General features: G+C 72.9%; 100 protein-coding genes and 2 tRNA genes (2 of these 102 running past the window's edge). 42 read left to right on the top strand and 60 right to left on the bottom strand.

Annotation, left to right across the window (positions count from 1 at the left end; all coding sequences use genetic code 11):
- Positions 1-869: the 3' portion of an SDR family NAD(P)-dependent oxidoreductase gene (locus tag J2S58_RS18400; protein ID WP_205257194.1), read on the top strand. 4 nt of this gene lie to the left of the window's left edge; 869 of the gene's 873 nt are visible here — the last part of the coding sequence; its start codon lies beyond the left edge, outside the window; it ends in the stop codon at positions 867-869.
- An 83-nt stretch (positions 870-952) separates the two neighbouring features.
- Positions 953-2,158 carry a DNA polymerase IV gene (gene dinB, locus J2S58_RS18395; protein WP_205257193.1) on the top strand — a complete coding sequence of 402 codons (1,206 nt, stop codon included), beginning with the start codon at positions 953-955 and terminating at the stop codon, positions 2,156-2,158.
- Positions 2,159-2,195: 37 nt separating this feature from the next.
- Here dinB and J2S58_RS18390 read toward each other — a convergent pair whose 3' ends face one another.
- The 6 genes from J2S58_RS18390 to J2S58_RS18365 form a co-directional block, all read right to left on the bottom strand.
- Complete coding sequence (locus J2S58_RS18390; RefSeq protein WP_205257192.1) at positions 2,196-2,855, bottom strand: cyclase family protein; 660 nt, start codon at positions 2,853-2,855, stop codon at positions 2,196-2,198.
- Positions 2,852-3,463: a GNAT family N-acetyltransferase gene (locus J2S58_RS18385; protein WP_205257191.1), complete on the bottom strand. Its 612-nt coding sequence runs from the start codon at positions 3,461-3,463 to the stop codon at positions 2,852-2,854. The genes J2S58_RS18390 and J2S58_RS18385 overlap by 4 nt, the downstream gene beginning before the upstream one ends.
- On the bottom strand, positions 3,460-3,870 hold the full coding sequence (gene ndk / locus J2S58_RS18380; protein ID WP_205257190.1) for a nucleoside-diphosphate kinase: 411 nt from the start codon (positions 3,868-3,870) through the stop codon (positions 3,460-3,462). Before ndk ends, J2S58_RS18385 begins: the two co-directional genes overlap by 4 nt.
- 125 nt (positions 3,871-3,995) lie before the next feature.
- Positions 3,996-4,415: a DUF4233 domain-containing protein gene (locus J2S58_RS18375; RefSeq protein WP_205257189.1), complete on the bottom strand. Its 420-nt coding sequence runs from the start codon at positions 4,413-4,415 to the stop codon at positions 3,996-3,998.
- Complete coding sequence (locus tag J2S58_RS18370) at positions 4,412-6,058, bottom strand: bifunctional folylpolyglutamate synthase/dihydrofolate synthase (protein WP_205257188.1); 1,647 nt, start codon at positions 6,056-6,058, stop codon at positions 4,412-4,414. Before J2S58_RS18370 ends, J2S58_RS18375 begins: the two co-directional genes overlap by 4 nt.
- Entirely contained in the window at positions 6,055-8,742 is a 2,688-nt protein-coding gene (locus J2S58_RS18365; RefSeq protein ID WP_306829209.1) for a valine--tRNA ligase, read from the bottom strand. The genes J2S58_RS18370 and J2S58_RS18365 overlap by 4 nt, the downstream gene beginning before the upstream one ends.
- A 335-nt stretch (positions 8,743-9,077) precedes the next feature.
- Between J2S58_RS18365 and J2S58_RS18360 the strand changes: the two genes are divergently transcribed.
- Complete coding sequence (locus J2S58_RS18360; RefSeq protein ID WP_205257186.1) at positions 9,078-11,777, top strand: hypothetical protein; 2,700 nt, start codon at positions 9,078-9,080, stop codon at positions 11,775-11,777.
- 47 nt (positions 11,778-11,824) lie between these two features.
- Here J2S58_RS18360 and J2S58_RS18355 read toward each other — a convergent pair whose 3' ends face one another.
- The gene (locus tag J2S58_RS18355; RefSeq protein WP_205257185.1) at positions 11,825-12,028 is read right to left on the bottom strand and encodes a hypothetical protein; all 204 of its coding nucleotides are present in this window, start codon (positions 12,026-12,028) and stop codon (positions 11,825-11,827) included.
- Positions 12,029-12,147: 119 nt separating this feature from the next.
- Here J2S58_RS18355 and J2S58_RS18350 point away from each other — a divergent pair, with 119 nt between their 5' ends.
- Entirely contained in the window at positions 12,148-13,551 is a 1,404-nt protein-coding gene (locus J2S58_RS18350; protein WP_205257184.1) for a nicotinate-nucleotide--dimethylbenzimidazole phosphoribosyltransferase, read from the top strand.
- 50 nt (positions 13,552-13,601) lie between these two features.
- On the opposite strand, the gene J2S58_RS18345 is transcribed toward J2S58_RS18350, so the two are convergent.
- From J2S58_RS18345 to J2S58_RS18335, 3 genes are all read right to left on the bottom strand, one after another.
- A complete protein-coding gene (locus J2S58_RS18345; protein WP_205257183.1) occupies positions 13,602-14,825 on the bottom strand; it encodes an MFS transporter in 1,224 nt (407 codons plus the stop codon).
- Between the two features lie 167 nt (positions 14,826-14,992).
- On the bottom strand, positions 14,993-15,667 hold the full coding sequence (locus J2S58_RS18340) for a uracil-DNA glycosylase (RefSeq protein ID WP_205257182.1): 675 nt from the start codon (positions 15,665-15,667) through the stop codon (positions 14,993-14,995).
- 56 nt (positions 15,668-15,723) lie between these two features.
- Entirely contained in the window at positions 15,724-16,821 is a 1,098-nt protein-coding gene (locus J2S58_RS18335) for a thiamine-phosphate kinase (RefSeq protein WP_205257181.1), read from the bottom strand.
- Between the two features lie 173 nt (positions 16,822-16,994).
- On the opposite strand from J2S58_RS18335, the gene J2S58_RS18330 reads away from it, so the two are divergent.
- Together J2S58_RS18330 and J2S58_RS18325 are read left to right on the top strand one after the other, a co-directional pair.
- Complete coding sequence (locus J2S58_RS18330) at positions 16,995-17,228, top strand: Lrp/AsnC ligand binding domain-containing protein (protein ID WP_205257180.1); 234 nt, start codon at positions 16,995-16,997, stop codon at positions 17,226-17,228.
- 2 nt (positions 17,229-17,230) lie between these two features.
- Positions 17,231-17,827 (top strand): DUF3515 domain-containing protein, encoded by a 597-nt coding sequence (locus J2S58_RS18325; RefSeq protein ID WP_205257179.1) that lies wholly within the window; start codon positions 17,231-17,233, stop codon positions 17,825-17,827.
- 63 nt (positions 17,828-17,890) lie between these two features.
- Here J2S58_RS18325 and J2S58_RS18320 read toward each other — a convergent pair whose 3' ends face one another.
- The 3 genes from J2S58_RS18320 to J2S58_RS18310 all read right to left on the bottom strand — a co-directional run bounded on the left by J2S58_RS18320 (position 17,891) and on the right by J2S58_RS18310 (position 20,895).
- The gene (locus tag J2S58_RS18320) at positions 17,891-18,994 is read right to left on the bottom strand and encodes a D-alanine--D-alanine ligase family protein (RefSeq protein ID WP_205257178.1); all 1,104 of its coding nucleotides are present in this window, start codon (positions 18,992-18,994) and stop codon (positions 17,891-17,893) included.
- Between the two features lie 105 nt (positions 18,995-19,099).
- Complete coding sequence (locus tag J2S58_RS18315; RefSeq protein WP_306829203.1) at positions 19,100-20,143, bottom strand: NAD(P)H-dependent glycerol-3-phosphate dehydrogenase; 1,044 nt, start codon at positions 20,141-20,143, stop codon at positions 19,100-19,102.
- Complete coding sequence (locus J2S58_RS18310) at positions 20,140-20,895, bottom strand: lysophospholipid acyltransferase family protein (RefSeq protein WP_205257177.1); 756 nt, start codon at positions 20,893-20,895, stop codon at positions 20,140-20,142. Before J2S58_RS18310 ends, J2S58_RS18315 begins: the two co-directional genes overlap by 4 nt.
- A 266-nt stretch (positions 20,896-21,161) precedes the next feature.
- Between J2S58_RS18310 and J2S58_RS18305 the strand changes: the two genes are divergently transcribed.
- The gene (locus J2S58_RS18305; protein WP_240188987.1) at positions 21,162-23,435 is read left to right on the top strand and encodes an RNA degradosome polyphosphate kinase; all 2,274 of its coding nucleotides are present in this window, start codon (positions 21,162-21,164) and stop codon (positions 23,433-23,435) included.
- Positions 23,425-24,390, top strand: a complete 966-nt coding sequence (locus J2S58_RS18300) for an NUDIX hydrolase (RefSeq protein ID WP_306829199.1) — start codon at positions 23,425-23,427, stop codon at positions 24,388-24,390. Before J2S58_RS18305 ends, J2S58_RS18300 begins: the two co-directional genes overlap by 11 nt.
- A gap of 235 nt (positions 24,391-24,625) precedes the next feature.
- Here J2S58_RS18300 and J2S58_RS18295 read toward each other — a convergent pair whose 3' ends face one another.
- The 3 genes from J2S58_RS18295 to leuC form a co-directional block, all read right to left on the bottom strand.
- Positions 24,626-25,414: an HU family DNA-binding protein gene (locus tag J2S58_RS18295; RefSeq protein WP_370881880.1), complete on the bottom strand. Its 789-nt coding sequence runs from the start codon at positions 25,412-25,414 to the stop codon at positions 24,626-24,628.
- Positions 25,415-25,662: 248 nt separating this feature from the next.
- Positions 25,663-26,256, bottom strand: a complete 594-nt coding sequence (gene leuD, locus J2S58_RS18290) for a 3-isopropylmalate dehydratase small subunit (RefSeq protein ID WP_205257175.1) — start codon at positions 26,254-26,256, stop codon at positions 25,663-25,665.
- A gap of 110 nt (positions 26,257-26,366) precedes the next feature.
- Positions 26,367-27,788 carry a 3-isopropylmalate dehydratase large subunit gene (gene leuC / locus J2S58_RS18285; protein WP_205257348.1) on the bottom strand — a complete coding sequence of 474 codons (1,422 nt, stop codon included), beginning with the start codon at positions 27,786-27,788 and terminating at the stop codon, positions 26,367-26,369.
- Between the two features lie 110 nt (positions 27,789-27,898).
- On the opposite strand from leuC, the gene J2S58_RS18280 reads away from it, so the two are divergent.
- Positions 27,899-28,600 carry an IclR family transcriptional regulator gene (locus J2S58_RS18280; RefSeq protein ID WP_205257174.1) on the top strand — a complete coding sequence of 234 codons (702 nt, stop codon included), beginning with the start codon at positions 27,899-27,901 and terminating at the stop codon, positions 28,598-28,600.
- Between the two features lie 103 nt (positions 28,601-28,703).
- Here J2S58_RS18280 and J2S58_RS18275 read toward each other — a convergent pair.
- The 7 genes from J2S58_RS18275 to serA form a co-directional block, all read right to left on the bottom strand.
- A tRNA-Glu gene (locus J2S58_RS18275) sits at positions 28,704-28,779 on the bottom strand.
- Positions 28,780-28,897: 118 nt separating this feature from the next.
- Positions 28,898-28,969: transfer RNA gene (locus J2S58_RS18270), tRNA-Gln, on the bottom strand.
- Positions 28,970-29,073: 104 nt separating this feature from the next.
- Complete coding sequence (gltX, locus tag J2S58_RS18265; protein WP_205257173.1) at positions 29,074-30,618, bottom strand: glutamate--tRNA ligase; 1,545 nt, start codon at positions 30,616-30,618, stop codon at positions 29,074-29,076.
- A 53-nt stretch (positions 30,619-30,671) separates the two neighbouring features.
- Positions 30,672-31,466: a fumarylacetoacetate hydrolase family protein gene (locus J2S58_RS18260; RefSeq protein ID WP_205257172.1), complete on the bottom strand. Its 795-nt coding sequence runs from the start codon at positions 31,464-31,466 to the stop codon at positions 30,672-30,674.
- 94 nt (positions 31,467-31,560) lie between these two features.
- Entirely contained in the window at positions 31,561-33,333 is a 1,773-nt protein-coding gene (gene cimA / locus J2S58_RS18255; protein WP_240188985.1) for a citramalate synthase, read from the bottom strand.
- Positions 33,334-33,427: 94 nt separating this feature from the next.
- Positions 33,428-34,450 carry a 3-isopropylmalate dehydrogenase gene (locus tag J2S58_RS18250; RefSeq protein WP_205257171.1) on the bottom strand — a complete coding sequence of 341 codons (1,023 nt, stop codon included), beginning with the start codon at positions 34,448-34,450 and terminating at the stop codon, positions 33,428-33,430.
- Positions 34,451-34,678: 228 nt separating this feature from the next.
- Positions 34,679-36,271: a phosphoglycerate dehydrogenase gene (gene serA, locus J2S58_RS18245; protein ID WP_205257170.1), complete on the bottom strand. Its 1,593-nt coding sequence runs from the start codon at positions 36,269-36,271 to the stop codon at positions 34,679-34,681.
- A 299-nt stretch (positions 36,272-36,570) separates the two neighbouring features.
- On the opposite strand from serA, the gene J2S58_RS18240 reads away from it, so the two are divergent.
- Positions 36,571-37,389, top strand: coding sequence for a phage holin family protein (locus J2S58_RS18240; protein ID WP_205257169.1), 819 nt, complete (start codon positions 36,571-36,573; stop codon positions 37,387-37,389).
- 85 nt (positions 37,390-37,474) lie between these two features.
- Here the strand turns inward: J2S58_RS18240 and ilvC are convergent, their stop codons facing one another.
- From ilvC to J2S58_RS18225, 3 genes are all read right to left on the bottom strand, one after another.
- On the bottom strand, positions 37,475-38,500 hold the full coding sequence (gene ilvC / locus J2S58_RS18235; RefSeq protein ID WP_205257168.1) for a ketol-acid reductoisomerase: 1,026 nt from the start codon (positions 38,498-38,500) through the stop codon (positions 37,475-37,477).
- A gap of 108 nt (positions 38,501-38,608) precedes the next feature.
- Positions 38,609-39,121 carry an acetolactate synthase small subunit gene (ilvN, locus tag J2S58_RS18230; RefSeq protein WP_205257167.1) on the bottom strand — a complete coding sequence of 171 codons (513 nt, stop codon included), beginning with the start codon at positions 39,119-39,121 and terminating at the stop codon, positions 38,609-38,611.
- 8 nt (positions 39,122-39,129) lie between these two features.
- A complete protein-coding gene (locus J2S58_RS18225; protein WP_205257346.1) occupies positions 39,130-40,926 on the bottom strand; it encodes an acetolactate synthase large subunit in 1,797 nt (598 codons plus the stop codon).
- Between the two features lie 330 nt (positions 40,927-41,256).
- Between J2S58_RS18225 and J2S58_RS18220 the strand changes: the two genes are divergently transcribed.
- The 4 genes from J2S58_RS18220 to J2S58_RS18205 are packed head-to-tail and all read left to right on the top strand — an operon-like array spanning position 41,257 to position 45,441.
- The gene (locus J2S58_RS18220; RefSeq protein WP_205257166.1) at positions 41,257-41,982 is read left to right on the top strand and encodes a PH domain-containing protein; all 726 of its coding nucleotides are present in this window, start codon (positions 41,257-41,259) and stop codon (positions 41,980-41,982) included.
- Positions 41,979-42,509, top strand: coding sequence for a PH domain-containing protein (locus tag J2S58_RS18215; RefSeq protein WP_205257165.1), 531 nt, complete (start codon positions 41,979-41,981; stop codon positions 42,507-42,509). Before J2S58_RS18220 ends, J2S58_RS18215 begins: the two co-directional genes overlap by 4 nt.
- 9 nt (positions 42,510-42,518) lie before the next feature.
- The gene (locus J2S58_RS18210; protein WP_205257164.1) at positions 42,519-44,186 is read left to right on the top strand and encodes a PH domain-containing protein; all 1,668 of its coding nucleotides are present in this window, start codon (positions 42,519-42,521) and stop codon (positions 44,184-44,186) included.
- Positions 44,179-45,441 carry a PQQ-dependent sugar dehydrogenase gene (locus J2S58_RS18205; protein WP_205257163.1) on the top strand — a complete coding sequence of 421 codons (1,263 nt, stop codon included), beginning with the start codon at positions 44,179-44,181 and terminating at the stop codon, positions 45,439-45,441. The genes J2S58_RS18210 and J2S58_RS18205 overlap by 8 nt, the downstream gene beginning before the upstream one ends.
- Before the next feature lie 28 nt (positions 45,442-45,469).
- Here the strand turns inward: J2S58_RS18205 and J2S58_RS18200 are convergent, their stop codons facing one another.
- The 5 genes from J2S58_RS18200 to gatC all read right to left on the bottom strand — a co-directional run bounded on the left by J2S58_RS18200 (position 45,470) and on the right by gatC (position 50,143).
- Positions 45,470-46,282, bottom strand: a complete 813-nt coding sequence (locus J2S58_RS18200) for a carbon-nitrogen hydrolase family protein (RefSeq protein ID WP_205257162.1) — start codon at positions 46,280-46,282, stop codon at positions 45,470-45,472.
- 204 nt (positions 46,283-46,486) lie between these two features.
- The gene (locus J2S58_RS18195) at positions 46,487-46,711 is read right to left on the bottom strand and encodes a hypothetical protein (protein ID WP_205257161.1); all 225 of its coding nucleotides are present in this window, start codon (positions 46,709-46,711) and stop codon (positions 46,487-46,489) included.
- Between the two features lie 62 nt (positions 46,712-46,773).
- Positions 46,774-48,279, bottom strand: coding sequence for an Asp-tRNA(Asn)/Glu-tRNA(Gln) amidotransferase subunit GatB (gene gatB, locus J2S58_RS18190; protein WP_205257160.1), 1,506 nt, complete (start codon positions 48,277-48,279; stop codon positions 46,774-46,776).
- A complete protein-coding gene (gene gatA / locus J2S58_RS18185; RefSeq protein WP_205257345.1) occupies positions 48,276-49,796 on the bottom strand; it encodes an Asp-tRNA(Asn)/Glu-tRNA(Gln) amidotransferase subunit GatA in 1,521 nt (506 codons plus the stop codon). Before gatA ends, gatB begins: the two co-directional genes overlap by 4 nt.
- 20 nt (positions 49,797-49,816) lie before the next feature.
- Complete coding sequence (gatC, locus tag J2S58_RS18180; protein WP_344469922.1) at positions 49,817-50,143, bottom strand: Asp-tRNA(Asn)/Glu-tRNA(Gln) amidotransferase subunit GatC; 327 nt, start codon at positions 50,141-50,143, stop codon at positions 49,817-49,819.
- 255 nt (positions 50,144-50,398) lie between these two features.
- Here gatC and J2S58_RS18175 point away from each other — a divergent pair, with 255 nt between their 5' ends.
- On the top strand, positions 50,399-51,088 hold the full coding sequence (locus J2S58_RS18175) for an ACT domain-containing protein (protein WP_205257159.1): 690 nt from the start codon (positions 50,399-50,401) through the stop codon (positions 51,086-51,088).
- Between the two features lie 76 nt (positions 51,089-51,164).
- Here the strand turns inward: J2S58_RS18175 and cobA are convergent, their stop codons facing one another.
- The 6 genes from cobA to ligA form a co-directional block, all read right to left on the bottom strand.
- The gene (gene cobA, locus J2S58_RS18170) at positions 51,165-52,301 is read right to left on the bottom strand and encodes a uroporphyrinogen-III C-methyltransferase (RefSeq protein WP_205257158.1); all 1,137 of its coding nucleotides are present in this window, start codon (positions 52,299-52,301) and stop codon (positions 51,165-51,167) included.
- A 678-nt stretch (positions 52,302-52,979) separates the two neighbouring features.
- Positions 52,980-53,564: a TIGR03086 family metal-binding protein gene (locus J2S58_RS18165; RefSeq protein ID WP_205257157.1), complete on the bottom strand. Its 585-nt coding sequence runs from the start codon at positions 53,562-53,564 to the stop codon at positions 52,980-52,982.
- A 59-nt stretch (positions 53,565-53,623) separates the two neighbouring features.
- Positions 53,624-55,591: an ABC transporter ATP-binding protein gene (locus tag J2S58_RS18160; RefSeq protein WP_205257156.1), complete on the bottom strand. Its 1,968-nt coding sequence runs from the start codon at positions 55,589-55,591 to the stop codon at positions 53,624-53,626.
- 128 nt (positions 55,592-55,719) lie between these two features.
- A complete protein-coding gene (locus tag J2S58_RS18155; RefSeq protein ID WP_205257155.1) occupies positions 55,720-56,988 on the bottom strand; it encodes a cytochrome P450 in 1,269 nt (422 codons plus the stop codon).
- 61 nt (positions 56,989-57,049) lie between these two features.
- Positions 57,050-57,499 (bottom strand): nitroreductase family deazaflavin-dependent oxidoreductase, encoded by a 450-nt coding sequence (locus tag J2S58_RS18150; protein ID WP_205257154.1) that lies wholly within the window; start codon positions 57,497-57,499, stop codon positions 57,050-57,052.
- A gap of 43 nt (positions 57,500-57,542) precedes the next feature.
- Positions 57,543-59,789: an NAD-dependent DNA ligase LigA gene (gene ligA / locus J2S58_RS18145; protein WP_240189038.1), complete on the bottom strand. Its 2,247-nt coding sequence runs from the start codon at positions 59,787-59,789 to the stop codon at positions 57,543-57,545.
- Between the two features lie 273 nt (positions 59,790-60,062).
- Between ligA and J2S58_RS18140 the strand changes: the two genes are divergently transcribed.
- Positions 60,063-60,641: an NADPH-dependent FMN reductase gene (locus tag J2S58_RS18140; RefSeq protein ID WP_205257153.1), complete on the top strand. Its 579-nt coding sequence runs from the start codon at positions 60,063-60,065 to the stop codon at positions 60,639-60,641.
- A gap of 58 nt (positions 60,642-60,699) precedes the next feature.
- On the top strand, positions 60,700-61,107 hold the full coding sequence (locus tag J2S58_RS18135; RefSeq protein ID WP_306829177.1) for a pyridoxamine 5'-phosphate oxidase family protein: 408 nt from the start codon (positions 60,700-60,702) through the stop codon (positions 61,105-61,107).
- 41 nt (positions 61,108-61,148) lie between these two features.
- Here the strand turns inward: J2S58_RS18135 and J2S58_RS18130 are convergent, their stop codons facing one another.
- The 5 genes from J2S58_RS18130 to J2S58_RS18110 all read right to left on the bottom strand — a co-directional run bounded on the left by J2S58_RS18130 (position 61,149) and on the right by J2S58_RS18110 (position 67,652).
- A complete protein-coding gene (locus tag J2S58_RS18130) occupies positions 61,149-62,375 on the bottom strand; it encodes an ATP-binding protein (RefSeq protein WP_205257151.1) in 1,227 nt (408 codons plus the stop codon).
- A 166-nt stretch (positions 62,376-62,541) separates the two neighbouring features.
- On the bottom strand, positions 62,542-63,672 hold the full coding sequence (locus J2S58_RS18125; RefSeq protein WP_205257150.1) for a uroporphyrinogen decarboxylase/cobalamine-independent methonine synthase family protein: 1,131 nt from the start codon (positions 63,670-63,672) through the stop codon (positions 62,542-62,544).
- A 5-nt stretch (positions 63,673-63,677) separates the two neighbouring features.
- Positions 63,678-64,751, bottom strand: coding sequence for a tRNA 2-thiouridine(34) synthase MnmA (mnmA, locus tag J2S58_RS18120; RefSeq protein WP_205257149.1), 1,074 nt, complete (start codon positions 64,749-64,751; stop codon positions 63,678-63,680).
- Positions 64,751-65,962, bottom strand: coding sequence for a cysteine desulfurase family protein (locus J2S58_RS18115; protein WP_205257148.1), 1,212 nt, complete (start codon positions 65,960-65,962; stop codon positions 64,751-64,753). Before J2S58_RS18115 ends, mnmA begins: the two co-directional genes overlap by 1 nt.
- A gap of 157 nt (positions 65,963-66,119) precedes the next feature.
- Complete coding sequence (locus J2S58_RS18110) at positions 66,120-67,652, bottom strand: catalase (protein ID WP_205257147.1); 1,533 nt, start codon at positions 67,650-67,652, stop codon at positions 66,120-66,122.
- Positions 67,653-67,772: 120 nt separating this feature from the next.
- Here J2S58_RS18110 and J2S58_RS18105 point away from each other — a divergent pair, with 120 nt between their 5' ends.
- Complete coding sequence (locus tag J2S58_RS18105; protein WP_205257146.1) at positions 67,773-68,258, top strand: Fur family transcriptional regulator; 486 nt, start codon at positions 67,773-67,775, stop codon at positions 68,256-68,258.
- A gap of 41 nt (positions 68,259-68,299) precedes the next feature.
- On the opposite strand, the gene J2S58_RS18100 is transcribed toward J2S58_RS18105, so the two are convergent.
- Both J2S58_RS18100 and J2S58_RS18095 read right to left on the bottom strand, forming a co-directional pair.
- Positions 68,300-69,271 (bottom strand): electron transfer flavoprotein subunit alpha/FixB family protein, encoded by a 972-nt coding sequence (locus tag J2S58_RS18100; protein ID WP_205257145.1) that lies wholly within the window; start codon positions 69,269-69,271, stop codon positions 68,300-68,302.
- 104 nt (positions 69,272-69,375) lie between these two features.
- On the bottom strand, positions 69,376-70,170 hold the full coding sequence (locus J2S58_RS18095) for an electron transfer flavoprotein subunit beta/FixA family protein (RefSeq protein WP_205257144.1): 795 nt from the start codon (positions 70,168-70,170) through the stop codon (positions 69,376-69,378).
- Positions 70,171-70,314: 144 nt separating this feature from the next.
- On the opposite strand from J2S58_RS18095, the gene J2S58_RS18090 reads away from it, so the two are divergent.
- Together J2S58_RS18090 and J2S58_RS18085 are read left to right on the top strand one after the other, a co-directional pair.
- Positions 70,315-70,590, top strand: coding sequence for a hypothetical protein (locus J2S58_RS18090; RefSeq protein ID WP_205257143.1), 276 nt, complete (start codon positions 70,315-70,317; stop codon positions 70,588-70,590).
- Positions 70,587-71,564: a nucleoside hydrolase gene (locus J2S58_RS18085; protein WP_205257142.1), complete on the top strand. Its 978-nt coding sequence runs from the start codon at positions 70,587-70,589 to the stop codon at positions 71,562-71,564. The genes J2S58_RS18090 and J2S58_RS18085 overlap by 4 nt, the downstream gene beginning before the upstream one ends.
- Positions 71,565-71,571: 7 nt before the next feature.
- On the opposite strand, the gene J2S58_RS18080 is transcribed toward J2S58_RS18085, so the two are convergent.
- Both J2S58_RS18080 and J2S58_RS18075 read right to left on the bottom strand, forming a co-directional pair.
- Positions 71,572-72,039, bottom strand: coding sequence for a nucleoside deaminase (locus J2S58_RS18080; protein WP_205257141.1), 468 nt, complete (start codon positions 72,037-72,039; stop codon positions 71,572-71,574).
- A gap of 73 nt (positions 72,040-72,112) precedes the next feature.
- Positions 72,113-73,297 (bottom strand): trans-sulfuration enzyme family protein, encoded by a 1,185-nt coding sequence (locus J2S58_RS18075; RefSeq protein WP_205257140.1) that lies wholly within the window; start codon positions 73,295-73,297, stop codon positions 72,113-72,115.
- Positions 73,298-73,411: 114 nt separating this feature from the next.
- Between J2S58_RS18075 and J2S58_RS18070 the strand changes: the two genes are divergently transcribed.
- Positions 73,412-74,512: an endonuclease/exonuclease/phosphatase family protein gene (locus J2S58_RS18070; protein WP_205257139.1), complete on the top strand. Its 1,101-nt coding sequence runs from the start codon at positions 73,412-73,414 to the stop codon at positions 74,510-74,512.
- A 16-nt stretch (positions 74,513-74,528) separates the two neighbouring features.
- On the opposite strand, the gene J2S58_RS18065 is transcribed toward J2S58_RS18070, so the two are convergent.
- A complete protein-coding gene (locus J2S58_RS18065) occupies positions 74,529-75,149 on the bottom strand; it encodes a TIGR03086 family metal-binding protein (RefSeq protein WP_205257138.1) in 621 nt (206 codons plus the stop codon).
- An 83-nt stretch (positions 75,150-75,232) separates the two neighbouring features.
- Between J2S58_RS18065 and J2S58_RS18060 the strand changes: the two genes are divergently transcribed.
- From J2S58_RS18060 to J2S58_RS18050, 3 genes are all read left to right on the top strand, one after another.
- Positions 75,233-76,216 (top strand): helix-turn-helix transcriptional regulator, encoded by a 984-nt coding sequence (locus J2S58_RS18060; protein ID WP_205257137.1) that lies wholly within the window; start codon positions 75,233-75,235, stop codon positions 76,214-76,216.
- 69 nt (positions 76,217-76,285) lie between these two features.
- Complete coding sequence (locus J2S58_RS18055; protein ID WP_344469950.1) at positions 76,286-80,077, top strand: ABC transporter ATP-binding protein; 3,792 nt, start codon at positions 76,286-76,288, stop codon at positions 80,075-80,077.
- A 194-nt stretch (positions 80,078-80,271) separates the two neighbouring features.
- Positions 80,272-84,117, top strand: coding sequence for a multifunctional oxoglutarate decarboxylase/oxoglutarate dehydrogenase thiamine pyrophosphate-binding subunit/dihydrolipoyllysine-residue succinyltransferase subunit (locus J2S58_RS18050; RefSeq protein WP_205257136.1), 3,846 nt, complete (start codon positions 80,272-80,274; stop codon positions 84,115-84,117).
- An 81-nt stretch (positions 84,118-84,198) separates the two neighbouring features.
- Here the strand turns inward: J2S58_RS18050 and J2S58_RS18045 are convergent, their stop codons facing one another.
- The gene (locus J2S58_RS18045) at positions 84,199-84,579 is read right to left on the bottom strand and encodes a pilus assembly protein TadG-related protein (RefSeq protein WP_205257135.1); all 381 of its coding nucleotides are present in this window, start codon (positions 84,577-84,579) and stop codon (positions 84,199-84,201) included.
- Positions 84,580-84,833: 254 nt separating this feature from the next.
- Between J2S58_RS18045 and J2S58_RS19250 the strand changes: the two genes are divergently transcribed.
- Both J2S58_RS19250 and J2S58_RS18040 read left to right on the top strand, forming a co-directional pair.
- On the top strand, positions 84,834-85,688 hold the full coding sequence (locus J2S58_RS19250; protein ID WP_370881841.1) for a DUF6318 family protein: 855 nt from the start codon (positions 84,834-84,836) through the stop codon (positions 85,686-85,688).
- A 446-nt stretch (positions 85,689-86,134) separates the two neighbouring features.
- Positions 86,135-86,620 carry a PKD domain-containing protein gene (locus tag J2S58_RS18040; protein WP_205257134.1) on the top strand — a complete coding sequence of 162 codons (486 nt, stop codon included), beginning with the start codon at positions 86,135-86,137 and terminating at the stop codon, positions 86,618-86,620.
- Between the two features lie 3 nt (positions 86,621-86,623).
- On the opposite strand, the gene hutI is transcribed toward J2S58_RS18040, so the two are convergent.
- From hutI to hutH, 4 genes are all read right to left on the bottom strand, one after another.
- Positions 86,624-87,835: an imidazolonepropionase gene (hutI, locus tag J2S58_RS18035; RefSeq protein WP_205257133.1), complete on the bottom strand. Its 1,212-nt coding sequence runs from the start codon at positions 87,833-87,835 to the stop codon at positions 86,624-86,626.
- 98 nt (positions 87,836-87,933) lie between these two features.
- Positions 87,934-89,166 carry an allantoate amidohydrolase gene (locus J2S58_RS18030; protein WP_306829160.1) on the bottom strand — a complete coding sequence of 411 codons (1,233 nt, stop codon included), beginning with the start codon at positions 89,164-89,166 and terminating at the stop codon, positions 87,934-87,936.
- Positions 89,163-90,872, bottom strand: a complete 1,710-nt coding sequence (gene hutU / locus J2S58_RS18025) for a urocanate hydratase (RefSeq protein ID WP_205257132.1) — start codon at positions 90,870-90,872, stop codon at positions 89,163-89,165. The genes J2S58_RS18030 and hutU overlap by 4 nt, the downstream gene beginning before the upstream one ends.
- Positions 90,869-92,443 carry a histidine ammonia-lyase gene (hutH, locus tag J2S58_RS18020; protein WP_205257131.1) on the bottom strand — a complete coding sequence of 525 codons (1,575 nt, stop codon included), beginning with the start codon at positions 92,441-92,443 and terminating at the stop codon, positions 90,869-90,871. Before hutH ends, hutU begins: the two co-directional genes overlap by 4 nt.
- Positions 92,444-92,516: 73 nt before the next feature.
- Between hutH and J2S58_RS18015 the strand changes: the two genes are divergently transcribed.
- Positions 92,517-93,332, top strand: a complete 816-nt coding sequence (locus J2S58_RS18015; protein WP_205257130.1) for an IclR family transcriptional regulator — start codon at positions 92,517-92,519, stop codon at positions 93,330-93,332.
- 10 nt (positions 93,333-93,342) lie between these two features.
- Here the strand turns inward: J2S58_RS18015 and J2S58_RS18010 are convergent, their stop codons facing one another.
- Complete coding sequence (locus J2S58_RS18010; protein WP_205257129.1) at positions 93,343-93,990, bottom strand: 4a-hydroxytetrahydrobiopterin dehydratase; 648 nt, start codon at positions 93,988-93,990, stop codon at positions 93,343-93,345.
- Between the two features lie 95 nt (positions 93,991-94,085).
- Between J2S58_RS18010 and J2S58_RS18005 the strand changes: the two genes are divergently transcribed.
- From J2S58_RS18005 to J2S58_RS17995, 3 genes are read left to right on the top strand one after another with little or no spacing between them, the layout of a single operon-like run.
- On the top strand, positions 94,086-94,682 hold the full coding sequence (locus tag J2S58_RS18005; RefSeq protein WP_205257128.1) for a dTDP-4-dehydrorhamnose 3,5-epimerase family protein: 597 nt from the start codon (positions 94,086-94,088) through the stop codon (positions 94,680-94,682).
- A gap of 49 nt (positions 94,683-94,731) precedes the next feature.
- Positions 94,732-95,355, top strand: a complete 624-nt coding sequence (locus J2S58_RS18000) for a histidine phosphatase family protein (protein WP_205257127.1) — start codon at positions 94,732-94,734, stop codon at positions 95,353-95,355.
- Complete coding sequence (locus tag J2S58_RS17995) at positions 95,352-95,891, top strand: GNAT family N-acetyltransferase (protein WP_205257126.1); 540 nt, start codon at positions 95,352-95,354, stop codon at positions 95,889-95,891. Before J2S58_RS18000 ends, J2S58_RS17995 begins: the two co-directional genes overlap by 4 nt.
- On the opposite strand, the gene J2S58_RS17990 is transcribed toward J2S58_RS17995, so the two are convergent.
- Positions 95,824-96,264: a hypothetical protein gene (locus tag J2S58_RS17990; protein ID WP_205257125.1), complete on the bottom strand. Its 441-nt coding sequence runs from the start codon at positions 96,262-96,264 to the stop codon at positions 95,824-95,826. The genes J2S58_RS17995 and J2S58_RS17990 overlap by 68 nt on opposite strands.
- 45 nt (positions 96,265-96,309) lie before the next feature.
- On the opposite strand from J2S58_RS17990, the gene J2S58_RS17985 reads away from it, so the two are divergent.
- Positions 96,310-97,230, top strand: coding sequence for a diacylglycerol/lipid kinase family protein (locus J2S58_RS17985; protein ID WP_205257124.1), 921 nt, complete (start codon positions 96,310-96,312; stop codon positions 97,228-97,230).
- 271 nt (positions 97,231-97,501) lie between these two features.
- Positions 97,502-97,753, top strand: coding sequence for a WhiB family transcriptional regulator (locus J2S58_RS17980; protein WP_205257123.1), 252 nt, complete (start codon positions 97,502-97,504; stop codon positions 97,751-97,753).
- 105 nt (positions 97,754-97,858) lie between these two features.
- Here J2S58_RS17980 and J2S58_RS17975 read toward each other — a convergent pair whose 3' ends face one another.
- On the bottom strand, positions 97,859-99,346 hold the full coding sequence (locus J2S58_RS17975; protein WP_205257122.1) for a sensor histidine kinase: 1,488 nt from the start codon (positions 99,344-99,346) through the stop codon (positions 97,859-97,861).
- A gap of 138 nt (positions 99,347-99,484) precedes the next feature.
- A complete protein-coding gene (locus J2S58_RS17970; protein ID WP_205257121.1) occupies positions 99,485-99,700 on the bottom strand; it encodes a biotin/lipoyl-binding carrier protein in 216 nt (71 codons plus the stop codon).
- 370 nt (positions 99,701-100,070) lie between these two features.
- Here J2S58_RS17970 and J2S58_RS19245 point away from each other — a divergent pair, with 370 nt between their 5' ends.
- Positions 100,071-100,145: a 50S ribosomal protein bL37 gene (locus tag J2S58_RS19245; RefSeq protein ID WP_370881879.1), complete on the top strand. Its 75-nt coding sequence runs from the start codon at positions 100,071-100,073 to the stop codon at positions 100,143-100,145.
- A gap of 110 nt (positions 100,146-100,255) precedes the next feature.
- Here J2S58_RS19245 and rsrA read toward each other — a convergent pair whose 3' ends face one another.
- The 3 genes from rsrA to J2S58_RS17955 form a co-directional block, all read right to left on the bottom strand.
- Complete coding sequence (gene rsrA / locus J2S58_RS17965) at positions 100,256-100,591, bottom strand: mycothiol system anti-sigma-R factor (RefSeq protein ID WP_205257120.1); 336 nt, start codon at positions 100,589-100,591, stop codon at positions 100,256-100,258.
- A gap of 2 nt (positions 100,592-100,593) precedes the next feature.
- Positions 100,594-101,286 carry a sigma-70 family RNA polymerase sigma factor gene (locus J2S58_RS17960; protein ID WP_240188981.1) on the bottom strand — a complete coding sequence of 231 codons (693 nt, stop codon included), beginning with the start codon at positions 101,284-101,286 and terminating at the stop codon, positions 100,594-100,596.
- Positions 101,287-101,646: 360 nt separating this feature from the next.
- Complete coding sequence (locus J2S58_RS17955; RefSeq protein WP_205257119.1) at positions 101,647-103,131, bottom strand: aromatic amino acid lyase; 1,485 nt, start codon at positions 103,129-103,131, stop codon at positions 101,647-101,649.
- A gap of 220 nt (positions 103,132-103,351) precedes the next feature.
- Between J2S58_RS17955 and J2S58_RS17950 the strand changes: the two genes are divergently transcribed.
- The 5 genes from J2S58_RS17950 (at position 103,352) to ybaK (ending at position 107,470) form a co-directional block, all read left to right on the top strand.
- Positions 103,352-104,506 (top strand): ABC transporter ATP-binding protein, encoded by a 1,155-nt coding sequence (locus tag J2S58_RS17950; RefSeq protein ID WP_205257118.1) that lies wholly within the window; start codon positions 103,352-103,354, stop codon positions 104,504-104,506.
- Positions 104,503-105,150 carry an ABC transporter permease gene (locus J2S58_RS17945; protein ID WP_205257117.1) on the top strand — a complete coding sequence of 216 codons (648 nt, stop codon included), beginning with the start codon at positions 104,503-104,505 and terminating at the stop codon, positions 105,148-105,150. The genes J2S58_RS17950 and J2S58_RS17945 overlap by 4 nt, the downstream gene beginning before the upstream one ends.
- Positions 105,150-105,872: an ABC transporter permease gene (locus J2S58_RS17940; protein WP_205257116.1), complete on the top strand. Its 723-nt coding sequence runs from the start codon at positions 105,150-105,152 to the stop codon at positions 105,870-105,872. Before J2S58_RS17945 ends, J2S58_RS17940 begins: the two co-directional genes overlap by 1 nt.
- A 66-nt stretch (positions 105,873-105,938) precedes the next feature.
- A complete protein-coding gene (locus J2S58_RS17935) occupies positions 105,939-106,901 on the top strand; it encodes an ABC transporter substrate-binding protein (RefSeq protein WP_205257115.1) in 963 nt (320 codons plus the stop codon).
- Positions 106,902-106,981: 80 nt separating this feature from the next.
- Positions 106,982-107,470: a Cys-tRNA(Pro) deacylase gene (ybaK, locus tag J2S58_RS17930; RefSeq protein WP_205257114.1), complete on the top strand. Its 489-nt coding sequence runs from the start codon at positions 106,982-106,984 to the stop codon at positions 107,468-107,470.
- Here the strand turns inward: ybaK and J2S58_RS17925 are convergent.
- Positions 107,467-108,294, bottom strand: a complete 828-nt coding sequence (locus tag J2S58_RS17925; RefSeq protein WP_205257113.1) for an SOS response-associated peptidase — start codon at positions 108,292-108,294, stop codon at positions 107,467-107,469. The genes ybaK and J2S58_RS17925 overlap by 4 nt on opposite strands.
- Before the next feature lie 70 nt (positions 108,295-108,364).
- Here J2S58_RS17925 and aroA point away from each other — a divergent pair, with 70 nt between their 5' ends.
- From aroA to J2S58_RS17905, 4 genes are all read left to right on the top strand, one after another.
- Entirely contained in the window at positions 108,365-109,654 is a 1,290-nt protein-coding gene (gene aroA / locus J2S58_RS17920; protein ID WP_306829143.1) for a 3-phosphoshikimate 1-carboxyvinyltransferase, read from the top strand.
- A 31-nt stretch (positions 109,655-109,685) separates the two neighbouring features.
- Positions 109,686-110,765: a ribosome small subunit-dependent GTPase A gene (rsgA, locus tag J2S58_RS17915; RefSeq protein WP_205257339.1), complete on the top strand. Its 1,080-nt coding sequence runs from the start codon at positions 109,686-109,688 to the stop codon at positions 110,763-110,765.
- A 180-nt stretch (positions 110,766-110,945) separates the two neighbouring features.
- Entirely contained in the window at positions 110,946-115,169 is a 4,224-nt protein-coding gene (locus tag J2S58_RS17910; RefSeq protein WP_205257111.1) for an FtsK/SpoIIIE domain-containing protein, read from the top strand.
- Positions 115,170-115,209: 40 nt separating this feature from the next.
- Positions 115,210-115,343 carry the 5' portion of a YceI family protein gene (locus J2S58_RS17905; RefSeq protein ID WP_205257110.1) on the top strand. It continues 424 nt past the right edge of the window, so only the first 134 of its 558 coding nucleotides appear in the window; the start codon lies at positions 115,210-115,212; its stop codon lies off the right edge, out of view.

Raw genomic sequence — 115,343 nt, 5'->3', positions numbered from 1 at the left:
CCGACGGACCCGTGGTGCTGGTGACCGGCACCTCCAGCGGTATCGGCGCCCACGCCGCCGCACAGTTCGCCCGCTCGGGCGCCCGGGTGGTGGCCACCGTCCGCGACACCACCCGCGCCGACACGGTGCGCCGCCTGGCCGGGCCGGCCGCCGACCGGCTGGACGTCCGAGCGCTGGACGTCACCGACGAGCACGGCGCCGCCGAGCTCGTCCAGGCGATCGAGGCCGACCACGGGGGCATCGACGTGCTGGTCAACAACGCCGGACGCGGGTCGGTGGCCACCCTGGAGCAGCTGAGCACCGCTGACCTGCGGGACCAACTGGACGTCAACTACCTGGCGGTCGCCGCCCTGACCCGGCTGGTCCTGCCGGGGATGCGCCGGCGCGGGTCGGGCCGGATCGTCACGGTGACCAGCGTCGGAGGCGTGGTCGGGCAGCCCTTCGCGGACGCGTACTGCGGGGCGAAGTTCGCCGTCGAGGGCCTGATGCAGTCCCTGGCCCCCGTGGTGGCCCGGTTCGGCATCACGGTCAGCGTGGTGGAACCGGCCGCGGTGGCCAGTGACTTCGTCGCCAACGCGGTCGGTCTGCCCGGCGCCGGCCCCACGGACGCATCGCCCATGCCCGCCGACCTGCCGGCGGACTACCACCCGCTGCTCGCCGCCTACCTGAGCCGGTCGGCCGCGGCGTTCGCCGCCGCCCAGGCACCCGAGGACGCGGCCGCCGTGGTGGTCGAGGCGTCCACCACGACCACACCCCGCTTCCGCTGGCAGACCGGGACGGCGGCGCGCGCGTTCGCCGGCCTGTCGCTGGCCGATCTGGACGGCGACCGGGTCCTGGGCGCCACCCGGGGGTGGCTGACCGCCGACTGACCGATCCGACTCCACCCTGCCCCTGATCGCACCCCGCCCCGGCCGGCTCCGTCCTGGCCGTTCACGAACGGGTATGCGAACATGTGTTCGTGTCCGTCGCCACTGCCCGCGGGGCCAGCATCCTGCACGCGGATCTGGACGCGTTCTTCGCCTCCGTCGAGCAGCGGGACGATCCGGGCCTGCGCGGCCGACCGGTGATCGTGGGCGGCGGGGTGGTGCTCGCCGCCAGCTACGAGGCGAAGGCGCGCGGCGTGCGGACGGCGATGGCGGGATCGGCGGCCCGGCGCGCGTGTCCGGAGGCCATCGTGGTGCCACCCCGGTTCGAGGCCTACACGCAGGCCAGCCGGGACGTCTTCACGGTCTTCCACGACACCACTCCACTGGTGGAGGGCATCTCCATCGACGAGGCGTTCCTGGACGTCGGCGGCCTGCGTCGGGTCTCCGGCAGCCCGCCGGAGATCGCCGCCCGGTTGCGCCGCGCGGTGCAGGAGCGGGTGGGCCTGGCCATCACCGTCGGGGTGGCCCGGACGAAGTTCCTGGCCAAGGTGGCCAGCGGGGTGGCCAAGCCGGACGGACTGCTCGTCGTCCCGCCGGACGGCGAGCTGGAGTTCCTGCACCCGCTGGCCGTGCAGCGGCTGTGGGGGGTCGGCGCGGTGACCACGGCCCGACTCCACGGGTGCGGGCTGCGCACCGTGGGCGATGTCGCGGCGGTCGGCGAGGCGGCCCTGGTCGCCCTGCTCAGTCCGGGATCAGGTCGCCACCTGCACGCGCTGGCCCACAACCACGATCCCCGGCCGGTCCAGGTCGGGCGGCGTCGTCGGTCGATGGGGGCCCAGTGCGCCCTGGGCCGGCGCCGGACGGACCTGGCCGAGATCGAGGCGACCCTGGCCGGTCTGGTCGACCGGGTGACCCGACGCATGCGGACGGCCGAGCGGGCCGGTCGCACGGTGACGCTGCGGTTCCGGTTCGCCGACTACACCCGCGCGACCCGCTCGCACACCCTGGACCGGGCCACCGACCACACCGACACCGTGCTCGGTGCCGCTCGCCGACTGCTGGTCGAGGCCGGGCCGATGATCCTGGACCGTGGGCTGACCCTGATCGGGGTGTCCGTCGGCAACCTGGACTCCGACGGCGAGACCCAGCTCGCCCTCCCGTTCGACCAGGCCGACGGCACGGCTCTGGACACGGCGATGGACGTCGTCCGCAAGCGGTTCGGCGGCGCATCGCTCACCCGGGCCGCCCTGGTCGGTCGGGCGGCGGTGGAGATGCCGCTGCTGCCCGACTGACGGCGCGGATCCGACGGCGACCGCACGCGTCGGTCGGTCAGCCCACCACCGCGAACGCCCGCACCGTGAAGGTGGCCATGCCCACCACGGCGGGGGGAGCCGCGGAGAACCGGAAACCGGCGTCCGGCAGGTCCCCCAGACCCCGCAGGTGTTCCACCACCGGGATGCCCGCGGCCAGGAGCGCCGAGTGCACGGGCCGCTCCCCGCCCCGGGTCGCGTCGATGTTCAGCGAGTCGATGCCCACGAGCGTCGCACCCAGCGCCACCAGTCTCTCGGCCAGGGCCGTGGACAGACTGGGGTGATCGACGGCGTACGCCTCGGTGCCCCAGTGGCGGCTGTGCCCGGTGTCGACCAGCACGGCCCGGCCGCGCACGTCCAGACCGTCCAGCACCTCGGGACCGACGGACGGCACACCGTGCGCCCGGACGACCAGCCCGTCCAGGTCGACCATCCGGGCCAGCGGGACCACCGACAGGTCGTCACCCCCGTCGTACCGGTGGGCCGGGGTGTCCAGGTAGGTCCCGGTGTTCGCCGCCATCGCGATGGTGCCGATGGAGAACTCGGTGCCCGGCGCGTAGATCGCGCGGGAGTCGGCGAACGACAGGTGCGAACCCAGCGCGGGCCCCGGGATGCCGGGGTAGGTGATCATCCCCTCGACGACCGGGTGCGCGAGATCGACCACGCGTCGGCCCGTCATCGCTGCGCCGCCGGGGACTCGGGGGCGTCGGCCAGGCGCAGGATCAGGAAGATCTCGTCGCGGTCGTCGCCGGGGGCGGGCCGGAGCCAGCCCGGCCGGCGACCCCACTCGGTGAACCCGAACCGACGGTAGAACGACTCCAGCCCCTGCCCGTCGCGCACGGAGAGGTCGACGAGCTCCAGTCCCCGCTCGCGGGCCAGGGCGATGACCGCCTCCATCAACCGCACCCCGGTGCCCCGGCCCTGCTCGTCCGGGTCGACCATCAGCGAACGGATCCATCCGGTGTGCGCGACGATCCCGGTGCCCGGCCGCAGGACGACCAGACCGACCAGCCGGCGCTTGACCGTCGCGGCGACGGCGATCAGCCGCCCCATCCGGATGTCGTCGACGACCCCGGCGACCCGGGCGGCCACCTCGGCCCGGGTGACCTGCACCGGGAAGCCGACGGCGCCGCCGGCGGCGGAGACCCGGTGCCACAACGTCACCACGGCGACTCCGAAGGCGCTGTCGGACGCGAGCGGACTGCCGGGACCGACCCGGCTGAGCACCACACCCGGGGCGTCGCCGTCCTGCGGTGCGCCCAGCGACACCGGCGCGGGTTCGGTCACAGGGAGGGGAACCACAGAGCGATCTCCCGGGCCGCGGACTCCGGCGAATCCGACCCGTGCACCAGGTTGAGCTGGGTCTCCAGGCCGAAGTCGCCGCGGATGGAACCGGTGGCGGCCTTCTCGACCGGATCGGTGCCGCCGGCCAGCTGCCGGAAAGCGGTGATGGCCCGCGGCCCCTCGACCACGGCGGCGACGAGCGGCGCGGAGGTGATGAACTGCAGCAGCCCGTCGTAGAACGGCTTGCCCTGGTGCTCGGCGTAGTGCTGGGCGGCGACCTCGGTGGTGGCGGTGCGCATCTCAAGGGCGACGACCCGCAGGCCCTTGCGCTCGATGCGGACCAGCACCTCCCCGATCAACGAGCGCCCGACGGCGTCGGGCTTGACGAGGACGAGCGTGCGTTCTGCCACGGCGATCTCCTTGCTCGGCGGCCCGGTCGGGCCGCGTTCCCGGATGTGCGGCGCACACCCGTCCTGCTGCGCACCGAACGGGCGGTCCGCGGCGGAAACCGTTCCGCGGGAACGGCTTCCGGGGTTCAGTCGGGCGGGGGCTGCTGCGAGGGCAGCGTACCGGCGGCCTGCCGGCGCCGGAACTCGGTGCGGAACCAGAGGATCAGCCCCCACACCAGGGCGAACACCACACCCATCACCCCGAGCGAGCCGGACAGCGCCCACCCGGCGATGACCAGGGCCTGCAGCACGAAGATCATCGTGAACACCCAGGGGCGGGACACCACCGCGCACGCCCCGATGTGCAGGACGGCCAGGACGCAGATCAGCACGACCCCGAGGGGGCCCACCTCGTTGCCGGTGTTCACCGCCACCGGGATGGCCAGCAGGATGACGATGGCCTCGAGGAAGAGCGTGGCCGAGATGATGCCGCGCAGACCGCGTTCGGGATCGGCCGGTCTGCGGCGGGGGGTCTCGTCGCCGGCGGGTTCAGCGGCGGCGGTCATGACGGCGACAACCCGGTCAGCGTGCGGGCGTCCCCCGCGGAGACCACCGAGCCGGTGACGACCACACCGGTGCCGGACATGTCGTCGGCACCGTCCTCGGTGAGGTCCACGGCCAGCCCGATGGCCTCGTCCATCCGGGCCGCGGTGTGCACCCGCTCCTCGCCGAACACGTCGACGGCCAGGTCGTGCAGGTCCTCCAGCGGCATCGACCGGGGCGAGGAGTTCACCGTGACGACGACCTCGTCGAAGGTGTCGACCAGCGCCTCGAGCAGCGCCCGCACGTCCTTGTCGCCCATCACGGCGATGACGCCGACGAGGCGGGCGAAGGAGAACTCGGCGGCCAGGGCGGCCGCGAGAGCGGCCGCACCGTGCGGGTTGTGCGCCGCGTCGACCAGGATCGTCGGCGAGGTCCGGACCCGTTCGAGGCGACCCGGGGTGGACACGGACGCGAACGCGTCCTGGACCACGCCCAGATCCAGCTGGGTCCCGGCGCCGGCGCCGAAGAAGGCCTCGACGCAGGCCAGCGCGACACTGGCGTTGACCGCCTGGTGCTCGCCGGACAGCGGCAGGAACACGTCCTCGTAGACACCGCTCAGACCCTGCAACGTGAGCTTCTGCCCACCGACGGCCACGGCCCGGTCCAGCACGCTGAACTCGCTGCCGTACCGGGCGACGGTGGCGTCGACCTCGATGGCCCGCCGGATGAGCACCTCCATCGCGGCCGGCTCCTGCGGGCCGATGATCGCCGTCGCGTCCTTCTTGACGATGCCGGCCTTGTTGCCCGCGATCTCGGCGAGCGTGTCACCCAGGAACTCGACGTGGTCGATGCCGATGGGGGTGATCGCGGCGATCCGGGCGTCGGCCACGGTGGTCGAGTCCCACGTCCCACCCAGGCCGGTCTCGATGACCGCGACGTCGACCGGGGCGTCGGCGAACGCGGCGTAGGCCATCGCCGTCAGCACCTCGAACTTGCTCAGCGGGGCCCCGCCGTCCCGCTCGCTCGCCGCGTCCACGAGATCGATGTACGGGGCCAGGTCGTCGTACGCCGCGACGTAGGTGTCGGGGTCGATCGGGGCGCCGTCCAGCGCGATGCGCTCGGTGACCAGCTGCAGGTGCGGGGAGGTGAACCGGCCGGTGCGCAGCCCGAACGAGGTCAGCAGGGCGTCGACCATCCGCACCGTGGAGGTCTTGCCGTTGGTGCCGGCGACCTGCACCACCGGGTAGGCCTGCTGGGGATTGCCGATCAGGTCGAGCAGGGCGGTGATCCGGGTCAGCGTCGGCGAGATCTGCACCTCGTTGCGACGCCGGTCCAGCAGGCTCTCCACCACCGACAGGGTCAGCGGCGGGGAGTCCGGCACCAGGGGTGCGTCGTCGTCGAGATCGGCGGTCGCCGCGGCGATGTCGTCCCCGGAGACCTCGCGCACGAGATCGTCCGGGATGCTGGTGTCACCCACGTGCGGGGCGCCGATCAGGTCGTCACCCGGGACGATGTCCGCGGTGCCGTCCGCCGCGTCCTCGGCGGCCCGGCGACGACGGGCGACCTGCTCGGAGGTGTCCCGCTCGGCTTGGTCGTCACCATCCCGGCCGTCCCTGTCGCGGTCGTCATCCGGGGCCCCGGGGGGTCCGTCGCCGATCACCGTCATGCCGCTCCCCCGCCCAGTTCGGCCAACCGTGCGGTCAGCCGGGTCACGTCGTCCTGCGCCTGCGCCAGCCGCTGCCGGATCTTCTCGACCGCCTCCGGCTTGGCCCGCTGGACGAAGTTCTCGTTGCCCAGCTTGCGCTCCGCCTCGGCGACCTCCTTCTCCGCGGCCTGCAGATCCTTGGTCGCCCGGGCGATCTCGGCGGCCACGTCGATCACGCCGGAGGTGTCCAGTTCGACCGTCACGGTCCCGGACGAGGTGCGGACGGGGACGGCGATGGTGGCGACGTATCCGTCCTCGGGATCGGTCAACCGGGTCAGGAAGCGCACCGCGGCCTGCAGCTCGCCGTCCCACCGCCGGCTCGGATCGACCGCCCACGGCGCCGCGGGCACCGGCTTGGTGGGCAGGATCTTCTGGTCGGCCTTGAGTCGGCGCACCTCGGTGGTCACTCCCTGCACGTCCTGCACCCAGCGGTCGGCGGCGGGCTCCTGACCGCGCGGCGAGACCTGCGGCCAGGCGGCGATCACCAGGGACTCCCCGCCGGTGAGCGCGGTCCACAGCGTCTCGGTGACGAACGGGGTGAACGGGTGCAGCAGCCGCAGGAGGGTGTCCAGCACCTCGCCGAGCGCCTCCCGGGTGGCCCGGGCCTGCTCCGGGGTGCCGGTCTGCAGGGCGACCTTGGACAGCTCGAGGTACCAGTCGCAGACCTCGTCCCAGGCGAAGTGGTAGAGCGCCTCGGCCGCCTTGCCGAACTGGAACTCGGCCAGCAGCGCGCCGGTCTGCTCGACGACCGCGTCCAGCCGGCCCAGGATCCACCGGTCGGCCGGCCCGAGATCCTCGGCCCGGCACGGCGTCCCGGTCACCACGGCCCCGTTGGCCTGGGCGAACCGGGTGGCGTTGAACAGCTTGGTGCAGAAGTTGCGGGAACCCTTGACCCACTCCTCCGCGATGGCCTGATCGGCGCCGGGGTTGGCGCCGCGGGCCAGGGTCAGCCGCAGCGCGTCGGCGCCGTACAGCTCGATCCAGGCCAGCGGGTCGACCACATTGCCCTTGGACTTCGACATCTTCTTGCCGAACTGGTCACGGACCAGGCCGTGCAGGGCGACGGTGCGGAACGGCACCGCGTTCTCGAGCTCCCCCGCGAACGCGTAGGTGCCGAACATCATCATCCGGGCCACCCAGAAGAACAGGATGTCGTATCCCGTGACCAGGACCGACGTCGGGTAGAAGGCCTTCAGGGTGTCGGTGCGCCCGGGCCAGCCCATGGTGGAGAACGGCCACAGCCCGGAGGAGAACCAGGTGTCCAGCACGTCCGGGTCCTGCGTCCAGCCGTCACCGGGCGGTTCCTCGTCCGGCCCCACACAGCGCACCTCGCCGTCCGGCCCGTACCAGACCGGGATCCGGTGGCCCCACCAGAGCTGGCGGCTGATCGTCCAGTCGTGCATGTTGTCGACCCAGTCGAAGTACCGGGCGGCCAGCTCGGGCGGCGAGATGTCCGTCCGACCCTCCCGGACGGCATCCGCGGCGGCCTGGGCCAGCGGGGCGACCTTGACGAACCACTGCGTGGACAGGCGCGGCTCGATGGGCTCGTCGGTGCGCGAGGAGTGCCCGACCGAGTGCCGATAGGGCCGCTTCTCGGCCACGATCCGACCCTGCGCGCGGAGCTCCTCGCGGACCTCGCGACGGGCGTCGAACCGGTCCATCCCGTCGAACCGGGTCCCGGTGCCCTCGACGCGGGCGTCCACGGTGAAGATCGAGATCATCGGGAGGTCGTGCCGGCGGCCGATCTCGAAGTCGTTGGGGTCGTGCGCCGGGGTGACCTTGACCGCGCCGGTGCCGAACGCCGGGTCGACGTGCGCGTCGCCGACGATCGGGATGCGCCGGTCGACCAGGGGCAGGACGACGGTGCTGCCGACCAGGTGCGCATAGCGCTCGTCGTCCGGGTGCACGGCGATGGCGGTGTCGCCGAGCATGGTCTCCACCCGGGTGGTGGCCACCACGATCTCCGGGTCGTCCGGGCCGCTGCCGCCGTACCGGATGGACACGAGCTCGCCGTCGACCTCGAAGTGGTCCACCTCGATGTCGGACAGGGCGGTGCGGCCGACCGGCGACCAGTTGATGATCCGTTCGGCCTGGTAGATCAGCCCGTCGTCGTACAGCTTCTTGAAGATCGTCTGCACCGCGGCGGACAGACCCTCGTCCAGGGTGAACCGCTCGCGGTCCCAGTCGACCGAGTCACCGAGCCGGGCCATCTGCCCGAGGATCGCCCCGCCGGACTCGGCCTTCCAGTCCCAGACCCGCTGGACGAACGCCTCGCGGCCCAGGTCGTGCCGGGTCTTCCCGTCGGCGGCCAACTGCTTCTCGACCACGGCCTGCGTGGCGATGCCGGCGTGGTCCATGCCGGGCAGCCAGAGCACCTCGTCGCCGGACATCCGGTGCCAGCGGGCGAGGACGTCCATCAGGGTGTGGTCGAGCGCATGGCCGACGTGCAGGTTGCCGGTGACGTTGGGTGGGGGAAGCACGATCGAGAAGGGCTGGCGCTCGCCGGACAGGACCCGGGCGGGGTCGGCGGCGAAGTAGCCGGCCTCCCGCCACTGCTGGTAGAGGGCTACCTCCACCGCCGCCGGGTCGTACTGGGCCGGCAGGGCGCGGCTCGGTCGATCCTGGTCCTCGGGTGGTGTCGTCACGGGATGAAGTCTAGGCGGGGGGCCCGAACGGCCCGGACCGTCCCGGACCGACCTCGCGACCCCCGAATGCCCCGCCCCCGCTGCCACGGGGGTCACGCCGCGCTGTCCGTCGGCGGGCGCCGCCGTCCCGGGTGGGTGCACCTGCCGGCCACGGGGATGAAATGCGCGGCGGGCCGGTCCCGCAGCACGCCGGGTCATTACCGTCGGGTGGATATTGATGACGGATAGTGCATTTGTCCGGTCCTGGACGTGACCTTCCCGTCAGAGCACTCCCGTGGCCGGCGGCGCCCCCGCATGCTGACCCCGGCCGCGACCGCTGTCCTCCAGGAGGCTCCATGCCCGTCCGCCCCGCCGTCGGTCTGCTGGTCGCCCTGACCGTGCTGGCCTCGACGGCCACCCCGGTGTCCGCCACCCCGCCGCCGGCCGCCACGGTCGCCGCCGTGGCGGCCGCCCCCGGATCGGCCGGCCACGACTACGCGACCGACGTCCTGGGTGACCCGATGGACTACTCGAACTCCGACGACATGCTGCTGGACCCCGGTCCCGCCGGGAGCATGAGCAACCTGCGCATGCAGGACGGCGTGGTCCGCGGACGCGTCGGGGAAGCGGGCTACCTCTCCCCCCTCTGGCCCGGGTACGGCGGCTCGGTCCTGCTCGGCCGGGACGGGGCCGCGCCGCAGAACCAGCTGAACGCCGACCGGTACCGCACGGTCTCCTTCAGCGCCTACGCGGACCGGGACGTCTCGGCCGGGCTGTTCTGGTTCGCCTGTCCCGGTGGCGGGGTGAGCAACACCTGCGGCGGCGGCCTGCCCTTCGCCCTCCGGGCCGGTTGGCACACCTATCAGCTGTCGCCGGGCGCCTCGGTCTTCTCCGGGTGGCCGGTGGCCTGGCGGGGATCCCTGACCGGGCTGCGCCTGGCCGCCTCGCCCGGCGCCGGCGGCGCGGAGATCGCCCTGGACTGGTTCCGGGTGGTCGAGCCCGGCTCGGGCGCCGAGCAGAACTGGACCAACCCGGACGGCGGGTCGGCCGACATCCTGTGGGACGCGGACCCCTCCTCGGACAACAACACCGGCGACCGACCCGGCTGGGGTGTACTGACCACGTCGTCGGCGCGGTCGGGCACCGTCGACCTGTCCGTCCTCCCGGCCGGGAGCTACCGCATCGGCGTGCGCACCTCCCGCTCCACCCAGTGGACGGTGGTCTACCTCGACGCCCCCCTGCCCGCCGTCCTCACCCCGAACGCCGTCGGCGACAGGGACTTCGCGACCGACGTGCTCGGCAACCCCTGGGACATGAACGGTCCCGACGACGTGGCTGCGATCGGCAACGCCACCGCCGTCTCCTACGCCGGCGGCCGACTCTCCGCGACGAACACCCGGGGGCCGGGCGACCCCTACGTCCTCTTCCCCACCGGACGGGGCCTGGACTCCCGGGTCTACCGCAACCTGACCGTCACCTCCGGGTACGACGGCGGTTTTGATCTCAGCGGCAACCCCGGCGGCGGGAGCATGGCCCGGGTGGTCTGGGCCCGGCCGGGCTCCGCCAACCCCGGCTCGACGGACGACATCCTCACCTACTCCGGGACCCGCACCGTCTCGGTCGATCTGGGCGCAGCGGACAACGTGCTGCTGGAGCCGGACACCCCGAACAACTACTCCTTCGCCTCCGCCGCCCCCGCCTCCGCCTTCCGGTGGGATCCCAACGAGGACCCCGGCACCCGCCGCTGGTGGGTCGACGACGTGCAGTTGCGCTCGGACTTCGCGACCACGGGGACATTCCCGATCACCTGGCAGGACAACGCGTTCCGGCCGGGAGGAACCGCGCGCATCGTCGCCGACACCGACCGTTCCGGGTGCAACGGCGTCACGGTGACCGGTGGCAGCCCCGTCGCGCAGGGGGTCAACACCACGTCGTGGAACACCGCGGGCGTTCCCGCGGGCCGCTACTGGCTCTGCCTGACCATCACCCGCGGCGCCACCTCGACCAGCGCCTACGCCGGCGGCGTGCTCGTGGTCGGGTCCGGTGGGGCCGGCGCGGCCCCGCCCGCCCGCAACCCCGTCGGGTCGCTCGACATCGCTTCCCTGGCCGGGACGACCTACACCGTCGCCGGCTGGACGCTGGATCAGGACGACCCGGCCCGCTCCCTGTCCGTCGACGTGTACGACACCCGGCCGGACGGCTCCCGCGTCGGGGTCCGGCTCACCGCCGACGGTGACCGCAGCGACATCGCCGCCGCCTATCCGGGAGCGGGCGGCCGGCACGCCTACGCCAACGCCTTCCGGTTGCCCGGCGCGGGCCGACATCAGGTCTGCGTGTTCGGGATCAACGTGGGCAGCGGGGACAACACCCTGCTGGGCTGCCGCGACGTCGACGTCCCGGGGCCCGACGGTTCGGTCGACGGCGCGGCCAGCGACCGGGTAGGCCTGCTGTCGGTGGCCGGCTGGGCCGCCGACCCCGATGCCCCCGCCGCCGCGGAGGACGTCCACGTCTACGTGAGCGGCCCGGCCGGTACCCGGGGAACCGCGTTGCGCACCGGACAGCCGCGGGACGACGTCGCCCGAGTCGTACCCTTCGCCGGTCCCCGCTCGGGCTGGCAGGGCTCGGTGCCGGCGATGGGCGAGGGCGTGAACCAGGTGTGCGCGTTCGCCATCAACGTCAACGCCCCGCGGAACAACCCGCCCCTGGGCTGCCGGTCGGTGACCGTGCGGAACGACTTCGGGTCCCTGGACGTCGTCGCCGTGAACGGGAGCACCGCGACCGCCGGCGGGTGGGCCATCAACCCCAACCGGCCCGGCGAGCCGGCGGAGATCCACGTCTACGACCAGGGCCCGTCGGGGACCCGCGGCTACCCCGGCTTCGTCGCCGGGGGGAACCGGGCCGATCTCGCCGGGTTCGGTTTCGGCACCGCCCACGGGTATCTCGCCACGATCCCCCTCACCGGGCGGGGGAAGCACACCGTCTGCGCCTACGCCATCACCACCGGCGGCGGAGTCGGGAACACTCAGTTGGGGTGCAGGGACGTCACGGTCAACTGACCGGGCCGACCCGTCGCCGCACGTCGATCCGCTGCGGCGACGGGAACTCAGGCGCGATCGGCGCCGAGCGGCAGCGGGCCGGACAGTGCCTGCTGCTCGTCGAAGAGGATGACCGCGCTGACCCCGTCGTCGAGCAGCGCCGACTCCTGCTCGTCGAGCCAGTCCTCGGCCGATTCCTGGGACGGGAAGGTCACCGCGGGACCGTCGGCCACCACACCGGCCTCGTCCACGTACCGCCACAGGAATGCCACCACTGTCCCCCGCCGCTCCCGCCCCGGCGATCCGGGGGCGGGGCGACGGTAGCGTGAGGCCGCGCGGCCCGGGCGGACCAGCCCCCGGTGTGGCGCACGGACTTCGGAGGTGGGCGGTCATGCCGTCAGAGACGAGCGCCGCTCCTGCCGGACCCACCGGGCCGGTGCCGCCCGGTTTGTCGCCGATGGACCCCGCCCGGACGGACGACGGCATCCCGGTGGCCACGCCCCCGACCGAGGAGTCTCCGGTCGAGCGGACTCCGGCCGAGCAGGTGCCGACCGAGCAGACTCCGGACGAGCAGGCTCAGGCCGAACAGGCTCAGGCCGAGCAGATCCCGACCGAGCAGGCTCAGGCCCAGCAGATCCCGACCGAGCGACCCCAGGCCGAGCAACCCCAGGCCGAGGACGACACCCAGCGGGACGACCCGACCCGGCAGACCCCGCGGCCGGCCTCCAACGACCTGGCCGACGTGCCGCCGCTGGACGCCGCGGCTGCCGCTGAGGTGACCCGGCGCCGGGAGGGCCTGGGGGTCAACGCCCTCGGCGTGCTCGGCCCGCTGGTCGACGCCCTCGCCGCCGCCCGGGGTTCGGCCGTCCCACCGCTCGGGCCCCGTCGGGTCCGTCTGATCGTCGCGGCGGCGGACCACGGCATCGCCGCCGCGCTGGCGGTGTCGGCGTACGACATGCGGGAGAGCCGCCGCCGGGCCGTCGATCTCGCCCGCGGGGCCGGGGCCGTCGCCGCCCTCGCGGCTGCCACCCAGGTCGGGGTGCGGGTGCTGGACGTGGGCCTGCTGGCCGACGGCCCCGCCGGTGAGCTGGACGAGACCGCCCTGGGCCGACGCGGTTCCGGGCGCATCGACACGCACGACGCCCTCACCGTGGAGCAGGCCGCCGACGCCGTGCAGGCCGGGCGAGCCGTGGCCGACGCCGAGATCGACGCCGGGGCGGACATGCTCATCGGAGCAACCTGCGGGGTCGGGGTCAGCACCTGCACGGCCACGCTGGTCGCCGCGATCACCGGGATGGAACCGGTGGACACCACCACCCGTGGTTCGGGGATCGACGACGCGGGGTGGATCGCCAAGACCGCCGCGGTCCGCGATGCCCTGTTCCGCCTGCACACCGCCGGAACCGATGTGCTGACCATGCTGCGCACGGCCGGCGGCGCCGATCTCGCCTTCCTCACCGGCCTGCTCGCGCAGGCGGCGGTCCGCCGTGTCCCCGTCCTGGTCCACGACGTCACGAGCACCGTGTGCGCGGTGCTCGCCCACCGCCTCGCCCCGGGGGCGGATGCCTACTTCCTGGCCACCTCCCTCGCGCCGGAACGCGGCCACGGCCGGTTGCTGGAGCTGCTCGGCCGGGAACCGATGGTCGAGTGGGGCATCACCGGCGGCATCGGGACGGGCGCCCTGCTGCTGGTCCCCGCCCTGCGGGCCGCGGCCGCGGCCGTCGACGCAATCCCCGAGCATCCTGCCTCCCGGACGTCCGGCTCCATCCGCAGCTGGGATGCCGATCTGCTCTGAGTGCGTCCGGACGGGCAGCGGGAACACGGAGCGGGCGTGTTGGCCGTCGGTCAGCGCAGGGTGCTGACCGAGCGCGGAACCGGATCGCGGGGGGCCCGCCACGCGGCCAGGGCGGCGGCCGTGCCCGCACAACCGGCGATCAGCAGCACCGCGGCGGCCCAGCCCGACCGGGCGAAGATCCACCCGCCGAGCAAACCGACCGCGCTCGATCCGGCGTAGTAGGCCAGCGAGTACAGCGCGGATGCCTGGGAACGGGCGTGCGGGACCTGCTGGCCGGCCCAGGACGAGGCGACCGCGTGGGCCACGAAGAAGCAGAACGTGGCCAGCAGCAGACCGGCGACCACCAGTGCCAGCGGCGTGGCCAGCATGACCAGCGCCCCGGCCGCCATCCCGGCACCGGCGGCGACCAGCAGCCGTCGCCGGCCGGTCCGCGCGACCAGCCGACCCACCACCGACGAGCCGACCGTGCCGGTGAGGTAGCTCAGGAACAGCAGGCTCACCACGGCGGGCGGCAGATCGTAGGGGGCCCGGACGAGCCGGAACCCCAGCAGGTTGTAGAGCGTGACGAAGGCGCCCATCAGCAGGAACGCCTGCAGGTAGAAGACCCACGCGGTGTCGTCGCGCAGTGCGGCACGGATGCGACCGGAGGGTGGCGACCCGGTGGGTGGGACGGATCGCCCCAGGGGCTCCCGCGGCCGGCCCGACCGGGGCATCAGCACCACCATGGCCGCGGCGGCCGCTGCCACCAGGACGCCGACCACGGCCAGCCCCCACCGCCAGCCCAGCCCGCCGGCCACCACTCCGGCGAGCACCCGTCCGATCAGCCCGCCGATGGTGGTGCCGGCGACGTAGACCCCGGCCACGGCGGCGACCCGGCGGGCCGCGGTCTGCTCGACCAGGTGGGCCATGGCCAGGGCGGGGACGGCCCCCAGCGCCAGCCCGGAGATCGCCCGCAGCAGCAGCAGGACGGTGAACGACGGGCTGAACGGGACGAGCACCCCGCAGACGGCCGCGGTCACCACCGAGATGCGCATCGCGCGGCCCCGGCCGATGCGGTCGGCCACCGCCGCCCACGGCAGCACCGAGAGGGCCAACGCCCCGGTGGCGACCGACACCGACAGGGAGGCCTGCGCGACGGACAGGCGGAACTGGGCGGCCACGGCGGGGAGGACGGCCTGCACCGCGTACAGCTCGGAGAACGTCGCGACCCCGCCGCAGAACAGGGCCTGGGTCAACCGCCGGGACGCCGGGTCGGCACCCCCGAACCCGGCCACGTCAGCGTCCGGTCATCGCGGGACCGGCCGTCCGGTCACTGGGTGCGGGCGGGGTGTCACCGGATGCGGGCGGGTGGGGGCGGCGGTCCCGACCGGAACGTCGCAACGGCCGTGTCCGTGGACGTGGCCGTCGCGGCGGGCGTCGACACCCGCCGCCGGACCACCGGTCACGTGAGCGACCAGTCCACCGGCTCGCCGCCCTGGGCCACCAGCAGCTCGTTCGCGCGGGAGAACGGACGGGACCCGAAGAAGCCGCGGTCGGCCGAGAGCGGGGACGGGTGCACGGACGCGACGATCGGGACGTCGCCGAGCGCCTTGGTCAGTCCCTGGGCGTCCTTGCCCCACAGGATCGCGACGAGCGGGCCTCCCCGGGCGACCAGCGCGTCGATGGCGGCGCCGGTCACCGCCTCCCACCCCTTGCCGCGGTGCGACGCGGGGGCGCCGGGGGCGACGGTGAGCACCCGGTTGAGGAGCAGCACGCCGGAGTCCGTCCACCCCGACAGGTCGCCGTGGGCCGGCGGGGTGATCCCCCGATCACTGGCCAGCTCGGTGTAGATGTTCCGCAGCGACCGGGGCAACGGCCGCACGTGGGCGTCGACCGCGAAGGACAACCCGATCGGGTGTCCGGGGGTGGGGTACGGGTCCTGGCCGACGATGAGCACCCGGACCCGGTCCATCGGCGCCCGGAACGCCCGCAGGACGTTCTCCCCGGCGGGCAGGTAGGACCGCCCCGCGGCCACCTCCGCGCGCAGGAAGTCGCCCATGGCGGTGATGCGGTCGGCGACCGGGGCCAGGGCCTCGGCCCAGCCGGGATCGATCTGGTCGCGCAGCGGCACAGGCATGCCGCGAAACTACCCGCCCGGTGGACGGTCTCGGGCCGACGGGTGGCCGTACGGGGTCAGCCGAAGTGGTCCCACCCGGCCGCGGACTCCCAGCCGACACCGTCCAGGGTGACGGCCGGACCCTGCTCCGGCGTCGGGCCCACGGAGCCGATGGCGGTCCACCCGTCGGGCAGCGGCACCCCGGCCGGGAAGGTGGCGACCAGGGCGTGGTCGTCGCCGCCGGTCAGCACCCACTCCTGCCAGGTGCGGCCGAGTGCGGACGCCACCTCGACCAGACGCGGTGTGACGGGCAGGTCGGCCGCGTGCAGGTCGATCCCCACCCCGGACGCGCGCGCCACATGGCCGAGATCGGCGAGCAGGCCGTCCGAGATGTCGATCATGGAGGTGGCTCCGGCCAGCGCGGCCTGCGGTCCGGCGGCCAGCGGGGGCTCCGGGACCCGATAGGCCGACACCGCGGCGACCGGCGACCGGAACCCGCGGGAGAGCACGGCCAGGCCGGCGGCGGCCCAGCCCAGCCGACCGGCCACGGCCACCACGTCGCCCACCCCGGCGCCGGACCGGACCACCGGGGGCCGACCGGCCAGGTCGCCCAGAACGGTGACCGAGAGGGTGAGGACGTCCGAACGGGTCAGATCGCCGCCGACCACCGCGGCCCCGGCCTCCGCGGCGGCGGCCTGCAGTCCACGGCCGACCTCGGCGATCCAGGCCGTCGCCAGGGTCGGCGGCGCGCACACCCCGACCAGCAGCGCGGTGGGAACCGCGCCCATGGCGGCGATGTCGGCCATCGAGGCCAACGCGGCACGTCGGCCGATCTGCTCGGCACTGGCCCAGTCGGTCCGGAAGTGCACCCCGTCGACGAGCACGTCGACGCTGGCCACCACCCGACCGTCGGCGGCGGAGACCACGGCGCCGTCGTCCCCCGGCCCGAGCAGCGTGGTGGGCACCTGCGCGGAGCCGGCGACCACGGCGGCGATGACGGCGAACTCGCCGGTGGCGGCCAGGGTCCCGGCCTCGGGCTCGGGTCGGCCGGCGGACGGGCGGGCGGGGGTGCTGATGGCGGAACCTCTTCTGCTGGGCCGGCGGGGACGGGCGGATCGGTCGGGCGGGGCCGCCGGCGCGGCGGCGTCCGTCGGGCCGTACGGGGGCACGGCCATCCTGCCCCACCCCCGCCGGCGGCGGTCGGGCCAGGTCGGGATGGGCAGGATGACCGCGGGCAGGAGTGGCCGGAGCACGAGGAGCACGGGCGGGGGACGACCGGACAGCGGTGCTCCCCGCCCCGTCCGGACGGTTAAGCTCGCGTCCGCTGTCACGTCGAAAGGGGCACACCGTGGTGCAGGCATTCATCCTCATCCAGACGGAGGTCGGCCAGGCCGCCGCCGTCGCCGCGGCCATCGCCGAACTCGAGGGCGTCACCAGCGCTGAGGACGTCACCGGCCCCTACGACGTCATCGTCCGCGCCGAGGCGCACACCGTCGACGAGCTGGGCAAGCTGGTGGTGGCCCGCGTGCAGAACGTCAAGGGCATCACGCGCACGCTGACCTGCCCGGTGGTCCACCTCTGACGGTGGTCGATCCCGCAGCGGTCGCGCCCTCCCCCGGGCCCGGCGGACCGCCCGTCCCCGACGAGCCCACCGGCCCACCCCGGTGGCGCCTGGCCGCCGCGATCGCGCTGCCCATCCTCGCCGTCGTGGTGCTGCTCGTGCTGGCCTCGGTGGTCCGGTCCGCTCCCGACCCCGGGGCGGACGCACCGCTGGCGCTGCTGCCCGTCGAGTCCCCGGACTCCGGGTCCGCGTCCTGCCTCTCGGTCGTCCAGGCCCTGCCGGACACCCTCGCCGGCCTGCCCCGGCGGACCCTCAAGGACCCACCCGAGTCCGCGGAGGCCTGGGGGCAGCCGCCCGTGGTGTTCCGGTGCGGCCTGCCCGACCCCGCCGAGCTCACCTGCAGCGCGGCTCTGCAGCAGGTGAACGGGGTGGCCTGGCTGCCGCTCAGCAGTGGGGGGCAGACCACCTTCCTGGCCGTGGACCGTTCCGTGCGGATCGCCCTGACCCTGACCGAGCAGTCGGGATCGGGCTCCCTGCAGGAGATCTCGGACATCGTCGCCGCCACCCTGCCGGCCCGGGACATCTGCCGCGACGGGGTGCTGGTCCCCACCGAGGGCTGATCGCCACCCCGTGCGAGCCCCGGTACGGCCGAGCTCGCCCGCAGCGGGCCGTGCCCGGCGGGCTCAGCGCAACCCGGTGCCCCGGGCCAGCGCGGTACGGATGAGCAGTTCGACCAGCTCGGCGTAGCCGACACCGGCGGCCGCCCACATCCGCGGGAACATCGAGATGGGCGTGAAGCCCGGCAGGGTGTTCACCTCGTTGATGACCACCTGATCGCCGTCGGTCACGAAGAAGTCGACCCGGGCCAGCCCCTGCGCGTCCAGCGCCGTGAAGGCCCGCAGAGCCATGTCCTGGATCTGCTTGGTCACCACGTCGGGCAGCTCGGCGGGGATGGAGAACGTGGCCACGTCGTCGACGTACTTGGCCTGGAAGTCGTAGAACTCGTGCCCGGCGGGCATGCCGATCTCGGCGGTGGGCGACGCCTCGACCCGTCCGTCCGGGAACTCCAGGACGCCGCACTCGATCTCGCGACCGATCCGGGCCGCCTCGACCAGCACCTTCGGATCGATGGCCCGGGCCTCGGCGATGGCTGCGTCGAGCTCGGCCCAGTCGTCGACCCGGCTCACTCCCAGGGAGGAACCGGCGCGGGCGGGCTTGACGAACACCGGCAGCCCGAGCCGGGCCCGGTCGGCCTGCGCCACGGTGTCCCGGCCGCGGCGCAGCACCACGTAGTCACCGACGGCGAGACCCTCCGCGGCGAGCAGCTTCTTGGTGAACTCCTTGTCCATGCCCGCCGCGGAGGCGAGCACGCCGTTCCCGACGTAGGGCACGCCGGCCAGCTCGAGCAGTCCCTGGACGGTGCCGTCCTCACCCCACGGACCGTGCAGGACCGGGAAGACCACGTCCACGTCCAGCGCGGCGGAGAGGTCCACCCCGGACGACCCGGGACCTTCGCCGGCCGGGGTGATCACCGCGGAGGTCGGGTCCGGCGACAGCACGACGGACACACCCGTGGTGATCTGCGGCAACGGAGTCTCCGCCGCGGCGATGGCCGCCGCGGGATCGACCCGGACCCAGGCCCCGTCCGGGGTGATCCCGATGGCCGACACGTCGAACACCGCGGGGTCCAGGTGGGACAGCACACCGGCCGCCGAGATGCAGGACACCGGGTGCTCACCGCTGCGGCCGCCGAACAGGACGGCCACCCGGATGCGCTGGGAACTCATGGTCGGAACCCTAGAGGGCACCGTGCCCCGACAGGGCCAACCGCACCGATGTCACGCTCGTCGCTCACCCAGGGTCACCGGGCGGGTGCGGGTCACCGCCGACGATCATTCCGGCGAGTGCGGCTGGTCCATCATGAAGTCGATCATCGCCGTGGGCGGGAGGTGCTGGTAGCAGACCCGGTACACAGCCTCGGTGATCGGCATGTCGACGCGGTGCCGGTGCGCGAGATCCCGGACCGATCGACAACTGACCACCCCTTCGGCGACCTGACCGCCACCGGCGGCCAGCGCGGCGTCCAGGCCGAGCCCCTCGGCCAGCCGCCGTCCCAGGGTGCGGTTGCGCGACAGCGGGGACGAGCAGGTCGCCACCAGGTCCCCCAGGCCGGACAACCCGGCGAACGTCGCCGGCACCGCCCCCAGCGCCTCCCCCAGCCGGGTCACCTCGTGCAATCCGCGGGTGATGAGGGAGGCGGTGGTGTTGAGCCCCAACCCGAGCCCGTCGGAGATGCCGCAGGCCAGCGCGATGACGTTCTTGCCGGTGCCGGCGATCTCGGCCCCGACGACATCGGTGATGGTGAACGGCCGGAAGTACGGGGTGGCGCAGGCGTGCTGGACGGCCACCGCCCGGTCGTGGTCGGTGCACGCCAGCGCGGTCGCGGTCGGCCGCCCGGCGGCGATCTCCACGGCCAGGTTCGGCCCGCTGAGGACCACGATGCGGGCGGGGTCGAGATGCCCGACCCTCGCGATCACCTCGCTCATCCGCAGCCCCGTCCCGATCTCGACCCCCTTGGCCAGGGAGATGAGCGGGACGTCCGGCGGTAGCGAGTCGCGGAAGACCCCCATGTTCTCCCGGAGCGACTGGCTGGGGACGGCGAGGGCGACGGCGTCGGCCCCGTCCAGGGCGCGGTCGAAGTCGGTGTCGGCCTCGACGCCCGCGGGGAGCAGCACACCGGGCAGGTACTGCTCGTTCTCCCGGCGGTCCCGGATCGACTCGGCGACCGATTCACGGCGTGCCCACAGCACGACGTCCCGGCCGGCATCGGCCAGCACCTTCGCGAAGGTGGTCCCCCACGAGCCGGCGCCGAGGACGGCGATGCGCTGGGGGACGGAGTCGGGGAACAACCCGTCGGCGGCCGCTGCGGGACTCACCCGCGCGCCACCGGGCCGGCCGGGGGCCGACCGGCCTTCTTGGGGTCGTAGAAGGCGCTCGGGGCCTCCTCCTGCCGTACCTCCTCGAGCAGTTCCCGCACCGCGGTCATGATCCGCAGGGAGGCGTCGCGGATGGAGCGTGCGTCGTGCGGCCGGGCGCGGAGGTCGTCGAGGTCCACCGGGTCACCGATCGCGATGGTCACCGTCTTGCGGGGCCAGGGACGGAACTTCCGCGTCGGGGCGTAGGAGTCGTAGACCTGATGCGTGCCCCAATGGGCGATGGGCACGACCGGGAAGTCCCCGGACAGGGCGAGGGCGGCGACTCCCGGTCGCGGGCGCATCGGCCACCGGTCCGGGTCGCGGGTGATGGTGCCCTCGGGATAGATCAGCAGGACCTGGCCGTCGGCCAGCGACCGGGTGGCCGCGGTCAGACTGGCCTGGCCGGCGCCGCCGCCGCGGTCCACCGGGATCTGCTGCGTGCCACGCATGACATTGCCGACCACGGGCAGCTTCCACAACGAGGCCTTGGCCAGGATGTGCGGCAGGCGCCCGGCCCGGCGGATCATCGTGGCGTCGAAGACCGGGTCCAGGTGCGAGATGTGGTTGCCGACGACGAGCATCGGGCCGCCGCGCACGAGTTTCTCGGTCCCCCGGTAGTCCCGGCGGGCCAGCAGCCCGGCCATCGGGAACATCACGATCTCGCAGATCCTCACCCAGGCACCGCCGGGCTCATGGACCGGACTGCGGGCCACGGTCGGCTCCTCTCGGGTGGGACGGGAACAGGACGGGACGCGGTCGCGGCGCACCGTTCCCGGCGGAGACGGGCCGCGCCGCCGCAGGGCTGCACGGGGGCGGAGTGGTCCGCCCGGCCGTCCGACCACCCTAAGCCCCCGGCCCCGCGGCATCCGGCGCAGGCCGGAGCGGGTCGGCCGGCGACCGGGACACCCGACGGGCGGGTCCGCCGGAGAGCCCCGGCGGTGATCGTCCCCTCCGGTTCACCCCCGGTTCACCTGCGGGCATGACACCGCGGGCGTCGGCACGCGACAATGCGCACGTGACTGCCGCGAAGCCTGCCCGCACGACTCCCCCGCCCCGACGCGCGGCCCCCCGGGCCGCGGCCGCGAAGATCGGCGCGCTGGCCGCCGGCGGCGCCTCGACGGCGCCGGAGGCATCGGCGGTGGAACCGTTCCACGACCCCGCGCACGAGGACCTAGACGTCGCCGCGGCCGAGCTGCCCGCGCTGCCCGGCGACCGGTTCTCCAACCGCGAGCTCAGCTGGCTGGACTTCAACGCCCGGGTGCTGGCGCTGGCCGAGGACCGGGACCAGCCGCTGCTGGAACGGGCCAAGTTCCTGGCCATCTTCGCCTCGAACCTGGACGAGTTCTACATGGTCCGGGTGGCCGGGCTGAAGCGCCGCCGGGAGATGGGCCTGTCGGTCACCAGTGTCGACGGGCTGACGGCCTCGGAGCAGCTGAGCCTCATCGCCGCCCGCACCCAGGAGCTGGTGGAACGCCAGGGCCGGTGCTTCACCGACGACGTCATGCCCGCGCTCGCGGCGGAGGGCATCCGGATCGTGCGGTGGAACTCGATCGACCCGAAGGACAAGGAGCGGCTGGCCGAGTACTTCGTCGGCCAGATCTTCCCGGTGCTCACCCCTCTCGCGGTCGACCCGGCGCATCCGTTCCCGTACATCTCGGGCCTGAGCCTGAACATGGCGATCATCGTGCGGGACCCGGAGTCCGGGTCCGAGCGCTTCGCCCGCCTCAAGGTGCCGAACAACGTCGACCGGTTCATCCGGGTCCGGCGCGGGGCCGAGACCGTCGACTTCCTCCCCCTGGAGGACCTCATCGCCGCCCACCTCGCCGAGCTGTTCCCCGGCATGGAGGTCGTCGAGCACCAGGTCTTCCGGGTCACCCGCAACGCCGATCTGGACGTCGAGGAGGACCGGGACGAGGACCTGCTGCAGGCCCTCGAGCGGGAGCTCGCCCGCCGCCGCTTCGGGCCGCCCGTCCGCCTGGAGGTCACCGACAGCACCAGCGAGCGCATCCAGGACCTGCTGCTCACCGAGCTGGACGTCGACCCGCAGGACGCGGTCGAGGTGCCCGGGCTGCTCGACCTGTCCAGCCTGTGGCAGCTCTACGGGCTGGACCGACCGAACCTCAAGGACGCGCCGTTCGTCCCGGCCACCAACCCGGCCTTCGCCGAGGGCGAGAAGCCCAAGAGCATCTTCGCCACGCTGCGCGAGGGGGACGTGCTGCTGCACCACCCCTACGAGTCGTTCGCCACGACCGCCCAGCGGTTCATCGAGCAGGCCGCGGCCGACCCGCACGTGCTGGCCATCAAGCAGACGCTCTACCGGACCTCGGGTGACTCGCCCATCGTGGATGCGCTGATCTCCGCGGCCGCGGCCAACAAGCAGGTCGTCGCCCTGGTCGAGATCAAGGCCCGGTTCGACGAGCAGGCCAACATCTCCTGGGCCAAGGCCCTGGAGCGGGCCGGGGTGCACGTCGTCTACGGCCTGGTCGGCCTCAAGACCCACTGCAAGGTGGCACTGGTGGTCCGGCAGGAGGGCAACACCCTGCGCCGCTACTGCCATGTCGGCACCGGCAACTACAACCCCAAGACCGCCCGCATCTACGAGGACCTGGGCCTGCTCACCGCGGACCCGGCCATCGGCGCCGACCTGACCGATCTGTTCAACGTCCTGACGGGCTACTCGCGGCAGACCGACTACCGCAATCTGCTGGTCGCCCCGCACTCGGTGCGCAGCGGCATCGTCCGGCGCATCCACCGGGAGATCGAGCACCAGCAGGCCGGTCGCGGCGGGGTGGTGCGGCTCAAGATGAACTCCATCGTCGACGAGGGCGTCATCGACGCCCTGTACCGGGCCTCCCAGGCCGGTGTGCAGGTGGACGTGACGGTGCGCGGGATCTGTGCGCTGCGCGCCGGGGTGCCGGGCCTGAGCGAGAACATCACCGTGCGGTCCATCGTCGGCCGCTTCCTGGAGCACTCGCGGATCTTCTACTTCGGCGGCGGCGGCCAGGGCGAGGAGTACTGGATCGGCAGCGCGGACATGATGCACCGCAACCTGGATCGCCGGGTGGAGGCGCTCGTGCAGGTGACGGACAGGGCCGCCACCGAACGGTTGTCCGCCCTGTTCACCGCCATGGCCCGCACCGACATCCGTCGCTGGGAGCTCGGCCCGGACGGCTGGACGCGGATGCCGTTGGACGGCCCGGGCAAGGACATGCAGGACGAGCTGCTGCGCCGCGGCCTGCCCCGTGGCCAGTGAGCGCGGCGGCTCGGGTCGATCGGCCGGCGCTCCCCCGATCCGGGCGGCCGGGGCGGTGCTCTGGCGGCGTTCGGCCGAGCACGGCATCCGGCTGGGCCTGGTGCACCGCCCCCGCTACGACGACTGGTCGCTGCCCAAGGGCAAGGCCGATCCCGGGGAGACCGCTCCGGTCACCGCGGCCCGGGAGGTGCTGGAGGAGACCGGGTTCCACTGTCGGATCGGTCGTGCGCTGACCACCGTCTCCTACCGGGTCACCGGCCGGGAGAAGACCGTCCAGTACTTCGCCGCCGAGGCGGTGGGCGGCGAGTTCGTGGCCAACCGCGAGGTGGACCGGTTGGAGTGGGTGCCCCTGCGCGCGGCCGCGGCCCGACTGAGCTACGACTACGACCGGGCGGTGGTCGCCACCTTCGAGGTGCAGCCGTGCGAACTGACGGGTGTCCTGCTGGTCCGGCACGCCCGGGCCGGTCACCGCGAGTCCTGGGACGGGGACGACACCGACCGGCCGCTGGACGGTCGCGGTACCCGCCAGGCCGAGGCGCTGGTGACCGAGCTGGCGCCGTTCCTGCCCGCCCGCGTGCACACCGCGCCGGTGGAGCGCTGCCGCGCCACCGTGGCTCCGCTGGCCGACCGCCTCGGCGTGCCGGTCCTGCCCGAGCCCGCGCTGGCCGAGGACGCCTACCGCGATCATCCGGCCGCGGCCCGTCGGCGGATCAGCGAGCTCGCACACGAGACCGGCGCACCGGACGGCCCGGGTGGCCCGGACGACGGGCACCGGGGGGGCACGCTCGTCGTCTGCAGTCAGGGCGGGGTGATCCCCGGCGTCCTGCGGTCGCTGGCCGCCCGGTCCGACGTGCCGATCGCCGGCGTCAGCACCCCCAAGGCCGCGTACTGGTTGCTGTCGTTCGACGGTCGCCGACTCGTCCAGGCCGACCCGTACCCCGCGCCGGCTCTCTGACCGTCCCGGCGGATCACCGCCACGCGCCCGACCGCCCTCCAGACCCCCTCCGGCATCGTCGGACGGTCCGTTGCCCGGACGCACGACAGGCCCCGGACCATCCCGGTCCGGGGCCTGTCGCCTGTCGGTACCCACCGCCGGGGCATCTGGTCACCGGGGCACCTGGAGACCAGGGTGGCCGTCGAGGCCGTCCGGCCGAGGTACCGGCCGGACGGTCAGATCGACCGGCTCGCCGTCACTTGGCCTTGGCGGCGGTGCGGCGGGCCGGAGCCTTCGCCGCGGTCGTCTTCGCCGCAGCCGGTGCCTTGGCGGCAGCGGTCTTGGCCGGAGCCTTCGCCGCGGTCGTCTTCGCCGCAGCCGGTGCCTTGGCGGCAGCGGTCTTGGCCGGAGCCTTCGCCGCGGTCGTCTTCGCCGCAGCCGGTGCCTTGGCGGCAGCGGTCTTGGCCGGAGCCTTCGCCGCGGTCGTCCTCGCCGCAGCCGGCTTGGCGGCAGCGGTCTTGGCCGCGGTCGCGCGGGGGGCCCGGGTGGTGGTCTTCGCCGGCTCGGCGGCAGTTGTGGCCGCGGTCTTGGCCGCCGCGGCGCGGGTGCGGGTGGTCGCCGCCCGGGTCGCCGGGGCGGTCGCAGTCGCGGTGGCGGCCGCCGCACGCGGGGCGCGGGTGGTCGTCGTGCGGGCCGGTCCGGACTTGGCCAGCGCGGCAGCGGCGCGGGCGGTGGTCGGCTTACCGGTCGGCTTGGGCAGCTTCACGGTCCCGGCGATGACGTCCTTGAAGTACTTGCCGGGCCGGAAGGCGGGCACCGTGGTCTTCTTGACCTTGACGGCGTCACCGGTGCGCGGGTTGCGGGCGGTACGGGCGGCGCGGGCGCGCTTCTCGAACACGCCGAAGCCGGAGATCGAGACACTGGACCCCTTGTGCACCTCGCGCTGCACCAGATCGATGATGCCCTCGACAGCGGCCTGCGCCGCCTTCTTGTCGCCGTCCAGCCGTTCGGCCAGCTGGTTGATCAGGTCGGTCTTGTTCACGATGCCCTCCCAGGAATTCCGGCCCGGGACGAAGGGATGGGCCGACTGAGGCGTCACGGTAGGCCCATGACGTGCGGAAATCCAGCCCGCCACGCCACACATCGGGTGCCTGTCAAGGGGTCTCACGCGCTGTACACATCTGCCGACGGCACCGGCGGCACCGCCCACCGCGCCCCGACCGTCGGGAGAACCGTTGTCGTCCAACGGATCTCGCCGGGCCGGACCGGATCACCCGGCCCGGCCCGACGCGGTCAGACGGCCGTGGTGGTGGCCGCCCATGCGGGCCGGTGCGCCTCGAACTCGGTGATCTCGTCGGCGTGCCGCAGGGTCAACGAGATGTCGTCCCATCCCTCGAGCAGGCGCCAGCGGGTGTAGTCGTCGATGTCGAAGCCGATCACCAGGGTGCCCGCGGTGATGGTCCGCTCGGCCAGGTCGACGGTGACCTCGGTGCCGGGCTCGTTCTCCAGCAGTTTCCAGAGCAGCTCGACCTCGTCCGGTGAGACCTGGGCGGCGACCAGGCCGGCCTTGGCCGAGTTCCCGCGGAAGATGTCGGCGAACCGCGGCGAGATGACCACCCGGATCCCGTAGTCCATCAGGGCCCAGACCGCGTGCTCCCGCGAGGATCCGGTGCCGAAGTCCGAACCGGCGACCAGCACGGAACCGGCCGAGAACGCGGGCTGGTTCAGGACGAAGGTCGGGTCACTGCGCCAGGCCGAGAACAACCCGTCCTCGAACCCGGTGCGGGTGATCCGCTTGAGGTAGACGGCCGGGATGATCTGATCGGTGTCGACGTTGCTCCGGCGGAGCGGGATCCCCACGCCGGTGTGGGTGCGGAAGGCGTCCACGATGGTCCTTTCGAGAGCTGGAGGAAGGCGGGTGTCCGTCGGTCCGTGCCGACGGCCCGGCACCCGCCGCCGGCAGCCCCGCGGGGGGACGCCGGTGGCGGACGGCGGGATCAGCGGCCGGTCGAGCCGGCGTCGACGAGATCGGCCGGGGAGGAGAGGGTTCCGCGCAGCGCGGTCGCCGCCGCCACCAGCGGGGAGACCAGGTGGGTGCGGCCACCCTTGCCCTGGCGTCCCTCGAAGTTCCGGTTGGAGGTGGACGCACTGCGCTCACCGGGGGCCAGCTGGTCGGGATTCATGCCCAGGCACATCGAGCACCCCGCACTGCGCCATTCCGCACCGGCGTCGGTGAAGACCTGGTCCAGCCCCTCGGCCTCGGCCTGCGCCTTGACCCGCATGGAGCCGGGGACGACGAGCATGCGGAGATCCGGATCGATGTGCCGGCCCCGCAGGATGTCGGCCGCGGCCCGCAGGTCCTCGATGCGCCCGTTGGTGCAGGAGCCGAGAAACACGGTGTCGACCCGGATGTCCCGCAGCGGGGTTCCCGCCTGCAGGCCCATGTACTCCAGGGCGCGCTCGGCGGCGGCCCGCTCGTTGTCGTCGCCGATGGTTTCCGGATCCGGCACGGATGCCGAGAGTGGCAGCCCCTGCCCGGGATTGGTGCCCCAGGTGACGAACGGGGTCAGGGTGTCGGCGTCCAGGACGACCTCGGCGTCGAAGACGGCGTCGTCGTCGGTGACCAGCTCGGACCAGGCGGCGACGGCCTGGTCCCACAGCTCACCGGCCGGGGCGTGCGGGCGCCCGGCGATGTAGTCGAAGGTGGTCGCGTCGGGGGCGATCATCCCCGCCCGGGCACCGGCCTCGATGGACATGTTGCAGATGGTCATCCGGGCCTCCATGGACAACGCCCGGATGGCCGCGCCGCGGTACTCCAGGACGTACCCCTGGCCGCCGCCCGTGCCGATCTTGGCGATCACCGCCAGGATGATGTCCTTGGCGGTGACCCCGGGGGCCAACGAGCCCTCGACCGTGATGGCCATGGTGCGGAACGGCTTGAGCGGCAGCGTCTGGGTGGCCATGACGTGCTCCACCTCGCTGGTGCCGATGCCGAACGCGAGGGCACCGAACGCCCCGTGGGTGGAGGTGTGCGAATCACCGCAGACGATCGTCATGCCGGGCTGGGTGATGCCCAGCTGCGGGCCGACGACGTGCACGATGCCCTGCTCGCGGTCGCCCATCGGGAACAGGCGGACCCCGAACTCCTTGCAGTTGGCGCGCAGGGTGTCGACCTGGGTGCGCGACACCGCGTCCGCGATAGGCAGATTGATGCCCGTGGTGGGCACGTTGTGGTCCTCGGTGGCCAATGTCAGATCCGTGCGGCGGACCGGCCGGCCGGCCAGCCGGAGACCGTCGAAGGCCTGCGGACTGGTGACCTCGTGGACCAGGTGCAGGTCGATGTAGAGCAGATCGGGCTCGCCCTCCGCCCGGTGCACGACGTGTGCTTCCCACACCTTCTCGGCGAGAGTGCGCCCCATTGCTGCTGTCCCTCCTGCGGCTGCCTGCACCCGGTGCTCCGGGACCTCGATGCCCCGGCGGCCGGCGGTCGCGTTGGACATCTCATAATGCAGGAAATTAGTATCGCTGTATGGGACACACTAGCGGCATCGGGGTGCTGGACAAAGCGGTGCAGGTGCTCCGGGCCGCCGCCGACCGACCGATCGGCCTGGCCGACCTGTGCACCGCCACCGGCCTCCCCCGGGCCACCGCGCACCGCCTCGCCGTCGGCCTGGAGGTGCACGGGATGCTCGCCCGCGACTCCGCCGGCCGATGGTGTCCCGGGCCGCTGCTGGGCTCGCTGGCGGCCGCGGCCCCGGATCCCCTGGTCGCCGCCTCGGCCGACGTGCTCCCCCGACTCCGGGACCGCACCGGGGAGAGCGTGCAGGTCTACCGACCCGACGGGATGACCCGCATCTGCATCGCCGTCTCGGATCTCACCACCGGTCTGCGGGACACCGTCCCGTTGGGCGCGCGGCTGCCGATGAACGCCGGTTCCGGCGCGAAGGTGCTCACCGCCTGGGCCGATCCGACGGTGCAGCGGGCCGTGCTGTCCGAGGCCACCTTCACCGAACGCACCCTGGCCGAGGTGCGCCGCCGCGGCTGGGCCCAGTCGGTCGCGGAACGGGAGGCCGGGGTGGCCTCGGTGTCGGCCCCGGTCCGCGACCTGTCCGGCGGGGTGGTCGCAGCCGTCTCGGTGTCCGGGCCCGTGGAACGGATCGGGCGGCGGCCCGGCATCCGGTGGGCCGGTGACCTGGTCGAGGCGTCGGAGGCGTTGACCGCGCGCCTGTGACCGCGCGGTGAGGGGGATCCCCGGAGCCGCCACGGGGTCCGCGGGAACCCGGGAAACGACGAAGTCCCCATCACCGGGCCGGTGATGGGGACTTCGGTGGAACTGGTAGCCCCGAAGGGATTCGAACCCTCGCTACCGCCGTGAGAGGGCGGCGTCCTAGGCCGCTAGACGACGGGGCCCTAGGTGAGTACCTGCCCTCGCGGGCTTCGACTCCGGACAGACTTTACACGATCCCCTGCCCGTCACCGCACACCGTGACCGGGGCGGAGCTCTCGCAGAGGGAAGGAAAGTCGACCGCTGGGGTACTAGGACTCGAACCTAGAATGAGGGAATCAGAATCCCTAGTGTTGCCAATTACACCATACCCCAATGCGCTCACCGCGGTGGGCGCCTGGAAGAGACTACCTGACTCCCGCTCTCACCTGAAATCGCCTGGTCGGCAGGGCTTCCGGACGCCGCCGACGGAGCCGGGGTCAGAGCCCGACCCGGGCGGCCCGCAGGCGACGCAGACTCGTCTCCCGGCCGAGCAGCTCCATGGACTCGTACAGCGGCGGCGACACGGTGCGCCCGGTGACGGCCACCCGGACGGGCCCGAAGGCGACCCTCGGCTTGAGACCCAGGTCGTCGACCAGCGCCGCCTTGAGCCCGTCCTCCAAACCCGCCGCGTCGAACGGCTCGATCCGCTCGACGACGGAGATCGCCGCGTCCAGCACGGGCGCCGACTGTGCGGTCAGCACCTTGGCCGCGGCCGCCGGGTCCAGGGCGAAGGCGGCGTCCTCGACGAGCAGGAACGCCAGCATGGCGGCGGCATCCGAGAGCAGGGCCGAGCGCTCCTGGACCAGGGGCGCCGCGGCCGCCAGCAGCGCGACCCGGGCGGGGTCGGGGTCGGCCGCCAGCATCCCGGTGTGGCGCAGGTACTCCTCCAGCCGGGCAGCGAAGTCCTGCGGGCTCAGCCGGCGGATGTGCGCACCGTTGATCGCCTCGGCCTTCTTGCGGTCGAACCGGGCGGGGTTTCCGGAGATCCGCCGACCGTCGAACGCGGCGACGAGCTGCTCCGGGCTGAAGACGTCCTCGTCGGCACCCAGCGACCAGCCCAGCAGGGCCAGGTAGTTGACCATGCCCTCGCGGATGAACCCGTCGTCGCGGTACTGGAACAGGTTCGACTGCGGGTCACGCTTGGAGAGCTTGCGGTTGCCCTCGCCGGTGACGAACGGCATGTGCCCGAACTCGGGGGTGTGACCGGCCACCCCGATGTCGATGAGCGCGGCGTAGAGCGCGATCTGCCGCGGGGTGGACGGGAGCAGATCCTCGCCCCGCAGGACGTGGGTGATGCCCATCAGCGCGTCGTCCACCGGGTTGGTCAGCGTGTACAGCGGTTCGCCGGTCCCCCGGACCAGGACCGGGTCGGGAATCGTCCCGGCCGGGAAGGTGATGGGCCCGCGCACCATGTCGGTGAAGGTGATGTCCGCGTCCGGCATGCGCAGGCGCAGCACCGGCGGTCGACCGGCGGCCCGCGCGGCCGCGATCGACGCGGGATCTCCGCTCCGGTCGGCGTTGTCGTACCCCAGCTTCGGGTCCCGACCGGCGGCCACATGGCGGGCGGTCACCTCCTCCGCCGTGGACCACGACTCGTACAGATGGCCGGCGGCCAGCAGCCGGGCGGCCACGTCGGCGTAGATCCCGGTCCGCTCGCTCTGCCGGTAGGGCCCGTCCGGTCCACCGACCTCGGGGCCCTCGTCCCAGTCCAGCCCGAGCCAGCGCATGGCCTCCAGCAGTGCCGTGTAGGACTCCTCGGAGTCGCGCGCCGCGTCGGTGTCCTCGATGCGGAACACCAGCTTCCCGCCGTGGTGCCGCGCGAAGGCCCAGTTGAACAGGGCGGTGCGGGCCAGCCCGACGTGCGGGGTGCCGGTGGGCGACGGGCAGAACCGGGCCCGCACGGGACGGCCGGTCGGGGGCTGCACACCGCCCTCCTGGACGGCGGCGGCGGGACTGGATGAGGGCGCGGTGGTGTCAGTCATGGCGCACCCACCCTAGACCGGACCGTGGGGCGGCGGTCCGGTCCGGGGCACGCTCAGGGGCGGTCGATCACCGGGTTCGTCAGGGTGCCGATGCCCTCGACGGTGACCGAGACGCTCTGCCCGGCCAGCAGGGGGCCCACACCGGCCGGGGTACCGGTGAGGATGACGTCACCCGGGAGCAGGGTCATGATCGCGCTGACGTACTCGATGATCTCGCCCACCGGGAAGACCATGTCGGCGGTCCGCCCTTCCTGGCGGGTCTCGCCGTCGACCTGGGTGGTGACGGCCAGGTCGGAGGGGTCGAGGTCGGTGACGATCCACGGGCCGAGCGGGCAGAACGTGTCGTAGGACTTGGCCCGGGTGAACTGCACGTCCGCGCGCTGCTGGTCGCGGGCGGTGACGTCGTTGGCCACCGTGTACCCCAGGATGACCGAGGCCGCGTTCTCGGCCAGCACGTCGCGGCACGGCCGGCCGATGACCACGGCGAGTTCGCCCTCGAAGTCGACCTGGTCGGACGACGCCGGCCGGGCGATGGCCACGTTGGGCCCGATGACCGAGGTCGACGGCTTGAGGAAGATCAGCGGCTCGGCGGGGACCTCGTTGCCCAGCTCACGGGCGTGGTCGACATAGTTGCGACCGACGGCGATCACCTTGGACGGCAGGATCGGGGCGAGCAGCCGGGTGTCGGCCAACGGCCAGGACCGACCGGTGAAGGTGGGGTTGCCGAACGGGTGGTCCAGGATCTCCCGGGCCACGGCGTCGCGGAGCGACCCGGAGTGCTCACCCGGATCGGTGTCGACCTGGACGAACGCGACGCCTTCGGGGTGGGCGATCCTGGCCAGGCGCATGGGGGTTCTCCTGAGTTCGGCTGCTGCCCCGGCCGGATCTCCCGACCGGGGTGTCGGGGCGGTCGACCCCGGTGGGGGACGACCGCGCAGGACGCTACCCGGCGAGCGGGACACCACCGGGACCACCGGCGGCGACCGGGGACGACACCCCGTCCGCCCCGGAGGCCGGACCTGCCGGGGCTCCGGCCGCCAGCGAGGGCTGGGCCAGGGCGTAGACCATGGCGTCGACCAGGGCCTGCCAGGAGGCCTCGACCACGTTGGCGTGCACGCCGACGGTGGTCCACTCCCGGCCGCCCATCGCCGAGGACACCAGCACCCGGGTGACCGAATCGGTCCCGGCGCTGTCGGCGAGGATGCGCACCTTGTAGTCGACGAGCTCCATCTGGTCGATCTCCGGGAACTGCTCGGAGACGGCCAGCCGGAGCGCTGAGTCCAGCGCGTTCACCGGCCCGTTGCCCTCGGCGGTGGCGATCACCCGGCGGCCGCCGACGTGCACCTTGACCGTCGCCTCGGACGACACGGCGGGAACGGTGACGGTGCCCGGCCCCGCTCCCCCGTCGACGGGGGTCGGCGGCTGGCTCTCCACGATGACCCGGTAGGACTCGAGCCGGAAGGCCCGCGTCGACTCGACGGACGCCTCACGGCCGGCGGCCCGCTCGGCCTGGTCGAGGGTGTCGCGCAGCAGCAGTTCGAAGGAGGCGTCCGCGGCCTCGTACGACCAGCCCGCGGCCTCCCGACTCTTGACGGTGTCCACCACGGCGCCGATGACTCCGGGCTGCCCGGAGATGTCGACACCCAGCTCCCGCGCCTTGAGCTCCACCGAGGCGCGCCCGGCCATCTCGGTGATCAGGATGCGCATGTCGTTGCCGACCAGCGCCGGGTCGAGATGGTTGTACAGCTCGGGGTCGACCTTGATGGCCGAGGCGTGCAGGCCGGCCTTGTGGGCGAACGCGGACGACCCGACGTAGGCCTGGTGGGTGTCCGGGGCGATGTTGGCCAGCTCGGCCAGGGCGTGGCTGACCCGGACCATCTCGGCCAGCCTATCCTCGGGCAGCACCGGCAGACCCAGCTTGGTGACCAGATTGCCCAGCACCGCGAAGAGATCGGCGTTGCCCGCCCGCTCCCCGTACCCGTTGGCGGTGCACTGGGCGTGCGTGGCACCGGCCTGCACGGCGGCCACCGTGTTGGCCACGGCGCAGCCGGTGTCGTCCTGGCAGTGGATGCCGATGCGGAACCCGGTGCGCTGCACCACTTCCGTCACGACCCGGTGGACGTCCACCGGCAGCATGCCGCCGTTGGTGTCGCACAGCACGACGACGTCGGCCCCCGCGTCCACCGCGGCCCGGGCCACCTCCAGCCCGTAGTCGCGGTCGAAGGCGTAGCCGTCGAAGAAGTGCTCGCAGTCCAGGAAGACCCGGCGGCCGGCGGCGACGAGATGGGCGACCGTGTCCCGGACCATCTCCACGTTCTCCTCGCGCGTGGTGCGCAATGCGCGCTCCACGTGCCGGACGTCGGACTTGGCCACGAGGGTGATGACGGGGGCCTGCGAGTCCAGCAGGGCCTGCACCTGCGGGTCCTGCGCGGCGGTGGTCCCGGCCTTGCGGGTCGCGCCGAAGGCGACCAGCTGCGCCGTGCGCAGGGTCAGCTCACCGGCGGCCGCCCGGGCGAAGAACTCGGTGTCCTTGGGCATCGCCCCCGGCCAACCGCCCTCGATGAAGCCGACACCCAGCTCGTCCAGCAGTGCGGCGACGGCCAGCTTGTCGGCCACCGAGTAGGTGATGCCCTCACGCTGGGCACCGTCGCGCAGCGTCGTGTCGAAGACGTGGAAGGCATCCCCCAGGGGGGAGGTGCGCCGGGCTGGCATCATCGCGGAACCTCGGATCAGGGGACGACGGACGGCATCGGAGCCCGGCGTACGCCCGGCCGGAGAGCGGCCGGCCACGCGGGCCCGGACGATGCTCTCAGCTGGAGGCCAGCGCCGCCAAACGGTCGCCGATGGCCGACGTGCGGCCGGTGGACCCCGGCTGGCGGGTGGCCAGGTCGAAGGCCACGGCTGCTTCCACCCGACGGGCGGCCTCGGGCAGCCCCTGCTGGTCGAGCAGCAGGGCGATGGACAACACGGTGGCCGTGGGATCGGCGACGCCCGCGCCGGCGATGTCCGGGGCGGATCCGTGCACCGGCTCGAACATGCTTGGGTTGGCCCCCGACGGGTCGAGGTTGCCGGACGCGGCCAGACCGATGCCGCCGGAGACGGCCGCGGCCAGGTCGGTGAGGATGTCGCCGAACAGGTTGTCGGTGACCACGACGTCGAACCGACCCGGGTCGGTGACCAGGTAGATCATCGCGGCGTCGATGTGGCAGTAGGCCACCGAGACGTCCGGGAACTCCATGGACACCTCCTCGACCACGCGCGACCAGAGCTGGCCGGCGTGCACGAGCACGTTCGTCTTGTGCACCAGGGTGAGGTGCTTGCGGGGGCGGCGGGCCGCCCGGCGGAAGGCCTCCCGGACCACGCGCTCGACACCGAAATAGGTGTTCAGCGAGATCTCCGTGGCGATCTCGTGCGGGGTGTCCTTCCGCAGCAGACCGCCGTTGCCGGCGTACGGACCCTCGGTGCCCTCGCGGATGACGACCAGGTCGATGGCCTGGTCGCCGGCCAGCGGACCCGAGACGCCCGGGTACAGCCGGCTGGGCCGCAGGTTGACGTGGTGGTCGAGCTCGAAACGGATGCGCAGCAGCAGACCGCGCTCCAGGATCCCGGACGGCACGGTCGGGTCACCGACGGCGCCGAGCAGGATGGCGTCGTGCCCACGGAGTTCGCGGAGCACCGAGTCCGGCAACAGCTCGCCGGTGCGGTGCCAGCGGGTGGCGCCGAGGTCGTAGTCGGTCGTCTGCACGTCGGGGACGACCCCGGTCAGGACCTTGAGGCCCTCGGCCACCACTTCGGGACCGATGCCGTCTCCGGGGATCACCGCGAGCTTCATCTCGACCTCTCTGTCGCGCCGCCGGGCGCGGTCGCCCGTCGCCGGGCTCGATTCGGACTGCAGGGGTGTCGGGGCACATCACCGGGGTGGAGCGCACGCCCTGACATCGTGCTCAGCGTATCGGGCAATCGACGCACAGCGAGCATTTTGCCGCCGCGAGCCCCCGATCGGGTGTCGCCCCCGGCCTGCGGGATGACCCCGCAGGCCGCCTCCGGGGGCCGCAGCTGGTCAGTCGGCGGCGATGGCGCGGATCGCGCGGGCGTCGACCGCGGAACCGATGGCGTCAAGCAGATCCTGCGGCGGGATGCCGTCCACCCGGAGAACCATGATGGCGGCCCGCCCGGAGAGCTCCTGGGAGATCTGCGCCGCCTGGATGTTCACCTGGGCGTCGCCCAGCAGGGCGCCCACCGTGCCCATCACGCCGGGCCGGTCGGCGTAGGCGAGCACCAGCATGTCGCCCTCGGCGCGCAGGTCGAAGTGCCGGCCGTTGATCTCGATGAGCTTGGCCGTCTGGTCCTCCCCGGACAGCGTGCCGCTGACCGAGCGGGCGGCACCGTCGGGCATGGCCGCCCGCAGCGTCACCGAGGAGCGGTAGTCACCGGTCTCCTCGCTGGAGGTGCCGGACAGGTCGAGCCCGTGCTCGGCGGCCAGGGCGGGGGCGTTGACGAAGGTGACCGACTCGGAGATGACCGGCCCGAAGATCCCGCGGACCGCGGCCAGCTGCAGGATCGTGGTGTCCTGGTGGGCCAGATCGCCGCGCACCTCGACCACCACGGTGCTCGGGACGCCGCCGCCGACGGCGGTGAGGATGGTGCCGAGCCGGGACACGAGCGGGATCCACGGTCGGACCTCGTCGGCGACCGGCCCGGCCGCCTGCACGTTCACCGCGTCGGGCACGAAGTCGCCGCGCAGGGCCAGCTTGACCGACCGGGCCACCGCCGTGCCCGCCTTGTCCTGCGCCTCGACGGTGGAGGCGCCCAGGTGCGGCGTCAACACCACGTTGGGCGCGGTGCGCAGGGGGTTGTCCGCGGACAGCGGCTCCTGCACGTAGACGTCGACGCCGGCCCCGCCGACCTGCCCGGAGGCCAGGGCGTCGGCGAGGGCCTGCTCGTCGATGAGGCCACCGCGGGCCGCGTTGACGATCAGCACGCCGCGCTTGACCGTGGCCAGCTCGGCCGCGCCGATGAGCCCCAGCGTCTCGGGGGTGCGCGGCAGATGGATCGAGATGATGTCGGCGCGGGTCAGCAGGGTGGCCAGGTCGACCAGCTGGACCCCGAGGGCCGCAGCCCGGGCGGGCTGCAGATAGGGGTCGTAGGCGATCACGGTGGTGCCGAAGGCGGCGATGCGACTGGCGAAGAGCTGCCCGATCCGACCGAGACCGACCACGCCGACGGTCTTGTCGGCGATCTCGACGCCGGTGAACGCGCTCCGCTTCCACTCGCCGGCGAGCACGGAGGCGTGGGCGGCGGGGATGTGGCGGGCCACCGACAGCACCAGCGCGACGGCGTGCTCGGCGGCGGTGATGATGTTCGACTGCGGGGCGTTGACGACCAGCACGCCGCGGGCGGTGGCCGCCGGCACGTCGACGTTGTCCAGGCCGATGCCGGCCCGGGCGACCACCTTGAGCCGCGGCGCCGCGGCCAGGGCCTCGGCGTCGATCTGCGTCGCCGACCGGATGAGCACCGCGTCCGCCTCGGCCAGCGCCGGGAGCAGCGCGGACCGGTCCGCACCGTCCACCGATCGGATCTCGAACTCGTCACCGAGGACTTCCATGGCCGAGGGCGCGAGCGCCTCCGCGATCAGCACGACGGGCTGGGGCACGTGATCTCCTGTTCAGGCGTGCCGCGCCGACCCCGCTCCCCCGGGCGGGGCGCGGGGCGGGACGACGGGGCACAGGGCTCCCGGACCGGCGTGCGGGGCGGCACGACCCGACGGCCGACCCGGGAACCCGGGCGGACGGCGCGGTCCGCGGGTCATCGTAGCGATGCGGGCGGCGACGACCCGACGACCGGGCGACCGCGGGCTGATCTGCGGCGATCCCACGGCGTTCCCACCCGGGTCGGGCGATGATCGCCGCACGGCGCGGACACGGCCGTGAGCGGCAGACGAGAGGACCGACCATGAGCACACCGACCGACGGGGATCCGTCGGGGTCCACCCCGGCACCGGGCGGGACGCCGAACCTCCGCAAGGACGACGCGGGTCCCGGCGGCAGCGGCCCCGCGCACCCCGGTTACGGACAGCAGGGGTACGGGCAACAGGGGTACGGACAACAGGGGTACGGACAGCAGGGATACCAGCAGCCCCAGTACGGGCAGCCGGGATACGGCCAGCAGGGATACCAGCAGCCCCAGTACGGACAGCCGGGTCACGGCCAGCAGGGGTACCCGCAGCCTCAGTACGGACAGCCGCAGTACGGACAGCAGGCGTACGGGCAACCGGGATACCCACAGCCGGGTAACGGACAGCCGGGCGCCTTTCCGGGGGGTGCGTACGCGGCGCCGACGGATTCGCGGTATCCCGCTCCCCCGGGCGGGCGTCGACCCGGCCAGGTCACCGCATCCGCCGTCCTCGCGTTCGTGGTCGGCGGGCTCAGCCTGCTCGTCGGGCTGATCGCCCTGCTCGCCGGGAGTGTGGTGGCCACCCGAGCCGGGGAGAGCGGGACGGCGGGTGCCGTGGTGATCGTGCTGGCCGTGCTGTTCCTGGCTGTCGGTGCGGTCTACATCTGGTCCGGGGTGTGGGCGCTGCAGGGCCGGAGCGCCAAGTTCCTGACGGTCGTGGCGATCGTGGCCGCGGCGATCCAGCTGGTCAGCCTGTTCACCGACGACGGGGAGAACCGGAACGTGCTCGGCCTGGCCATCTCGGTGACCATCGTCATCCTCATGCTGCAGAGGCCGAGCAAGGAATGGTTCCGCTCGCGTGGGACCTCCACCCTCTGACCGCTGTCCAGGAAGCCTCCGGACACAGAACCGGGCGGGAGCACGGTGCTCCCGCCCGGTTCGGCGTTCAGGGGGTGTGCGCAGGTCAGCGGGCGGCGGTGCCGCTGTAGTCGTCGTCGGCGGCGACCCAGCTCATCAGGCCGCGGAGCTTGCGCCCGGTCTCCTCGATCGGGTGCTGCTCCTGCTCGGTGCGGAACTGCTTGAACTCCGGGGCACCGGCGTCCTGGTCGGCGATGAACCGGCGGGCGAAGGTGCCGTCCTGGATGTCCTTGAGGACGCCCTGCATCTGCTGCGCGGCGTGCTCGTCGATGACGCGCGGGCCGGAGACGTAGTCCCCGTACTCGGCGGTGTCGGAGACCGACCAGCGCTGCTTGGCGATGCCGCCCTCGTACATCAGGTCGACGATCAGCTTGAGCTCGTGCAGGCACTCGAAGTAGGCGATCTCCGGCTGGTAGCCGGCGTTCACCAGGGTTTCGAAGCCGAGCTGCACCAGGCGGGACATGCCGCCGCAGAGCACGGCCTGCTCGCCGAAGAGATCGGTCTCGGTCTCCTCCGGGAAGGTCGTCTTGATGACGCCGGCCCGGGCCCCGCCGATGGCGCTGGCGTAGGACAGCGCGAGGGCCTGGGCGCCACCGCTGGCGTCCTGCTCGACGGCGATCAGGTCCGGCACGCCCTTGCCGTTGACGAACTCACGACGCACCAGGTGACCGGGGCCCTTGGGGGCGATCATGATGACGTCGACGTCGGCCGGGGGCTTGATGTAGCCGTAGCGGATGTTGAAGCCGTGACCGAAGGCCAGCGCCTTGCCGGCGGTGAGGTTGGACTCGATCGCCTCGGCGTACACGTGCCGCTGCACGTGATCCGGGGTCAGCACCATGATCACGTCGGCCTCGGCGGCCGCCTCGGCGGGGGTGACGACCCGCAGGCCCTCGTCGGTGGCCTTGCTGCGGGACTTGGAGCCCTCGGGCAGGCCGACCCGGACGTCGACGCCCGAGTCGCGGAGGTTCAGCGCATGGGCGTGACCCTGCGAGCCGTACCCGATCACCGCGACCTTGCGGCCCTGGATGATCGAGAGGTCGGCGTCGGCGTCGTAGAAGATCTCAGCGGCCATGAATGGTTCCGCATCCTTTCTCAGGGGGCCGTGCTCGGCCCGGAATGTCAGGTGCGCGACCGGTCCGCCCCGGACGGGCGGACGGTGACGCGGGTGTGCAGGCGGCGCTCAGTCTGCCCTGCTGGACGAGGAGGTGATCGCCCGCGGTCCGCGGCCGAGCGCCACCATGCCCGACTGCACGATCTCGCGGACGCCGTACGGCTCGAGCAGCCTGGTGAGCGCCTCGAGCTTGTCGGAGGTCCCGGTCACCTCGACGGTGAGCGAGTCCGGGGCCACGTCCACGATGTGCGCGCGGAACATCTCGACGATCGAGATGATCTGCCCGCGGCTGTGCGGATCGGCACGCAGTTTGATCAGCACCAGTTCACGCTGGACCGCCGCGTCCGAGGACAGCTCGACGATCTTCAGCACGTTGATCAGCTTGTTCAGCTGCTTGGTGACCTGCTCCAGGGGGAGCGCCTCGACGGCGACCACGATGGTCATCCGGGAGACCTCCGGGTTCTCCGTCGGACCCACGGCCAGGGAGTCGATGTTGAACCCCCGCCGGGAGAACAACGACGAGACCCGGGCCAGCACACCGGGTTTGTTCTCGACCAGGACCGACAGCGTGTGACGGCTCACGGGTGTGCTCACTCCTCTTCGAACAACGGACGGATGCCGCGCGCGGCCATGATCTGGTCGTTACCGGTGCCGGCGGCGACCATCGGCCACACCTGGGCGTCCTTGCCGACGGTGAAGTCGACGACGACCGGACGGTCGTTGACGGCCATGGCCGCGGCGATGGTGGCGTCGACGTCCTCGCGGGACTCGCACCGGAGCCCGACGCAGCCGTAGGCCTCGGCGAGCAGTTTGAAGTCGGGGATGCGGTGCTTGTGCGTACCCAGATCGGTCTGGCTGTAGCGCTCGCCGTAGAAGAGGGTCTGCCACTGCCGGACCATGCCCAGGTTGCCGTTGTTGATGACGGCGACCTTGATCGGGATGCCCTCGATGGCGCAGGTGGCCAACTCCTGGTTGGTCATCTGGAAGCAGCCGTCGCCGTCGATCGCCCAGACCACCTTCTCCGGGCAGGCCATCTTGGCGCCCATGGCCGCGGGCACGGCGTAGCCCATGGTGCCCAGGCCGCCGGAGTTCAGCCAGGTGCGGGGCTTCTCGTACTTGACGAACTGCGCGGCCCACATCTGGTGCTGTCCGACCCCGGAGGTGTAGATCGCGTCCGGGCCGGCGATCTCACCGAGACGCTGGATCACGTACTGGGGGGACAGGCTGCCGTCGTCGGGCCAGTCGTAGCCCAGCGGGAAGGTCCCGCGGAGCTCGTCCAGGTCGGCCCACCAGGCCGTGAGGTCGGCGACGACCCCGGCGGCCTGCTCGGCCCGGATGGCGGTGATCAGCTGGGTGATGATCTCCTTCGCGTCGCCGACGATGGGGATGTCGGCGACCCGGTTCTTGCCGATCTCCGCGGGATCGATGTCGGCGTGCACGACGGTCGCGTTCGGGGCGAACCCGGACAGCTGGCCGGTCACCCGGTCGTCGAAGCGCGCACCGAGCGCGATCAGCACGTCGGACCGCTGCAGGCCGGCGACCGCGGCCACCGTCCCGTGCATCCCGGGCATGCCCAGGTGCTGCAGGTGCGAGTCCGGGAAGGCCCCGCGGGCCATCAGCGTAGTGACCACCGGGATGCCGGTGAGCTCGGCGAGCTCCAGCAGCTCGGCGCAGGCCTCGGACTTGATGACGCCGCCACCGACGTACAGCACCGGTCGGCGGGCCGCGGCGATCAGCTTGGCCGCGGCGCTGATCTGACCGGCGTGCGGCCGGGTCGTCGGCCGGTAACCGGGCAGGTGGACGTCCTTGGGCCAGACGAAGGTGGTGTCGGCCTGCAGGATGTCCTTGGGGATGTCCACCAGCACCGGGCCGGGTCGGCCCGTGGATGCCAGGTGGAAGGCCGCCGCGATGGTCTCCGCGATCTTGGCCGGGTCGTCGACCAGGAAGTTGTGCTTCGTGATCGGCATGGTGATGCCGCAGATGTCGGCCTCCTGGAAGCCGTCCGTCCCGATGAGCGGCGTGCCGACCTGCCCGGTGATGGCGACCAGCGGCACGGAGTCCATGTGGGCGTCGGCGATCGGGGTGACCAGGTTGGTCGCCCCGGGGCCGGAGGTGGCCATGCAGACCCCGACCTTGCCGGAGGCCTGGGCGTACCCGGTGGCCGCGTGACCCGCGCCCTGCTCGTGGCGGACGAGGACGTGCCGGACCTTCGTGGAGTCCAGCAGGGGGTCGTACACCGGGAGGACGGCGCCGCCGGGGATGCCGAACACGATCTCCGCGCCCGCCTCCTCCAGGGCCCGGACCACGGCGCCGGCGCCGGTCGTCCGCTCCGGGGCCGGGGCCGCGGGAGCACCACCGGTGGGCAGCGTCACCTGCGGGATGACCATCGGCCGGACCTCGGTCGCGCGGCTCTGCGTCATGACTGACCTTCTTCGCTACTGGGCTGGTGCTCGGTTCGTTCCGGACGTGCTGCCCACCGGGGTGCTGCGGGCAAAAAAAGACCCCTTGTCACCTGTGGCGACGAAGGGGTGGCGCGTTCTCGCGGGTGGCGAGAGACGCGCTAGGAGATTACGAGGAGGGCGGTACGCACGCGGCGACAGTAAGCCGGGCCAGGTTGGGCTGTCAACTCCCGGCGCACCCGCCGATCGGGACGGGCGAACATCCCCCGGGCGACGCGCGCGGGCGGCTCCCGTCCGGCGGGATGCCACGATGGGGACATGTCCCGTCCAGGACCGGGGAACACCCCGGGAGCGTCCGCCGCCGACACCCCCCTGGGGTCGACGCCCCGGTCGCCGCGACGGGTGACGCTCCGCCTGCCCGCCTGGGCGCTGCTGCTGCCGGTCGTCGCCTTCCTGTGCGCCATCCCGCTGGTGACCGCGGGCGGGGTCGCGGGTGGGCTGTTCGTGTGGCTGGGGTACGGCATCCCCGCCCTGGTCCTGGTGTCCACCCTGCTGACCCGGACCACGGCGGACGCCCGGCGCATCGCCGTCATCGGCCCGTGGCGCCGCCGCACCATCGCCTGGGCCGAGCTGGACAGCCTGGAGTTCACCGGGACCCGCTGGGCCGTCGCGGTGACCGCCGGCGGCAAGCGCATCCGGCTGATCATGGTCCGCCCGCGGGATCTGCCCGCCCTGACCGCGGTGGCCGGCGGCGAGCTGCTGCTCGCCGAGGACCAAGAGACCGGCGACGACGAGACCGGCGAGCACGGGACCGGCGAGCACGGGACCGGTGAGCCCGGGACCGGCGACGGAGAGTCCGGTGACCACGGGACCGGTGACCACGGGACGGCGGCCGACCCGGTCGCCTCCTCCGTCACGGACGCCCGGCCGATCACCACGGCGGCGGACCTGGACGCAGGCCGCACCGACACCTCCGCCGCCGATGAACCGCGGGTCGAGCATCCCGACGGAGCCGGCCCCGGACCCGGCCCCGGGCGCGCGTGACCTCGGCGCGCCCCGAGGTCGACGAGACGCCCGGCCCCGAGGACCTGCCCGGTGACCGCCCGGCCGACCGGGAACGGCTGCCCACCCGCACCCGGGGGTACTGGACGGCGCAGGCCCTGCTGGTCGGCGTCCCGGTGACCGGACTGTTCGTCCTCTGGGCGGTGGCGTCGGGCTGGTTCACCCCGGGCGTGCGGTGGACCGTCGCCGCGCTGGTCGCCGTCCTGCTGATCGGGGTCCGCGCCGGGATCGCGCCACGGGTGCGGCACCGGCTGTTCTGGTACGCGATCAGCGAGACCGAGATCGACGTCCAGCACGGGTTCCTCGTCACCAGCCGGACGGTGGTGCCGATGAGCCGGGTCCAGTACCTGCGGTCGGAGCACGGCGTGCTGGCAGACCGGTTCGCCCTGGCCAACCTGCACGTCCACACCGCTGCCGGATCCGTTCCGCTGCCCGGGCTCGACCGGGCCGTAGCCGACGAGGTCCGGGCGCGGATCAGCCGCTGGGCTCATCTCGACGACGACGTCTGACCCCGCGCGATGACCCCCGACCTGACGCCCGTCCCCGACCGGGTGCGGACCACCGAGCCCCCGGTGACCGATCCGACCGGATCCCCGGCGACCGACCCGACCGCCCTGCGGAAGCGTCCGGCGGACCCGGCCGCGGCGACCACCGTGGAGGCCGCCGGGCCGGCGGCCGACACCGCCGGACCCGTGATCGCCGAACGCCGGCTGCACCCGGCCTATCTGCTGATCAGCGGCGGCCGGATGGCCCGGGGGCTGATCCCGCTGGTCGCCGTCGGTGTCTGGCGGCTGCCCGGATGGACCTTCGCCGTGTGCGGTGTGATCGTCGCCGCGTACGCCGTCAGCGCCTGGGCCTCACGCCGGTACTCCGTCACCCACGGCGTGCTGACCGTCCGGTCCGGCATCCTGCGGCGGTCCGAGCACACCATCCCGGCCAGCCGGATCACCTCCCTGGACGCGCGGCAGGGCCTCGTCCAGCGGGTCCTGCGGGTCTGGGCACTGCGGGTGGTCACCCCCAGCGCGTCCGAGCACCCGGCGATGGAGCTGGCCTGCCTGTCCGCCCCCCGGCTGGCCGAACTCCGCGCGGCCCTGACGCCGTCCGGCTCCCCGTCGCCCGGTCCGACGCCGCCCCGCGGCACGCCTCACCCGGCGGCCGACGCCTCACCCCCGGCTGCCCCGGCCGGCGACGCTGCGGCCCCGCCGGTGGCGCCGTCCGGCGAGGTGGTGGCCGTCCTCGGACGCCGGGAACTCGTGGTCGCCACGCTCACCGGGGTGTCCGCGCCGCTGATCTTCGCCGGTGGGGCCGCCGCGTACGGGCGGTTCCGCGAACTGGTACCCCGGGACACGTTCCGGGACTGGGAGCGGCGGGTCCTGGGCGGGGGCAGCGCCACGGTCCTGGTCCTGGTCGGACTGGCCGTCCTCGCCGTGGTGATCGGCTCCCTGCTGACCGCCCAGCGGATGGCCCGGTTCACCCTCGTCCGCGACGGCGACCGGCTGCGCACCTCGCGGGGACTGATCTCGCAACGGGTCGACACGGTGGTCCTCGACCGGGTGCAGGCCGTGCGCATCGTGCAGGGGGTGCTCCGGCGGGCCCTGGGGTACTGCGCCCTGGAGGTCGAGGTGGCCGGGCACGGACGCAACGACGCCCAGGACCGCACGCTGTTCCCGCTGGTCCGGCTGGAGCGGGCGGAGGCCCTCGTGCAGACCGCGCTGCCCGAGCTGCGGTGGCGTCCCGGGCCGCTCACCCCGGTCCCCGGCCGCTCGCGCCGGCGCTACCTCACGGCGCCGGTCGTCGTCGGCGCCGTGCTGACCGCGGCGGCACTGCTGCTGCCGGGCTGGTGGGCCGGCCTCGCGGTGGTTCCGTTGCCGGTGGCGGTCGCGGTGGGGACCGTGCAGGGTCGGGTCGCCGGCTGGCGGCTGGACGGTGACACCGTGACCCTGCGGAGCCACGCACTGATCTCCCGGTCGACCACCGTCGCGCGGGTGGGTCGGGTGCAGCTCACCCGGGTCAGCAGCACGGTGTTCCAGCGGCGGGCGGCGCTGGCCAGCGTGCACCTGACGCTGTCCTCGAGACGACGCATCTCCGCGCGGCACCTCGACCGGGCCGACGCCGACCTGCTGCTGCACCGGGTGGGACGGCGGCGGCCGAGCAACGCCGCCGGGTCCGGTCCGTACCGTGGCTGAGGTGTCGGTCAGCTTCCCCGGTCCCCGGGCCGTCCGGACCCGGGCCTCCCGCCGGTCCCGCCGCGTCCTGCCCGCGGTCCTGCTGGCCCTGGTCCTCGCCGGGTGCGGGGACTTCTCCGCACCGCCGGCGGCGTTCACCGTGCAGCCGTCGCTGAGCCCGATCGCCCCGGCCCCGCAGGATCCGGCCACCGCCACCCCGCCGGTCCCCGACCCCTCGCCGTCGCCCTCGAGCAGCCCCGGGTCGTCGAGCGCGCCGTCGAGCAGCGGGCAGACCCCCGAGCCGCCGACCGACCCGTGCGCCCCCACCGACGAGGCCGTCATCGCGACCTGCCTGTCCGCGCCATGGGGGCTGGCGCCGCTGCCGGACGGCTCGGCCCTGGTCGGCGAACGGACCACCGGGCGGATCCTGCAGATCGCCCGGGACACCGAACCCGTCGAGTACGCGACCGTCGCCGACGTCGACGCCTCCGGCACGGGCGGGCTGCTCGGTCTGACCCTGTCCCCCGCCTTCGGCGAGGACCACCTGATCTACGCCTACGTGACCACCGCGACGGACAACCGCGTCCTGCGCATCGCCGCCGGCGAGGAACCACGCGCCGTCTTCACCGGCATCCCGAAGGGGGCGACGCACAACGGCGGCCGCCTCGCCTTCGGTGGTGACGGCACCCTGCTGGTCGGCACCGGGGACACCGGTGATGCCGCCCTGGCCGCGGACCCGGCGTCGCTGGCCGGGAAGGTGCTGCGACTGGACGAGTTCGGCAAGCCGGCGGCGGACAACCCCACGCCCGGGTCCCCGATCCTGGCCCGGGGGTTCACCGACGTGATCGGCGCGTGCGTGCTCGCCGACCGCACCGTGGCCGTCCTGGACCGGCGCACCGACGCCGACGTGCTGGTCGTGCCCGCGGCCGACCGCGACTACTCGACCCTGGCGTCCGGGGACGCGCTGTGGACGTTCGCCCGGGCCGACGGTGGGGCCGACGACTGCGCGGTGGACGCCGGCACCCTGGCCACCACCTCGCGCGACGGGCAGAAGCTGACCGGGCTGGCGATCTCCGCGTCCAACGGATTCTCCGGGACCCCCACCCAGCTGCTCGACAACCGGTACGGACGCCTGCTCACCGTCGTCCCCGATGGCACCGGTCTGCTCTGGATGACCACCTCGAACAGGGACGGCGCCGGCACACCCGTACCCAGCGACGACCGGGTGGTCGTGCTGCCGTCCTCACCCGACGGCGGGGGCGGCGGCCCGGACTGAGCCGCGGCGGTGCACGCCCGCGCGGAGCTCAGAAGCGGCGGTTGACCAGCACCGGGTTGACCTCTCGGGCCCGCTCCACCTCGGTGGGGTCGACGTCCACGACCAGCAGGCCCGGGGCCGCCCCGAGGGAGTCCAGCACCTCGCCGGTCGGCCCGACCACCGCACTGTGGCCGATCCCGGTGGGCGCCTCCGGGTGGGTCCGTCGCCCGGACTCGGCGGGGTCGGCCTGTCCGCAGGCGGCGATCACACAGGTGCTGTCCACCGCCCGGGCCCGCGTCAGCAGCTCCCACTGCTCGCGCTTGCCCGGCCCGGCTCCCCACGACGCGGCGACCACGACGATCCGCGCGCCCCGGTCGGCCAGCACCTGGTAGAGCCCGGGGAAGCGGACGTCGTAGCAGGTGGTCAGGCCCACCCCGATCGAGGCCGACCCCGGACCGTCCTGGGGGACGTCCACCGTCACCGGGTCGGTGCCCGGGGCGACCGTCCGGGACTCGGCGAACCCGTAGGCGTCGAACAGATGGATCTTGCGGTAGGCGGCCTCGACGCCGGCCCCGGTGGCCAGCAGGGTGTTGTGCACCCGGCCGTCCTGCGCCGGGGTGAACATGCCGGCGACCACCGTGAGGCCGTGTCGCTGCGCGGCCGCACGCACCCCGTCGGCCCACCGACCGTCGAGCCGCTGGGCGACCGGGCCGAGTGGTACCCCGAAGGCGCACATGGTCGCCTCGGGGAAGACCACCAACCGGGCACCGGCGTCCGCGGCGCGGGCGGTGTGGTCCGCGACGAGGGCCGCGTTGTGGTCGACGTCGTCCGTACTGGTGATCTGGGCCAGGGCGATCCGCACCGTGCACACTCCTGCTGTCGGAAGGTCAGGGGCCGGGTCGACGCGGCCCGAAGCGCCCGTTACGGGCACCGGAGCGTGGTCGGCCGGGTGTCACCTGCGTCGTCGCAGCGGGATCACTGTCGCATCCGGACGGCCGTTCGCGGAATCCTGACGGCCACCGACCCGACCTCCGGGGTAGCGGACGGGGACGGGCCGGGCGGGCGGTCAGCCCGGCATCGAGGACAGGGCCCCCAACGCGCCGGTCAGCACGGCCACCGCCACCCCGGCGGCGATGAGCACGCCCTTGGCCGCGCGCCCGAACACCGACTGCCACGCGCGGTAGCGGTCGGTCTCGCCGGCGAACCGACGCCAGTGCACGAGCATGATCGCGATGAGCACCAGCACGAAGGCGATCGAGGAGTAGACCAGGACGATCGCGAGAGTGCGCATCACTCACGGTAGGCCGACCCGATGCGGTGCCATCCGCACCGGGTCGGCCCGGACCGCGTCGGTCAGCCGTCCACGCCCAGGGTCTTGAGCACCAGTTCCCGGACGCGGCCGGCGTCGGCCTGCCCCCGGGTGGCCTTCATGACCGCGCCCACGATGGCGCCGACGGCCTGGACCTTGCCGGAGCGGATCTTGTCCGCCACGGCCGGCTGGGCGGCCAGCGCCTCGTCGATCGCGGTCTGCAGCGCGCCGTCGTCGGAGACCACGGCCAGACCGCGGGCGGCCACGACGTCGTCCGGTTCGCCCTCCCCGGCCAGCACCCCGTCGATCACCTGGCGGGCGATCTTCGCGTTCAGCGTGCCCGCGGCGACCAGCGCGATGACCCGGGCCAACTGCGCCGGGGCGATGGGCAGCTCGGTGAGGGCCACCTCGCGCTCCTTGGCCCGCTGACCGAGAAAGGCCGACCACCAGGACCGGGCGTCGGCGGCGGGCGCACCGGCCGCCACCGTCGCCTCGACCAGGCCGACCGCGTCGGCGGCGACCAGGTCGCGCATCTCCAGGTCGGTGAGCTGCCACTCGGCCTGCAGCCGGTCGCGACGCACCCACGGCAGCTCGGGCAGCGTGCCGCGGATCTCCTCCACCCACTCACGCGACGGGGCGACGGGCACCAGATCCGGCTCCGGGAAGTAGCGGTAGTCCTCGGCGGTCTCCTTGGAGCGCCCCGCGTTGGTCGTCCCGGTGGCCTCCTCGAAGTGCCGGGTCTCCTGGACGATCCGCTGACCGGCCGCGAGACGTGCCGCCTGCCGGGTGATCTCGTACCGGACGGCCCGCTCGACCGAGCGCAGCGAGTTCACGTTCTTGGTCTCGGTGCGGGTGCCGAACACCGGGTTGCCGGCCGGGGTGAGCGACAGGTTCGCGTCGCAGCGCAGCGAGCCCTGGTCCATGCGGACGTCCGAGACGTCCAGCGAGGCGAGCAGGTCCCGCAGGGTGGCCACGTACGCGCGGGCCACCTGCGGCGCGGAGGCCTTGGTCCCGACCACCGGCTTGGTCACGATCTCGACGAGCGGCACCCCGGCCCGGTTGTAGTCCAGCAACGAGTACTCGGCGCCCTGGATGCGTCCGGTGGCCCCGCCGACGTGCAGCGACTTGCCGGTGTCCTCCTCCATGTGGGCGCGCTCGATCTCGATGCGGATGGTCTCGCCGTCCACGTCGACGTCGAGATACCCGCCGAAGGCGATGGGCTCGTCGTACTGGGAGATCTGGTAGTTCTTCGGCATGTCCGGGTAGAAGTAGTTCTTCCGGGCGAACCGGCACCACTCCGCGATCTCGCAGTTCAGGGCCAGACCGATGCGGATGGCGTACTCCACCGCGGTCCGGTTGACCGTCGGCATCGCCCCGGGCAGGGCCAGGCAGACCGGGCAGACCTGCGTGTTGGGCTCGGCGCCGTAGGTCGTCGGGCAGGCGCAGAACATCTTCGTCGCCGTGCCCAGCTCGACGTGCACCTCGAGCCCGAGCACCGGGTCGTAGGCCCGGATCGCCTCGTCGTAGTCCATCAGCTGGGGGGTGCTCATCGGGTGATCTCCAACTCCGGGGCGCGGTCGGGGACGAGCCCGCCGTGCTGCTGCGCGTAGGCGTGTTCGAACGCCGCGGCGACCTGGTACATCCGCTCCTCGCCCAGGGCCGGGGCCATGATCTGCAGCCCGACGGGGAGACCGGTGTCGCTCGCGATGCCGCTGGGCACGCTCATCGCCGGGATGCCGGCGAGCGAGCCCGGGATGGTGGCCAGGTCGTTGAGGTACATGGCCATCGGGTCGTCCACCTTCTCCCCCAGCTTGAACGCGGTGGTCGGGGAGGACGGGGACACCAGCACGTCGACACCGCGGGCGGAGTCGAAGGCTGCGTCGAAATCACCACGGATCAGCGTGCGGACCTTCTGGGCCGAGCCGTAGTAGGCGTCGTAGTACCCGGCGGACAACGCGTAGGTGCCGAGGATGATGCGGCGCTTGACCTCGGCGCCGAAGCCCCGCCCGCGGGTGGCGGACATGACCGACTCGGCGGACACCAGCGGCTGTCCCTGCTCGTCCTGGTCGATCCGCAGGCCGTACCGCATGGCGTCGAAACGGGCCAGGTTGGACGAGCACTCGCTCGGCAGGATCAGGTAGTAGGCGGCGAGGGCGTGCACGAAGTTCGGGCACGACACCTCGACGACCTCGGCGCCCGCCGCCTCCAGTTCTGCGACGGCGGCGGTGAACGACTCGAGCACGCCCGGCTGGTAGCCCTCGCCGCCGAGTTCGCGGACCACACCGACGCGCAGGCCGGCCACGCCCTCGGTGACGCCGCGGCGCACGGCCTGCACGACCGAGGGCACCGGGACGTCCAGCGAGGTGGAGTCGAGCGGGTCGTGCCCGGCGATGACCTCGTGCAGCAGCGCGGTGTCCAGGACGGTGCGGGCGCAGGGACCGACCTGGTCCAGGGAGGACGCCAGTGCGATGACGCCGTAGCGGGACACCCCGCCGTAGGTGGGCTTGGCCCCGACCGTGCCGGTGACGGCAGCCGGCTGCCGGATGGACCCACCCGTGTCGGTGCCGATGGCCAGCGGCGCCTCGAACGCGGCGAGCGCGGCGGCCGACCCGCCACCGGAACCGCCGGGGATCCGGGTGAGGTCCCACGGGTTGTGCGTCGGGCCGTAGGCGGAGTTCTCCGTCGACGACCCCATGGCGAACTCGTCCAGGTTGGTCTTGCCCAGCACGACGATCCCGGCGTCCAGCAGCTTGCGGGTCACCGTGGCGTCGTAGGGCGGGATCCAGCCCTGCAGGATCTTCGAGCCGGCGGTGGCCGGCACCCCGGCCTGCACCAGGATGTCCTTGAGGGCCAGCGGGACGCCGGCCAGCGGCGAACGCGCGGGCTCCCCCGCGGCGCGCGCGGCGTCCACGGCACGGGCCTGGTCGAGGGCGGAGTCGTTCGAGACGTGCAGGAACGCGTGCACGGCCGGCTCGACCTGCTCGATGCGGTCCAGGTGGGCCTGGGCGACCTCGACGGCACTGAGCTCGCCGGAGGAGATGGCCCCGGCCAGGTCGGACGCGGTCATCCGGATCGGATCGGTGGCGCTCACTGCTCCTCCCCCAGGATCTGCGGCACGCGGAAGCGGCCGTCCTGCGCCTCGGGGGCGCCGGCGAGGGCGGCCTCCCGGGTCAGGCCCGGTCGCACGACGTCCTCGCGGTAGACGTTGGTGACGGGTACGGCGTGGGTGGTCGGCTCGGCGTCCGGCGCATCGGCGGCCACCGCGCTGACCACGGCGACCGCGTCCAGGATGACCGACAGCTGACCCACGTACCGGTCGCGGTCGGCGTCGCTGATCTCCAGCCGGGCGAGGCGGGCGAGATGGGTCACGTCGTCGGCCGTCAGGACGGTCGGGGCGGGTGTGGAGCTGGACACGGTCCTCCCAAGGTCGGAGCCGGGCACCGACGGGCGCACCGGAACCCCCCGATCCTAGTTCCGGGCCCCGGGCATCCCGACCGGGTCGCCGCGGTGGAGCACGTCGCCGTGCTCACCGGGCACGCCGCGCGACGGCCGGACGCACCTCGGTGACATCGCCGAAACGCACTTCGGCCACACTGTCCGCCATCGGGGTGGTGTCGGCGCGACCCGGGATGCAGTGGGCCGCCGGCCGACGAAGGGGTGGGAATCGCAATGTCGTTCGTCTTACGTCTGCTGCTGCCGGACAGGCCGGGCAGCCTGGGGGCGGTGGCCACCGCGCTGGGCATGGTGGACGCGGACATCCTGGCGATGGACATCGTGGAGCGCTCCCCCGGCGTCGCCGTCGACGATCTGGTGGTCGAACTGCCCAGCGGACGCCAGCCCGACGTGCTGATCACCGCGGCCGAGACCGTGCCGGGTGTCCGGGTCGAGTCGGTCCGGCCGGACCCGGGTGTCGCGGGCCGGCACCGCGAGTGGGAGCTGGTCGAGGCGATCACCGCCGACCCGTCGCACGCGGTGCAGGCGTTGGCCAGGATGCTTCCCCAGGTGCTGCGGGCCGGGTGGGCGGTCGTCGTCAAGGTCGGACCCGAGGATGCCGGCGCGCGGGGCGGGCGGGATCGGGTCGAGCTGCTGGCCGGCGGGGGCGGCGTGCCGGATCTGTCGGCGGTCGACCCGGGCTGGGCCCCGGTGCGCGAGCCGGCCGTGCTGGACGGCGAGGCCGGCTGGGTCCCACAGGACTGGAAGGACATCGGCACCGAGATGGCGGTGGCCCCGCTGTGGAGCCCCGAGGTCGCGGTGATCGTCGGTCGCCCCGGAGGGCCGGCCATGCGGGCGTCCGAGGTCTCCCGGCTGGCCCATCTCGCGGGCCTGGTCACCGTGGTCGTCGCGGGGATCCACCACTAGCGGTCTGCGGGGTCGGCCGCGATCCACCGGTGGCCCGCGACCGGCGGGACGGATCATCGCCGGGGCGACGGAGTGCTCAGGCCGTCGGCCGGAACCCCGCGACCGCACCGATCACCGTGATCGCCGGCGGGCGGATCCCGGCCGCGGCGGTGAGCCCGGCGATGGTGGACGCCGTGCCGTGCACGCTGCGCTGGGCCGGCAGACCGCCGTCGGCGACGGTGACCGCGGGTGTCGACGGGTCCATCCCCGCATCGACGAGGGCCCGACCGATCGCCGCCAGGGTGCCCACGCCCATCAGCACGACCAGGGCCGTCCCGGACCGGGCCAGCGCGGCGTAGTCGAGCCGGCACCGTGGATCGCCGGGCGGGACGTGCCCGGACACGACGGTGAAACCCTGGTTCGCGTCCCGGTGGGTGACCGGGATCCCGGCCAGGGCCGGGACGGCCACCGCCGACGTGACCCCGGGGATGACCCGCACGGCGATCCCCTGCTCGGCGCAGGCCTGCCACTCCTCGGCGCCGCGACCGAAGACGAACGGGTCGCCGCCCTTGAGCCGGACCACCCGGCGCCCGGCCCGGGCGTGGTCGACGAGCAGGCGGTTGATCTCGTCCTGACCGGTGGTGGGGCCGCCACCGGGCACCTTGCTGACGTCGACCACGAGCACCCCGGGACGCAGGTCGTCGAGCAGGGCGAGCGGCGCGAGTCGATCGGTGACGACCACGTCGGCCCATCGGACGGCGGCAGCTCCGGCCACGGTGATCAGTCCCGGATCCCCGGGGCCCCCACCGACCAGGACGACCTCCCCCGGTCCGGTCGGGCCTCCAGCCGGCCGACCGGCTGAGCCGACCTCGGCCGAGTCGGTCCCGGACGAGGGTGGGCGGTCGCCGGCGGTGCCCCCCGGGCGCAGGCAGATCCGTCCGCACACGTCGGCCAGTGCCTCGATGCGGTGGTCCTCGCCGTCGTCGCCGCTGACCGCGACGACGAGCCAGGCCGATCGCACGTCCTTCTCGACCCCGGCCCGGGCGTGCAGGGTCAGCAGGCCCCGGTCGGCGAGGTCGACCAGGGCGGCGTCGGGGGTCGGGGCGAGAACGGTGATGATCGCGCCGGCCTGCCGGAGGGCAGCCACCGGTCCGAGGGCGCCGCCGCCGCCCCCGGCGACCAGGACCGGGCGACCGGCGACGGGGAGATCGACGCGCCAGGAGGATGGGCTCACCCGGGCAGTGTTCCGCACGACCCGGTGGCACCGGGCCGGGCTCCGCGCTCACGGGTCCGATGGCCGCCGCGGGCGGGCGGACACCGGAGGCGGAGACCAGGAGCGGACGGGGCGGGGTGCGACCGGCCGAGAAACGGAGACGCCGCCCGGCAGGCCGGGCGGCGTCGGGGGTCCGTCCGGAGGCGGGGCACCGGAACGGGCGGTGGTGGGGGCGCAGCGCACCCGGGGGGGAACGGACCGGCGATCGGTCAGGAGGCGAGAGCGGTGTCCGGGGCGGAGTCGTCCGCGCACCCGGACGTGGGAGGGACTGCGGCGGCCGGCGCACCCGTCACCATGGCCTGGAAACGGGCTGATCGTGCCGACCAGCGGGTGTGGAGCGTGTCGATCGTGTCGTCATCGAACTCGGGTGTGATCCCAGGGGAACTCATCGAGGCGGTCACCTTTCGCGCGTCTTTGCGTGTACCTCAGCATCCCTGTCGGTGCGGTGATGCGACAGCCCTCATTCGGGTGGCATCTGCCCGAACAGGGTGAGAAGGTGCCCGATTCCGACCGAATCGGACCCCCCACCCGTGCGCGATCCGCACACTCTGTGAACGCTCATCAGCCGGGAACCACCCGTCCGATCATTTCGCGAAGCCGGCGTGGCCCTCGGTCCGCACCGTACGTGGGGATGTGCGGTCAGGACCGCCACCACCGGTTGCGACCCAGCAGGGCGAGCAGCTCGGTGAGGTCGTCGGTGCAGCCGGGGACGGGGATGGAGGGGGCGAACAGCCCCGTGCCCTGCCAGTCCGCAGCCGAGGCCTTCGCCCGGTCCAGCACCGTCGACACCAGGTCGTTGGGGAAGTCGTCCGGCCCACCGGTGGCCCGGGCGAGATCCCAGGCGTGGACGGTGAGATCGAGGGTCATCTGCCAGCCGTACTCCTCCGCGGGGGTGGGGCCGGCGCTGAGCTGTACGGTCCGCTCCAGCACGCCCGGCTCCGCCCACGCCTCCCAGGCAGCGGCGGCGGCCGCCGCCCAGGTCGCCGCCGGGTCGTCGGTCTCCGCGGCACGGGCAGCGGCGCCGGCGATCGGCTCTGCCTCGGCCACCGAGTGCCCGGCCAGCAGCGGGGCGACCCACCACTGCTCGGCCACCAGGTGTCCGACCAGGGCACGCACGTCCCAGTCGGCATCGGGGGTCGGCGCGGCCCACTGGGTCGGTCGCACGGCGGCGACCCGGCGGTCGAACTGGCGGAGGGCGCTGCGGTGGGCGGTGAGCATGTCCATCCGCCGAGTGAACCACCGGCCCCCGACGGTCCGCGCCCGACTCCCGCCCGGCGGCCCGCTCAGCCGGTCGGGGTCCGCACGGGGACCGGGACGGGGGTGCAGGTGCAGGTGTGCCCCGGGGCGTCCGGGACCGGAGCGTCGGAGGTCTCCTGCGGCCGGAACTGGGTGCGGTAGAGCTCGGCGTACGCGCCGCCCCGGGTGATCAGGTCCTCGTGCCGACCGGACTCGACGATCCGCCCGCCGTCGACGACCAGGATCTGGTCGGCCGCGCGGATGGTGGACAGCCGATGGGCGATGACCAGCGAGGTGCGGCCGACGAGCGCGGTGGTCAGCGCCTGCTGCACGGCCGCCTCGGACTCGGAGTCCAGATGGGCGGTCGCCTCGTCCAACACCACGATGTCGGGCTGCTTGAGCAGCAGCCGGGCGATGGCCAGTCGCTGCCGCTCTCCCCCGGACAACCGGTGCCCGCGATCGCCGACCAGGGTGTCCAGGCCCTCCGGGAGGCCGTCGACCAGATCGCCGATGTGCGCGGCGACCAGGGCGTCACGCATCTCCTGCTCGGTGGCATCGGGTCGGGCGTAGGCCAGGTTGGCCCGGATGGTGTCGTGGAACATGTGCGCGTCCTGGGCGACGACGCCGATGGCGTCCCGGACGGACTGCGCGGTGACGTCCCGGATGTCGTGGCCGCCGATGAGCACGGCTCCGGCGTTCGGGTCGTAGATGCGGGGCAGCAACTGCGAGATGGTCGTCTTGCCTGCCCCCGACGGGCCGACCAGAGCGACCAGCTGACCGGGTTCGGCCCGGAAGCTGACCCCGTGCAGGACGGGGTGCGCCGGGGTGTGCCCGGGTACGGCGACGTCCTCCAGGGAGGCCAGGGAGATCTCGTCGGAGGCCGGGTAGGCGAAGTGCACGTCCCGGAACTCGACGGACCGGGACCCGTCGGGCAGCGCCCCGGCGCCGGGGCGGTCGGTGATGGACGGGGCGAGATCGAGGATCTCGAAGACCCGCTCGAAGGAGACCAGCGCACTCATCACGTCCACCCGGACGTTGGACAGCGCGGTGAGCGGTCCGTAGAGCCGGGTCAGCAGCAGGGCCAGGGAGACCACCGCGCCGGCGTCCAGCGAGCCGCCGATGGCCAGGGCACCGCCCAACCCGTAGGTCAGCGCCTGGGCCAGGGCGGCGACCAGGGTCAGCGCGACGATGAACACCCGTCCGACCATCGCGGTGCTCACCCCGATGTCCCGGACCCGGCCGGCCCGGTCGGCGTAGGACCGGGCCTCGTCGGTCGGCCGGCCGAACAGCTGGACGAGCAGCGCACCGGAGACGTTGAACCGCTCGGTGACGGTCGTGTTCATGGAGGCGTTGAGCTTGTAGCTCTCCCGGGTCAGCGCCTGCAGCCGGCGACCGAAGGCCCGGGCGGGGACGACGAAGACGGGCAGCAGGATCAGCGACAGGACGGTGACCTGCCAGGACAGCGTGAACATCACCGCCGCGGTGAGGACCAGCGAGATGACGTTGGAGACCACCCCGGACAGCGTGGAGGTGAACGCCTGCTGGGCGCCGATCACGTCGTTGTTCAGCCGGCTGACCAGCGCCCCGGTCTGCGCGCGGGTGAAGAAGGCCAGCGACATCCGCTGGATGTGATCGAAGGTCTGGGTCCGCATGGTGAGGATCAGGCCCTCGCCGATGCGCGAGGAGTAGTAGCGGGAGACCAATGACAACGCCGCGTCCAGCACGGCCAGGCCGGCGATGACCAGGGCGATCCGCACGACGGTGCCGACCGTCCCGCCGCCGGTGATCGCGTTGACGACCCCGCCGGCCAGCAACGGCGTGGCCACCCCGATGACCGCGGCGATCACGGTGACGGCCAGGAAGGCGATCAGCTCGGTGCGGAACGGCCGCGCGAAGGCGAGGATGCGCCGGGCCGTGCCGGGTGCCAGCGCGTGGCCCTTGACGCCGTCGTCCTGGTGGCGGGTGCGCCAGCTCATGCCCAGCGAGGCCGGACCGCCCATGCCGTGCATCGTCATGACTGCCTCTCCTGGATCACGGGCCCGAGCCGGTCCCCCGGTGGGTCAGCTCCTGTGGGTACCGCCGCATTCCCTGCGCCGGACATCCGTTCACCCTCGGCGTAGACGGACGGAGCCCGGACGACCGGTCAGCCGTGCACCCGCAGGCCGGTCAGCCCGCGGATGACGAACGTCGGGTGGTAGGCGGTGTCCTGCGCCAGGGTCAACCCGGGCAGGTCGTGGGCGAGCTGGGCCAGCGAGATGCCGATCTCCAGGCGGGCGAGCGGGGCGCCGATGCAGAAGTGGATGCCGCCGCCGAAGCCGATGTGCGTGCTCACCCCGCGGGCGATGTCGAACCTGTCCGGGTCTTCGAACCGCTCCGGGTCGCGGTTGGCCGAGCCGAACAGCATCCCGATCCGCTCCCCCACCGCGAAGGTGCGGCCGCCGTACTCGACGCCGTCCTCCAGGACCCAGCGTTCGAACAGCTGCAGCGGGCCGTCCCAGCGGATCAGCTCCTCGACGGCCACGGCCGGGTCGACCCGCCCGGCGACCAGGTCGTCCCACTGGTCCCGGTGCGCCAGCAGGGCCCGGATGCCGTTGCCCAGGGTGTTCACGGTGGCCTCGTGGCCGGCGTTGAGCAGCACGATGACGGTGCCGATGATCTCGTCCGGGGTGAGCCGATCGCCGCCGTCGGCCACGGTCACCAACTCCGAGACCAGGTCGTCGGCCGGGACGCGGCGGCGCTGTTCGATGAGATCGGTGACGTAGTCGATGAAGTCCGCCGAGGCCTGTTCCGCCGCCCGCTGCTGGACGGGATCCAGGGCGAGCTCGTACATCTTGACGATGGCGTGCGACCAGCCGAGCAGGGCCGGACCGTCCTGCGGCGGCACGCCGAGGAGCGCGCAGATGACGGTGACCGAGTAGGGCTGCGCGTAGTCGGTGATCAGGTCGAAGGTTCCGCCGGCATCGGCCCTGCCGATGGCGGCCCGCAGGGTGTCCGCGGAGATCCGCTCGATCTGCGGCCGCAGCGCGGCGACCGCGCGGGCGGTGAACACGGCGGTGACCAGGCGCCGCAGCCGGGTGTGGTCGGGCGGCTCCAGGTTCAGCAGCGACCAGCGCTCGGACTCCTCCCACCGCGGCCAACTGCCGGCGGTCGACTCGCGACCGAACTCGGCGTCGGTGTACCGGTGGGCGTAGGCCCGGCCGAGCCGGCGGTCGCGCAGGGCCGCGTTGACATCGGCGAACCGCGTCAGCAGGAACGAGTCCCGGCCCGGATCGCGCACCAGCGGCCCGGCGGCGCGGAGCCGCGCGTAGACCGGGTACGGGTCGGCGAGCACGGCCGGATCGGTGGGGTCGAAGCCGAGCGACGACGTGGTCGGCAGATCGTCGGCGGCGCGGCGGGTGGGAGCGGCGGACATGCGCGTCACGCTAGCCGCCGGCCGGCCCCGTCCGGCCGCCCCACCCGGCCGGGCCGGACGGTCAGGCGGTGTCCGCGGTGACCGGTTCCAGGACGAACACCGGGATCTCGCGATCGGTCTTGCGCTGGTACTCGGCGTAGTCCGGCCAGGTGGCGACCGACCGCTCCCACCACCGGGCCTTCTCCTCGCCCTGGACCTCGCGAGCGCGGTAGTCCCGCTTGACCGGGCCGTCCTGCAGCTCGACGAGGGGATTGGCCACGAGGTTGAAGTACCAGACCGGGTGCTTCGGCGCGCCGCCCAGCGAGGCGACGACGGCGTAGTCGCCGTCGTGCTCGACCCGCATGAGCGGGGTCTTGCGGAGCTTGCCCGACTTCGCTCCCAGCGTGGTCAGCACGATGACGGGGCGGTCGTTCAGGGTGGTCCCCTCCGCGCCGTTCGTGCGTTCGTACAGCTCGACCTGCTCCCGGGCCCAGTCGGACGGGCTCGGGGCGTATTCACCGTTCAGAGGCATGTGCGGGTCAACCTTCCTGGGGGCGTGGGTGTTCCCGGCGGGGTCACGGCCGGGCCGGATCGTCGGGGCGGGCCTCCGGGTCGCCGTCACCCGCCGGGTCGGCGCCTTGGTCGGTGTCGGCGCCGCCCGCCACCGGGTCCGTCAGGTCGGGCGGGTCCGTCGGTTCGACCGGCTCGGCATTGGTGGCCAGCGGCCGGGCGGCCTCCGGGCCCTCGTCCAACAGCACGCGGAAGCCTGCCTCGTCGAGGACGGGCACCTTGAGCTCGATCGCCTTGTCGTACTTGGTGCCGGGGCTCGCCCCCACCACCACGAAGGCCGTCTTCCTCGACACCGATCCGGCCGCCTTGGCGCCCCGCTCCAGCAGGGCGGCCTTGGCCTCGTCCCGGGAGAACGTCTCCAGCGACCCGGTGACCACCACGGACAGCCCGGCCAGGGTCTGCTCGGGCCGTTCGCTGCGGTCGTCGGTCATGGTGACACCGGCCTGCGCCCAGCGGTCGACGATGTGGGCGTGCCAGTCGATCTCGAACCAGGCGAGCAGCGACTCGGCGATCGTCGGGCCCACGCCCTCGACCCCGGCCAGCTCGTCCAGCGAGGCCTCCCGGATGGCCGTCATGTCACCGAAGTGCGCGGCCAGGGCGCGGGCCGCGGTCGGTCCGACGTGCCGGATGGACAGCGCCACCAGCACCCGCCACAGCGGCTGCTGCTTGCGGGCCTCCAGGTTGGCCAGCAACCGGCGCCCGTTGGCCGACAGGGCGCCGGCCTTGGTGGTGAACAGCGGCACGGTGAGCAGGGTGGCCTCGTCGAGACCGACGTGCTGACCGTCGATCTCGCCCGGGAAGAGGTCGGCCTCGTCGGTGATGGCGCCCGCGGCGAGCAACGCGGTGGCCGCCTCGTACCCCATGCCCTCGATGTCGAAGGCACCTCGCCCGGCCACGTGGAACACCCGCTCCCGCAGCTGCGCCGGGCAGGACCGCGCATTGGGGCAGCGGATGTCGATGTCGCCCTCGCGGATGTGCCGCAGCGGCGTCCCGCACTCCGGGCAGTGGTCCGGCATGACGAAGGCCCGTTCGGTGCCGTCCCGGAGATCGGCGACCGGTCCGAGCACCTCGGGGATGACGTCCCCGGCCTTGCGCACCACCACGGTGTCGCCGATCAGCACGCCCTTGCGCACCACCTCCTGGGCGTTGTGCAGGGTGGCCAGACCGACCGTGGATCCGGCCACCAGGACCGGCTCCAGGAAGGCGAACGGGGTGACCCGCCCGGTGCGGCCCACGTTGACCCGGATGTCCAGCAGCTTGGTCGTCGCCTCCTGGGGCGGGTACTTGTAGGCGATCGCCCAGCGCGGTGCGCGGGAGGTCGACCCGAGCCGCCGCTGCACGGCGACCTCGTCGATCTTCACCACCAGGCCGTCGATCTCGTGGGTGACGTCGTGCCGGTGCTCGCTCCAGTAGGCGACCCGGTCGGCGACCTCCGCGGCCGTGTCGAGGACGAGATTGTGCTCGGAGATCGGCAGTCCCCAGGCCCGTAGCCGCTCGTAGGCCTCGGACTGGCGAGTGATGTCGAACCCCTTGCGGGCGCCGATCCCGTGGCACAGCATCGTCAGCGGCCGGGTGGCGGTGACCCGGGGATCCTTCTGCCGCAGCGATCCCGCCGCCGAGTTGCGCGGGTTGGCGAACGGCGGCTTGCCCGCCGCCACCAGTTCGGCGTTCAACCGTTCGAAGCCGGCCAGTGGGAAGAACACCTCACCGCGTACCTCCACCAGCTCGGGGACCGCGTGTCCGCCGTCACCGGCGAGCCGCTCGGGGATGGCGGCGATGGTGCGGACGTTGAGCGTGACGTCCTCGCCGACCCGGCCGTCGCCGCGCGTCGCGGCCCGGACCAGTCGGCCGTGCTCGTAGACCAGGTCGATGGCCAAGCCGTCGATCTTGACCTCGGTCAGCCAGGTGACCGGACCACCGGCGTCCCGCTGCGCCCGTTCCAGCCAGACCGCGAGCTCCTCGGCGGAGAACACGTTGTCCAGGCTGAGCATCCGTTCGGGGTGCTCGACGGCGTCGAACACGGTGGCGAACCCACCGCCGACCCGCTGGGTCGGCGAATCGGGGGTCACCAGGGCCGGATGCGCCTCCTCCAGGCCCTGCAGCTCGCGGAGCAGGGTGTCGAACTCGCCGTCGGTCATCGTCGGGGAATCCAGCACGTAGTACCGGAACTGGGCCGCGGTGATCTGCTCGCTCACCTCGCGATGGCGGGCCGCGGCCTCGGGCGGGGCGTCGACCGTCGGCACGCCGGCCAGGGCCTGGCCGGCGCTGCCCGGGGCAGCCTCTCCGGGGCCCGAATCCACGGGGCCGGATTTTTCGGGTTCTGCGGGGGTCGACGGCACCGACCCAGCGTAGAACCCGACCCCGACAGCGCCCTCGGCGGAGATGAGAGGTGAACCACCGCGACCGGCCCCGCCCGAACCCGCGGCGTACCGTTGATCTGTCACCTAGATCCTCGGGTGGCCACCCGCCCCCGTCGGCCCGACGTCGCGCCGCTCCCGTCCCACGCCCCAGGAGACAGCACACCCATGTCGACCCTCAAGATCGTCATCGCCTCGACCCGCCCGGGCCGCATCGGCCTGCCCATCGGCACCTGGATCACCGGCCGCGCCCAGCAGCACGGCGGCTTCGACCGCGTCGAGGTGCTGGACCTGGCCGAGATCGCGCTGCCGTTCTTCGACGAGCCGAACCACCCCCGGGCCCGCGATTACCAGCACGACCACACCCGCGCCTGGTCGGCCCAGGTCGACGACGCGGACGCGTTCGTCTTCGTCACCCCCGAGTACAACCACGGCCTCACCGCGCCGTTGAAGAATGCCCTGGACTACCTCGTCGCCGAGTGGGCCCACAAGCCGCTGGGCATCGTCAGCTACGGCGGCATCTCGGCCGGCACCCGGGCCGCCCAGATGATCAAGCAGATCGCCGCCGCGCTCAAGCTGCACGCCATCCCGGAGGCCGTCACCCTGGCCAACCCGTTCCCGCAGGTCGTCGACGGGGAGTTCGTGGCCACCCAGGCCAACGACGAGGCCGCCGATGCCATGCTGGACGAACTGGTCCGCGTCGAGGCCGCCCTGGCCCCGCTGCGCACCGCCGCCAGCCACAGCTGACCGATCACCGGCGGCCGCTCCCCGCGGCCGCCGGTGCCCGCGCCTCCGGAGGTCACCCGTGTCGTTCCCGCCCCTGGACCCGCCCGCCGCGGTGGTCGACTTCCTCGTCGAACGGCACCTGGCCACGCTGACGACCCTGCGGGCGGACGGCTCCCCCCACGTGGTGGCGGTGGGATTCACCTACGACCCCGCCACCGGGCTGGCCCGGGTGATCACCAACGACGGCTCGGCCAAGGTCCGTAATGCCGAGCGCCCGGGTACCGGCGGTGCGTCGCCGCGCGCCGCGGTCGGTCAGGTCGACGGTCGCCGCTGGCTCTCCCTGGAGGGTCCGGTGCGGGTGAGCCGGGACCCGGCGGAGATCGCCGACGCCGTCGAGAGGTACTCGGCGAGATACCGGGTGCCGCGCGAGAACCCGAACCGGGTGGCGCTGCTCATCGAGGTCGAACGCCTGCTCGGACACGCCTGAGACCTTCGCTCGCCCGCGCCCACTCCTGCTCGTTCGGCTGACTACGAAGCCGTACCGGGTCGCCGTCGTCGCCCGATTTCGGGAACGACCAGATGGGGAACTGCGCGCATCATGAACTGGTCGAAGTGGGGAACGGTAAAGGCCGCATACCCGTATTCCGGTGTGAATAGCAGACCCATATTGATCAGTTCTGCGCGCGTGGGTCCCAGGTTCTGCGACGAACGACCCATGACCTGCGCCACGTCGGACGCCTTCTGAGCCTGTGGCCCCAGTTGCGCCATTGCACGTAAGTAGGCGCGCTGGAGATCCGTGGCACGATCCAGACGGACACGGAAGAAGGAGGTGTCGAGTTTGGCCTCGTATGCGGGGAGGGCCGCTCGCACGTCGTCGATACCGATGGTCGACTCACTGGCAACTGTCCACACTGCATAGCCCAGCTCCTGGATGAAGTAGGGATACCCCCCTGTGATCGAGACAGCCTCGGCCAGAGCCTCTTCGGAAAACCTGACCCGCTCTTCCTCAGCCGGCCGCGACAACGCCACGCGGGCGTCGCCGGGTGGCAGGTTGTCGATAGCGGGGAATTTCAGCAGCCTTTCTGCGTAAGATTTGGCATCGCCTGCCAGTTCAGCGATTTGCGGCAGGCCGGCGCCCACCAGAGTGACGGGTAGTTTCCTTTGCACCATCTTGTGCAGCGCTTCGATCAGCGCCTCCAATTGGACTTTGCTCAGAAATTGCACCTCGTCGAAAAGAAGCACGACTCCGCGCCCGCACTCCGAAGCCGCCTGTCCAATCGCCAGGAAGACGTCCGTAAGGTCCATGGCCAAATTCGCGTGATCAGCGAATCCTTCCGCGGCATCGACATCCAACCCTGCCGAGACCACACCAGTCGGGTCGACACTTACCGTGAACGATTTCAGGACGGCGGCGGCATGCCTGAATCGATCGGTCCACCGCGCCTTGGGAGACAGCTCGAAGAGAGCGGTGCGGAGACGCCCTGACAGATCCCGACGGAACTCGGAGTCGTCATGCTTGCTGACTTCCAACTCCACGACCACCCAGTCACGGGCTAGGGCCTTACCTCGGAACTGGCCCAGGAGTACGGTTTTACCGACGCCCCTCAGTCCCGTGATGATCATCGATTGCTCAGTTCGCCCCCGCTCGATCCTGGCAAGCAAGAGGTCGAAGGACGCGAGTTGGTCGTCACGACCGACCACCGCCTGTGGCTCCGCGCCGGCATTGGGCGTGTAGGGGTTGTTCAACGCTCGCATGCACGTAGATTACAACGTTTACGTCAGTTTACAAGATCTGACTAAACTATCGATCTGGACTCCGGGCACCTCAAGTCAGGGGTACCCCTCCCACCATCACCTCCTCCCAGAACCCCTAGGCAATCCTGCAAGCTTGACGACGGGGCAACACTGGGCGGTGGCAGCGTCACCAACCCTGCGGGGCCTCCTGCAGGACGGGCACCATCTCCCGGCTGAGCGTCATGGCCCGGGCGGCCCACTCCTCGGTGGCGCCGACGAGCCCGCAGACCGGGGTGGGCACCACGGTGCTGGCGAGCAGATCCCGCGGGAAGCCGAGGCGGTTCCACAGCTCCAGCAACGGCCGGGCGACGGCCCGCAGGGCGGTGTCGGCAGGGGCTCCCGGCACGTGGCCGGCCCGCTGTGGGTCGGTGGCCGCGGCACGCAGCTCGTCCGCGGAGGCCGGCACGATGCCGGCCAGCAGGACGGTCCCACCCTCGACGGCCTCCCCCACCGGGTCCAGCCGGGCGGCCGCGCTGCCCAGTGCCCGCAGATCGATGGACAACGCCTGCGCCCCGGACGCCCGCATCACCGGGATCGGCGGTTGTTCGTGGCAGCAGTGCAGCACCGTCGCCACGCCGGGCAGGTGGTCGAACACCCCCTGCAGCACCTCGGCCACCCGGACCCGTTCGACGGCCCGGACGGTGCCGAAGCCGCTGGCCGTCGGCAGGGCACCCAGCAGCACGGCCGGCAGGGACGGCTCGTCGAGCTGGACCACGATCCGGGTGCCCGGCAGGCGCCGGGTCAGCTCGGCGACGTGCACCCGGAGCCCCTCGGCCAGCGATGCGGCCAGATCGTCCACGGCCCCCTGGTCGATGAGCGCCCGGTTCCCGCTGGGTACCTCGATCGCCGCGGCGAGGGTCCAGGGGCCGCACAGCTGGATCTTCACGGTCGACGCGCCGGCGTAGTGCTGCTCGGCGGCGTCCAGGTCCCAGGCGAGGTAGTCCTTGGCGCGCCGGACGTCCCGGCCGGGTCGGCGACTGAGTCGCCATCCCGACGGCACCACCTCGCCGTACAGGTCGACCAGCACGCCGACCGCCCGACCGACCATGTCCGCCCCCGGGCCGCGGGCCGGGAGCTCGACCAGGTGCGGCACCGGCAGCTCCCCGGCGACGACGCGGGCGGACTCGTCGGCGTCGACGCCGGGCAGGGAACCGACCCCGGTGGCCGCACCCAGGTGCCAGGGGGCGGCCGGGACGACAGGGGCGCCCTCCTGTGCCGGATCCGGCACGGTGATCGCGGACGTGCTGTCGAGGGTCATGGCCCTCATCCTCCCGTGTGCACGACCGTTCCGGCACCGATCACGAAGTCACCGCTCGGGTCGTACAGCACGACGGTCTGCCCGGGGGCGACGCCGCGGAGGGGCGCGTCCAACGACAGCCGCAGCCGGCCGTCGACCAGGTCGACCGAACCCGACGCCGTCCCACCGTGCGCCCGGAGCTGGGCGAGGGTGCGCAGCGGGAACTCCGGGGCCCGCCCGGTGGAGAACACCACCCGGTCGGCGGTGATCATCGAGACGTCCAACCCGGTGACGGGCCCGACGGTGACGGTCCCGGAGACCGGTTCGATGCCCAGCACGTACCGCGGGCGGCCGTCCGGGGCGGGCCGGTACAGGCCCAGTCCCTTGCGCTGCCCGATGGTGTAGCCGAACGTCCCGGAGTGCCGCCCGAGCTCGACCCCGGTCTCCGCGTCGACCAGGGCCCCGTCCCTGGCGCCGAGCTTGTCGGTCAGGTAGCCGCGGGTGTCCCCGTCGGGGATGAAGCAGATGTCGTAGCTGTCCGGCTTGGCGGCCACCGCGAACCCGCGCCGGGCCGCCTCGGCCCGCACCTCGTCCTTGGTCATCTCGCCGAGCGGGAACATGCTGTGCGCCAACTGGTCCGCCGTCAGCACGGCCAGCACGTACGACTGGTCCTTGGCCGCGTCGACGGACCGGTGCAGCACGCCGTCCACCAGCCGGACGTGGTGTCCGGTGACCACCGCGTCGAAGCCGAGCGCGACGGCCCGGTCCAGCAGCGCGGCGAACTTGATCTTCTCGTTGCAGCGCAGGCAGGGGTTCGGGGTGCGGCCGGCGGCGTACTCGGCGAGGAAGTCCGACACCACGTCCTCGAGGAAGTCCTCGCTGAGATCCCAGACGTAGTAGGGGATGTCGAGCAGGTCGCACACCCGGCGGGCGTCGAACGCGTCCTCGACGGTGCAGCAACCGCGGGACCCGGTGCGCAGGGTGCCGGGGTTGCGGGACAACGCCATGTGCACCCCGACGACCTCGTGCCCGGCGTCCACGGCCAGTGCGGCGGCGACCGCCGAGTCGACTCCGCCGCTCATCGCGGCCAGCACCCGCATCAGGACCGCCTCGCCCCGGCGACGGCGGCCCGTCGGGCCCGCTCGACCACCGGCGCGATCACCTCGGCCAACGCCCGCACGTCCGCCTCGGTGGAGGAATGGCCGAGCGAGAAGCGCAGCGCCCCACGGGCATCGGCCGGCTCCACGCCCATGCCCAGCAGGACGTGCGACGGCCGGGCGACACCCGCGGTGCACGCCGACCCGGCCGAGCACTCGATCCCGCGGGCGTCCAGCAGCATCATCAGCGCATCGCTCTCGCAGCCGGCGAACCGCAGGTGCGCGTTCCCGGGGAGGCGTGACGGCCCGCCGTCGACGAGCGACTGACCGGGATCGCCGGACACCGCGACATCCGGTACCCGCTCCAGCACCGCGGCGATGAGCGCGTCCCGCAGATCGGTCAGGCGTGCCGCGTGCTCGGGCTGCCGCCCGGTCGCCTCGGCCAGCGCGGTGGCCATGCCCACGATGCCGGCGACATCCAGGGTGCCGGATCGGATCCCCCGCTCCTGGCCACCGCCGAAGACGACGGGGACGAGAGCGGCGTCCCGCCGGACGACCAGGGCGCCGACCCCGACGGGGCCACCGAACTTGTGCGCGGAGACCGTCATCGCGTCCACGCCGCTGCGGGCGAAGTCGACGGGCAGCTGGCCGACGGCCTGCACGGCGTCGGTGTGGAAGGGGATGCCGTGGGCGTGCGCGACCGCGGCCAGCTCGCGGACCGGGTTGACCGTGCCGACCTCGTTGTTGGCCCACATGACGGAGACCAGGGCGACCGAGGACGGATCCTCCGCGATGGCCGCGGCGAGGGTGTCGGCGTGCACCCGGCCGTAGTCGTCGACCTCCAGCCACCCGATCTCGGCGCCCTCCCCCGTGCGGGGGTCCGCCAGGTGCTCGACGACGTCCAGCACGGCGTGGTGCTCCACCGGGGCGACGAGGATGCGGCGGCGGGCCGGATCCTCGGCGCGCCGGGCCCGGTAGAACCCGGTCACGGCCAGGTTGTCGGATTCGGTACCGCCGGAGGTGAACACGACCTCACTGGGTCGGGCCCCGAGGGCCGCGGCGAACGACTCGCGCGCCTCCTCCACCGATCGGCGTGCCCGTCGTCCGCTCGCGTGCAGCGACGAGGGGTTCCCGGGGTGCGCCATCACGGCACCGACCGCGGTGATCACCGCGGGCAGCACGGGGGTGGTGGAGGCGTGGTCGAGGTAGGTCATCGGCGTCCAGGGTAGGCCCCCGGTCGGGCGACCGGTGGCCCCGGCGGGGAAGGGCCCCAGCGGGTTCTGCAGTCGCCCGGGGGTGGCAGAGAAGAACCACTGCCCGGCGGCAAGGGGTTCCCGCCGGGCAGTGGTGGTCGTTCGAGGAAGCGGACGGTCAGACGACCATCGTCGCGGCTTCCTTCTGCGGGTCGTCCGCGGTGGCGCCCTGGGCGCGCAGCTTCTTCACGGCGGCCTCGACGCGGGCACCGTACTCGGGATCGGCGGCGGCGAAGTGCGCGACCGACCCGGAGACGATCTCCTCCTTGGAGACCCGGGACAGCGAACCGGCGATGGCGGTGACCAGACGCTGGCGGGCCGGCTCGTCCATCAGGCGGTACAGCTCGCCCGCCTGGGTGAAGTCGTCGTCCTGCTCGTGCAGGGTCCACGGGTAGCTGCCGGACAGCCCGTCCACGGGAACGCCCGCGTACGTCGGGACGGACGTCTGGACCGGGCCGCCGAACGAGTTCGGCTCGTAGTTCTTCGACGCGCCGCCGTTGCCGTCGACGCGGGTCAGACCGTCCCGGCCGTAGGTGCGGGCCTTCGTGGCGTGCGGGTGGTTCACCGGCACCTGGTGGTAGTTCGTCCCCAGGCGGTAGCGGTGGGCGTCGCCGTAGCCGAAGAGCCGGCCCTGCAGCATCTTGTCCGGGCTGGGCCCGATACCGGGCACGAAGTTCGCCGGGTTGAAGGCGGACTGCTCGGTCTCGGCGAAGTAGTTGTCCGGCCACCGGTTCAGCGTCATCCGGCCGACCTCGATCTTCGGGTAGTCCTTCTGCGACCAGGTCTTGGTCAGGTCGAAGGGGTTGAACCGGTAGTTCGGGGCGTCTTCGAACGGCATGATCTGGACCATCACCGTCCAGGAGGGGAACTTCCCGGCGTCGATGGAGTCACGCAGCTCGGAGAGCATGTATTCCGGGTTGCCGCCGGTCACGTCGAGCAGGTCGTCGTCGGAGAGGCACTCGATGCCCTGGTCGGTCTTGAAGTGGTACTTGACCCAGACACCCTTGCCCTCGGCGTTGACCCACTGGAACGTGTGCGAGCCGAACCCGTCCATGTTCTGCAGCGACTTCGGGCGGCCGCGGTCGCCGAAGAGCCAGGTGAACTGGTGGGTGAGCTCGGGCGACAGCGCGAAGAAGTCCCACACGTTGTCCGGCTCCTGCACCTTGGTGCGCGGGTCGGGCTTCTGGGTGTGGATGAAGTCCGGGAACTTGAGCGGATCCCGGATGAAGAAGATCGGGGTGTTGTTGCCGACGAGGTCGTAGTTGCCCTCCTCGGTGTAGAACTTCACCGAGAATCCGCGGGGATCCCGCGCGGAGTCCGGGGCGCCCTGGGCGCCGGCCACGGTGGAGAACCGGGTGAACACCTCGGTCTTCTTGCCCACCTCGGACAGGAACGCCGCGCAGGTGTACTGCGAGACGTCGTTGGTGACCTCGAAGACGCCGCCGGCGCCGATGCCGACCGCGTGCACGACGCGCTCCGGCACCCGCTCGCGGTTGAAGTGGGCGAGCTTCTCGATGAGGTGGTGATCCTGCATCAGGATCGGGCCGTTCGGGCCGGCGGTCTGCGAGTTCTGGTTGTTCGCGACGGGCGCGCCGTCGGCGGTCGTCAGCGTGGGGTTGGCCGGATGCGTGGTGGTGTCCTGGGTGACCATCTGATCCCTTCCTGGGTCGACGGGCACGTCAGTGCCCTGGTCTCAGCGTCTCCCAGTTTAGACCTTGTCCAAGTCTGGACGCCATCCAGGTCCGCGTGGATCGCGATAGGGTCCGGTGTCATGGAGACGTTGAACGGTCGACTCGTGCAGCGCGGGTGGCGGATGACCGCCCAGCGCCGGGTGATCGCGACGGTCTTCGACGACCAGGTGCGGATGAGCACCAGAGCCGGTCACGATCCGGCCCACGGCGACATCGGTGCGGATGCGCCGGGATCAGCGGCGGACCGGGACGGACACGTGCACCTGACCGCCGACGAGGTCCACGAACTGGCGACGGTCGTGCTGCCCGAGATCAGCCGGGCCACGGTCTACAACACCCTCAACGAGCTCGTCGAGGCCGGCGAGCTGCTGGCCGTGCACGTCGGTGACCGGCTCACCCGGTACGACCCCAACGTGCACCACGACCACCACCACCTGGTCTGCACCGGGTGCGGCGCGATCTTCGACGTCCCCGGCGACGGGCCGGAACTGACCTCGGCCCCGGTCGGCTTCGTCGTCCAGTCCAGCGAGGTCATCTTCCGCGGTCGCTGCGCCGACTGCGCCTGACCGGCCCACCGGCCCACGAGTGGTGGACCGGTGGAGACGGCTCAGCCCTTGCTGCTGCGGACGGCCTCGGCGACCTTGGGGGCCACGTCGAACAGATCTCCCACCACGCCGATGTCGGCCAGCTCGAAGATGGGGGCGTCGGCGTCCTTGTTGATCGCGACGATGGTCTTGCTGGTCTGCATCCCGGCCCGGTGCTGGATCGCCCCGGACACCCCCAGCGCTATGTACAGCTGCGGCGACACCGAGGTGCCGGTCTGGCCGACCTGGAACTGGTGCGGGTAGTAGCCGGAGTCGACCGCGGCCCGGGAGGCGCCCACCGCGCCGCCGAACACGTCGGCGAGATCCTCGACCACGGTGAAGTTCTCGGCCGACCCCACGCCGCGCCCACCGGACACGACGACGGACGCCGAGCCCAGCTCGGGGCGGTCGCCCACCGGTTCGGGGTGTTCGGCGACCACCGTCGCCGACGCCGCCGGGTCGACCGTCACATCCACCGCCTGCACGGCGGCCTGGGCCGCTTCGGCGTGCGCCTCGACGGAGTTCGTCCGGACCGAGATGATCGGGGTGCCCAGGGTGACCCGCGCGTGCACCGTGTAGTCGCCGCCGAACACCGACTGCTCGGCCACGACGGTGCCGTCCTCCGCCCGGCTCACGCCGACCGCGTCGGAGATGACCCCGGAGTTGAGGCGGACGGCCAGCCGACCGGAGATCTCCCGCCCGTCGACGGTGGAGGCGACGAGGATGGCCGCTGGCTCGGCGACCTGCGCCGCCGCCTGCAGGGCCGCCACCGCCGGGGTGATCAGGTACCCGGTCGCCTCGTCGGACTCGGCGGCGTAGACGGTCCCGGCACCGAGACGGCCCAGTTCACCGGCGAGCAGTTCGGCGGTGCCGGGATTCCCGACGACCACGGCGGCCGGGGATCCGAGCTGCGCGGCCAGGGTGAGCAGTTCACCGGTGACGGGGCGAACGGCACCGTCGGCGTGCTCGACCAGGACCAGTACGGGCTGGGACATCTCTCGTGCCTTCTTCCTCGCGATGTCGACTTCAGGGGTCCGGCGGGGCCGGACGGGAGTGGGCTCGACGCCCCCGTGGCGGACCACCGGGGACGGTCCCGGGGTCAGATCAGGCGGGCGGTGGTGAGGTACTGCACGACCGCGGCCGCGCCGCTGCCGGCCCCGTCGTCGGTGATCTTCTCGCCGGCCTGCTTGGCCGGACGGGGAGCGGCGTCCAGCACGGCGGTCGAGGCGTGGGCCAGACCCATGGTCGACGGATCCAGCCCGAGGTCACCCAGACCCAGGGTGGTGATCGTCTTCTTCTTCGCGGACATGATGCCCTTGAAGTTGGGGTAGCGCGGCTCGTTGATCTTCTCGGTGACCGAGACGACGGCCGGCAGCGTGGCGGTGACCTCGCTGTAGCCGGCGTCGTTGACCCGCTCGGCGCGCAGCGTGCCCGCGGTCGGATCGATCTCCAGGGTGCGCACCGAGGTGACCTGCGGCAGGCCGAGGCGCTCGGCCAGCATGGACGCGACGGTCCCGGTGCGTCCGTCGGTCGACTCGTTCCCGGTGATGACCAGGTCGGCCCCGACGGTCGCGACCGCGGCGGCGAGCACGGCGGAGGTCTGCAGGGCGCAGGATCCGGCCAATGCGTCGTCGAGCACGTGGACGGCCTTGTGCGCACCCATGGCCAGGGCCTTGCGCAGCGCCTCGGTGGCCCGAGCGGGCCCCATGGTCAGCACGGTGACCTCGCCGCCGTGGGCCTCGACCACCTGCAGTGCGGTCTCCACCCCGCGGGTGTCGATCTCGTCGATGACCGCGTCGGCCGCGTCCCGGTCGAGCGTCCAGTCGGCGTCGTCCAGCCGGCGCTCGGACCAGGTGTCCGGGACCTGCTTGACCAGAACGGCGATGTTCACCACGGGGATCGACCTCCTGCCGGCCGGTCGGGCCGGTTCGTCATGCGTTGTTGTTCGACGGGCGACCCAGCCTAAGGGTCAACTAAGTTACTCACCAGTAGCCTACGGGAACCCGGCGCCCGGGGTGGGGCGTGGCAGGCTTGCTCCGTGGCTCCCGACCCCGACCGACCCCGCCTCACCGCGCCCGCCCCGACCGACACCGCTCGCATCCCCGTCAGCTCGATGGTGATGCTCGCGGTGGGCATGATCGGGCTGATCTCGTTCCTGCTGGTCTTCACCTGGCAGGCCCCCTGGTTCCTCTGGCTCATCCCGGCCGCTTGCGCGATCGCCCTGCTGGCCCGGCTCGATCGGGCCGTGCGCTCGCGTCGCCGCGCCCGCGAGGAACTGGACGCGCAGTACGGCCGCCCGGCGCCGCGGCGATGACCGGCACGCCCGTCCCGATCATCCTCGACGTCGACACCGGCATCGACGACGCGATGGCGCTGATGTTCGCCGTCCGCTCCCCGCGCATCGACCTGCGCGCCATCACCTGTGTGGCCGGGAACACCGGGGTGGAGCAGGTGGTGCGCAACACCCTCTACGTGCTGGACACGCTGGGTGCCCCGGACATCCCCGTCGCCCGGGGTGCCCACCGGCCCCTGCTGGCGCCCCTGCACGCCGCTGATCACGTGCACGGGCGCGACGGCCTGGGCGGCTTCTCCCGCCCGTCGGACCGGCGACTGTCCCCGCACACCGCCGTCGAGCTGCTCCGGTCCGAGCTGATGTCCGCGGTCGGCAACGGCGAGCGGATCACCCTCGTGCCCACGGCGCCGCTGACCAACATCGCCCTGCTCCTGCGGACCCACCCCGAGGTGGCCGCCGGCATCGAACGGATCGTCTTCATGGGCGGATCGGCCGAACGGGGGAACGCCACCGCGGTCGCCGAGTTCAACGTCTGGCACGACCCGGAGGCGGCGGCGATCACCCTGGCCGCCGCCGGGCAGCTCGACATCCCGGTGACCATGTACGGCCTGGACGTCTTCGACCAGGTCACCGTGACGGCCACCGAGGCGGCCGAGCTCCGCCGGCACAGCGATCCGGCCGCCCAGCTGGCCGGGGCGATCCTGGAGTTCCAGTGCCGCGTCTTCGGGCTGGACCGCGCGACGATCGGCGACGCCGGGACGGTGTGCGCCGTGGCCGACCCGGCCGGGCTCACCACCCGCGCCTGGCCCGTCCGCGTCGACTACGGGCACGGCTTCGGCCGGGGTCAGACCATCGTCGACAAGCGCCACCGGGGACCGGATCTCGACGCCGACCCGCACCGCGAGGCGCAGTACCCGGCCACCGTGGTCGACGTCGCGATCGAGGTCGCGGCGGAGAAGTACGCCCGCGTGTGGCAGGCCACCATCGCCGACTGAGCGTGGCTCAGTCGGCGACGCCGATGTCCTCGTTCCACAGGCTCGGGTTCGCGGCGATGAAGTCGGTCATCATGGCGACGCAGGCGGCGTCGTCGAGCACGACCACGTCGACCCCTCGGGCCCGCAGGAGGTCCTCGCCGCCGAGGAAGGTGCGGTTCTCGCCGATGATCACCCGGGGGATCCGGTAGAGCAGGATCGCGCCGGTGCACATGTCGCACGGGGACAGGGTGGTCACCATCGTGGCCCGGGCATAGGTGGTGGCGGGCAGCCGACCGGCGTTCTCCAGGCAGTCGGTCTCCCCGTGCCGGATGGCGCTGCCCAGCTGGACCCGCTTGTTGAACCCGGTGGCGAGCACCTCCCCGTCGACGATCAGGGCGCCGCCGATCGGGATGCCGCCCTGGGCCAGTCCCTCGCGGGCGGCGGCCACGGCGTGCGCGAGCAGATCGTGATCGGACGGGGCGGCGGGCACGGTCATGGTCGTCCTCCTGGTCGGTGGGTGCAGTCGGTGGATGGCGGGACGGATCCGGGGCTGGGCGGGTCCGGGTCGGTCAGCACTGCTCCAGGGCCTGGGTGAGGTCGGCCACCAGATCGGCCGGGTCCTCGATCCCCACCGAGAGGCGCACGGTCCCCCGGCTGATCCCGGCGGCCGCGAGGGCCTCGTCGCTGAACGAGCGGTGCGAGGTCGACGACGGGTGGACCGTCAGGGTCTCCACCCCGCCGAGCGACGCGGCCTGCTGGATGAGGCGGACCGACGCGGTGAACGCCCGGGCGGCGTGTTCCCCGGCGGCCAGGTCGAACGACAGCATCGCGCCGTACCCGTCGAGGATGCGACGGGCGAGCTCGTGCTGGGGGTGGTCCGGGCGCGAGGGGTGGTGGACCCGGTCCACCGCGGGATGCGCGGCCAGCGTCTCGGCCAGGGCGACGGCGTTGCTGTTGGCCTGCCGCATGCGCAGACCCAGGGTCTGCAGCCCGCGGATGATCAACCAGGTCGCGAACGGGTCCGGGGTGACCCCGGTCGTCGCCGCGTACGCCCAACCGGCCCGGAAGTGCTTCTCGTCGGCGTAGGCGGTGATCCCGCCGGTCACGTCGGAATGGCCGGACAGGTACTTGGTGGCCGAGTGGACGACGATGTCGGCGCCCAGCTCCAGCGGCCGGCACACCATGGGCGAGGCGAAGGTGCTGTCCACCACGGTGAGCACCCCGGCCTCGCGCGCCACCGCGCACATGGCCGGCAGATCGGCGACCACGGTCATCGGATTGCTGATGGTCTCCAGGTACACCGCCACGGTGTTCGGCCGCAGGGCCGCCCGCAGCGCCGCCGGATCGTCGCCGTCGACCTCGGTGGTGCTCAGTCCCCACCGGGCCACGAGATCGTCGAGCAGACCGGTGGTCCCGCCGTAGATCGAGCGCTGCACGACCAGGTGCGACCCGGCCCTGAGCTGCGCCCCGAGGGCCACCGCGATGGCGCCCATGCCGGAGGCGGTGGCCACCGCGCCGGCCGCGCCCTCGAGCTCGGCCATCGCGTGTTCGAGCGCCCGGACCGTCGGATTGCCCAACCGGGAGTACGCGAAGTCGCCGCGGGGATCGTTCAGCGCGTCGGTGATCGTCTTGGCGTCGTCGTGGGCGAACACGGAGGTCTGGTAGATCGGCACGGACAACGGACGCCCGCCGACGGGATCGGCAGCCGGGACGTGGACGGCGCGGGTGGACAACGCCAACTTCGGATCGGTCACCCCCGGGATGCTGCCACCCGACCCGAGGTTGCCTCGTCCACGGGTGGTTGTTCTCACCGAGGGAGTCGCGCCCCGGGCCGGGGGGAGACAGCCCTGGTGCGGCATGGTGGAGCGATGGATCGAAGCCGCCGACCCGCCCTGCGGCCCCCGCCCCCACCGGCCTGTGACCGGGAGCGGGACGTGGTGACCACCGAGCCCGGCCGGCGAACATCGTCCCGGCCGGGGTCGCCGACCTGGCGGGTGGTCCGTGCCGTGATCGCGGCGCTGGGTCTGCTCGCCGCCGCGGCGGTCGTCTGGCCGGCCCTGTTCGGTCTGTCCACCACCCCCGGCTTCCTGCACCTGGTCTCGTTCCGCGGCCCGGTGGCCGCCGCCGGCCTGGTCGCCGCCGGCGTCGCCGCCGTCTTCCTCAACCCGTGGCGGCGCCCGTCGTTCTGGCGGACGTTGATCGTGGCCATGGTGCTGGTGGTCGGGCTCGGCAACGCCGGCACGATGCTGGTCCGCGGGTGGGCCGGCTCCCCCGTCGCCGGATCGGCCGACCTGGTCGTCGTCAGCTACAACACCGAGGTCGGCGGGACCACGGCGGACGAGATCGCCGCGCTGGTCCGGGCCCGCGGCGCCGACATGGTGTCGCTCCCGGAGACCTCGGAGGCCACCGCCCGCCGCGCCGCCGAACTGCTCGCCGCCGGTGGGCGTGGCTACCAGGTCCTGCACACCCAGGAACGGCGTGACGACACCTCGTCGACCAGCCTGCTCGTCGCCGACTCGCTCGGCGTCTACGCACTCGCGGCCACGCCGTCCACGGTGCTGGGCACGGTCCGGGCCGAACCCGTCGGGCACGACGGCCCCACTCTGGTCGCCGTGCACACCGGTGCCCCCGTCCCGGCCATCGGCTACGACCGGTGGGCGCAGGCCGTCGCCACCGGGGTCGCCCAGGCGCGGGACACCCCGAACGCGATCGTGGCCGGCGACTTCAACGCGACCATGGACCACGCGCCGATGCGCGATCTCGGCGATTATGTGGACGCGGCCACCGAGGCCGGGCGCGGCGCCGAGGGCACCTGGCCGTCGACCTTCCCGGTGCTGGTCGCCGCACCCATCGACCACGTCCTGGTCAACCCGGCGCACTACCGGGTGCTGAGCACCCAGACCGTCGTCGCCGGCGGCAGCGACCACCGCGCCCTGATCGCCCGCCTGGCCGCCGTCCCCGCGTCCTGATCCCGGTCACCAGGACTCAGGACGGGCCGGGTCGCCCGGCCCAGTTGGCCAGCTGCTCGGTCTGCCCCGCTCCGGGCCGCGGGATGACCACCGGCGCGAACGGGATGAACCCCCCGCGGGGCTCCGCCGGGAGCAGCAGCGGTGCACGCTGGAGCAACGGGCCGACGACGGCCGGATCGACCTCCGGGTCCTGCCCGGTGGCCACGGCCAGATCCCAGCCGTGGACCACGGTCTCCCGCAGGTACCCCCACACCGCGTTCCGCCCGGGCACCCGCCCCCAGGGGGCGGTGACCATCGCGTCCAGGCTGTCGTCGCCCTCCCACACCGGCCACATGACCCGCACGGCCGCGGCGTAGGCGTCCGCCCATCCGTCGTCCGGGACCCCGGTGACCACCACCTCGACCGTCCCCGGATCCCCGCCGGACCCGATCACCCGTGCCCGGTCGACCGTGGCCACCAGATGACCGACGAGGGTGCGGACGTCGAACTCCACGCAGGGCGTGGGGTCGCCGAGCTGCTCCGGACGGACGGCGGCGATGAGCCCGTGCGCCCAGGTCAGACCGGCGCGGTACAGCGGACGCGGGTCCAGCTCGTCGGCCTGCGGGGCGGTCGCGGTGGTGGTGTCGGGACGGGTCATCGGATCTCCTCCGGGTCGGTGTCCGCTCATCGTCGATCGCATACCTGACACCTGCTGACAGGTATTCCTGACAGGATCGGCCGGTGCGAGCCGATCGGTTGCTGACCCTGGTCACCCTGCTGCGGCAGCGGGGGCGGATGAGCGCACCCGCGCTGGCGGCGGAGCTGGAGGTCTCCGTCCGCACCGTCCTGCGCGACGTGGAGGCGCTGTCGACCGCCGGCGTTCCCGTCTACGCCGAACGCGGCCGGACCGGCGGCTTCGCCCTGCTGCCCGGGGTGTCCACCGCCCTGTCCGGAGTTCGGGGACTGACCGACGAGGAGGCGGTGGCCCTGCTCGCCGCCGGGTCGCCGGCGACCTCCGCCGCACTCGGGCTGGCCCCGTCGCTGGCCGGTGCCCTGGGCAAGGTCCTCGCCGCCCTGCCGGAGGCACGCCGGTCGGGTGCCCTGCGCGCGGGCGCCCGCATCCTGGTCCTGACGGACGGGTTCCTGACCGATCCCCGGCCCGAGCCGGCGCTCGCCGTCGTGCAGCAGGCGGTGCTGGACGCGCGGCGGCTGTGCCTGACGTACCGGTCCCGGACGGCGGACTCCCCCTCCCATCGCACCGTGGACCCGCTCGGCCTGATCAGTGCGGGCGGCTCGTGGTACCTGCTCGCCGTCCACCGCGGGGAGGACCGCGTCTACCGACTGTCCCGGATCGTCGAGGCCCGGGTCCTGCCGGCCGAGGCAGCACACCGCATCGACGCCGCCGGTGAGCTGCCCCGGCGCTGGCAGGCCCGGCGGGCCGACTTCCGCCGGTCCCGCCCGGCGGTGCACGTGCTGCTGCGGATCGACGCCGACGGGGCGGACCGACTCGCCGCGACCGGCCTGCCCTGCCGGCACGAACCGGGATCGGACCTGTACGCCGTGGAGTTCTGGGACCGGGCGCACGCCTCGGGCGTGCTGTGGTCCCTGGGTGCGGACATGGAGGTCGTGGAACCGGCCGATCTGCGCACGGAGCTGGTGGACCGGGCGGCCCGCATCCTCGACCGGCACGGCCGGGCCGCGGCGCCGCCCCTCCCCACCGGCTGACCGTCCGGGCTGTCGGACCACGCGGTTACCGTGACATCCGTGCCCCCGACCGTGACCGCCGTTCCCGAGATCCCGCTGCAGGACGATCGTCCGGGATCCCGCGCAGGACGGGAGGGCGGGAGCCGGTGGATCCGCCGCCTGCTCGGCTACTGCTGGCGGCACCGCACGGTCACCCTGCTCGCCGCGGTGTCCGCGGTCGTCGGCGTCGGCCTCGGTGCGTTGACCCCGCTCCTGGTCGGGGTGGCCGTGGACGACGCCACCCGGGGGTCCACCGCGGGGATGGGGTGGATCGTCACCGGCCTCCTCGCCCTGGCCGTCATCCGGTTCGGCGCCTCCTTCGTCCGCCGCTGGGCCGGCGGTCGGCTGTCCCTGGACGTGCAGCACGATCTCCGTCAGGACGTGTTCCGCTCCCTGCAGCGCCTGGATGGACCGGGGCAGGACGACCTGCGCACCGGCCAGGTCGTCTCACGCGCGTCCAGTGACCTGCAGCTGGTGCAGAACCTGCTGGCGATGGTGCCGCTGTCCGCCGGCCAGGTCGTGCTCTTCGCCGCCTCGCTCGGCTTCATGGTCACGCTGTCCCCCCTGCTCACCGTGATGGCGTTGCTGGTGGTCCCGGCGGTGGCCGGGTTGACCCGGGCGACCCGGACGGTGCTGTTCCCGGCGACCTGGGCGGCCCAGCAGTCCGCCGCCGACGTCGCCGAGATCGTCGAGGAGGACGTCACCGGCGTCCGGGTGGTGAAGGGGTTCGGCCAGGAGGACCGCGAGGTCGAACGCCTGCGGACCGGCGCGGCCACCCTGTTCGGCCAGCGCATGCGCGCCGTGCGACTCACCGCCCTGATCACGCCCGCCCTGCAGGGCCTGACCTCCCTCGGGCAGGTCGGGGTGCTCGCCCTCGGCGGCTATCTCGCCCTGCGCGGCACCATCAGCCTGGGGACCTTCCTGGCCTTCTCCCTCTACCTGGCCCAGCTCGTCGGGCCCACCCGCATGCTCACCCTGCTGCTGATCTCCAGCCAGCAGGCCCGGGCCTCGGTGGAACGGGTGCTGGAGATCGTGGACTCGCAGGTCGGCATCGTCGACCCGATCCACCCGACCGGGCTGCCGGCCGGTCCGCTCGCGGTCCGACTCGACGGGGTGCGGTTCGGCTACCTGCCGGATGAGCCCGTGCTGGACGGCTTCTCCCTCGAGGTGCCGGCGGGATCGACGACGGCCCTGGTCGGCGCGTCAGGGTCCGGCAAGTCGACCATCTCCCTGCTCCTGCCCCGCTTCTACGACCCCCGCCAGGGCTCCGTCTCGGTCGGTGGGGTCGACGTGCGCGAGGTGCTGCTCGGTGAACTGCGCCGGACCGTGGGGGTGGTCTTCGAGGAGGCGTTCCTGTTCTCCGACTCCATCGCGGTGAACATCGCGTACGGCCGACCCGACGCGTCCCGGGAGGACATCCGGGCGGCCGCCCGCGCCGCCGAGGCCGACGGGTTCATCGAGGCCCTGCCCGACGGCTACGACACCGTGATCGGCGAACGGGGGATGACGCTGTCCGGCGGTCAGCGCCAGCGGCTGGCCCTGGCCCGCGCGATGATCACCGACCCGCGGGTGTTGTTGCTGGACGACGCCACCAGCGCGGTCGACCCGGTCACCGAGGCGGCCATCCACGCCACCCTGCGCACCTTGACGGCGACCCGGACCACCGTGCTCATCGCGCACCGGCGGTCGACCCTGGCGCTGGCCGACCGCATCGCCGTGGTCGAGGCGGGTCGGGTGATCGACACCGGCACGCACGACGAGCTCGTCGAGCGCTGCGCGCCGTACCGCGATCTGCTCGGTGGGGAGCTGGCCGGCGCACCCGCCGAACACCGACCGGCGCCGGCGTCACCGTCCGTCGACGGCGTCACCCCGGTGTTGTGGCCCGAGCAGGACCCGACCACGACCCCCACCGACCGGACCGTCGACTCCGCGGCCCGCGGCGGCGGCGGCCCGGGGGGCGGCGGCATGGGCGGCTTCATGGGCAACGTGCCCGCCACCCCCGAGCTGCTGGACCGGGTGGCCGCCCTGCCCCCGGTGACCGAGACGCCCGGCCCGTACGACCCGCCGGAGCACACGTCGTTCAGCCTGCGGGCCTCGCTGCGGCCGGTGCGCCGGCTGCTGTGGATCGCCCTGGTCCTGGTGGCCCTGGACGCGGTGGCCGGGCTGGCCATCCCGGTGCTCATGCGCACCGGGGTCGACCGCGGCGTCTCCGCCGGTGCGCTGGACGTGGTGTGGATCGTCTCGGTCGCCGCCCTGGCCATCGTGCTGGCCGACTACTTCTTCCAGCGCGGGCAGATGCTCGCGGCCGGCCGGGCCGGCGAGACGGTGCTGTTCCGGCTGCGGCTCCGCGAGTTCGCGCACCTGCAGCGCCTGGGCCTGGAGTACTACGAGCGGGAACGAGCCGGCCGCATCATGACCCGGATGACCACGGACGTGGACGCGCTGTCCTCGTTCCTGCAGACCGGCCTGGTCACCTCGGTCATCTCGCTCGCCAGCTTCGCCGGGATCGCCGTCGTCCTGCTCGTGCTGGACGTCGGGCTGGCCCTGCTCGCACTGTCCGTGCTGCCGGTGGTCGTCGTCGCCACGGTGGTGTTCCGCCGGTTCTCCTCCCGGGCCTACCAGGACGCGCGGGAGAAGGTCAGCGCGGTCAACGCCGATCTCCAGGAGAACGTCGCCGGCCTGCGGGTGTCCCAGGCGCTGGGCCGGGAACGCCGCAACGCCGAGGGCTTCCAGGCCCGCAGCGAGGACTACCGCCGGTCGCGCATGCGGGCCCAGACGGCGATCTCCATCTACTTCCCGTTCGTCGCCCTGCTGTCCGAGGTGGCGGCCGCGGTCGTGCTCGGCGTGGGCGTCGGGGAGGTCGTGGGCGGGACGTTGACGGTCGGCACCCTGATGGCCTTCATGCTGTACCTGGACACCTTCTTCCAGCCCATCCAGCAGCTGTCGCAGGTCTTCGACAGCTACCAGCAGGCCGAGGTCGGTCTGCAGCGCATCGGTGAGCTGCTCCGCACCCCGACCACGACCCCGGCGGCCGAGCACCCCCGGCCGGTCACCGGGTTGGCCGGCGATGTCCGGATGGACTCGGTGGGCTTCGCGTACGCCACCGCCGATACCGACGGCGGGGAGGCGGGCGTCCCGGCCCTGCAGGACGTCGACCTGCACATCGCCCCGGGCGAGACGGTCGCCGTGGTCGGGGCCACCGGTGCCGGCAAGTCCACGATGATCAAACTGCTGGCCCGGTACTACGACGCCGGGAGCGGTCGGGTGTCGGTGGACGACACCGACATCCGGGAGTACGACCTGGGCGCCTACCGCCGTCGGATCGGGGTGGTGCCCCAGGAGGCCCATCTGTTCTCCGGCACCGTGCGGGACAACATCGCCTACGGCCGACCTGACGCCTCCGACGCCGAGGTCGAGGCCGCAGCCCGGTCGGTCGGCGCCCTGACCATGGTCGGCACGCTGACCGGCGGGTTCCGCCACCGCATCGACGAGCGCGGGCGGAATCTCTCGGCCGGCCAACGCCAGCTGATCTCCCTGGCCCGCGCCTACCTGGTCGACCCGGACCTGCTGTTGCTGGACGAGGCGACCGCGGCACTGGACCCGTCCGCCGAGGCGGCCGTCCTGAACGCCACCGACCGGCTGGCCCGCGGCCGGACCACGGTCGTGGTCGCCCATCGGCTGACGACCGCGGCCCGCGCCGACCGGATCATCGTCATGGAGCGGGGGCGGGTGGTCGAGGTGGGTCGACACGGGGAGCTGCTCGCCGCCGGCGGGGCGTACAGCCGGCTGTACCGGCAATCGGCCGCCGACGGTGACGTCGCCGCGGTGGGCGCGGGGCGCTGACCCGGCGGCACGATCGCCCACGGCGGCCCGACACCGCGACTCACGGCCGACCGACCGGCGTCCACAGCCGTCCGGGTTGCTCCGGGGAGACATTGCTCGCCGGATCGAGGCCCTCGGTGCCCCGACCAGGCGTCGGCGCGTTAGCCTGGTCGGGTCGAGTGTCCCCGAGTCGTAGAAACAGGTGGAAAACGACAGTGTCGTCAGCCACGGTGCCGGAGTTCGGTCCGAACGATTGGTTCGTCGAGGAGAAGTACCAGCAATTTCTCTCCGACCCCGGCAGTGTCGACGAGATATGGCGGGACTTCTTCACCCAGACGCCCTCCTCCGTCCCGTCCGACGGGGACCCGGAGCCAGCCCCGCAGGCGGCCGCCGCGCAGTCCAACGGGCACGCCGAGCCGCCGCCCCCGCGGGTGACCCCGCCGGTCGCCCCCGAAGCCGTGCGGTCGAGCCCGCCCCCGCCGCCGCCCCCGGTGCGCAGCTCCGCCGCGGCACCTGCCGCGAAGCCCGCGCCGGCTGCCCCGGCCGCGAAGAGTGCACCGGCCAAGAGCGCTCCGGCCCGGGAGACCACCAGCTCGACACCTGCCGCCGCGAAGGCGCCGGCCCGACCGGCCACCACGGCCACGCCCAACGACCTCGCGGTGGCCCAGGCCGCCAAGCAGGCGAAGGTCGATTCCCAGTCGGTGTCCGCCGCCGCCGACACCTCCGCGCCTCTGCGCGGTGCGGCAGCGATGGTCGTCAAGAACATGACGGCCTCGCTCGAGCTGCCCACGGCGACCTCGGTGCGCGCGGTGCCGGCCAAGCTCATGGCGGACAACCGCATCGTCATCAACAACTTCCTGAAGCGGCACCGCGGCGGGAAGATCTCGTTCACCCACCTCATCGGGTACGCGATCATCCGCGCCCTCGCCGACTACCCGAACATGAACCGGCACTACGCCGAGGTCGACGGCAAGCCGCAGGTCATCACCCCGGCGCACGTCAACATCGGTCTGGCCATCGACCTGCCGGGCAAGAACGGCGCCCGCAACCTCGTCGTCGTGCCCATCAAGGGTTCCGAGGCGATGTCGTTCACCCAGTTCTGGAGTGCCTACGAGGCCGTGGTCCGCAAGGCCCGCTCCGGCACCCTGGCCGCCCCGGACTACGTGGGCACCACGATCTCGCTGACCAACCCCGGCGGTATCGGCACCGTGCACTCGGTCCCGCGGCTGATGGCCGGTCAGGGCACGATCATCGGTGTCGGCGCCATGGAGTACCCGGCCGAGTTCCAGGGGGCGAGCGAGCAGACGCTGGCCGACCTCGGGATCTCCAAGGTCATGACGCTGACGTCCACCTACGACCACCGCATCATCCAGGGCGCGGAGTCCGGCGAGTTCCTCCGCAAGATCCACGGACTGCTGCTCGGCGAGGAGCAGTTCTACGACGACGTCTTCACCTCGCTGCGCCTGCCCTACGAGCCGGTCCGCTGGGTCAAGGACATCGACGCAGGTCGCCACGGCTCGGTCGACAAGACCGCCCGGGTGCTGGAGCTGATCGACGCCTACCGCACCCGCGGCCACCTGATGGCCGACACCGACCCGCTGAACTACCGGCAGCGCCGTCATCCCGACCTGGACGTGCTGAGTCACGGGCTGACCCTGTGGGACCTGGATCGGGAGTTCCCGGTCGGCGGCTTCAACGGCGCCCAGTTCATGAAGCTGCGCGACGTCCTCGGTGTGCTGCGTGACTCCTACTGCCGCACCGTGGGCGTGGAGTACATGCACATCATGGATCCGGCCCAGCGCCGCTGGATCCAGCAGCGCGTCGAGGTCCGCCACGACAAGCCGGAGCTGGAGGAGCAGAAGTACATCCTCAACCGGCTCAACGCCGCCGAGGCCTTCGAGACGTTCCTGCAGACCAAGTACATCGGTCAGAAGCGGTTCTCCCTCGAGGGCGGCGAGACGGTCATCCCGCTGCTGGACGCCGCGCTCAACAAGGCCGCCGAGTACGGCATGGACGAGGTCGTCATCGGCATGGCCCACCGTGGCCGGCTCAACGTGCTCGCCAACATCGTCGGCAAGCCGTACTCCCAGATCTTCCGGGAGTTCGAGGGCAACCTGGACCCCGGTCAGGCCCACGGCTCGGGTGACGTGAAGTACCACCTGGGCGCCGAGGGCAAGTACACCCGCCCCTTCGGTGACGGGCAGGTGTCGGTCACCCTGTGCGCCAACCCCTCCCACCTCGAGGTCGTCGACCCGGTCATGGAGGGCGTGGCCCGCGCCAAGCAGGACATGATCAACCTCGGCGAGGAGGGCTTCACGGTCATGCCGCTGGCCCTGCACGGGGACGCGGCGTTCGCCGGTCAGGGCGTGGTCGCCGAGACGCTCAACCTGTCGCTGCTGCGCGGGTACCGCACCGGCGGCACCGTGCACGTGATCATCAACAACCAGGTCGGCTTCACCACCGCCCCGGAGCACTCGCGTTCCAGCGAGTACTCCACCGACGTGGCGAAGATGATCCAGGCGCCGATCTTCCACGTGAACGGGGACGACCCTGAGGCCGCCACCTGGGTGGCCCGCCTGGCCGTCGAGTACCGGCAGACCTTCGGCCGCGACGTCGTGATCGACATGGTCTGCTACCGCCGACGGGGCCACAACGAGGGCGACGACCCCTCGATGACCAACCCGTTGATGTACCAGATCATCGACGGCAAGCGGTCGGTGAGACGCATCTACACCGAGGCCCTGATCGGTCGCGGTGACCTCTCTCCCGAGGACGCCGAGGAGGCGCTGCGGGATTACCACCAGCAGCTCGAGCGGGTCTTCAACGAGGTCCGCGAGCTGGAGAAGGCGGTGCCGGGTCCGTCCCCGTCCGTCGAGGCCGAGCAGCAGATCCCGCAGAAGGTGGAGACGGCGATCCCGGCGGCCACCCTGGCGCGCATCGCCGACGCCGCGGTCGAGTTCCCGGCGGGCTTCACCGCGCATCCCCGCGTGAAGCAGGTGCTCGAGCGTCGTGTCGAGATGTCCCGCCAGGGCGGCATCGACTGGGCGTTCGGCGAGCTGCTGGCGCTCGGGTCCATCGCCATGGACGGGCGTCTGGTCCGGATGACCGGTCAGGACACCCGACGCGGAACCTTCGTGCAGCGGCACGCGGCCCTCATCGACAAGAACACCGGTGCGGAGTTCCTCCCGCTGCAGCACCTCACGGACGACCAGGGTCGGGTGTTGATCTACGACTCGGCGCTCACCGAGTACGCCGGGCTGGGCTTCGAGTACGGCTACTCCGTGGCCAACCGCGAGGCACTGGTGCTGTGGGAGGCGCAGTTCGGTGACTTCGTCAACGGTGCGCAGTCGATCATCGACGAGTACCTCTCGTCCGGTGAGGCCAAGTGGGGCCAGCAGTCGGGTGTGGTCCTGCTGCTGCCGCACGCCCACGAGGGCCAGGGCCCGGACCACACGTCGGGGCGCATCGAGCGCTTCCTGCAGCTGTGCGCCGAGGGTTCGATGACCGTCGCGGTGCCCTCGACGCCGGCGAACTACTTCCACCTGTTGCGGCGCCACGTGCTCGACGGCGTGCACCGCCCGATGGTGGTGTTCACGCCGAAGTCGATGCTGCGCAACAAGGCGGCCGTGTCGTCGGTGGAGGACTTCACCGACGGTAAGTTCCAGTCGGTCATCAACGACACCACGGTCGACCCGGCCAAGGTGCGGACCGTGCTGATGACGTCCGGCAAGTTGTACTGGGAGCTGGAGAACTACCGACGCACCCGGGAGATCGACGACGTGGCGATCGTCCGGATGGAGCAGATCTACCCGCTGCCCAAGCGGAAGCTGGCTCACGTGCTCGACTCCTTCCCGGACGTCACCGACTTCCGGTGGGTCCAGGAGGAGCCGGCGAACCAGGGATGCTGGACGTTCCTGGCGCTGGCGCTGCCCGAGGTGCTGCCCCGCCTGCAGGGCATCAAGCGGATCTCCCGCCGGCCCATGGCGGCGCCGTCCGCCGGTTCGGCCAAGGTCCACGAGGTCGAGCAGGCCGCGGTCATCGCGGCGGCCTTCGCGCGCTGATCCGAGCTGCAGGAGAGCCCCGCCCCCGTTCTCGGGGGCGGGGCTCTTCGCTGTCCGGGGGTGCTCCGCGCTGTGCGGGGGTCAGAGGCTGGGACGGGCGGTGGACGTCGCGTACCGCGGGATCGTCGGTGAGCCGACCAGGAAGCCGAACGTGATCGGTGCGTCGTTGCTGCAGGCCACGGTGACGGCCCCGTCGCCCACCCGGGTGGTGGCCCGGACGTCGGTGCCGCGAAGCTGGAGGTACTCCCGCACCCGCTGCCCGGCGGCGCCGCTGAGCGGAAGGGTCTGCCCGGCCCCTTCGGCGGCATAACGCTGGCGGTCGACGGCCCCGACCGCGGCGGTGGCGGCGCCGTCGCACAGGTTCTGCAGGCGCCGGCCGGCCAGGAACGCCGACCCTGCCGCGGTGACCCCCATCGACAGGATGAGCAGGCACGCGGTCATCCCGATGATCAGGGGCGTCACCGAGCCCCGGTCACGGGCGCGACCGGGGGAACCGGAGTGAGGACGGCGGACTGGCTTCACCGGCCCCACCCTGCCGCATCCCGGGTGCCGGATCGGGGTTGTCCCCAGACAATCACCCGTCCGTTGCCGGACACCACACCGGCACGCTGACCTGCCCCCTGCAGCGATCGGCGGAGGGACGATTCACCACGCTCCCCCCTTCCCCGCCCCCTGATCGTGGCAGCCCCACCCTCCATTGATCCTCGCTCCGAAGAATGCGGCGGGATGACCTGCCTCCTGCGTTGTCCACATTCACGGATCAGCCCCCTCGTGCACCTGTCGAGTGGTTTACCGTCACCGACGATGCCGATCTCTGGAGGCCCCTGGTGAGCACCGTCCGCGCCCGATCCGCCCTGCTCACGTGGGGTGCCGTGCTCTTCGCCGGCACATTGCTGGTGACGGCGTGCACGGGGGATCCGGTGGCGACGGGGACCGTTCCGGTGACGTCATTTGTGGTGTCGACGAGTGACGTCGCTGACGTCGAGCCGTTGTCAACCGCAGAAGAGACCTCTGAGGCAGATGCTTCGACTGACGCTTCTCCTCTATCTGACGCGTCCACGCCTGGTAATTCCAGTGCGGAGGGCTCCGACATGATCACAGTCACGGCTCCAACCAATGCGCCAACCTCGCCAGACGCAAACCCGCCGGCCACACTCGATATCCCGCCAGGGGCGACCGAGAACACCACTGAAGGGGCCGCTGTCTTTATTCGCTGGTGGCTCAAGCTGGGCTCAGCATCCGTCGAGACGCGAAACACAAATACTCTCGAGGCTTACACATCTCCCTCCTGCTCGGATTGTGCAGACGCTCTCCAACGGATACGGGATATTATCTCAGCTGGCCAGTCCGTCAGGGCCAGCGGTGAATCTTGGAGCTTTATCTCCCAGATCGAGCGATCAGGGTCAGACGCCGTCGATGCGGTGGTCTATCTAGAGTCGCCGCCCGCTCAGTACATCAATAGCGACGGATCCGTCGCCAAAGACCGAAATCCCTTCCATTATGTCTCCGGGATCACAGTCCAATGGAGCGGCCAGCATTGGGTGCTGAGCGGGTTTAAGGACCTAAGATGACTCGGCGAATTTGCATCACACTCTTTACCTGTTTGGCGCTCAGCTTACAGGGCTTCGGCAGTGCTTTCGGGGATTCAATCGGTGAATGTGGCGAGTTTGCCTGTCGACCTCCTCAGGTGCAGGCTGACGGCGATACTATTCAGGTCGCAGCGAAGCTGGTAACCCCCAGTAGTAAGTCATCCGGTGGCCTCGAGGGGCCCGACAGTGACGCACCAGTTTCGACGAAGTCCTCCTGCACTGACCTAACTGATTCCCTCGCTTTCGCAGCCTGCGCAACGGCGGCTACGTCTGAATGTGCCGAGCAGAATCCCGCAGTGGGAACTGATCCGGCTCAACCCGGGCGTTGGACGTACGTTTGGGACCTTCAATCGACCGACTCCCGAGAATGTGTATGGGTTCCCGACGGTGAAACTCCACCCCCTCCCCCACCCCCCACCGACGCCCAAGTGGCGGAGGTCTTCCTGACCCTCCCGCTCGCTCTGCCGGACATTAAGACCAATCCGCCGGCTCCGGCCTGCACGGTGGTCAACATCGAGAACACGTTCTATCTGGACCCACCGTCCGCGGAAGCGCAGACCGTCGACATCCTGGGCACGCCGGTCACCATCTACCCCGCCGTCGAGAACTACACGTTCACCTACGGCGACGGCACGAGCCACACCACGACCGACCCCGGGGAGCCCTACCCGGACACCACGAACACGCACACCTACACGCAGGCCGGCACGTACAGCGCTTCGGTCACGGTGACCTGGACGGGCGAATGGGAGGCACCCGGGATCCCCCGCGGGCCGATCCCGGGCACGGCCCAGACCACCAGTGCACCGACGACCCTCTACACGCACACGTACCGCACCCAGCTCCTGGACGACCCGAAGAGCGCACCGCAACGCGGCACACCGCTCGGCCCGGACGACCCCTGCGCCGGTTAGGACTCAGACCACCCGCTGGCCCCGCCGCCACACCGCGTTGGTCAGCGGGGTGCCGATCCGGTAGGCGACGTAATCGTGGGCCGGAGCGTTCAGGGCGTGCAGGTCGGCTCGGGCTCCCACCATCACCACCCCGACATCGGTGCGACGCAGCGCCCGGGCTCCGCCCGCGGTGGCGGCGTGGATGGCCTCGGCGGGCGTCAGCCGGCTCTGCAGCACCCCCAGTCCGACGGCGAGCGACATCGACGACGAGTACGACGATCCCGGGTTGCAGTTCGTGGCCAATGCGATCGACACCCCGGCGTCCACCAGGTCCCGGCCCCGGGCGACGGGCTGCCGCGTCGACAGATCGCAGATGGGCAGCAGCGTGGCCACCGTCTGCGAACCCGCCAGGGCGTCGATGTCGGCCGGCTCCAGGTACGTGCAGTGATCGACCGAAGCGGCACCGAGATCCACCGCGAGCGACACCCCCGGACCCTGACCCAGCTGGTTGCCGTGCACCCGAAGTCCCAGGCCGTGTCGCTGCCCCGCGGCCAGTACCCGGCGGGCCCGGGCCTCGTCGAAGGCGCCGATCTCGCAGAACACGTCGATCCAGCCCACGTAGGGGCGGACCGCGTCCAGCATCGGCCCGCACACCAGGTCCAGGTAGCCGTCCACGTCGATGTCGAACTCCGCCGGAACCGCATGCGCGCCGAGGAAGGTGACCTCGTCGACCCCGGCCTGCCCCGCCGCCTGCGCGATCCGCACCTCGGTGCGCACGTCCAACCCGTACCCGGTCTTCGTCTCGATGCAGGTCGTCCCCCCGGCCACCATCTCCGCGACCAGCGAGCGGGCCTGGTCGACCAGCTGCTCCTGCGGCGCGGCGCGCGTCGCCTCGACGGTCACCCCGATGCCCGCCGCCGAGTAGGGGGCCCCCGCCAGCCGCGCCGAGAACTCCGCGGCCCGATCACCGGCGAACACCACGTGGCTGTGCGAGTCCACCCAGCCGGGCAGCACGGCCCGCCCCTCGAGGTCGACGACGGTGTCCGCCGCCGGGGCGGTGGCCGCCGACCCCACCCAGGCGATCCGGTCCCCGTCGATGATCACCGCGGCGTCCGGGATGAGACCGAGCAGGCCCTCACCCATGGCCGGGTCGTTCGTCACCAACTCCGAGATGCCGTGGATCAGCGTGGATCCCGTCGTCGAGTCCCCCTGCGCGGTCGGAACCGGCACCGTCATGTCACGCCTCTCACCTGCCGCCGCGGACAGCGGCGGACACACCCGAACCCGACGGTGGACCCGTCGCTGCACAGCCAACACCACCGCCCTGAAGAGCCTTACAGCAGCAGGTCGGCCAGGCAGTCCGCCAGGGCTGTCACTCCGACGAGGCAGTCCGCGGTCTCCGCGTGCTCCTCCGGGGCGTGCGAGATGCCGGTCGGATTCCGGACGAAGAGCATGGCCGATGGCACGTGCGCCGCCAGCACCCCGGCGTCGTGCCCCGCCCCGGTGGGGACGATCGGGACACCCAGCCGCTCGGACAGCGACACCCCCAGGGCCGGGTCGAACACCACCCGATCGGACAGCGACTCCCGTTGCACGACCACCGTGCAACCCTCGGCCTCCGCCTCCAGCCGGACATCGGCGGTGATGGCGTCGACCAACGCGGCCGTCGACGCCGTGTCGCCGTACCGGGCGTCCAGCCACACCTGGACCGAGAAGGCGATGACGTTGGTGCCGCCGGGCACCGGGACGATCCGGCCGACGGTCGCCACCGCACCCTGGAACCGCTGCATGGCGCGACGGGCGGCCGGCACGATCGCGGCGGCCGGGATCATCGGGTCCCGCCGGTCGGCCGCGGCCGTGGTGCCCGCGTGGTTGCCCTGTCCGGTGACGGTGAACCGCCACCGGCCGTGCGCGACGATCTCCGACCCGACGGCCACCGCAGCGGTCGGGTCGGCCGCCCGCAGCAACCGGCCCTGTTCGACGTGCAACTCCAGGAAGGTGCCGATCCCGGCCAGGCGGGCCGGGTCCGGGCCCATGCCGGCCGGGTCGACCCCGGCTCGGGCGGCTGCGTCGGCCAACGACACCCCGTCCGGGTCGTGCAGGCGGCGCACCGCGTCCGGGTCCACCGCCCCGGTGAGCAGCCGGGAACCCAGGCAGGGCAGACCGAACCGGCCGCCCTCCTCCTCGACGAAGCAGGCGACGGCGAACGGGCGGGCCGGTGCCACTCCCCGCACCTTGAGCTCGTCCACGGCCAGCAGGGCGGACACCACCCCGAGCGGCCCGTCGAACGCGCCGCCGCCGGGGACCGAGTCCAGATGGGACCCGGTGACGACCGCCCCCACGCCCGGCTCACCCCACCAGGCCCACAGGTTGCCGTTGCGGTCGGTCTCCACGTCCAGCCCACGACGCTGCGCCTGCTCGACGAACCACGCCCGGGAGTGCAGGTCGGCGTCGTCGAAGCCGTGCCGGGAGTAGCCGCCCCGCCGGTGGTCCCGGCCGATGCCGGCCAGGTCCGACCACGCCGAGGCGAAGCGGGACGCGTCCGGCGACACCCACTCGTGCTTCACGATCCGGCCACCGCGCCGGCGGCGGCGGCCCGCGCCGGGTCCATCGGGATGACCACCCCGGTGCGCTCGGCCGCGGCCTGCGCCTCCGGGTACCCGGCGTCGACGTGTCGCAGTACGCCCATCGCCGGATCGTTGGTCAGCACCCGCGCCAGTTTCTCCGCGGCCAGCGGCGTCCCGTCGGCCAGGCACACCTGCCCGGCGTGGATCGACCGGCCGATGCCGACCCCGCCGCCGTGGTGGATGGACACCCAGCTCGCCCCGGACGCGGTGTTCACCAGGGCGTTCAGCAACGGCCAGTCGGCGATGGCGTCGCTGCCGTCGGCCATCGACTCGGTCTCCCGGTACGGCGAGGCCACCGACCCGGAATCCAGGTGGTCGCGCCCGATGACCACCGGCGCGGACAGCTCACCGGAGGCGACCATCTCGTTGAAGCGCAGGCCGGCCTGGTCCCGCTCGCCCATGCCCAGCCAGCAGATGCGGGCCGGGAGCCCCTGGAAGGCGATCCGTTCCGGCGCCATCCGCATCCAGCGCTGGAGCTTGTCGTTGTCCGGGAACATGTCGATGACCGCCCGGTCGGTGGCGTGGATGTCCTTCGGGTCGCCGGACAGCGCGGCCCAGCGGAACGGCCCCTTGCCCTCGCAGAACAACGGCCGGATGTAGGCGGGCACGAACCCGGGGAAGTCGAACGAACGCTCGTAGCCGGCCAGCAGGGCCTCGCCGCGGATGGAGTTGCCGTAGTCGAACACCTCGGCGCCGGCGTCCTGGAAACCCACCATCGCCTCGACGTGGGCGGCCATCGAGTCCCGCGACCGGTCGGTGAACTCGTCCGGCTTGGCCTGGGCGTAGTCGTGCCAGTCGGCCAGGTCGATGCCCACGGGCAGGTACGCCAGCGGATCGTGGGCACTGGTCTGGTCGGTGACGATGTCGATCTCCACACCGCGGGCCAGCAGCAGCGGCACCATCTCGGCCGCGTTGCCGATCACCCCGATGGACACGGCACGACGGTCCCGCTTCGCGGTCAGCGCGAGATCGACTGCCTCGTCCAGGCTGTCGGCGAGCACGTCCAGGTACCGGGTCTGCACCCGGCGCTGCGCACGCACCGGGTCGCAGTCGATGCACAACGCCACGCCGCCGTTCATGGTGACGGCCAGCGGCTGGGCGCCGCCCATCCCGCCGAGCCCGGCGGTGAGCGTCAACGTGCCGGCCAGGGTGCCGCCGAAGCGCTTGTCGGCCACCGCGGCGAACGTCTCGTAGGTCCCCTGCACGATGCCCTGGGAGCCGATGTAGATCCACGACCCGGCCGTCATCTGGCCGTACATGGTCAGCCCCATCGCCTCCAGCCGGCGGAACTCCGGCCAGGTGGCCCAGTCCCCCACCAGGTTCGAGTTGGCGATGAGCACCCGCGGCGCCCACTCGTGGGTACGCAGGACGCCCACCGGCCGACCGGACTGCACCAGCAGGGTCTCGTCCTGGCGCAGGTCGGTGAGCTCGCGGCAGATGGCGTCGAAGCTGGGCCAGTCGCGCGCGGCCTTGCCCGTGCCGCCGTAGACGACCAGCGCGTCGGGGTTCTCGGCGTTCTCCGGGTCCAGGTTGTTCTGCAGCATGCGCAGCGGGGCCTCGGTGGCCCAGCTCCGGGCGGTCAGCGTGGTCCCGCGGGCGGCCCGCACCGGGCGGGGACCGGACGGGGCGGGGGCAGCGGTGGTCATGAGGTCTCCTGGGCGGGACGGGCGGCGAGGACGGCCGCGGAGGTGAGGGAGCCGTCGGCGAGAAGGTCGACGACGGCGTCGATCTCGGGGCCGAGGTGGCGGTCGGGGCCGGGGCCGGCGACCCGGGTGCGGATGACGTCGCGGACGGCGCCGGTGATCGGGGACGGTTGCAGCGGAGTGCGGAGATCGATCGCTCGGGCGGCGGTCATCAACTCGATGGCCAGCACACGGCGGAACCCGTCCACCGCGCGGCGCAGCTTGCGGGCGGCGTGCCAGCCCATGGAGACGTGGTCCTCCTGCATGGCCGAGGACGGGATGGAGTCCACCGACGCGGGGACGGCCAGCCGCTTGAGCTCACTGACGATGCCGGCCTGGGTGTACTGGGCGATCATCATCCCGGAGTCCACGCCGACCTCGTGGGCCAGGAACGGCGGCAGGCCGTGCGAGCGGCTGACGTCGAGCATCCGGTCGGTGCGCCGCTCGGCGATGCCGGCGACATCCGCCACCGAGATGGCCAGGAAGTCGAGCACGGCCGCGACGGGTGCGCCGTGGAAGTTGCCGTTGGACTCGATGCGGCCGTCGGGCAGAACCGCGGGATTGTCGATGACGCTGGCCAATTCCCGCTCGGCGATGCGCCGTGCGTGCTCGACGGTGTCGCGGGCGGCACCGTGCACCGACGGCGCGCAGCGCAGCGAGTACGCGTCCTGCACGCGGGTGTCCTCCGGCCCGGCGTGCGAGGCGACGATGGGTGACCTGGCCAGGGCGGCGGTGATCCGGGCGGCGCTCGCCGCCTGACCCTGCTGCGGGCGCAACGCCTGCAGATCGGCGGCGAAGACCCGGTCGGTGCCGAGCAGCGCCTCGACGCTCATCGCCGCGGCGAGATCGGCCGCGGCGAGCAGCATGTCGAGGTCGGCCAGGGCCAGCACCAGCATGCCCAGCATGCCGTCGGTGCCGTTGATCAGGGCCAGGCCCTCCTTCTCCACCAGCACCACCGGCGTCAACCCGGCCGCGGACAGCGCCTGCGCCGCGGGCATCCGCACCCCGTCGGCGTCGTGCACCTCGCCCTCGCCCATCAGGGTCAGGGCGACGGCGGCCAGCGGCGCGAGATCGCCCGAGCAGCCCAGCGATCCGTACTCCGGGACGACGGGCGTGATACCGGCCGAGAGCACGTCGGCCAGCGCCTGTGCGGTGGACGGCCGTACGCCGGTGCGCCCGCTGGCCAACGTGCCCAGCCGGAGCAGCATCATCGCCCGGACAACCTCCCGCTCCACCGGCTCACCCGAACCGGCCGCGTGCGAGCGGATGAGGGAGGCCTGCAGGGCGCGGCGGCGGGGCGGCGCGATGGCCGTGGTGGCCAGGGCGCCGAACCCGGTGGACACCCCGTAGTGCGGGCGGACGTCCGCGGCCAGGGCATCGATCCACGCCCGGCACTGCGCCATGGCTTCGACGGCCGCCGGGTCGAGCCGGACGGCCGCACCCCGCCGCGCCACGGCGACCACCTCGGCTCCGGAGACCGGGCGACCACGGACCTGCACGACGGGGGTGGCGGCGACGGGCGACGAGACGGACATGGGCCCATTGGATGCCCGCGGGCGGGCCCGGCGCGAGGGCCGGGCGGCGGTTGCTGTCCGGTATACCGGACAGATGGACGAGCACACCGCCGGGCCTGCGCCCGCCCTGCGCCGGGGCCTGGCCGTGCTGACCGTGCTGGCCCGGCGGGCCGGGCCGGTCTCCGCCGCCGCCCTCGCGCGGGAACTCGGGCTCCCCCGGTCGAGCACCTACGAGCTGCTCGGCGAGCTGGCGGCCGCCGGATTCGCCGTCCATCTGCCGGAATCCCGCCAGTGGGGCCTGGGGGTGGCCGCCTTCGAGCTGGGTTCGGCCTACCTGCGTGCCGATCCGCTGGAACGGCTGGGTCGCCCGCTGCTGGCTCGGCTGGCCGAGCGCACCCGGGCGACGGCGCACCTCGGCGTCCTGCACGGTGCCGAGATCCTCTACCTGGTCAAGGAACGACCACCGGACGCGGACGCGGCCCCACCCACCCTGATCACCGCGGTCGGGGTCCGCCTGCCGGCCACCCTGTCGGCCACCGGACTCTCCCTGCTCGCCGGCTCCCCACCGGCCCAGGTGCGGGCGCTGTTCGGCCAGCCCGCGGACTTCCTGCACCGCACCGGTCGTGGCCCGCGCTCGCTGCCCGAGCTGCGCCGGTCGCTCTCGACCATCCGGGCCCGCGGATGGGCCGTGGAGGACGGGTGCATCTCGGTCGACACCGCGTCGGTCGCCGCCCCCGTCTTCGACCACCTCGGACGGCCCTGCGCCGCCGTGGGGGTCACGGTGCCGCACCGGTGCCCGAGCCGTCCGGACGGACCGGCCTGCGGCACCGACCTCGCCCACCTCGCCGGACCGGTCCGCGAGGTGACGGCGGCCCTGACCGCTGCGATCGGCGGCCGCGCACCGGCCTGAGGCAGCGTCCTCACTCCCGGCAGATGCAGACCTCGTTGCCGTCCGCGTCGGCCAGCACCCACCAGCCGGGCGCGAAGCGATCGGTGACCAGCAGGCCACCCGCCGCCTGCACCGCGCGGACCCGGGCCTCCACCTGGTCGTCGGGCAGGTAGACGTCGACGTGCATCCGCCCACGCCCCGGTCGGTGCTTCTCGGCGGCCTGGAACCAGACCCGGGCCCCGTCGGGACCGTGCACCTCCCGGTCCCCGTCGGGGGTGGTCACCTCGCGCCCGCCGAACGCCGCGACCCAGAACGGCCGGATCGCACTCGCCGCCGCCGTGTCGACCGCCAACTCGATCCGCGTGTGCCGGACCGGGACGGAGCGCGCACCCCGGTCCCGGGCCCGGGCGTCGATCGTGCCGGCGAGCTGCAGGTCCCGTCCGGTCACCCCGCGGGCCGAGTGGGTGGTCAGGGTGAGCTCCACCTCGCGGTGACGCAGGTGGACGTCGGGATGGTGGTCGGCCTGCTCGGCGGCGGCCCCGACGTCGCCGACCAAGGCCACGGCCGCGGCGAAGTCCGGGGCGCGGAAGCAGGCTCGGAGCGCTCCGTCGAAGTGCACCCAGCCGGGTAGATCCCGCAGCAGGTGATGGATCTCGGCCGGGGCGAGCGTGCGGGTCATGCCGACCACCGTCCGCCGTCCGTGCCCCCGGCGCAAGGAACCCGGATCGCGCACCGCCGACGGTGGCCCGGGAGGCACCCGATACCATCCGGCCCATGCAGGTACGCGAGCTGGCTGTCCCCGGCGCCTTCGAGTTCACCCCCCGTCAGCACGGCGACGACCGCGGCCTGTTCCTGGAGTGGTTCAAGGTCGAGGAGCTGCAGGCGGCCGTCGGTCACCCGCTCACCCTCGCCCAGGCCAACCTCTCGGTCTCCCGGGCGGCCACCCTGCGCGGCGTCCACTTCGCCGATGTGCCCCCGGGCCAGGCCAAGTACGTCACCTGCCCGGCCGGCGCCGTCCTGGACTTCATCGTCGACATCCGGGTGGGTTCGCCCACGTTCGGGGCCACCGACGTCGTTCGCCTGGACGGCAAGGACCGCCGGGCGGTCTACCTGTCCGAGGGGTTGGGCCACGCGTTCCTCGCCCTGGAGGACAACTCCACGCTGACCTACCTCTGCTCCACCGGGTACTCCCCGGGCCGCGAGCACGGCATCAACCCCCTCGACCCGGCCCTGGGGCTCGCCCTGCCCGACGGCGTCGACTTCCTGCTGTCCGACAAGGACCGCGACGCCCCCACCCTCGCCGAGGCGGCCGAATCCGGCCTGCTCCCGACGTGGGACGCGTGCCAGGCGTACGTCGCCACCCTGGCCTGACGGCCGCCGCCCCGGCCCTCCGGGGTCGGACCACCCCGGAGGATCAGCCATGCCCCCCGCCTACGCCGGCCCCGCCTCGCACCGGATCGTGCTGATCCGCCACGGGCAGACCGTCTGGAGCCAGACCGGCCAGCACACCGGTAGGACCGACATCGACCTCACCCCCCGGGGTGAGCAGGAGGCCGGCTCCATCCCGGGCCTGCTCGTCGGGCTCCGCCTGGCCCCGGCCACCGTGCTGTGCAGCCCCCGACTGCGCTCGCAGCGCACCGCGACGTTGGCGGGCATGCGGATCGACGACACCGACGAGGATCTGGCCGAGTGGGACTACGGCAACTACGAGGGCATGACCCGCAGCCAGATCCAGGAGCAGGACCCCGACTGGACCGTGTTCACCCAGGGCGCCCCCGGCGGGGAGTCGCCCGAGCAGGTCGCCGCGCGCGCCGACCGGGTGCTCGACCGGGCCCGCGATCTGCTCGAGCGCGGTGACGTCGCGCTGGTCAGCCACGGCCACATGTCGCGGGTGCTCACCGTTCGCTGGGTCGGCCTGCCCATCACCGCCGGCTCGCTGATCGCGATGGACCCGGCCGCCCTGACCGTGCTGGCCGTCGATCGCGGCGCACCCATCATCGACCACGCCAACGTGGTCCCGCTGCTGCCGGACGAACCTGCATGAGCGCGACAGTGCGCCCGGTGACCCGGGCGGACGTCGCCGAGGTGGTGGCGATGGTCCACGACCTCGCCGAGTACGAGCGCCTCCCCCACGAGTGCCATCTCACCGCCGACCAGCTCGAGGCCGCACTGTTCGCCGACCATCCGGCGCTGTTCGGCTTCGTGGCCGAGACCGAGCCGGGTGCGGACGGCGCGGGGGCCGGCGGCACACAGCTCGACGGATTCGCACTGTGGTTCCTGAACTACTCGACCTGGGAGGGCGTGCACGGGATCCATCTCGAGGACCTGTACGTCCGGCCGGAACGCCGGGGCAGCGGAGCCGGTGGAGCGCTGCTGCGTCGCCTGGCCGCCACGGCCGTGCAACGCGGATACGCCCGTGTGGAGTGGTCCGTCCTGGACTGGAACGCCCCGTCGATCGCCTTCTACCGGTCCCTCGGCGCGGTGCCGATGGACGGGTGGTCGACCTTCCGGCTCAGCGGCGCGGCTCTGGACCGAACGGCGTCGGGAACCGCTCGATCCACGCGTTCGCCGATCGGCTGAGCAACTGCGTCCCGGTCACCACACCGAGCGCGATGACCACCGGACCCCAGAACCAGCGCTGGCTCGGCACGATCAGCCACACACCGATCAGCACCATGACCACCTGCACCAGGAACGCCGGCGTGCGTCCCCACCGGCGACCGTCGAGCAGGGCCAGGGCGCAGGCCCCGACCAGCACGGCCAGCACCACGTAGTAGCCGGTCTGGGCGGCCAGTCGGCCGAACGAGGTCTCGGCGTCACCCCACCCGGAGACGACGCCGGCCACGGCCAGGACCAGCAGGCCGGCCGCCTCCAGCAGGACGAGCCAGGCACCGCGGCGGACGCTGTCCGGCGGGGGGATGCGCAGGGGGGGCGGGTCCAGGGGCGCACTCACGACGGCCAGCCTACGCAGCGTCGGGGGCACGTAGGCTGCGCGACGATGCGCGCCCTGTTGATCGTCAACCCGCACGCGACCTCCACCACGGCGGGGCGTCGTGACCTGCTGGCGCACGCGCTCGCCGCCGACCTCTCGCTGACCGTCGCGCACACCGCAGGCCGTGGGCACGCCGCCGATCTCGCCGCCCAGGCGGCCGACGACGGGGTCGACGTGATCGTCGTGCACGCCGGGGACGGCACCGTCAACGAAGTCGTCAACGGCATGCTGGCCCGCGGCGTCCGCCCGGACGCGCCCGCGCTGGCCGTGGTGCCGGGCGGCTCGACCAACGTCTTCGCCCGCGCCGTGGGCATCGAGGCGGACCCCACGCTGGCCACCGAGCAGATCCTGGCGGCGCTCGCCGCCCGCCGCCGGCACACCGTGTCCCTCGGCCGGGTCGGCGAGCGCTACTTCACGTTCAACTCCGGGATGGGGCTCGACGCCGACGTGGTCCGAGCCGTGGAGGCGCAGCGGGCCGGCGGACGGACCATCTCCAACGTCATGCACCTGCGCCTGGCCGTCGCGGAGTTCTTCCGCGGCGAGCGGCGCACCCCCCGCATGAGCCTGCAGCTGGCGGGGCGGGCGGATCCCGATCCCGCCTACCTGGTGTTCGTCTCCAACGTCGACCCGTGGACCTACCTCGGCCACCGGCCCGTGCACACCAATTCCGGCACCACCCCGGCCGGCGGTCTCGGCGTCTTCGCGATGACCGACATGGGTCTGCCCGGGGCACTGCGGGTGGCCGGTCAGATGCTGCGCTCCACCGGTGGACCGCACAGCTCCGCGCTCATCCGTTCGGACGACGAACAGCAGATCCGGGTCACCTCCCCGCGACCGGTCGCGGTCCAGGCGGATGGTGACTATCTGGGAGAATTCACCGACGTGGTGTTCACGTCCGTCCCCCGAGCGGTGGACATCGTCGTCTGATCTGCCGGGTCACCGGACCCCGTCATGACGCTCAGTCGTAACACACACCCCCACAGGGGTGGTCTGAATCGATGTGACCAGGCATCATGGAGAACGGCAACGAAGCCCGGCAACCCGGATGCGTGACGTTCGTAACCTGATCGTCATCAACTCTTGACATCCCGGGGCCACGTGAAACCATCGAGCAGGCCAGGACCAGCGTTCTCTCCTGCTTCGAAACCCCCAGCTGGCGACCTCGCCCCAGCGACTTGTGATCAAGGAGTACACCCTCATGGATTGGCGCCACCGCGCGATTTGTCGCGACGAAGACCCGGAGCTCTTCTTCCCGGTCGGCAACTCCGGCCCTGCCCTGCTGCAGATCGCCGAGGCCAAGGCCGTGTGTCAGCGCTGCCCGGTCACGAGTGAGTGCCTGACCTGGGCGCTGGACACCGGCCAGGATGCCGGCGTGTGGGGAGCCATGAGCGAGGACGAGCGTCGCGCCCTCAAGCGTCGTCGCGCCCGGGCCCGCGCCCGCAGCCTGTAACTCCCGTCCCGCGTCGGTGAACGCGGTCTGTGAACGTTCACGAAGGCCCCGGCTCCGGCCGGGGCCTTCGTCGTCCCGTCCCCCGGTGCTGCCCGGGGCCGGGATTCAGCTCCGCCCGCGCAGCGGCACCTTCAAGGTCACCTGGGTCCCCGGGCCGTCCGTCCGGCGGCGCAGGTCGATCGTCCCCAGCAGCTCCGAGGCCACCAGCGTGCGGACGATCTGCAACCCCAGGCCGGATGCCTTCTCGATCGCGAAGCCCTCGGGGACGCCCATGCCGTCGTCGATGACGGAGACGTCGAGCTCCCGGGCCGACCGCTGCACGGTGATCGTCACCAGCCCGCCCGGCTGCTCCGGTCCGAAGGCGTGCTGCAGGGCGTTCTGCACCATCTCGGCCAGCACCATGACCAGCGGGGTGGCCAGCTCGGCGCCCAGGATGCCGAACGAGCCGACCCTTCGGACCCGCGCGGAGGACTCCGCCGCGGAGACGTCGGACATCATCGGCACCAGTCGGTCGACGATCTGGTCGAGGTCGACCCGGTCGTCCGGTGACGTGGACAGCGTCTCGTGGACCAGCGCGATGGACGCCACCCGGCGCACCGATTCGCCCAGCGCCTGCCGCACCGACGGATCCTCCGAGCGACGTCCCTGCAACCGCAGCAACGCGGCCACGGTCTGCAGGTTGTTCTTGACCCGGTGGTGGATCTCCCGGATGGTCGCGTCCTTGCTGAGCAGCGCGCGATCCCGCCGCCGCACCTCGGTGACGTCCCGGACGAGCACCAGCGCGCCGTAGGGCCGGCCGTGCGGGCGCAGGGCCAACGCGCGGAACAGCACCGTCGCCGCCTTCGCCTCCACCTCCATGCGCAGCCCGGACCGCCCCTGCACGGCGCCGTTGATCCGGGCCACCAGCTCCGCGGCGTCGAACGGGTCGCCGATCAGCGGGCGGGTGAGCGCGGCCAGGTCGTGGCCCATGACCTCGCCGGTGTAGTTCAGGCGGTGGTAGGCCGAGACGGCGTTGGGGCTGCCGTAGACCACCTTGCCGTCGGCGTCCAACCGGAGCAGACCGTCGCCGGCCCGGGGCCCGGTGTGCACCTCGGCGGGCTGTCCGGGCGGCGGGAACGAGCCGTCGCAGACCATCTGGAAGAGATCGTCACCGGCGTCGATGTAGGCGGTCTCCAGCTGACTGGCCTCCCGGCCGATCAATGAGCTGGTGTCCCGCCGGATGTAGGCGATGATCTGGCCGTCGTGCCGGACGGGCACCACACCACGCCGCGTCCAGGACGCGAGGGCCTCGGTGGGCGGATCCTCGTCGACGATCCGTTCCTCCTCCGCCGCGCGACGCAGCAGGGGCGAGCCCGTCAGGGACCGGTGGTTGTTGACCCGGTCGTCCATGTACGCGGTCGCGCCCGTGTTGGGCCGGACCTGGGCCACGCACACCAGGTCGTCGCAGCCCTCCTCCGTCGGCACCCACAGCAGCAGATCGGAGAAGGAGAGATCAGCCAACAGCTGCCATTCCGACACCAGGGCCTGCAGGTGGGCGACGGCGGCACCGGGCAGGGCGGTGAAGTCGGCGAGGAGATCGGACAGAGTGGACACGGGGGCCTCGGTGCTCTCGGGTGCGCGCTCGACGGCGCTCGGTGCGGTGGTGCGCGGTGCTCGTCGACCCGGCCGGACGTGCCGGCGGGCCGTTCCTGGTGCGCGGGCCGGGTCCAGCGGGTGCACCCGGCCGACGGGTCAGGAGATCTCGGCGATCAGATCGCCCTCCTGGACGACGCCACCCTCGGTCACCGCGAGCGTGCTGACGGTGCCGTCGCTCTCCGCGAGCACCGGGATCTCCATCTTCATGGACTCCAGGATCACCAGGGTGTCGCCGTCGGCCACCGTGTCACCCTCGGCGACCAGCACCTTCCACACGTTCGCCACCATCTCGGCGCGGACCTCTTCGGCCATGGTCGTCTCCTTCGTTCGTCCCGCACCGCCGGGAGGGCATCGCCGGGACGACAGGCGTCCGACCGAGCCGGGGGCAGGTCCGCCGTCATCCAATCACGCAGCGGATCTGTTCCCGGTGGTCCGGTGCCGGTGCGGCCGGTACCCGTTCCGGGGCCGGCGGGGCCGGGGACCGATCGAGTGGTGCGTGCACCCCGCCCGGTCTGGGATGATGGTCGGCGCGCAGCCGGTATCCGGCGGCGCCCGACGTCGCCGCCCACCCGGGCAACGCCCGACGGACGCGGCACCCTCCGGTGAGCTCGGCTCCCGGGCGGGATGCCCCGGCCCGCGGAGCGGCCGGCACCACGGACGAGCAGGAAGGGAGGTCGGACCGATGAGCAAGCGCGGACGCAAGAAGAAGGCACGCAAGAACAGCGGTGCCAACCACGGCAAGCGCCCCAATTCCTGAGGCCAACCGCCGGCCGGTCGATCACTCGACCTCCCCCGGCACCACGAAGGCCGGGCCACCTGATCCAGGTGGCCCGGCCTTCGTCGTCTCCGCGCGCGGCGACGGTGCGATCAGCGTCCGGCGCCGGGTCCGAGCTCGATCCGCACGTCCTGGATGACCGTCGTCGAGGTCACCGAACCGTCCCCGTCGGCCCGGGCCATGGCGGTGATCGTGCGCAGCCGGGTGACCAGCCGCTCCCGCAACTCGGCCGGGGCCAGGTCGCCGCCGCACTTGCTGTGCAGCAACATCTTCAGTTTCTGGTCCAGCCCGGCCTCCTCGAGGCACGGCGAGCAGTCGTCGAGGTGGCGCTGGACGGCGGCGCGTGCATCGACGTCGAGTTCGTCGTCCAGGAACAGCCAGACGTCCGTGAGGACGACGGAGCACGCGGGCTTCATCTCTCCGGGCATGGTCACACCTCCTCGACGGCCACGGCGGCCTTGGCCGACCGCAGGAATCCACGCTCGGTCGCGTAGTCGGTCAGCAGGCCGCGCAGCTGACGCCGGCCACGGTGCAGCCGGGACATCACGGTGCCCAGCGGAGTGCCCATGATCTCGGCGATCTCCTTGTAGGCGAAGCCCTCGACGTCGGCCAGGTAGACCGCGAGCCGAAAGTCCTCGGGGAGCTCCTGCAGGGCCTGCTTGACGTCGGTGTCCGGGAGCCGGTCCAGCGCGTCCATCTCGGCCGAGCGCAGACCGGTCGAGGTGTGCGACTCGGCTGCGGCGAGCTGCCAGTCGGTGATCTCGTCGGTCGGCGAGACGATGGGCTGGCGCTGCCGCTTGCGGTAGCCGTTGATGTAGGAGTTCGTCAGGATGCGGTAGAGCCACGCGCGCAGGTTCGTGCCCTGGCGGAAGCTGCCGTAGGCCGCGAACGCCTTCAGGTACGTCTCCTGGACGAGGTCCTCGGCGTCGGCCGGATTGCGCGTCATCCGCATCGCGGCCGCGTAGAGCTGATCGAGCAGGGGCATGGCCTGCGCGGTGAAGTCAGCGGTGGTGTCCACCGCTTCGGTACCCTCCGCGTCGGCCGGGCCGTCCGTCCGGACGATGTCGACCGCGTCCGTGACCGTCCCGGCCGCCGGCGTCTCCGGCCCTGCTGTGCCAACCATCTCCCACTGCCCACCCTTCGTCGGCCGGCAGGCTCGTGTGCCTGCTGGCCGCCGAACAGAGGGTACCCGGGGGGTCCGACGGCCCGATCCGGCCGCGGGGTGTCCCGCCGGGCGTGCGCGGCCGTCCAGGGCCGTCCCGGCCGTCCGGGACGACCCGCGCCGCAGTGCGTCCCGCGCAGCCTGCACGGCCGATCCCGGCGTGTCCGATCCCACCGTGTCCGATCCCGGCACACCGGTTCGCACCGCGCCCGTCGTCCGGTCCATCACCGCCGTCGTGTTCCCGGCCATCTGGCCTCCTGACCCCGTCGCCCGCCGCGTCTGACCGACCCGGCGTTCCTGGCAGGGCCAACGGCGCCCTGGTCAGCGGTATTCCGGCCGCCCGTCGGCGAACGGGTGCCCGGCCAGCGTGCCGAGCAGATCCTCGGCCAGCGCGAGATCGCCGGTGAGGTCCCGGTCCTGCATGCCGGTGGGCAGCGCGAACACCCCCGAGGAGTCCAGCAAGGCGGCCAGCGCGACCCCCGGGCGGACCGCTCGCAGTCGCAGGGCCCGGACCGCGGCGACCAGCTCGACGGCCAGCACCACCCGCGCGGCCCGGACGGACTCGGCGAGCTGGCGCGCGGCCAGCGGGGCGAACCCGGCGTCCTGCTCCACCCCCAGCCCGACCTCGAGGGTCTGCAGGCCGGCGGGCACGGCCGCCGCCCGGATCTCTCCGAGGGCGGCTCCGGCCACGTACTCCAGACCCATCAACCCGGACGAGGTCGCCGGGCCGGCCGCCAGGTAGGGCCGGGTCACCGGGCCACCGGACTCCCAGTCCGCCCAGTGCTCCGGGTTCTCCGTGGCCCCGACCAGGGGATCGGGCCGGCACAGCATGTCCAGCCGGTTCACCGATCCGGCCGCGGCCCGGGCCAGGGCGGCCGCCGCGCCGTCCAGCGCCGCGGTCAGGTGCAGGGCGTGAAAGGCGCCGTGGTGCACCACCCGCGCGCGCGGCGTCCCCGCGTCCAGCACGGCCGGGTTCTCCAGGCCCGCGCCCACCAGGGCGGCGATCACCGCACGGAGCTCGCCGGCGGCGTCCACGGCCAGCCCGAGGGTCTGCGCCGCGGTGCGCAGGCCGTACGGGTCCTGCACCCGCCGCTCCGGGCCGCCGGTCGTCCCGACCAGCAACGGGAAGATGACCGCGGCGACCTGCCGGGGACCGGGGAACGGGCCGACCGCGCCCGGGTCGAACGCCTCGGGCGAGGCGTGCAGGCCGGCGGCGGACAGCCCGGCCACCGCGACCGCGGCGGCCAGCAGCCGGTCGAGGTCGAGCCCGGCCAGCGCGGCCGCCCCCAGCGTCAGGGCGTTCGACGACATGAGCGGCATCGCGTCGCCGGGGCCGAGCACTCCGGCGGGCAGGGCCAGGCCGATCCGGGCCAGGGCGCCGATGTCCCCGGTGCCCAGGGAGGTGAAGCGGCCGATCGACGGCAGCTCGTCGGAATTGAGCAGGTCGACGAGGGCGGGCAGCACGGGTGGGCTCACCCCGCTGGCACCGACGGCGAGCTGCTCGATGCGCACGGCGAGCATGGCCCGGACGACCTCGGGCGGGTGGGCCGGCCCGCCGGTCGCCGCGTGCGAGGCGAGCAGCCGGTGCTGATGACGCAGGGGGTCGTCCTCGACGGGAACGGTCAGGGTGGAGCCGACACCGGTGGTCCGGCCGTACACGGCCCGTTCCCCGGCCAGCCGGAGGACCTCCCGATGGGCGACGGCCACCCGGTCCAGCACGCCGTCGGCGAGGGCGACGGACTCCCGGTCACGGGCGATCCGCCCCACCTGCGCACCGGTCAGCACGCCGGTCCCGAGCTCGATCACCCCGGCAGTGTGGGGCTGCCGCCGTTCCGGGCGCCAGCCGGCCGGCCGGCCGGCCGGCGGTGCCGCGTCGCAGGACCATTCCCGTTTCCTACCGGGTTTAGAGGGTAAGGTCGCTTCCGAGCTGCATCCGTGCGCCGCTCATGTCGCCGTATTCACCCGTTGACAGCGCCAGTCGAGGTTCCAGGACGCCCTGGACTCCCGGCCCCGAGGGGATTCGACCGTGATCAGCTTCCAATCCGTCGCCAAGGTGTACCCGGACGGCACCGCCGCCGTGCAGGACCTCTCGCTGGACATCCCGACCGGGCGGATCACCGTCTTCGTGGGGCCGTCCGGCTGCGGCAAGACGACCTCGCTCCGGATGATCAACCGGATGATCGAGCCCACCGCAGGGACCATCGAGATCGACGGTCGGGACACCCGGAGCATCGACGCCCCCACCCTGCGGCGCGGCATCGGCTACGTCATCCAGAACGCGGGGCTCTTCCCGCACCGCACCGTCGAGGACAACATCGCCACCGTCCCGGTGCTGCAGGGCAAGAACCGTCGCGAGGCCCGGACCGCGGCCCGTGAGCTGCTCGAACGGGTCGGGCTGCCGGTGGAGATGGGCCGTCGCTACCCCAACCAGCTCTCCGGCGGACAGCAGCAGCGCGTCGGTGTCGCCCGCGCGCTGGCCGCGGACCCGCCCGTGATGTTGATGGACGAGCCGTTCTCCGCCGTCGACCCGGTGGTCCGCGAGCAGCTGCAGACGGAGTTCCTGCGCCTGCAGGACGAGCTCGGCAAGACCATCGTCTTCGTCACCCACGACATCGACGAGGCGGTCAAGCTCGGTGACCGCATCGCGGTGTTCGCCGTCGGCGGACGGCTGGCCCAGTTCTCCTCCCCCGCGGATCTGCTCCGCCGCCCCGCGGACGATTTCGTCGCCGACTTCATCGGCCGGGACCGCGGCTACCGGGCCCTGTCCTTCAGCCTGGCCGGGTCGCTACCGCTGACCGACGAGCCGATGCTGCGCCTGGGCGATCCGGTGCCCTCCGCGACCGGGCCGGAGGACCGCTGGCTGCTCGTCGTCGATCCGGACGGTCGGCCGCGGGGCTGGTTGGACCGCGAGGAGACGCCGACCGGCCGCGCCTCGGCGACCTCCGATCTGCGCCTCGGCGGTTCGCTGGCCGCCCCCGGGCAGTCGCTGCGCACCGCGCTGGACGCCGCGCTGTCCTCGCCGTCCGGCCGCGGTGTCGCGGTGGACGCCGACGGCATCGTCGTCGGCTCGATCACCATCCCCGATGTCGTCGAGGCCATCCGGGCCGCCGACCGCACCGGTCTGGACCAGCCCGTCGGCGCCGCATCGTCGGCACCTGACATGAAGAAGGTCCCGTCGTGAGGTGGGACTGGCTGGCCCGCAACGCCCCCCAGATCTGGGACTACCTGCTGCAGCACGCCTGGCTGGCCGCGTCCGCGACCCTGCTCGGCCTGGTCATCGCGCTGCCGCTGGGCGCCCTGGCCTCCAGGTACTCCTGGACCTACCCCCCGTTGACCACCCTGGCCGGGCTGCTCTACACGATCCCGTCGCTCGCCCTCTTCGTCGTACTGCCCGGTCTGCTCGGCACCCGCATCCTCGACCCGATCAACGTCGTCATCGCCCTGACCATCTACACCGTGGCGCTGATGGTCCGGGTGGTCGCCGACGCGCTGGCCTCGGTGCCCGAACTCGTCCGGCAGTCCGCCCTGGCCATGGGCTACCGGCCGCTGCGTTCCCTGATCACCGTGCAGCTCCCGCTGGCCGTCCCGGTCATCGGGGCCGGGCTGCGGGTCGCCGCGGTGAGCAACGTCAGCCTGGTCTCGGTGGCCGCCCTGCTCGGCGTCCCCCAGCTCGGGTCCCTCTTCACCCAGGGCCTGCAGCTGGACTTCGCCACCCCGATCGTGGCCGGCATCGTGCTCAGCCTGGCCCTGGCCGTCGTCTTCGACGCGATCATCCTGCTGGCCATCCGCATCGGCACCCCCTGGGCCCGGGCGGTGCGTTCCTGATGGGCGGCGCACTGACCTGGTTGACCACCGGGAGCAACTGGTCCGGCAGCGGCGGGGTGTGGGCCCGACTGCTCGAGCACCTGCGCTACACCGGGATCGCGATGGCCATCGCCCTGGTCATCGCCCTGCCGCTCGGCGCACTCATCGGCCACACCGGCAAGGGTGTCGCCGCCGTGTCCGGGGTGGCCAACGCGTTCCGCGCGCTGCCGACCCTGGGCGTGCTGATCGTGCTGACGCTCTGGGCGTTCGACAACCTCAAGGGCAGCCTGACATTCCTGGCCCCGTCCATCGCCGTGCTCGTGGTCCTCGCCATCCCGCCGATGCTGTCCAACACCTACGCCGGCATCGCCGCGGTCGACCCGGCCGCGCGGGACGCCGCCAAGGGCATGGGCATGACGGGCGGCAAGGTGCTCACCGCCGTGGAGATCCCGGTGGCGCTGCCGTTGATCCTGTCCGGGATCCGCTCGGCCTACCTGCAGGTGGTGGCCACCGCCACCATCGCCGCGGTCATCGGTCTCGGTGGCCTCGGCCGCTTCGTGCTGGACGGCCAGAAGCAGCAGGACTACGCCGAGATGGTCGCCGGCGCCATCCTCGTCGCCCTGGTCGCCATCATCGGCGACCGGATCATCGCGCTGATCGGCCGGCTCGTCGTCTCCCCCGGCATCTCCGGTCGTCGCGTCCGCGAGAAGGCCGCCACCCTGGAAACCGTTCCCCCCACCTGATCCCCCGATCCCGCAGGACGTCCCCGTCCGCCCCGCAGACCATCCGCTCGACCCCAGGAGAGTCCCGTGTCCCTGTCCATCCGCAAGTCCGGCGTCCTGATCGCCGGCTCCCTCGTCGCGGCGCTCACGCTGAGCGCCTGCGGCGGCTCCGCCGATCCGCTGGCCAGCTCCTCGGCCGCCCCCAGCTCGTCCGCCGCCGCGTCCAGCGGGGCCAGCGGCGCCGCCGGCGCCGGCTCGGTGATCATCGGTTCCGCCGACTTCCCCGAGAGCGCCCTGGTCGCCAACATCTACGCAGCCGCCCTGACCGCCAAGGGCGTCACCGCCACGACGAACCTGAACATCGGTTCGCGCGAGGTCTACCTGCCCGCCCTCCAGGACGGCTCGATCGACCTGATCCCGGAGTACACCGGAGTTCTGCTCCAGTACTTCGACAAGGCGGCCACGGCCACGTCGTCGGAGGACGTCTACACCGCTCTGCAGGGCGCGGTGCCGGACACCCTCCAGGTGCTCGACCAGTCCGCCGCCGAGGACAAGGACTCCGTGGCCGTCACCCAGGAGGTGGCCACCCAGTACAACCTCAAGTCCATCGCCGACCTCAAGCCGGTCGCCGGAGAGCTCATCCTGGGCGGTCCGTCCGAGTGGGAGACCCGTCCCACCGGCGTCCCCGGCCTGGAGGCCAAGTACGGCGTCACGTTCAAGGAGTTCAAGGCCCTGGACGCCGGTGGCCCGTTGACCCTGAACGCGCTGACCAGCGGCCAGGTGCAGGCCGGAAACCTGTTCACCACCGACCCGGCCATCACGGCGAACAACCTGGTCGTGCTGGAGGACCCGGAGAACCTGTTCGCCGCGCAGAACATCCTCCCGCTGATCACCAAGTCCAAGGTCACCCCGGAGATCACCGAGGCCCTGAACGCGGTGTCGGCCAAGCTGACCACGCAGGACCTCATCGACCTGCTGACCAAGGTCACCGTCGACAAGCAGGACTCGGCCGACGTCGCCCAGGAGTGGGTGACCTCCGCGGGCATCTGACCCGCACGGACGTCCACGGAAGGCCGGTTCCCCACGGGGAGCCGGCCTTCCGGCATTCCCGGGCTCGTTACCGTGACCCCATGGCCCGACCTCCCGCCGCCCCCACGCCTGCGATCGCCGCACTGGTCAAGGCCGGGGTGGCGCACACCCTGCATCCGTACGACCACGACCCGGGGGTGACGGCGTTCGGTGACGAAGTGGTCGCCGCACTGGATCTCGACCCGGCCCGGGTGTTCAAGACCCTGGTCGCCGCCGTCGACGGCAGGCTCGTGGTCGGCATCGTCCCGTGCTCCCGACAGCTGGACCTGAAGGCACTGGCCGCAGCGGCCGGCGGGAAGAAGGCGGCGATGGCCGCGGTCGCCGATGCGGAGCGGTCCTCGGGGTACGTGGCCGGTGGCATCAGCCCGCTGGGCCAGCGCAAGGCCCTGCTCACCGTCGTGGACGCCTCCGCCCTGGACGGGACCACGGTCTACGTGAGTGCGGGGCGCCGCGGCCTGCAGGTGGAGCTGGCCCCGGCCGATCTGATCGCCGTCTGCCGCGCCCGGACCGCGGCCATCGCCGCGGGCTAGGCGGGATTGTCGAACAGGGTGCCGGTCGTCGTCTCCGGTTCCGCCGGGTCGTCGGGATCGACGCGCTCCGCGAGCTCGGGCCGGTCGTTGGCCACGTTGCCCACCTCCGGCCCGACCGGCCGCAGCTCCAGCGCCGCGACGAGCTCGGGGGTCGGTGGGGTGAGCAGCGGGCGGGGGTCGACGGCCGGGTCGAGCCAGGCGGCCCATTCCGAGGCGGGGAGCACCAGGGGCATCCGGTCGTGGATGGACGCCAGCTCCCCCACCGCCTCGGTGGTCAGGATGGTCATCGACACGACGCCGGGGTCGTCGTCCCCCGAGCCGGCGGGTTTCCAGTACTCCCACAGCCCGGCGAACGCCATCACCGAGCCGTCCGCCGGGGTCAGGTAGAACGGCTGCTTGACCACCTTCTTCCGCCCACCCGCCGTCGCGGCGACATCGGTCTTGCGCCACTCGTAGTACCCGCTGGCCGGGACCAGGCAGCGGCGCCGCTCCAGCGCCCGCCGGAACGCCGGCTTGTCCGCCACCGATTCGGCCCGCGCGTTGAACATCCGGTTGCCGACCGACAGGTCCTTCGCCCAGGACGGCACGAGCCCCCAGCGCATCGGTTCGATCTCGCGCACGACCTCCTGGTCACCGTCCGCCGACTCCGCGGCACGGCGCAGTCGGACGACGGGGATCGTCACCGTCGGGGCGATGTTGTAGCGGGGCCGCACCGGGTCGCCGCCGTACAAGCCGCCGGGGCCGCCGGACCGGTCGTCCGGGACGGCACCGAACAGTCCGTACAGCGATTCCGGCTCCATGGTCAGGGCGTAGCGACCGCACATGGGGCCCATCCTGCCCCCGGGGTCCGACACTCGGGGCGGCGGATCGGTGCGGGTGCGGGATCATAGGGTCGTGCCCACCGCTCCTGCCGTCCCCACGCCGCCCTGGATCGCGCCGACCGTCACCGGCCCGGTGACCGGCACCGTCCGCATCCCCGGTTCGAAGTCGTGGACGAACCGGGCCCTGATCCTGGCGGCCCAGGCCACCGGGCCGTCCGCGGTGCGCGGGGCGCTGCGCAGCCGGGACACCGATCTGATGGCCGCCGCCCTGCGTGATCTCGGGGTGGGCGTCACGGTGCAGGACGACGCGTCCTGGCTGGTCGAAACGGCCCCGATGCACGGTCCGGCCCGCATCGACTGCGGGCTGGCCGGCACGGTGATGCGCTTCCTCCCGCCGTTGGCCGCGACCGCCACCGGCGAGATCGTCTTCGACGGTGACGCCGCCGCGCGCCGCCGGCCGATGGAGACCGTGCTCTCCGCGCTCCGCGACCTCGGCGCCGACCTGGACGGCACCGCACTGCCGTTCACCCTGCGCGGCACGGGTGGTCTGGCCGGCGGGACCGTGCACATCGACGCCAGCGCCTCCTCGCAGTTCGTCTCGGGGCTGCTGCTCTCCGGCGCCTCGTTCGCCCGGGGGCTGACCGTCGTGCACACGGGAGCCCCGGTGCCGTCCCTGCCGCACGTGGAGATGACGGTGGCCGCCCTGCGCGCGGTCGGCGTCGAGGTGGACGACTCCGTCCCGAACACCTGGCGGGTGGAGCCGGGGCCGGTGCGGCCGTGGACCACCGTCATCGAACCCGACCTGTCCAACGCGACCCCGTTCCTCGCCGCGGCCGCCGTCACCGGTGGACGGGTCACGGTGCCGGACTGGCCGACCGCGACCACCCAGGCGGGCGACGCCATCCGCGGCATCCTGGGGGCGATGGGGGCCCGGGTGGAGCTGGTGGGCACCGATCTCACGGTGACCGGTCCCGACCGGCTGACCGGCGTCGACCTGGACCTGCACGACGTCGGCGAGCTGACCCCCACCGTCCTCGCCCTTGCCCTTTTCGCCGACGGTCCCAGTCGGCTGCACGGCATCGGTCACTTGCGCGGCCACGAGACCGACCGGCTCGCCGCCCTGGCCGGTGACGTGGCCGCGCTCGGCGGCGACGTGCAGGAGCACCTGGACGCGCTGACCGTGCGCCCCCGGCCGCTGCACGGCGGCCCGTGGGCGGCCCACGCCGACCACCGCATGGCCACCGCCGGCGCCATCGTGGGGCTGCGGACCGAGGGGGTGGCGGTGGACGACATCGACAGCACGGCCAAGACCCTCCCCGGGTTCGACGGCATGTGGCGGACCCTGCTCGGAGCCACGGCATGACCGCCCGCACGGTCCTCGGTGGGGGTGCGTCCTGAGCACCCTCGGCGAGCACTGGGACAACGACGACGTCCGCGTCCGCCCGGGCCGCAGCTCCCGGCCCCGGACCAAGACCCGCCCGACGCACACCGACGCAGTGAGTGGGTTCGTCGTCACCGTCGATCGGGGGCGCTACACCTGCCTGGTCGAGGAGGGCACCCGCCGGGAACGCACGGTCACCGCGATGCGCGCCCGCGAACTCGGCCGGCGGGCGGTCGCCGTCGGGGACAGCGTGGACATCGTGGGCGACGCGTCCGGCGCCACCGACAGCCTGGCCCGGATCGTCCGGATCGCCCCCCGGACCTCGCAGCTGCGCCGGTCGGCCGACGACACGGTCGACGCCGACACCGGCGTCTCCGCGACCACCGAACGCGTGCTGGTGGCCAACGCCGACCAGCTGATCATCGTCGCCGCGGTGGCCGACCCCGAGCCGCGCACCGGCTTCCTGGACCGCTGCCTCGTCGCCGCCTACACCGGCAATCTGGAGCCGGTCATCCTGCTGACCAAGACCGACCTGGCCGACCCGGCCCCGCTGCGCGCCCTCTACCAGGATCTGGCCGTGCGGGTGCTGACCACCGGGCGCGACGCCGACGGGGGCCTGGACGCCGCTGCCGTGGAGATCGTCCGCGACCTGGTGCACGACCGACTCACCGTGCTCATCGGGCATTCCGGCGTGGGCAAGTCCACCGTGGTGAACGCCCTGGTGCCGCAGGCGGACCGACTGACCGGGTCGGTCACCGGCGTCGGCAAGGGGCGGCACACGTCCACATCGGCCATCGCCCTCGCCCTGCCCGACGGCGGGTGGGTCATCGACACCCCCGGGGTGCGCAGCTTCGGGCTCGCCCACGTCACCCCGGACGATCTGCTGGAGACCTTCGACGACCTGCTGCCCGCCACGGTCGACTGCCCGCCCGGGTGCGACCACAGCGGCCCGGCGGTGGGCTGCGCCCTGGACGCCCTGGTCGCGGCCGGGGGCGCGTCGGAGCGCCGGCTGGCCTCGTTCCGGAGGCTGCTGGCCTCCCGCTCGACCCCGGTGGGTTCGGGCGCCCCGGACCGCGCCGCCGCCACCGACTGAGCCCGGGCCGGGGTCGCCCTCGCCGCCGACCCGCGCGGGACGGCTCGATGCCGGGGATCCGTGGGGCCGTTCGCGATCCGGCGCGATCGGGCCGCGCCGGGGTTGTCCCCATGTCCGATCCTCATCCCCGTCCCGGGCGTCGGGCGGCCGCGTGCCGGGATGGCGACCCAGGCTGGGCCGGTGCCTCCGCTCACCCTGCCGCTGACCGTGCGAACCCCCACCGGGGACACCCATCTCGTGGTCCACGCACCCGGGCCCGTCCCCTTCGACGACGTCCGGGCCGCCCTGTTGCGGACGGCCGGCCTGCCCGACGACGCGGTCGTCCACCACGGGCTCGGCCCGGTTCCCGGCGCGGCCGTGCTCGGCCGCCCCCCGCTGCTCGCCGGCCTCGTGCTGAGCACGCTGCCCGGCACCACCGTGCCGGTGGACGGGCCGGTCATCCTGGCCTGCGTGGCCGGGCCCGACGCCGGGGCGTTCGTCGCCCTGGACACCGATCCCGTGGTCGTCGGCCGCCACACCCGGGGTGGCCTGGACCTGGCCGACCCGGAGCTGTCCCGTCGCCATCTCCGGATCGAACGACACGGGACAGGGTGGCGGGTGGTCGATCTCGGGTCGGCCAACGGGGTCGAGGTGGGCGGCGCCCACCCGGACGAGGCGGCGGACGGAACCACTGGGGACGGAGCCCGGACGGGCCTTACATCGGCGCACCCCGTCGCTGCTGCGTCCGGGTCCCTGATCCGGGCCGGGGGCAGCCGGCTCCGCATCGTCGTCAACGCCGAGCGCCGACTGCCGCTCACCCCGGACGGGGTGGGGCACCTCCGGGTGGCCCGACCGCCGCGTGTCCTGACGCCCTTCCAGGTGGAGCTGGCGGACGAGCCGGGGCCGCCGCCCGAGCGGGTCCGTCGCCCCCTGCCCCTGCTCGCCGCAGCCCTCGGGGCGATCGTCGGCGCGATCATCGCGTGGGTGACCGGGATGTGGATGTTCCTGCTGTTCGCCGCGCTCGGTCCGGTGTACCTGGTCGCCGGAGCCCTCGGCGACCGGGTCGGCGGTCGCCGTGGCCACCGCCGGGCCGTCGTGGAGCATCGACGGCGGACCGGCGAACGTGTCGCGTCCGTCGCTGCCGCGGTGCTCGCCGACCGGGAGGACGCCTGGGACCGCTTCCCCGACCCTGCCCTGCTCGCCCGGCGGTGCCGCACGGCCGCCGCCCGCCTGTGGGAGCGGCGGCCGACCGACCCGGAGTTCGCCGAACTGGTGCTGGCCGTCGGCGACCGGGCCGCCCGCCTGCCGATGCCCGACCCGCCCCGGGCGGCCGACATGCCCCTGACCATCTCGCTTCTCGACGTCGGCGTCCTCGGTCTGACCGGCCAGGCCCGGGCGACGCTGCGGTCACTGCTGGTCCAATTGGTGGCCCTGCACTCCCCCGCCGACATCGGTCTGGTCGTCTTCACCTCCGCGGACGACCTGCTCCCCCTGCGGGATCTGCCGCACACCGCCGACGGCCGTCCGGGGGCCGACACCCTGGTGCGCGGGGCGGGTCGGGTGACCGCGGCCCTGGACGAGCTCGCGGCGATCCTCGCCTCGGCGGACCGACCGGCGTTGACGGTGCTGGTGCTCGACGGCGCCGGGCGCTGGCGCCGACAGCCCGGGATGGCCAGGTTCCTGGCGGCGGCGGCGGATCCTCGGCACAGCGGGCTCGCCGCCCTGTGCCTGGAGGAGGAGCGGGAGCTGCTCCCGGCCGAGTGCAGGGCGGTCGCCGATGTCTCACCCGGCGGGGTGCTGCTCCGCGGAGGGCCGGTGTTCGACGGCGGGCCGGTCGGGGTCAGTGTCGATCATCTGGCCGCGGTCGTCGCCGCCCTGGCCCCGCTGCGCGACACCGACGCCGCCCTGGGCGCCCTGCCTGCTGCCTGCGTCCTGGGCGAGTGGGCGGAGATCGGCCGGGACGGCGAGGCGCTCCGCCGCCGGTGGCGGCGACCGTCGGTGCGCACGGTCATCGGGGTCGGCCGATCGGGGCCGGTGGAGATCGACCTCGACCGGGACGGCCCGCATCTGCTCATCGCGGGGACGACGGGCGCCGGCAAGTCCGAGCTGCTGCAGACCCTCGTGGTGGGTCTGGCCGCTGCCGCTCCGCCCTCGGCCACCTCGTTCCTGCTGGTGGACTACAAGGGTGGCGCGGCGTTCGCCGAGCTGGGTGCCCTGCCCCACACCGCGGGGCTGATCACCGATCTCGATCCCGAGCTCGCCGCGCGGGCGCTGACGAGTCTGCGCGCCGAGCTGCGCGGCCGGGAGAGTGCGCTGGCCTCGGCCGGTGTCGCCGACCTCGCCGCCTGGCGGGCCGTGGATCCCGGCGCGCCGGGACGGCTGGTCGTCGTGGTCGACGAGTTCGCCACCCTGGCCACCGAACTCCCGGAATTCCTGGCCGGGCTCCTGGACATCGGGCGACGCGGCCGCTCGCTGGGTCTGCACCTGATCCTGGCCACGCAGCGACCCGCGGGGGTGGTCACCCCGGCCCTGCGGGCCAACATCGGCACCCGGATCTGCCTGCGGGTCAGCGACGACGCGGAGTCGCGCGATGTTCTCGAGGCACCCGACGCGGCGCGCCTTCCCCGCGACCGGCCCGGGCGGGCGCTGCTGCGGACCGACAGCGGGCGGCTGACCGTCTTCCAGGCCGCCCGGGTCACGGTGCGGCCGGACGACTCCGTCCGGGTCGTCCGCCGCGATGGGGCCGGCCACCCCGGGTCGGGATCGGCCGACCGGCCGGGCGCGCCGGCGCACAGCGGGACGGGCGGCACCCACCGCGCCGCCGGGTGGACACCGGTCCGGACGGGCCAGGACACGCCCCGCCGGGGTGGGGATCCCGGCACGGACCTCACCGCCCTGCTCGGTGCTGCTCGGCGGATCGCTCCGGTCCCGGCCCGGCGCCCCTGGCTCCCGGCACTCCCGCCGACCCTGACCCCGGAGGACCTGGTCCGGGCGGGGATCGGCGTGGATCCCGACGACGCGACTGCGGGTCCGCCGATCGGACTGATCGACCGACCCGAGGCCCAGCAGCAGTCGCCGTTCTTCCTGCCCGCCGGCTCGACGCTCGTGGTGGGGCCGCCCGGTTCGGGACGCAGTACCGCTCTGCGGGCCTGCGCGCGGGCTGCGGCGGAGGCGGGCGCCGAGCTGCTGGTCGTCGACACCACCGGCGCACTCACCGATCTCGCGAGCTGGCCGTGCACCACGACCGCGCTCGACGACCGCGAGCCCGCGTTGCTCGTCCGGTTGGTGGATCGGCTCCGTGCGGAGCTGGCCACCCGCGCCCACCCGGCGGCGCGGGCGGCGCCACTGGTGCTCGTCGTCGACGGCTGGGAGACCGTGGTGGCCACCCTCGACGCGGTGGACTACGGCGCGGCCGGTGGTGTTCTCGCCGAGATCGTCGCCCGCGGGCCGGCCCTGGGGGTGCGGGTGGTGGCGAGCGGCACGGCGCGGACCGCGCACTCCCGCCACTCCGCGTCGTTCACCACCGTCCTGTCGTTGGGTGATCCCGATCGCTTCGGGCAGCCCCGGGCCGACGCACCGCCCGGCCGGGCCCGCTTCGGTGCCCACCAGCTCCAACTGCTCCTGGTGACGCCCGGCGCGCCGTCCGGTCGACCGGTCTCCGGAACCGGACAGGTGGTGGTGCGCCGCCTGCCGATGGTCGTGCCGTACGCGGCACTGCCGCCCGTGGGGCACGGCCCGGCCTGGATCGGCCTGGGGGGTGACGACGCGGCGCCGGTCGGGGTCGACCTGTCCGGCCCCGGCGGCGGCTTCCTGGTCACCGGTCCCCGGCGCAGCGGAGTCACCACCGTGCTGCAGGTGCTGGCCCAGGGCGCCCTGCACCTCGGGGTACCGGTGGTCGAACTGTCCCGCCGTGCGGGGGAGGCACGCACCGGTGGCCGCGTGGTTCCGGTCGACCCGGACGGCGCCGACCTGGAGGAGCTGCTCGCCCGGCACGAGGGTCCCCTGCTCCTGGTGGTCGACGAGCTCGACACGTGGTCCGACCATCCGGCTGCGGCCCTGCTGACCCGCTTCCTGGCGGTGGCCGGACCGGGCCAGCACCTCGCCGCCGGATGCCGGACGGATCGCGCACACCGCGGGAGTCGCGGCCTCATCGGGGAGATCGCCGCCTTCCGCCACGGCGTGCTCCTGCAGGCGGACACAGGCGACGGGGCGATCCTCGACGCCGTCCTCCCCCGCCGTCGCACCGCGGTCGGCGTGGGACGAGGTCACCTGGTGCACCAGGGCCGGGTCATCCCTGTCCAGATCGCCACCCGACCGGGTGGACCGGTGGGCGGGCCCGCTCTCCCGAACGGGGGACGTGACGCAGGTCACCGGGCCAAAGTGGATGACATGTCAGCTACTCGCGCTTACAGTCTTCGTAGTTGATACATCACCTGCTCACCCGCGTCCACCCGAGGAGAACCCCATGACCAGTACCGAGACCCCCACCCTGACCGGTACCTGGACCGCCGACGCCGTCCACTCCGATGTCTCCTTCAAGGTGCGGCACATGGCCGTCGGCAAGGCCCGCGGCAAGTTCGACCTCGCGGACAGCACGTT

It is taken from the genome of Nakamurella flavida (assembly GCF_030811475.1).
Lineage (GTDB): Bacteria > Actinomycetota > Actinomycetes > Mycobacteriales > Nakamurellaceae > Nakamurella > Nakamurella flavida.
Note: the sequence above shows the minus strand (reverse complement) of the source record. Positions and strands in the feature narration are given on the sequence as shown.

Bases quoted from the DNA above. Each gene is read 5' to 3' on its own strand.
- J2S58_RS18390 (WP_205257192.1), bottom strand. From the start codon at position 2,855: ATGACGGGCCGACGCGTGGTCGATCTCGCGCACCCGGTCGTCGAGGGG.
- J2S58_RS18375 (WP_205257189.1), bottom strand. From the start codon at position 4,415: ATGACCGCCGCCGCTGAACCCGCCGGCGACGAGACCCCCCGCCGCAGA.
- J2S58_RS18370 (WP_205257188.1), bottom strand. From the start codon at position 6,058: ATGACGGTGATCGGCGACGGACCCCCCGGGGCCCCGGATGACGACCGC.
- J2S58_RS18360 (WP_205257186.1), top strand. From the start codon at position 9,078: ATGCCCGTCCGCCCCGCCGTCGGTCTGCTGGTCGCCCTGACCGTGCTG.
- J2S58_RS18350 (WP_205257184.1), top strand. From the start codon at position 12,148: ATGCCGTCAGAGACGAGCGCCGCTCCTGCCGGACCCACCGGGCCGGTG.
- J2S58_RS18340 (WP_205257182.1), bottom strand. From the start codon at position 15,667: ATGCCTGTGCCGCTGCGCGACCAGATCGATCCCGGCTGGGCCGAGGCC.
- J2S58_RS18335 (WP_205257181.1), bottom strand. From the start codon at position 16,821: ATGGCCGTGCCCCCGTACGGCCCGACGGACGCCGCCGCGCCGGCGGCC.
- J2S58_RS18320 (WP_205257178.1), bottom strand. From the start codon at position 18,994: ATGAGTTCCCAGCGCATCCGGGTGGCCGTCCTGTTCGGCGGCCGCAGC.
- J2S58_RS18305 (WP_240188987.1), top strand. From the start codon at position 21,162: ATGACACCGCGGGCGTCGGCACGCGACAATGCGCACGTGACTGCCGCG.
- leuC (WP_205257348.1), bottom strand. From the start codon at position 27,788: ATGGGGCGCACTCTCGCCGAGAAGGTGTGGGAAGCACACGTCGTGCAC.
- J2S58_RS18280 (WP_205257174.1), top strand. From the start codon at position 27,899: ATGGGACACACTAGCGGCATCGGGGTGCTGGACAAAGCGGTGCAGGTG.
- gltX (WP_205257173.1), bottom strand. From the start codon at position 30,618: ATGACTGACACCACCGCGCCCTCATCCAGTCCCGCCGCCGCCGTCCAG.
- J2S58_RS18260 (WP_205257172.1), bottom strand. From the start codon at position 31,466: ATGCGCCTGGCCAGGATCGCCCACCCCGAAGGCGTCGCGTTCGTCCAG.
- cimA (WP_240188985.1), bottom strand. From the start codon at position 33,333: ATGATGCCAGCCCGGCGCACCTCCCCCCTGGGGGATGCCTTCCACGTC.
- J2S58_RS18250 (WP_205257171.1), bottom strand. From the start codon at position 34,450: ATGAAGCTCGCGGTGATCCCCGGAGACGGCATCGGTCCCGAAGTGGTG.
- J2S58_RS18240 (WP_205257169.1), top strand. From the start codon at position 36,571: ATGAGCACACCGACCGACGGGGATCCGTCGGGGTCCACCCCGGCACCG.
- ilvC (WP_205257168.1), bottom strand. From the start codon at position 38,500: ATGGCCGCTGAGATCTTCTACGACGCCGACGCCGACCTCTCGATCATC.
- J2S58_RS18225 (WP_205257346.1), bottom strand. From the start codon at position 40,926: ATGGTCATCCCGCAGGTGACGCTGCCCACCGGTGGTGCTCCCGCGGCC.
- J2S58_RS18220 (WP_205257166.1), top strand. From the start codon at position 41,257: ATGTCCCGTCCAGGACCGGGGAACACCCCGGGAGCGTCCGCCGCCGAC.
- J2S58_RS18210 (WP_205257164.1), top strand. From the start codon at position 42,519: ATGACCCCCGACCTGACGCCCGTCCCCGACCGGGTGCGGACCACCGAG.
- J2S58_RS18195 (WP_205257161.1), bottom strand. From the start codon at position 46,711: ATGCGCACTCTCGCGATCGTCCTGGTCTACTCCTCGATCGCCTTCGTG.
- gatB (WP_205257160.1), bottom strand. From the start codon at position 48,279: ATGAGCACCCCCCAGCTGATGGACTACGACGAGGCGATCCGGGCCTAC.
- gatA (WP_205257345.1), bottom strand. From the start codon at position 49,796: ATGACCGCGTCCGACCTGGCCGGGGCCATCTCCTCCGGCGAGCTCAGT.
- J2S58_RS18175 (WP_205257159.1), top strand. From the start codon at position 50,399: ATGTCGTTCGTCTTACGTCTGCTGCTGCCGGACAGGCCGGGCAGCCTG.
- J2S58_RS18165 (WP_205257157.1), bottom strand. From the start codon at position 53,564: ATGGACATGCTCACCGCCCACCGCAGCGCCCTCCGCCAGTTCGACCGC.
- J2S58_RS18160 (WP_205257156.1), bottom strand. From the start codon at position 55,591: ATGACGATGCACGGCATGGGCGGTCCGGCCTCGCTGGGCATGAGCTGG.
- J2S58_RS18155 (WP_205257155.1), bottom strand. From the start codon at position 56,988: ATGTCCGCCGCTCCCACCCGCCGCGCCGCCGACGATCTGCCGACCACG.
- J2S58_RS18150 (WP_205257154.1), bottom strand. From the start codon at position 57,499: ATGCCTCTGAACGGTGAATACGCCCCGAGCCCGTCCGACTGGGCCCGG.
- J2S58_RS18140 (WP_205257153.1), top strand. From the start codon at position 60,063: ATGTCGACCCTCAAGATCGTCATCGCCTCGACCCGCCCGGGCCGCATC.
- J2S58_RS18130 (WP_205257151.1), bottom strand. From the start codon at position 62,375: ATGCGAGCGTTGAACAACCCCTACACGCCCAATGCCGGCGCGGAGCCA.
- J2S58_RS18125 (WP_205257150.1), bottom strand. From the start codon at position 63,672: ATGACCCTCGACAGCACGTCCGCGATCACCGTGCCGGATCCGGCACAG.
- mnmA (WP_205257149.1), bottom strand. From the start codon at position 64,751: ATGCGGGTGCTGGCCGCGATGAGCGGCGGAGTCGACTCGGCGGTCGCC.
- J2S58_RS18115 (WP_205257148.1), bottom strand. From the start codon at position 65,962: ATGACCTACCTCGACCACGCCTCCACCACCCCCGTGCTGCCCGCGGTG.
- J2S58_RS18110 (WP_205257147.1), bottom strand. From the start codon at position 67,652: ATGGTCACCCAGGACACCACCACGCATCCGGCCAACCCCACGCTGACG.
- J2S58_RS18105 (WP_205257146.1), top strand. From the start codon at position 67,773: ATGGAGACGTTGAACGGTCGACTCGTGCAGCGCGGGTGGCGGATGACC.
- J2S58_RS18100 (WP_205257145.1), bottom strand. From the start codon at position 69,271: ATGTCCCAGCCCGTACTGGTCCTGGTCGAGCACGCCGACGGTGCCGTT.
- J2S58_RS18085 (WP_205257142.1), top strand. From the start codon at position 70,587: ATGACCGGCACGCCCGTCCCGATCATCCTCGACGTCGACACCGGCATC.
- J2S58_RS18080 (WP_205257141.1), bottom strand. From the start codon at position 72,039: ATGACCGTGCCCGCCGCCCCGTCCGATCACGATCTGCTCGCGCACGCC.
- J2S58_RS18070 (WP_205257139.1), top strand. From the start codon at position 73,412: ATGGATCGAAGCCGCCGACCCGCCCTGCGGCCCCCGCCCCCACCGGCC.
- J2S58_RS18065 (WP_205257138.1), bottom strand. From the start codon at position 75,149: ATGACCCGTCCCGACACCACCACCGCGACCGCCCCGCAGGCCGACGAG.
- J2S58_RS19250 (WP_370881841.1), top strand. From the start codon at position 84,834: ATGCGGCGGGATGACCTGCCTCCTGCGTTGTCCACATTCACGGATCAG.
- hutI (WP_205257133.1), bottom strand. From the start codon at position 87,835: ATGACGGTGCCGGTTCCGACCGCGCAGGGGGACTCGACGACGGGATCC.
- hutU (WP_205257132.1), bottom strand. From the start codon at position 90,872: ATGACCACCGCTGCCCCCGCCCCGTCCGGTCCCCGCCCGGTGCGGGCC.
- hutH (WP_205257131.1), bottom strand. From the start codon at position 92,443: ATGTCCGTCTCGTCGCCCGTCGCCGCCACCCCCGTCGTGCAGGTCCGT.
- J2S58_RS18015 (WP_205257130.1), top strand. From the start codon at position 92,517: ATGGACGAGCACACCGCCGGGCCTGCGCCCGCCCTGCGCCGGGGCCTG.
- J2S58_RS18010 (WP_205257129.1), bottom strand. From the start codon at position 93,990: ATGACCCGCACGCTCGCCCCGGCCGAGATCCATCACCTGCTGCGGGAT.
- J2S58_RS18005 (WP_205257128.1), top strand. From the start codon at position 94,086: ATGCAGGTACGCGAGCTGGCTGTCCCCGGCGCCTTCGAGTTCACCCCC.
- J2S58_RS18000 (WP_205257127.1), top strand. From the start codon at position 94,732: ATGCCCCCCGCCTACGCCGGCCCCGCCTCGCACCGGATCGTGCTGATC.
- J2S58_RS17995 (WP_205257126.1), top strand. From the start codon at position 95,352: ATGAGCGCGACAGTGCGCCCGGTGACCCGGGCGGACGTCGCCGAGGTG.
- J2S58_RS17985 (WP_205257124.1), top strand. From the start codon at position 96,310: ATGCGCGCCCTGTTGATCGTCAACCCGCACGCGACCTCCACCACGGCG.
- J2S58_RS17980 (WP_205257123.1), top strand. From the start codon at position 97,502: ATGGATTGGCGCCACCGCGCGATTTGTCGCGACGAAGACCCGGAGCTC.
- J2S58_RS17970 (WP_205257121.1), bottom strand. From the start codon at position 99,700: ATGGCCGAAGAGGTCCGCGCCGAGATGGTGGCGAACGTGTGGAAGGTG.
- rsrA (WP_205257120.1), bottom strand. From the start codon at position 100,591: ATGCCCGGAGAGATGAAGCCCGCGTGCTCCGTCGTCCTCACGGACGTC.
- J2S58_RS17960 (WP_240188981.1), bottom strand. From the start codon at position 101,286: ATGGTTGGCACAGCAGGGCCGGAGACGCCGGCGGCCGGGACGGTCACG.
- J2S58_RS17940 (WP_205257116.1), top strand. From the start codon at position 105,150: ATGGGCGGCGCACTGACCTGGTTGACCACCGGGAGCAACTGGTCCGGC.
- ybaK (WP_205257114.1), top strand. From the start codon at position 106,982: ATGGCCCGACCTCCCGCCGCCCCCACGCCTGCGATCGCCGCACTGGTC.
- J2S58_RS17925 (WP_205257113.1), bottom strand. From the start codon at position 108,294: ATGTGCGGTCGCTACGCCCTGACCATGGAGCCGGAATCGCTGTACGGA.